Source organism: Photorhabdus thracensis (assembly GCF_001010285.1).
GTDB lineage: Bacteria > Pseudomonadota > Gammaproteobacteria > Enterobacterales > Enterobacteriaceae > Photorhabdus > Photorhabdus temperata.
On record NZ_CP011104.1, the window covers coordinates 806,542 to 921,884 of the forward strand.

General features: G+C 47.2%; 100 protein-coding genes and 10 pseudogenes (1 of these 110 running past the window's edge). 63 read left to right on the forward strand and 47 right to left on the reverse strand.

All coding sequences use genetic code 11. The annotated features are described in order from the left end of the window. The 21 genes from tssK to VY86_RS25600 all read left to right on the forward strand — a co-directional run. Positions 1 to 693 carry the 3' portion of a type VI secretion system baseplate subunit TssK gene (gene tssK / locus VY86_RS03335; RefSeq protein WP_046973918.1) on the forward strand. Its footprint begins 654 nt before the window's first position, so the window shows 693 of its 1,347 coding nt (coding positions 655–1,347); its start codon lies beyond the left edge, outside the window; it ends in the stop codon at positions 691 to 693. Next, entirely contained in the window at positions 690 to 1,352 is a 663-nt protein-coding gene (tssL, locus tag VY86_RS03340; protein WP_046973466.1) for a type VI secretion system protein TssL, short form, read from the forward strand. Before tssK ends, tssL begins: the two co-directional genes overlap by 4 nt. Then, positions 1,349 to 3,040, forward strand: coding sequence for an OmpA family protein (locus VY86_RS03345; protein ID WP_046973465.1), 1,692 nt, complete (start codon positions 1,349 to 1,351; stop codon positions 3,038 to 3,040). Before tssL ends, VY86_RS03345 begins: the two co-directional genes overlap by 4 nt. Positions 3,041 to 3,092: 52 nt before the next feature. Then, positions 3,093 to 3,584 (forward strand): Hcp family type VI secretion system effector, encoded by a 492-nt coding sequence (locus tag VY86_RS03350; RefSeq protein ID WP_046973464.1) that lies wholly within the window; start codon positions 3,093 to 3,095, stop codon positions 3,582 to 3,584. 185 nt (positions 3,585 to 3,769) lie between these two features. Continuing rightward, the gene (tssH, locus tag VY86_RS03355) at positions 3,770 to 6,439 is read left to right on the forward strand and encodes a type VI secretion system ATPase TssH (protein WP_046976617.1); all 2,670 of its coding nucleotides are present in this window, start codon (positions 3,770 to 3,772) and stop codon (positions 6,437 to 6,439) included. Then, a complete protein-coding gene (locus VY86_RS03360) occupies positions 6,436 to 8,838 on the forward strand; it encodes a type VI secretion system Vgr family protein (RefSeq protein WP_046973463.1) in 2,403 nt (800 codons plus the stop codon). The genes tssH and VY86_RS03360 overlap by 4 nt, the downstream gene beginning before the upstream one ends. A gap of 3 nt (positions 8,839 to 8,841) precedes the next feature. After that, a complete protein-coding gene (locus tag VY86_RS03365; RefSeq protein ID WP_046973919.1) occupies positions 8,842 to 9,654 on the forward strand; it encodes a toxin Tle1 chaperone Tla1 in 813 nt (270 codons plus the stop codon). After that, the gene (locus VY86_RS03370) at positions 9,635 to 10,147 is read left to right on the forward strand and encodes a Tli1a family immunity protein (protein ID WP_046973461.1); all 513 of its coding nucleotides are present in this window, start codon (positions 9,635 to 9,637) and stop codon (positions 10,145 to 10,147) included. The genes VY86_RS03365 and VY86_RS03370 overlap by 20 nt, the downstream gene beginning before the upstream one ends. Before the next feature lie 51 nt (positions 10,148 to 10,198). Continuing rightward, the gene (locus VY86_RS03375) at positions 10,199 to 10,711 is read left to right on the forward strand and encodes a Tli1a family immunity protein (protein ID WP_046973920.1); all 513 of its coding nucleotides are present in this window, start codon (positions 10,199 to 10,201) and stop codon (positions 10,709 to 10,711) included. Next, a complete protein-coding gene (locus VY86_RS03380; protein WP_046973921.1) occupies positions 10,699 to 13,179 on the forward strand; it encodes a T6SS phospholipase effector Tle1-like catalytic domain-containing protein in 2,481 nt (826 codons plus the stop codon). Before VY86_RS03375 ends, VY86_RS03380 begins: the two co-directional genes overlap by 13 nt. Then, the gene (locus tag VY86_RS03385; protein ID WP_046973922.1) at positions 13,176 to 13,433 is read left to right on the forward strand and encodes a PAAR domain-containing protein; all 258 of its coding nucleotides are present in this window, start codon (positions 13,176 to 13,178) and stop codon (positions 13,431 to 13,433) included. Before VY86_RS03380 ends, VY86_RS03385 begins: the two co-directional genes overlap by 4 nt. Next, positions 13,430 to 14,575: a hypothetical protein gene (locus tag VY86_RS03390; RefSeq protein WP_046973923.1), complete on the forward strand. Its 1,146-nt coding sequence runs from the start codon at positions 13,430 to 13,432 to the stop codon at positions 14,573 to 14,575. The genes VY86_RS03385 and VY86_RS03390 overlap by 4 nt, the downstream gene beginning before the upstream one ends. Continuing rightward, on the forward strand, positions 14,556 to 17,957 hold the full coding sequence (locus VY86_RS03395; RefSeq protein WP_082111166.1) for an ImcF-related family protein: 3,402 nt from the start codon (positions 14,556 to 14,558) through the stop codon (positions 17,955 to 17,957). The genes VY86_RS03390 and VY86_RS03395 overlap by 20 nt, the downstream gene beginning before the upstream one ends. Further along, the gene (tssA, locus tag VY86_RS03400) at positions 17,942 to 19,516 is read left to right on the forward strand and encodes a type VI secretion system protein TssA (RefSeq protein ID WP_046973924.1); all 1,575 of its coding nucleotides are present in this window, start codon (positions 17,942 to 17,944) and stop codon (positions 19,514 to 19,516) included. The genes VY86_RS03395 and tssA overlap by 16 nt, the downstream gene beginning before the upstream one ends. Positions 19,517 to 19,613: 97 nt before the next feature. Beyond that, positions 19,614 to 21,389, forward strand: a complete 1,776-nt coding sequence (gene tssF, locus VY86_RS03405; RefSeq protein ID WP_046973925.1) for a type VI secretion system baseplate subunit TssF — start codon at positions 19,614 to 19,616, stop codon at positions 21,387 to 21,389. Beyond that, positions 21,353 to 22,444: a type VI secretion system baseplate subunit TssG gene (gene tssG, locus VY86_RS03410; protein WP_046973926.1), complete on the forward strand. Its 1,092-nt coding sequence runs from the start codon at positions 21,353 to 21,355 to the stop codon at positions 22,442 to 22,444. Before tssF ends, tssG begins: the two co-directional genes overlap by 37 nt. Then, entirely contained in the window at positions 22,422 to 22,961 is a 540-nt protein-coding gene (gene tssJ, locus VY86_RS03415; protein ID WP_046973927.1) for a type VI secretion system lipoprotein TssJ, read from the forward strand. Before tssG ends, tssJ begins: the two co-directional genes overlap by 23 nt. A gap of 4 nt (positions 22,962 to 22,965) precedes the next feature. Beyond that, a complete protein-coding gene (tssE, locus tag VY86_RS03420) occupies positions 22,966 to 23,406 on the forward strand; it encodes a type VI secretion system baseplate subunit TssE (protein ID WP_046973928.1) in 441 nt (146 codons plus the stop codon). A 26-nt stretch (positions 23,407 to 23,432) separates the two neighbouring features. Beyond that, positions 23,433 to 24,038 (forward strand): type VI secretion system ImpA family N-terminal domain-containing protein, encoded by a 606-nt coding sequence (locus VY86_RS25590; protein WP_052760767.1) that lies wholly within the window; start codon positions 23,433 to 23,435, stop codon positions 24,036 to 24,038. Positions 24,039 to 24,047: 9 nt separating this feature from the next. Continuing rightward, complete coding sequence (locus VY86_RS25595) at positions 24,048 to 24,551, forward strand: VasL domain-containing protein (protein ID WP_052760768.1); 504 nt, start codon at positions 24,048 to 24,050, stop codon at positions 24,549 to 24,551. Next, a complete protein-coding gene (locus tag VY86_RS25600) occupies positions 24,455 to 24,664 on the forward strand; it encodes a VasL domain-containing protein (RefSeq protein WP_238591564.1) in 210 nt (69 codons plus the stop codon). The genes VY86_RS25595 and VY86_RS25600 overlap by 97 nt, the downstream gene beginning before the upstream one ends. 83 nt (positions 24,665 to 24,747) lie before the next feature. Here the strand turns inward: VY86_RS25600 and VY86_RS22485 are convergent, their stop codons facing one another. Next, positions 24,748 to 25,350, reverse strand: coding sequence for a helix-turn-helix domain-containing protein (locus VY86_RS22485; protein WP_052760769.1), 603 nt, complete (start codon positions 25,348 to 25,350; stop codon positions 24,748 to 24,750). Between the two features lie 407 nt (positions 25,351 to 25,757). Here VY86_RS22485 and VY86_RS03435 point away from each other — a divergent pair, with 407 nt between their 5' ends. From VY86_RS03435 to VY86_RS03450, 4 genes are all read left to right on the forward strand, one after another. Next, on the forward strand, positions 25,758 to 26,450 hold the full coding sequence (locus VY86_RS03435) for a PAS domain-containing protein (protein ID WP_046973929.1): 693 nt from the start codon (positions 25,758 to 25,760) through the stop codon (positions 26,448 to 26,450). A gap of 37 nt (positions 26,451 to 26,487) precedes the next feature. After that, positions 26,488 to 27,174 (forward strand): helix-turn-helix transcriptional regulator, encoded by a 687-nt coding sequence (locus VY86_RS03440; RefSeq protein WP_046973930.1) that lies wholly within the window; start codon positions 26,488 to 26,490, stop codon positions 27,172 to 27,174. Between the two features lie 20 nt (positions 27,175 to 27,194). After that, positions 27,195 to 27,863: a LuxR C-terminal-related transcriptional regulator gene (locus VY86_RS03445; RefSeq protein ID WP_046973931.1), complete on the forward strand. Its 669-nt coding sequence runs from the start codon at positions 27,195 to 27,197 to the stop codon at positions 27,861 to 27,863. Between the two features lie 251 nt (positions 27,864 to 28,114). Continuing rightward, positions 28,115 to 28,813 (forward strand): helix-turn-helix transcriptional regulator, encoded by a 699-nt coding sequence (locus tag VY86_RS03450; protein WP_046973932.1) that lies wholly within the window; start codon positions 28,115 to 28,117, stop codon positions 28,811 to 28,813. A gap of 292 nt (positions 28,814 to 29,105) precedes the next feature. Here VY86_RS03450 and VY86_RS03455 read toward each other — a convergent pair whose 3' ends face one another. The 5 genes and pseudogenes from VY86_RS03455 to VY86_RS26395 form a co-directional block, all read right to left on the reverse strand. Continuing rightward, positions 29,106 to 30,215, reverse strand: coding sequence for an ISAs1 family transposase (locus VY86_RS03455; protein ID WP_046973751.1), 1,110 nt, complete (start codon positions 30,213 to 30,215; stop codon positions 29,106 to 29,108). A gap of 460 nt (positions 30,216 to 30,675) precedes the next feature. Next, on the reverse strand, positions 30,676 to 31,845 hold the full coding sequence (locus tag VY86_RS03460) for an RNA-guided endonuclease InsQ/TnpB family protein (RefSeq protein WP_046973933.1): 1,170 nt from the start codon (positions 31,843 to 31,845) through the stop codon (positions 30,676 to 30,678). A gap of 215 nt (positions 31,846 to 32,060) precedes the next feature. Further along, positions 32,061 to 33,487, reverse strand: a protein-coding gene (locus VY86_RS03465; RefSeq protein WP_158020014.1) for an IS1182 family transposase whose coding sequence is annotated in 2 segments (ribosomal slippage) — positions 32,061 to 32,887 and positions 32,887 to 33,487 — 1,428 coding nt in all. Because the reading frame shifts where the segments join, the coding sequence is not laid out codon by codon here. Positions 33,488 to 33,617: 130 nt separating this feature from the next. Then, a complete protein-coding gene (locus VY86_RS03470; protein ID WP_046973934.1) occupies positions 33,618 to 34,157 on the reverse strand; it encodes a dihydrofolate reductase family protein in 540 nt (179 codons plus the stop codon). 85 nt (positions 34,158 to 34,242) lie between these two features. After that, positions 34,243 to 34,476 (reverse strand): annotated as a pseudogene (locus tag VY86_RS26395) (IS630 family transposase); the annotation flags it as partial. Between the two features lie 70 nt (positions 34,477 to 34,546). Between VY86_RS26395 and VY86_RS03475 the strand changes: the two are divergent. After that, positions 34,547 to 35,551 (forward strand): IS110 family RNA-guided transposase, encoded by a 1,005-nt coding sequence (locus VY86_RS03475; protein ID WP_046973935.1) that lies wholly within the window; start codon positions 34,547 to 34,549, stop codon positions 35,549 to 35,551. Between the two features lie 235 nt (positions 35,552 to 35,786). On the opposite strand, the pseudogene VY86_RS23940 reads toward VY86_RS03475, so the two are convergent. Further along, positions 35,787 to 36,215 (reverse strand): annotated as a pseudogene (locus tag VY86_RS23940) (helix-turn-helix domain-containing protein); the annotation flags it as partial. Positions 36,216 to 36,776: 561 nt separating this feature from the next. Here VY86_RS23940 and VY86_RS03485 point away from each other — a divergent pair. The 8 genes from VY86_RS03485 (at position 36,777) to mutS (ending at position 51,066) form a co-directional block, all read left to right on the forward strand. After that, positions 36,777 to 37,280 (forward strand): sigma-70 family RNA polymerase sigma factor, encoded by a 504-nt coding sequence (locus tag VY86_RS03485; RefSeq protein ID WP_023045152.1) that lies wholly within the window; start codon positions 36,777 to 36,779, stop codon positions 37,278 to 37,280. A gap of 12 nt (positions 37,281 to 37,292) precedes the next feature. Continuing rightward, the gene (locus VY86_RS03490) at positions 37,293 to 38,270 is read left to right on the forward strand and encodes a FecR domain-containing protein (RefSeq protein WP_046973936.1); all 978 of its coding nucleotides are present in this window, start codon (positions 37,293 to 37,295) and stop codon (positions 38,268 to 38,270) included. 87 nt (positions 38,271 to 38,357) lie between these two features. Further along, positions 38,358 to 40,931: a TonB-dependent receptor gene (locus VY86_RS03495; RefSeq protein ID WP_046973937.1), complete on the forward strand. Its 2,574-nt coding sequence runs from the start codon at positions 38,358 to 38,360 to the stop codon at positions 40,929 to 40,931. An 873-nt stretch (positions 40,932 to 41,804) separates the two neighbouring features. Next, positions 41,805 to 42,890, forward strand: coding sequence for a PLL family lectin (locus VY86_RS03500; RefSeq protein WP_046973938.1), 1,086 nt, complete (start codon positions 41,805 to 41,807; stop codon positions 42,888 to 42,890). Between the two features lie 759 nt (positions 42,891 to 43,649). Next, entirely contained in the window at positions 43,650 to 44,735 is a 1,086-nt protein-coding gene (locus VY86_RS03505) for a PLL family lectin (RefSeq protein ID WP_046973939.1), read from the forward strand. Positions 44,736 to 45,223: 488 nt separating this feature from the next. Beyond that, positions 45,224 to 46,339: a PLL family lectin gene (locus tag VY86_RS03510; protein WP_046973940.1), complete on the forward strand. Its 1,116-nt coding sequence runs from the start codon at positions 45,224 to 45,226 to the stop codon at positions 46,337 to 46,339. Positions 46,340 to 47,084: 745 nt separating this feature from the next. Beyond that, positions 47,085 to 48,221, forward strand: coding sequence for a PLL family lectin (locus VY86_RS03515; protein ID WP_046973941.1), 1,137 nt, complete (start codon positions 47,085 to 47,087; stop codon positions 48,219 to 48,221). Between the two features lie 289 nt (positions 48,222 to 48,510). Beyond that, positions 48,511 to 51,066, forward strand: a complete 2,556-nt coding sequence (gene mutS / locus VY86_RS03520) for a DNA mismatch repair protein MutS (RefSeq protein ID WP_046973942.1) — start codon at positions 48,511 to 48,513, stop codon at positions 51,064 to 51,066. Positions 51,067 to 51,108: 42 nt separating this feature from the next. Here mutS and VY86_RS22945 read toward each other — a convergent pair. Beyond that, positions 51,109 to 51,201: pseudogene (locus VY86_RS22945) on the reverse strand (transposase); the annotation flags it as partial. Between the two features lie 38 nt (positions 51,202 to 51,239). On the opposite strand from VY86_RS22945, the pseudogene miaE reads away from it, so the two are divergent. Continuing rightward, positions 51,240 to 51,341, forward strand: a pseudogene (gene miaE, locus VY86_RS24460) (tRNA isopentenyl-2-thiomethyl-A-37 hydroxylase MiaE); the annotation flags it as partial. A gap of 191 nt (positions 51,342 to 51,532) precedes the next feature. Here the strand turns inward: miaE and VY86_RS03525 are convergent. The 15 genes from VY86_RS03525 to ampC form a co-directional block, all read right to left on the reverse strand. After that, positions 51,533 to 52,702 carry an RNA-guided endonuclease InsQ/TnpB family protein gene (locus tag VY86_RS03525; RefSeq protein ID WP_046973943.1) on the reverse strand — a complete coding sequence of 390 codons (1,170 nt, stop codon included), beginning with the start codon at positions 52,700 to 52,702 and terminating at the stop codon, positions 51,533 to 51,535. A gap of 63 nt (positions 52,703 to 52,765) precedes the next feature. After that, positions 52,766 to 54,343, reverse strand: a complete 1,578-nt coding sequence (locus VY86_RS23945; protein ID WP_082111168.1) for a transposase — start codon at positions 54,341 to 54,343, stop codon at positions 52,766 to 52,768. A gap of 96 nt (positions 54,344 to 54,439) precedes the next feature. Further along, entirely contained in the window at positions 54,440 to 55,438 is a 999-nt protein-coding gene (rpoS, locus tag VY86_RS03535; protein ID WP_046973944.1) for an RNA polymerase sigma factor RpoS, read from the reverse strand. A gap of 51 nt (positions 55,439 to 55,489) precedes the next feature. Further along, entirely contained in the window at positions 55,490 to 56,479 is a 990-nt protein-coding gene (gene nlpD, locus VY86_RS03540) for a murein hydrolase activator NlpD (protein ID WP_193386965.1), read from the reverse strand. Between the two features lie 170 nt (positions 56,480 to 56,649). Continuing rightward, positions 56,650 to 57,276, reverse strand: coding sequence for a protein-L-isoaspartate(D-aspartate) O-methyltransferase (locus VY86_RS03545; RefSeq protein ID WP_046973946.1), 627 nt, complete (start codon positions 57,274 to 57,276; stop codon positions 56,650 to 56,652). Then, positions 57,270 to 58,034, reverse strand: a complete 765-nt coding sequence (gene surE / locus VY86_RS03550; protein WP_046973947.1) for a 5'/3'-nucleotidase SurE — start codon at positions 58,032 to 58,034, stop codon at positions 57,270 to 57,272. The genes VY86_RS03545 and surE overlap by 7 nt, the downstream gene beginning before the upstream one ends. Continuing rightward, entirely contained in the window at positions 58,012 to 59,061 is a 1,050-nt protein-coding gene (truD, locus tag VY86_RS03555) for a tRNA pseudouridine(13) synthase TruD (protein ID WP_046973948.1), read from the reverse strand. The genes surE and truD overlap by 23 nt, the downstream gene beginning before the upstream one ends. 3 nt (positions 59,062 to 59,064) lie before the next feature. Then, a complete protein-coding gene (gene ispF / locus VY86_RS03560; RefSeq protein ID WP_046973949.1) occupies positions 59,065 to 59,538 on the reverse strand; it encodes a 2-C-methyl-D-erythritol 2,4-cyclodiphosphate synthase in 474 nt (157 codons plus the stop codon). Between the two features lie 13 nt (positions 59,539 to 59,551). Continuing rightward, on the reverse strand, positions 59,552 to 60,283 hold the full coding sequence (gene ispD / locus VY86_RS03565; protein ID WP_046973950.1) for a 2-C-methyl-D-erythritol 4-phosphate cytidylyltransferase: 732 nt from the start codon (positions 60,281 to 60,283) through the stop codon (positions 59,552 to 59,554). Between the two features lie 5 nt (positions 60,284 to 60,288). Further along, a complete protein-coding gene (gene ftsB / locus VY86_RS03570) occupies positions 60,289 to 60,609 on the reverse strand; it encodes a cell division protein FtsB (RefSeq protein WP_046973951.1) in 321 nt (106 codons plus the stop codon). 145 nt (positions 60,610 to 60,754) lie between these two features. Continuing rightward, positions 60,755 to 61,390 (reverse strand): adenylyl-sulfate kinase, encoded by a 636-nt coding sequence (gene cysC / locus VY86_RS03575; protein WP_158019900.1) that lies wholly within the window; start codon positions 61,388 to 61,390, stop codon positions 60,755 to 60,757. A gap of 1 nt (position 61,391) precedes the next feature. Further along, positions 61,392 to 62,834, reverse strand: coding sequence for a sulfate adenylyltransferase subunit CysN (gene cysN / locus VY86_RS03580; protein ID WP_046973952.1), 1,443 nt, complete (start codon positions 62,832 to 62,834; stop codon positions 61,392 to 61,394). 11 nt (positions 62,835 to 62,845) lie between these two features. Then, entirely contained in the window at positions 62,846 to 63,754 is a 909-nt protein-coding gene (cysD, locus tag VY86_RS03585; RefSeq protein WP_046973953.1) for a sulfate adenylyltransferase subunit CysD, read from the reverse strand. A gap of 9 nt (positions 63,755 to 63,763) precedes the next feature. Continuing rightward, complete coding sequence (cysG, locus tag VY86_RS03590; protein ID WP_046973954.1) at positions 63,764 to 65,176, reverse strand: siroheme synthase CysG; 1,413 nt, start codon at positions 65,174 to 65,176, stop codon at positions 63,764 to 63,766. 264 nt (positions 65,177 to 65,440) lie between these two features. Beyond that, the gene (gene ampC, locus VY86_RS03595) at positions 65,441 to 66,598 is read right to left on the reverse strand and encodes a class C beta-lactamase (RefSeq protein WP_046973955.1); all 1,158 of its coding nucleotides are present in this window, start codon (positions 66,596 to 66,598) and stop codon (positions 65,441 to 65,443) included. A gap of 398 nt (positions 66,599 to 66,996) precedes the next feature. Here ampC and agaR point away from each other — a divergent pair, with 398 nt between their 5' ends. From agaR to VY86_RS03645, 10 genes are all read left to right on the forward strand, one after another. Beyond that, positions 66,997 to 67,770 (forward strand): transcriptional repressor AgaR, encoded by a 774-nt coding sequence (agaR, locus tag VY86_RS03600; RefSeq protein WP_021323157.1) that lies wholly within the window; start codon positions 66,997 to 66,999, stop codon positions 67,768 to 67,770. Positions 67,771 to 67,835: 65 nt separating this feature from the next. Then, positions 67,836 to 69,131: a D-tagatose-bisphosphate aldolase, class II, non-catalytic subunit gene (locus VY86_RS03605; RefSeq protein ID WP_046973956.1), complete on the forward strand. Its 1,296-nt coding sequence runs from the start codon at positions 67,836 to 67,838 to the stop codon at positions 69,129 to 69,131. Then, positions 69,128 to 70,309 (forward strand): AgaS family sugar isomerase, encoded by a 1,182-nt coding sequence (locus VY86_RS03610; RefSeq protein ID WP_046973957.1) that lies wholly within the window; start codon positions 69,128 to 69,130, stop codon positions 70,307 to 70,309. The genes VY86_RS03605 and VY86_RS03610 overlap by 4 nt, the downstream gene beginning before the upstream one ends. Before the next feature lie 2 nt (positions 70,310 to 70,311). Beyond that, on the forward strand, positions 70,312 to 70,794 hold the full coding sequence (gene agaV, locus VY86_RS03615) for a PTS N-acetylgalactosamine transporter subunit IIB (RefSeq protein ID WP_023044130.1): 483 nt from the start codon (positions 70,312 to 70,314) through the stop codon (positions 70,792 to 70,794). Positions 70,795 to 70,805: 11 nt separating this feature from the next. Continuing rightward, complete coding sequence (agaW, locus tag VY86_RS03620) at positions 70,806 to 71,591, forward strand: PTS N-acetylgalactosamine transporter subunit IIC (protein WP_023044129.1); 786 nt, start codon at positions 70,806 to 70,808, stop codon at positions 71,589 to 71,591. Next, the gene (locus VY86_RS03625; RefSeq protein WP_021323155.1) at positions 71,581 to 72,474 is read left to right on the forward strand and encodes a PTS system mannose/fructose/sorbose family transporter subunit IID; all 894 of its coding nucleotides are present in this window, start codon (positions 71,581 to 71,583) and stop codon (positions 72,472 to 72,474) included. The genes agaW and VY86_RS03625 overlap by 11 nt, the downstream gene beginning before the upstream one ends. A gap of 21 nt (positions 72,475 to 72,495) precedes the next feature. Next, positions 72,496 to 72,930 (forward strand): PTS galactosamine/N-acetylgalactosamine transporter subunit IIA, encoded by a 435-nt coding sequence (gene agaF, locus VY86_RS03630; RefSeq protein ID WP_046973958.1) that lies wholly within the window; start codon positions 72,496 to 72,498, stop codon positions 72,928 to 72,930. A 9-nt stretch (positions 72,931 to 72,939) separates the two neighbouring features. Beyond that, positions 72,940 to 73,800 carry a tagatose bisphosphate family class II aldolase gene (locus VY86_RS03635; protein ID WP_046973959.1) on the forward strand — a complete coding sequence of 287 codons (861 nt, stop codon included), beginning with the start codon at positions 72,940 to 72,942 and terminating at the stop codon, positions 73,798 to 73,800. A gap of 39 nt (positions 73,801 to 73,839) precedes the next feature. Next, positions 73,840 to 75,744 carry an enterotoxin gene (locus VY86_RS03640; protein WP_082111169.1) on the forward strand — a complete coding sequence of 635 codons (1,905 nt, stop codon included), beginning with the start codon at positions 73,840 to 73,842 and terminating at the stop codon, positions 75,742 to 75,744. A 211-nt stretch (positions 75,745 to 75,955) separates the two neighbouring features. Further along, positions 75,956 to 76,495, forward strand: a complete 540-nt coding sequence (locus VY86_RS03645; protein WP_071880968.1) for a cysteine hydrolase family protein — start codon at positions 75,956 to 75,958, stop codon at positions 76,493 to 76,495. 91 nt (positions 76,496 to 76,586) lie between these two features. Here the strand turns inward: VY86_RS03645 and speD are convergent, their stop codons facing one another. The 5 genes and pseudogenes from speD to VY86_RS03670 all read right to left on the reverse strand — a co-directional run. Beyond that, a complete protein-coding gene (gene speD / locus VY86_RS03650; protein ID WP_046973960.1) occupies positions 76,587 to 77,381 on the reverse strand; it encodes an adenosylmethionine decarboxylase in 795 nt (264 codons plus the stop codon). A gap of 28 nt (positions 77,382 to 77,409) precedes the next feature. Next, positions 77,410 to 78,273 carry a polyamine aminopropyltransferase gene (gene speE, locus VY86_RS03655; protein ID WP_046973961.1) on the reverse strand — a complete coding sequence of 288 codons (864 nt, stop codon included), beginning with the start codon at positions 78,271 to 78,273 and terminating at the stop codon, positions 77,410 to 77,412. A gap of 111 nt (positions 78,274 to 78,384) precedes the next feature. Next, positions 78,385 to 78,732, reverse strand: coding sequence for a YacC family pilotin-like protein (locus VY86_RS03660; RefSeq protein ID WP_046973962.1), 348 nt, complete (start codon positions 78,730 to 78,732; stop codon positions 78,385 to 78,387). 255 nt (positions 78,733 to 78,987) lie between these two features. Beyond that, positions 78,988 to 79,335, reverse strand: coding sequence for an RNA-guided endonuclease InsQ/TnpB family protein (locus tag VY86_RS22960; RefSeq protein ID WP_228939538.1), 348 nt, complete (start codon positions 79,333 to 79,335; stop codon positions 78,988 to 78,990). A 314-nt stretch (positions 79,336 to 79,649) separates the two neighbouring features. Continuing rightward, positions 79,650 to 79,871 (reverse strand): annotated as a pseudogene (locus VY86_RS03670) (transposase); the annotation flags it as partial. A gap of 56 nt (positions 79,872 to 79,927) precedes the next feature. On the opposite strand from VY86_RS03670, the pseudogene VY86_RS03675 reads away from it, so the two are divergent. From VY86_RS03675 to hpt, 4 genes and pseudogenes are all read left to right on the forward strand, one after another. Continuing rightward, a pseudogene (locus VY86_RS03675) lies at positions 79,928 to 80,113 on the forward strand (helix-turn-helix domain-containing protein); the annotation flags it as partial. Positions 80,114 to 80,295: 182 nt separating this feature from the next. Further along, entirely contained in the window at positions 80,296 to 80,835 is a 540-nt protein-coding gene (locus VY86_RS03680) for a Panacea domain-containing protein (RefSeq protein WP_046973965.1), read from the forward strand. A 3-nt stretch (positions 80,836 to 80,838) separates the two neighbouring features. Then, entirely contained in the window at positions 80,839 to 81,309 is a 471-nt protein-coding gene (locus tag VY86_RS03685) for a hypothetical protein (protein ID WP_046973966.1), read from the forward strand. Positions 81,310 to 81,421: 112 nt separating this feature from the next. Further along, entirely contained in the window at positions 81,422 to 81,958 is a 537-nt protein-coding gene (hpt, locus tag VY86_RS03690; RefSeq protein WP_021323144.1) for a hypoxanthine phosphoribosyltransferase, read from the forward strand. A 163-nt stretch (positions 81,959 to 82,121) separates the two neighbouring features. On the opposite strand, the gene VY86_RS03695 is transcribed toward hpt, so the two are convergent. From VY86_RS03695 to can, 3 genes are all read right to left on the reverse strand, one after another. Next, positions 82,122 to 82,463 (reverse strand): type II toxin-antitoxin system ChpB family toxin, encoded by a 342-nt coding sequence (locus VY86_RS03695; protein WP_046973967.1) that lies wholly within the window; start codon positions 82,461 to 82,463, stop codon positions 82,122 to 82,124. Further along, positions 82,463 to 82,717 (reverse strand): AbrB/MazE/SpoVT family DNA-binding domain-containing protein, encoded by a 255-nt coding sequence (locus tag VY86_RS03700; RefSeq protein ID WP_046973968.1) that lies wholly within the window; start codon positions 82,715 to 82,717, stop codon positions 82,463 to 82,465. The genes VY86_RS03695 and VY86_RS03700 overlap by 1 nt, the downstream gene beginning before the upstream one ends. Before the next feature lie 415 nt (positions 82,718 to 83,132). Next, complete coding sequence (gene can, locus VY86_RS03705; protein WP_046973969.1) at positions 83,133 to 83,786, reverse strand: carbonate dehydratase; 654 nt, start codon at positions 83,784 to 83,786, stop codon at positions 83,133 to 83,135. A 187-nt stretch (positions 83,787 to 83,973) separates the two neighbouring features. On the opposite strand from can, the gene VY86_RS03710 reads away from it, so the two are divergent. After that, entirely contained in the window at positions 83,974 to 84,900 is a 927-nt protein-coding gene (locus tag VY86_RS03710; protein ID WP_046973970.1) for an ABC transporter ATP-binding protein, read from the forward strand. Next, entirely contained in the window at positions 84,897 to 85,667 is a 771-nt protein-coding gene (locus VY86_RS03715; RefSeq protein ID WP_023044122.1) for an ABC transporter permease, read from the forward strand. Before VY86_RS03710 ends, VY86_RS03715 begins: the two co-directional genes overlap by 4 nt. Before the next feature lie 98 nt (positions 85,668 to 85,765). On the opposite strand, the gene panD is transcribed toward VY86_RS03715, so the two are convergent. The 8 genes from panD to sfsA form a co-directional block, all read right to left on the reverse strand. Beyond that, a complete protein-coding gene (gene panD / locus VY86_RS03720) occupies positions 85,766 to 86,146 on the reverse strand; it encodes an aspartate 1-decarboxylase (RefSeq protein WP_046973971.1) in 381 nt (126 codons plus the stop codon). Positions 86,147 to 86,225: 79 nt separating this feature from the next. Continuing rightward, the gene (panC, locus tag VY86_RS03725; RefSeq protein ID WP_046973972.1) at positions 86,226 to 87,080 is read right to left on the reverse strand and encodes a pantoate--beta-alanine ligase; all 855 of its coding nucleotides are present in this window, start codon (positions 87,078 to 87,080) and stop codon (positions 86,226 to 86,228) included. Positions 87,081 to 87,133: 53 nt separating this feature from the next. Beyond that, positions 87,134 to 87,925, reverse strand: coding sequence for a 3-methyl-2-oxobutanoate hydroxymethyltransferase (panB, locus tag VY86_RS03730; protein ID WP_046973973.1), 792 nt, complete (start codon positions 87,923 to 87,925; stop codon positions 87,134 to 87,136). 67 nt (positions 87,926 to 87,992) lie between these two features. After that, positions 87,993 to 88,508, reverse strand: a complete 516-nt coding sequence (folK, locus tag VY86_RS03735) for a 2-amino-4-hydroxy-6-hydroxymethyldihydropteridine diphosphokinase (RefSeq protein ID WP_046973974.1) — start codon at positions 88,506 to 88,508, stop codon at positions 87,993 to 87,995. Between the two features lie 5 nt (positions 88,509 to 88,513). Then, a complete protein-coding gene (pcnB, locus tag VY86_RS03740; protein WP_228939540.1) occupies positions 88,514 to 90,016 on the reverse strand; it encodes a polynucleotide adenylyltransferase PcnB in 1,503 nt (500 codons plus the stop codon). A 151-nt stretch (positions 90,017 to 90,167) separates the two neighbouring features. Beyond that, complete coding sequence (gluQRS, locus tag VY86_RS03745; RefSeq protein WP_046973976.1) at positions 90,168 to 91,055, reverse strand: tRNA glutamyl-Q(34) synthetase GluQRS; 888 nt, start codon at positions 91,053 to 91,055, stop codon at positions 90,168 to 90,170. Positions 91,056 to 91,117: 62 nt separating this feature from the next. Next, positions 91,118 to 91,573, reverse strand: a complete 456-nt coding sequence (gene dksA, locus VY86_RS03750; protein WP_036840254.1) for an RNA polymerase-binding protein DksA — start codon at positions 91,571 to 91,573, stop codon at positions 91,118 to 91,120. A gap of 191 nt (positions 91,574 to 91,764) precedes the next feature. Next, positions 91,765 to 92,475: a DNA/RNA nuclease SfsA gene (sfsA, locus tag VY86_RS03755; RefSeq protein ID WP_046973977.1), complete on the reverse strand. Its 711-nt coding sequence runs from the start codon at positions 92,473 to 92,475 to the stop codon at positions 91,765 to 91,767. A gap of 91 nt (positions 92,476 to 92,566) precedes the next feature. Between sfsA and hrpB the strand changes: the two genes are divergently transcribed. Together hrpB and mrcB are read left to right on the forward strand one after the other, a co-directional pair. Next, a complete protein-coding gene (gene hrpB, locus VY86_RS03760) occupies positions 92,567 to 95,008 on the forward strand; it encodes an ATP-dependent helicase HrpB (RefSeq protein ID WP_046973978.1) in 2,442 nt (813 codons plus the stop codon). A 93-nt stretch (positions 95,009 to 95,101) separates the two neighbouring features. Next, complete coding sequence (gene mrcB, locus VY86_RS03765; RefSeq protein ID WP_046973979.1) at positions 95,102 to 97,555, forward strand: bifunctional glycosyl transferase/transpeptidase; 2,454 nt, start codon at positions 95,102 to 95,104, stop codon at positions 97,553 to 97,555. Between the two features lie 226 nt (positions 97,556 to 97,781). On the opposite strand, the gene VY86_RS03770 is transcribed toward mrcB, so the two are convergent. Then, complete coding sequence (locus VY86_RS03770; RefSeq protein WP_046973980.1) at positions 97,782 to 98,357, reverse strand: beta-class carbonic anhydrase; 576 nt, start codon at positions 98,355 to 98,357, stop codon at positions 97,782 to 97,784. Between the two features lie 328 nt (positions 98,358 to 98,685). On the opposite strand from VY86_RS03770, the gene VY86_RS03775 reads away from it, so the two are divergent. The 4 genes from VY86_RS03775 (at position 98,686) to VY86_RS03790 (ending at position 100,228) form a co-directional block, all read left to right on the forward strand. After that, the gene (locus VY86_RS03775) at positions 98,686 to 98,946 is read left to right on the forward strand and encodes an antitoxin (RefSeq protein WP_046973981.1); all 261 of its coding nucleotides are present in this window, start codon (positions 98,686 to 98,688) and stop codon (positions 98,944 to 98,946) included. Continuing rightward, a complete protein-coding gene (locus VY86_RS03780) occupies positions 98,943 to 99,341 on the forward strand; it encodes a type II toxin-antitoxin system VapC family toxin (RefSeq protein ID WP_046973982.1) in 399 nt (132 codons plus the stop codon). Before VY86_RS03775 ends, VY86_RS03780 begins: the two co-directional genes overlap by 4 nt. 234 nt (positions 99,342 to 99,575) lie before the next feature. Continuing rightward, entirely contained in the window at positions 99,576 to 99,926 is a 351-nt protein-coding gene (locus tag VY86_RS03785) for a type II toxin-antitoxin system RelE/ParE family toxin (RefSeq protein WP_046973983.1), read from the forward strand. Between the two features lie 2 nt (positions 99,927 to 99,928). Then, positions 99,929 to 100,228, forward strand: coding sequence for a helix-turn-helix domain-containing protein (locus tag VY86_RS03790; RefSeq protein WP_046973984.1), 300 nt, complete (start codon positions 99,929 to 99,931; stop codon positions 100,226 to 100,228). Between the two features lie 58 nt (positions 100,229 to 100,286). Here VY86_RS03790 and VY86_RS26400 read toward each other — a convergent pair. The 3 genes and pseudogenes from VY86_RS26400 to VY86_RS03800 form a co-directional block, all read right to left on the reverse strand. Then, positions 100,287 to 100,622, reverse strand: a pseudogene (locus tag VY86_RS26400) (transposase); the annotation flags it as partial. 35 nt (positions 100,623 to 100,657) lie between these two features. Next, on the reverse strand, positions 100,658 to 101,941 hold the full coding sequence (hemL, locus tag VY86_RS03795) for a glutamate-1-semialdehyde 2,1-aminomutase (protein WP_046973985.1): 1,284 nt from the start codon (positions 101,939 to 101,941) through the stop codon (positions 100,658 to 100,660). A gap of 50 nt (positions 101,942 to 101,991) precedes the next feature. Then, a complete protein-coding gene (locus tag VY86_RS03800; protein ID WP_046973986.1) occupies positions 101,992 to 102,777 on the reverse strand; it encodes a DUF1460 domain-containing protein in 786 nt (261 codons plus the stop codon). Positions 102,778 to 103,191: 414 nt separating this feature from the next. Here VY86_RS03800 and erpA point away from each other — a divergent pair, with 414 nt between their 5' ends. Continuing rightward, positions 103,192 to 103,536, forward strand: coding sequence for an iron-sulfur cluster insertion protein ErpA (gene erpA, locus VY86_RS03805; protein WP_031280637.1), 345 nt, complete (start codon positions 103,192 to 103,194; stop codon positions 103,534 to 103,536). A gap of 122 nt (positions 103,537 to 103,658) precedes the next feature. On the opposite strand, the pseudogene tnpA reads toward erpA, so the two are convergent. Next, positions 103,659 to 104,060: pseudogene (tnpA, locus tag VY86_RS03810) on the reverse strand (IS200/IS605 family transposase). Between the two features lie 58 nt (positions 104,061 to 104,118). Here tnpA and VY86_RS25300 point away from each other — a divergent pair. Beyond that, positions 104,119 to 105,063: pseudogene (locus tag VY86_RS25300) on the forward strand (RNA-guided endonuclease InsQ/TnpB family protein). A gap of 83 nt (positions 105,064 to 105,146) precedes the next feature. Here VY86_RS25300 and btuF read toward each other — a convergent pair. Then, a complete protein-coding gene (btuF, locus tag VY86_RS03825) occupies positions 105,147 to 105,977 on the reverse strand; it encodes a vitamin B12 ABC transporter substrate-binding protein BtuF (RefSeq protein ID WP_046973988.1) in 831 nt (276 codons plus the stop codon). A gap of 109 nt (positions 105,978 to 106,086) precedes the next feature. Continuing rightward, positions 106,087 to 106,788: a 5'-methylthioadenosine/S-adenosylhomocysteine nucleosidase gene (mtnN, locus tag VY86_RS03830; protein ID WP_046973989.1), complete on the reverse strand. Its 702-nt coding sequence runs from the start codon at positions 106,786 to 106,788 to the stop codon at positions 106,087 to 106,089. A gap of 126 nt (positions 106,789 to 106,914) precedes the next feature. On the opposite strand from mtnN, the gene dgt reads away from it, so the two are divergent. Next, positions 106,915 to 108,441, forward strand: a complete 1,527-nt coding sequence (gene dgt, locus VY86_RS03835) for a dGTPase (protein ID WP_046973990.1) — start codon at positions 106,915 to 106,917, stop codon at positions 108,439 to 108,441. Here the strand turns inward: dgt and VY86_RS03840 are convergent. Next, positions 108,425 to 110,776 carry an ATP-binding protein gene (locus VY86_RS03840; RefSeq protein WP_046973991.1) on the reverse strand — a complete coding sequence of 784 codons (2,352 nt, stop codon included), beginning with the start codon at positions 110,774 to 110,776 and terminating at the stop codon, positions 108,425 to 108,427. The genes dgt and VY86_RS03840 overlap by 17 nt on opposite strands. A 53-nt stretch (positions 110,777 to 110,829) precedes the next feature. On the opposite strand from VY86_RS03840, the pseudogene rlmD reads away from it, so the two are divergent. From rlmD to mazG, 3 genes and pseudogenes are all read left to right on the forward strand, one after another. Next, positions 110,830 to 112,111, forward strand: a pseudogene (gene rlmD, locus VY86_RS03845) (23S rRNA (uracil(1939)-C(5))-methyltransferase RlmD). A 26-nt stretch (positions 112,112 to 112,137) separates the two neighbouring features. Further along, the gene (relA, locus tag VY86_RS03850; protein WP_046973992.1) at positions 112,138 to 114,369 is read left to right on the forward strand and encodes a GTP diphosphokinase; all 2,232 of its coding nucleotides are present in this window, start codon (positions 112,138 to 112,140) and stop codon (positions 114,367 to 114,369) included. A gap of 23 nt (positions 114,370 to 114,392) precedes the next feature. Beyond that, positions 114,393 to 115,178 carry a nucleoside triphosphate pyrophosphohydrolase gene (gene mazG / locus VY86_RS03855; protein ID WP_046973993.1) on the forward strand — a complete coding sequence of 262 codons (786 nt, stop codon included), beginning with the start codon at positions 114,393 to 114,395 and terminating at the stop codon, positions 115,176 to 115,178. The last annotated feature ends 165 nt before the right edge of the window (positions 115,179 to 115,343 follow it).

Here is a 115,343-nt window from a genome sequence, read left to right on the forward strand (position 1 = left end):
ATGGGAATGCGTCGTGAGAGCAACGAGCGGATGGCGGATTTTGCTGTGGCGGATGTGTCGCTATTCTGGTTACTGAATGCGCTGAACAGCTATGAGCCGGTACTGCATGATTTTCGGGCGCACGCAGATGTGCACCCGGCGCTGTTTTATCGTGAAGCGGTCAGGCTGGCGGGCAGTTTGCTGACGTTTTCCCTGGACCATGACGCGGGGGGGATCCCGCGTTATCAGCACGATAACCTGACGGCGGTGTTACCGCCGCTGTTTGACTTGCTCAGTAAGTTACTGGAAATCAGCCTGCCGTCGCGGATGGTGGCGATTGAGCTGAAAAAATCGGCACAGCAATGGACAGGGACGCTCCACGATGCCCGCTTGCGTGAAGCGGCGGATTTTTATCTTTCTGTCCGTTCCTCAGTCCCCGCACACCAGTTGCAGGCCCAGTTTCCACTGTTGTGTAAAGCCGGGGCGCCGGATGAGGTTAAGCAGATGATTAATCGGGCGCTGACCGGGATCCCGCTGGTGGCGATGAATCATGTCCCAGCGGCCGTCCCATTGCGGCTGGAGAATCAGTATTTTGCCCTTGACCTGACCCATCCGGCGGCGAAAGCCATGCTGGAGGCGGGAACCTGTGCTTTCTATATGTCCGATGTCCTGGGCGATATTCAGCTTGAACTGTTTGCGGTCTTGAGAACATGAATCAATCACACTTATTCACTAAAAAATCGCCACCGGATATTGATGCCCTGTTGCAAAACAGCTATCTGCTGGTGGTAGAACTGTGCCGGGGTGTGCAGGTGAAGCAGGGCGATGTGGTATGGCAACACTGTACCAGTGAAATAGCGCGGACCCGGCAGGCGTTGTGTGACGCGGGCGTCAACGGATCCGCCGTTGAGCACATCAGCTATGCCCAGTGCGCCTTGCTTGATGAAACCGTACTGACACGGGCGCCGGACGAAGGCTATGCGGCCTGGCGCTCCACGTCGTTGCAGGCCCATTTCTTTGGCACCGCTGAAGCGGGCAACCGGTTATATGAGCGGATACGTACAGTTCTGGATGAACCGGTTCCCGATCAGGCGGTACTGACCTGTTTTCACCGGGTGTTGTTGTTGGGATTTCAGGGGCGGTGTCAGGAAGATACCGCATTGATACGTGAACAACTGATAACCCGCTTAAGTCAACAAACCGTCCCTTTCGGCACGCTTCAATCATCGCCTGCGCTGGCTGGTGCCTTACCGTCCTGTGCCTGGCTGCGTTCCATTGGTGGTCCGCTGATCATGACGATAATCATGCTGACCGGTGTCTGGTGGGGATTGGGCCGGTATCTGGCAACGCTGTTTCCGGGGTGGGGGCAATGAGTGCCATATTGCAACGGATGCTCTGGAGCTGGGGAAGCGGGCTGATGCTGCTGCTTTGTCTGGTCTGGTTGCCTTTAGCGCGGGCAGGCCAGTGGGTGGGCGTGGTCATTATCCTGCTTTTCACACTGGCAGGACTGTTTTATACCGAACGCTCCCGCAAGCGGGAATACCTCGACAGCTTATCGGCGGTGCTGCCACCGGACAGTGATCGTCGCCCAGTGGTGCTGGTGTGCAGTCACGTTCAGGACAGTCTGTTTGGCGAAGAACTGCTGCGTCAGACGCCACAGGGCTACTGGTTGCGCTTACCGCCAGGCACTTCCCTGTCTGATGGGGTGGCAAACCTGCTGGCTGCCCGACCCGCCTGGGGGGGCCAATTGAGCGTGATGGCCGTCATCAACCCGCAACAGTACCGGGATGAGATGGCCCTAGCGGGTTGGGTACGGGAACTGCGCTGGCAGCTTGCTCAGGTGCGTCGCCGCCAGGGCATCCCGTTACCTTTAGTGCTGATCGGTTACTTAGCCGGGGTGATCCAACGCCCTGATTCACCGTGGTTTGCGTGGCAGGCCGGTCAGAACACCGTCACGGTCTGGCGCAAAGGCGTCTCAGGTCAACCGCTGGCGGACTGGTTGGGCGAGGGCAGCGTGACGGAACAGACCGCCCGTTTTCAGTGTGGAGTTGAGCTGACCGGCTGGGCTGACTGGATGAAAGCGTGTGTATTACTGGCTTGTCTGACCCCGGAAAACGGCCTGCCGCCTTGTCCGCCTCAGGCGATGGCGCTGACCTTTGTCCCGGCATTACCGCAGAGGTTAACCGGTCATCTCTGGCAACAGTGGTTGCAGACCAAAACGGCGCTCAACAGCGCCGGTGACCCGGTAAGTTCACCGGATACCGGTACGCCCGTACTGCCTTTCCCTGACCACATATTGCGCCTGTTGCCCATGAGTAAGGTACAGATACCGGTACAACGGGCATTGGGCAGGGCGTTGGGCTTGTTCCTGTTGGCGGGGATGATCGCGTTGGGTTGTTCTGCCTGGCATAACCGCCAGTTATTGCGTCAGGTGGAGGATGACTTACTGAACGACCAATCTATCGCCATAACTGATGAGAGCGGCAAGGCGCAAGCGATGACGGTCCTGAAGCACGATGCTGCCCGGCTTGAGGAATATGACCACGACGGCGTGCCGTGGCGTCTGGGATTGGGGTTATATCAGGGGGCGCGATTACGCCCGCGGTTGCAGGCGGCGATTGCCGGTTACCACCCTGAACATCGGGAGAAAACGCCGGTGACTCCCTCGGTACCCCAGACGATTAGTTTGAATAGCTTGGCCCTGTTTGATGTGGGACAGGCGAAACTGAAAGCCGGTTCGACCAAAGTGTTAGTCAATGCGCTGATAAACATCCGCGCCAAACCGGGCTGGATGATCCTCATCACCGGCCATACCGATTCCACCGGTGACGCCGCGAAAAATCAGGCGTTATCACTGGCGCGGGCTGAAGCGGTACGCGATTGGCTATTACAAAACAGCGATACGTCACCGGCTTGCTTCGCCGTACAGGGCGAAGGAGCAACACAGCCGATTGCTGCCAATACCACTGCTGCGGGGCGTGCTGCCAACCGCAGGGTTGAAATTCATCTGATACCCCATGCGGTCGCGTGCCAACGACCGCAACATGTGTCCGTTTTTTAACCAATGCCGCCAATACAGGCGACATTACATCAACAACAATAGGAGTAAACTTATGGCGATCCCCGCTTATTTATGGTTGAAAGATGACGGCGGTGCCGACATCAAAGGCTCTGTCGATGTTCAGGGCCGGGAAGGCAGTATCGAAATTGTGGCGTTGGAACATGCATTGCATATCCCGACGGACAACAACACCGGTAAGCTGACCGGGACCCGAGTGCATGCCCCACTGGTGTTCACCAAAGAAGTCGATGCATCAACCCCGTATTTGTATAAAGCGGTCACCTCCGGTCAGACTCTAAAATCGGCTGAAATCAAGTGGTACCAAATTGATGACGCCGGTCAGGAGAAAGTCTATTTCATCACCAAACTGGACAACGTGAAGGTGGTGAAAGTGGCACCGTTGATGCATGACATCAAAGATCCGGCCAAAGAGAAGCACAACCATCTGGAACATGTTGAGTTCCGCTACGAAAAAATCACCTGGACTTACCAGGACGGCAACATCATTCACTCCGATGCCTGGAGTGAACGTTCGACCGCGTAACGTGAAGGGCGGACGGGGTTAACCCGTCTGCCATTTTTTCCTTTTTTTACATGATAGCGGGCACCATAGGCCCCGCTATAAAAACCCTAAAAAACAAAACAAATCATGACCTTATGGGCCTCGGTATACGGCTATGGGCGGTAGCGTAGCCGAAGCAACAGAGGAACAGGATGGAGAAAACTGTCATGGAAAATCCGTCAGCTATTTTACTTCGCCGGTTAAATCCCTATTGCGTACAGGCGCTGGATGCCGCGGCTGTACTTTGCCGGACACGGGCACAAAGTGAAATTACCGTGGAGCATTGGTTGCTCAAGCTGCTTGAAATGGGGGAAGGCGATATTACCGTCATTGCCCGGCATTACCAGTGGGATATGAACACGTTGTGGCAGGCACTCCTGGCTGCGCTGGATCGCCTGCCACGCAACATCAATCATCAACGCCCGCTGTTGTCAGACCGCCTGTGGCGTTTATTACAGGTCGCCTGGGAAGTGGCTTCTCAGGACACGGGCAATGAATTTATTCGCTCGGTGCATCTTTTGCAGGCACTGCGCGGTCAGCCGGACTGGTTGTATGCGCATGATGCCTGTCCGTTACTGAGCTTGAGCGTGACACAATTGCAACGTCTGCGCCCGTTGTTGGATCGCCACTCAGACGAGTGTCCGGAGAAACAGGTGACAGCGCGTTTGACTGAGGCAGGATCGGCTGTTGACCGGGCGGAGACCGCCGCAAATAACCCCGTACTCAATCCTCACGCGTTATCATCGGCTTTGCAAAACGTGTTGGATAAATTCACGCTGGATATTACCGCCCGCGCCGCTGAAGGCGGCATTGATCCGGTCTTTGGCCGTGATAATGAAATTCGCCAGATGATCGACATCTTATCGCGCCGGCGTAAAAACAACCCGATCCTGGTGGGAGAGCCGGGCGTAGGAAAAACCGCGTTGGTGGAAGGGTTAGCATTGCGCATTGCTGAAGGCCATGTCCCCAACAGCTTGAAAACCATCAGTATCCGGGGGCTGGATCTGGGCTTATTGCAGGCGGGCGCGGGGGTGAAAGGCGAATTTGAGCAACGACTGAAAAACGTGATTGAAGCGGTACAACAGTCCCCCCTCCCCATTGTGTTGTTTATTGATGAAGCTCACACGCTGATTGGAACGGGTAATCAGGCGGGCGGCGCCGATGCGGCTAACCTGCTAAAACCGGCTCTGGCACGGGGCGAATTACGCACCATTGCCGCCACCACCTGGTCGGAATACAAACGCTATTTTGAACGGGATGCGGCACTGGCGCGCCGTTTCCAGCCGGTGAAAGTGGATGAACCGGACGATGAGACGGCTTGCCTGATGCTGCGCGGACTGAAAACGCGTTATGCCCGTCATCATGGCATCCACATTCAGGAAGCGGCGGTCAAAGCCGCTGTCACCTTATCCCGCCGTTACCTGACCGGGCGCCAGCTTCCGGATAAAGCGGTGGATCTGCTCGATACCGCCGGTGCGCGGGTGCGGATGAGTTTGGACACCGTACCGGAGGCGTTGACGCAACTCCAGACCCAATTGACCGCACTTGAGATGGAGCAACAGGCGATACGGGAAGATATGACGTTAGGGCAGGCTCATCACGCTGACCGTCTGGCGCAGATTGATGTGCTGCGCAATGCACTGTGCCGGCAACAGCAACAGCGGAATGAGCAGTATCAACAGGAAAAACAGCTCACGCAGCAGTTACTGGCGATCCGACAGGACAGCAGCCGGCAGGATGAACTGGCCGCGTTACAACAGCGACTGGAAACCCTGCAACAGGGGCAGCCATTGCTATCGCCGGATGTGGATGTGCGTACCGTGGCAACAGTGATTGCCGACTGGACGGGCGTCCCGTTAAGCAGCGTATTAAAAGACGAACAAACCGGCCTGCTCCACTTAGAACAGCGTTTGGGCGAACGGGTGATAGGTCAGGAGGCCGCGCTGTGGGCAATCGCCCAACGTTTACGTGCGGCCAAAACCGGTCTGACGCCAGAACAGGGGCCACTGGGGGTTTTCCTGCTGGTTGGACCGAGTGGGGTAGGGAAAACCGAAACGGCGCTGGCCTTAGCGGATAGCTTATTTGGCGGGGCGCGTTCACTGATCACCCTCAACCTGTCGGAATATCAGGAACCGCACACGGTTTCCCAACTGAAAGGTTCACCACCGGGTTATGTCGGATATGGTCAGGGCGGAATACTGACGGAAGCGGTTCGTCAACGTCCTTACAGCGTGGTACTGCTGGATGAAGTGGAAAAAGCCCACCGGGACGTGCTGAATCTGTTCTACCAGGTATTTGATCGCGGTTTTATGCGTGATGGTGAAGGGCGTGAGATCGATTTCCGCCATACCGTGATGGTCATGACGTCGAATCTGGGCAGTGATCAATTGATGGCGCTATTGGCGCAACAGCCTGACGCCCCGAATGCGGTGCTGCATGAGTTGTTACATCCTGTGCTGCGGGATCACTTCCAGCCCGCCCTATTGGCCCGCTTTCAAACCGTGATTTACCGCCCGTTACCGGCTGAAGCACTCAGACGTATTGTCGACATCAAACTGGGGCAGGTGACCCGGCGACTCAATACCCATTATGGCCTGACCTGTGTTGTTGAAAGCGCCCTCTGTGACACGCTGGTCAGCGCCTGCCTGCTGCCGGACAGCGGCGCCCGCAATATCGACAGCCTGCTTAACCAGCAAATTTTGCCGGTGTTATCACAGGCACTGCTGGAACGTCTGGCCCATCACCCTAAACCGGCCGGGGTGATATTGGGCGCCGATGAAACCGGCGAGATCACCCTGCTATTTACTGAAACAGAAAAAACGGAGAGCCCGTCATGAACAACGCAACCCCGGCGATCATCTTTGATCACAGCCGCTACAAACTGAAAGTGTGGAAAAATACCGCGCCGCTGGATGTGGTGGCGTTTAGCGGGCAGGAAGCCTTAAGCCGGCCTTTTCGTTACGTCATTGAATTCACCAGCCCGGTGAAAGATATCAAACCGGCGCAGATGCTGATGCGGGACGCCGCGTTTACCCTGACGTCGCCCGCGATTAATCCGGGAATACGGGGAATGCCGGTGATACCGCCGGCACCGCTGCGCACAATCTACGGGGTGATCAGCGAATTTAAGCTGCTGTCCACCTCGCGGGATGAAAGCCATTATGAAGTGATCCTGGAGCCGCGGTTGGCCCTGTTGTCGAGAAGCCGCCAGTCCGCCATTTATCAAAAGATGTCGGTACCGGAAATCGTGGAAAAAATCCTGCGTGAACGTCACGGTTTTCGCGGCCAGGATTTCTTATTCACCCTGGCGTACCCCTGCCCGAAGCGGGAGCAGGTGATGCAATACGACGAAGATGACTTGCGTTTTGTGCAACGCCTGCTGGCGGAAGTGGGGATCTGGTACAAACTGACCGCGGACGACCGGCTGAAAATTGAGGTGGTGGAGTTTTACGACGATCAGCGTTACTACCAGTTAAATGTCTATATGCCGGCCCGCAATCCGTCAGGGATGCACGGCGGGGAGGAAGATGTGGTGTGGGGCATGGAAACGGCGCATCAGGTGGTGGAAGGGAAGGTGGTGACCCGGGATTATGACTACCGTGACGCGTTGCCGCAATACGGTATGGATGCTGAAGTGGATGTGACGCGGGGCGATGAGACCCTGTATGGCGAAGCGTACCATTATCGGGATAACAACTACCGGGTGTTAGGCAACCGTTACGACCTGGATCCGGCAGTGGAAAGCGGGGTGTTTTACTCCCGGCTGCAACATGAACGTTACCTGAATCGACAGACTCAACTGCGGGGATTGACGACATCTGCGACGCTGTTGCCGGGCCAGGAGTTGAAAGTCAGGGGGGAGGCCCCGGAAGCCTTCCGTAAAGGGGCGGTGATCACCGCTATTCGCAGCAGTGCGCGCCGGGATCGCAGTTTTGAAATGGCATTCACCGCTATTCCCTACGCGGAAAACATCTGTTTTCGACCTGAATTGATCCCCAAACCCCGGATAGCGGGCACCTTGCCCGCCAGGGTGAGCAGCACGGTCGTGAACGACCCGTACGGGGATATTGATAAAGACGGGTTGTACCGGGTGGCGTTTGATTTTGACCGGGCGGAATGGCCGAAGGGGGGAGAAAGCCTGTGGGTACGTCTGGCTCGTCCCTATGCGGGCGACACCTACGGTTTTCACTGGCCGTTGCTTGATGGTACCGAGGTGGCGATCGCGTTTGAAGGGGGCGACCCGGATCGGCCCTATATCGCTCATGCGCTGCACGACTCAAAACACCCGGATCACGTCACCTTGTTTAACTACAAACGCAATGTCCTGCGTACCCCGGCGAATAACAAACTGCGGATGGATGACGAACGCGGTCGGGAGCACATCAAACTGAGTACCGAATACGGCGGTAAGAGCCAGCTTAACCTGGGGTATCTGGTGGACAGTCAGAAACCGCACCCGGATAAACGGGGCGAAGGTTTTGAATTGCGCACTGATGACTGGGGCGCGATCCGGGCCGGTAAGGGGTTGTTTATCAGTGCGGATAAACAGGCCAATGCCAACGGGGAAGTACTGGCGATGAACTCGGCCATCAGTCTGGTCAAAGGTGCCGTCAACCAGGTAATGGAATGGGGAACGGTAACTCAAACCCACCTGAATTATCAGCCGGATACCGAGAGCCTGAAAACCTATTTACAGGGCGTGGATCAACTGAAAATGGCGGCCATGCTGCTCAGTGCGCCGGAGGGGGTAGGGATTGTCAGCCCACAGACCGTAATGGTGCAAAGTGGTCAGGCGCTCTATGCCCAAAGTGCGGGCGAAGTACATATCGCCAGTGCCTGCCGAATTGGGGTGAATGCGACAAAAGCTATCTCCCTGTTAGCGCAAAGCGAAGGGATGCGTATGGTGTCGGGAAAAGGGCCGTTTGCTCTGGAGTCACATGGTGATGTTCTGGGTATCACCGCATTAAAGGATGTCACGGTCAATTCAACCCAGGGCCATGTACAGATTACCGCCAAAAACGGCCTGACATTGGCGTGTGGCGGTGCGTATATCCGTCTGTCTCCGGCGGGTGAAATTGAAATTCACGGGCCGGGCCTGTTAAGCCTGAAAGGGCAGCACAAAATGGACGCCCCGGCGAAACAGGATTTTCCCTTACCTGATCTGCCTGAATCCGTGTGCAAAGAGTGTCTGAAAAAAGCGCAGGAGATGGCGCAAGGGTTTGTTTTGAGGAAATAACCGATGAATGATGATCAAATAGCCGACTGGATTGCCGTACTTGAGGCATCAGCAAAGGATGTCGGCATGCATTGCCTCGATATCATTGTGGATCAGTCCGGGGGCGAGTTCTCGCTGATCCCGGCGTTGAAGAGTTTTTCGCCTGAAATCAAATGGTGCTCGCTGTTTCAGGGATTGCCCGAAGAGATGGTGGTGGTGGATGCGCCGGTATTGATCCGGATTGATTTAACACACTCCGACCAGCGGCAATGGATGCAGGAAATTATCCTGCGCTTAAGGGAAGAACCCTTGCTGCTGATTTTATGTTCGTCATGGTCATTTGACCTGTTGTCTCGGTATTTAATTCAATGTACGAATGCCGCATACGCGGGACAGGCGGGTATTTTACGCTTTTTTGATCCGCGTATTTTTCCTGTGCTGTTTTCTCATGTGTTGGATGAGGAGCAGCAACAGCAATTACTCCGGCCCGCGTTGTTCTGGAGCTGGCTTGATCATGACGGTGTTCCTCAATTTGTTTTAGGGGCGGGCGACTCAGGGCCAGCAAATGAAACTATTGAAAAAATCGATCTGACGGATGAGCAATTTGAACACCTCTTATGCGTCTCTGATGCGTATCTTCTTGCACAGCAACTCAATGCGGATGAATACCCAGAAGTCACCGGTGAACAACGGTTCAATAGCTGCTATGCCCTGATGGTAGAGGCATCAAACACCCACGTTTTACTGGATGATGACAGAGAATCATTCGTGCTCAGGCATCTCAAATCCAGATTATCCCCCAGTGAAGGAGTCGAAGATGAAAAAACAACAGCTTAGGCTGACGGTTTTGTGTCTGTTATTGGCTGTCTGTAGCCAGTTTCCGGCACAGGCGGGAACCATTGAGGCGATTAACCATACCAAGTGGGCAATTAATCGGTTCAGTGTGGATGGTTCGCCAGGTATCGATATTATCGGACCGTACCAGGGCGGAGGGGGGGGGTGTTGCTATCGGACCCCAGATAAATGGCAACCAGGGATGACTGTTCGGGTGGATTGGGAGACAGGTGTAGGGGAAATGGATGGTTTTCCCGGTTTTGCGGATAGAGAAAAATATTATGCATGGAAAAACAAAATTGATGCCCAGAAGCGCCAACATAGCCAAGTAGTACCGGTACCCGATTATACCGGGCAGCGCACCTGTGGTATTACGGTGCATTTTTTACCCTGTGATCAAGTCAAAGTCACCACCTCCTGCAACACCTATAACAGTCCCAATTATCCAATTAAAGAACCTTTAAAAATGAAGGAGCCCAAAGTATGTCCGAAGTAATGCATACAGGCATCTCAAGTCCAGATTATCCCCCATGTGAAGGAGTCGAAGATGAAAAAACAACAGCTTAGGCTGGCGGTTTTGTGTCTGTTACTGGCTGCTTGTAGCCAGTTTCCGGCGCAGGCGGGAACCATTGAGGCGATTAACCATACCAAGTGGGCAATTAATCGGTTCAGTGTGGATGGTTCGCCAGGTATCGATATTATCGGACCGTATCAGGGCGGAGGAGGAGGCTGTTGCTATAGCGTGCCAGCGAAATGGAAACCGGGTATGACGGTCCGGGTGGATTGGGAAACTGGAGCAGGAGGTTCGGAAGGATTCCCAGGGTTCGCTGATAGAGATAAATATTTGGCTTGGGAAAAAAAAATGAATGCTTATACACGCCAACATAGTCGGGTAGTACCGGTGCCCGATTATACCGGGCAGCGCACTTGTGGCATTACGGTGCACTTCTTACCCTGTGATCAAGTCAAAGTCACCACCTCCTGCAACACCTATAACAGTCCCAATTATCCGATAAAAGAACCTTTAAAAATGAAGGAGCCCAAAGTATGTCCGAAATAAATCATAACGATGCTGTCTGGTTGCCCGCCCCTTTTCCTGCTCAGGGACGGTTGCCCGCTCGGGATTACCTGATTAGGCAAAATTGCCGCCAACAAATTAGTCAAGAGAGAGCTTACCATCAGGAGCTCTGTCTGGCTGCGGATCGTCGAGTGGCGCCGCCCTGTTGTAAGACCCTGCATGTCAGCCTGTTTTTTGACGGGACCGGCAATAATTTATATAACGACCTTTATCAGGCTGTTCCTAACCACCCAACCAATATTGCCCGTCTTTTCCAGGCGACGATTGGGGCTGGTTATGTGGGTGGCGCGTCAGGTAAGCCGTTGCTGGATGATATCGACAGCACTGGTGGAAAGTACTTTAAGTATTATATTCCCGGTGTGGGCACCCCCTTCCCGGAAATTAATGATCTGGATTACACCACTTTAGGACTGGCTGCTGCTGACCGGGGTGAAGACCGGATCAACTGGGCGTTGCTGCGGTTGATTGATGTATTAAAACGCGTATTAGCAAACGACAAAATTGATGATACTGCTTGTCAAAAATCCCTTGAGGCGATGGCCACGACATGGCACACGCTGGGCTTGGGGGGCGCGCATAACCGTTATGGCGAGTTTTATAAGCAATTTTCTGGCTTAAAACGTGAGCTAGTCATAGCCCGCAGCCAGCCGGGACGGGGCAAATCCAAACTGCTGGGGATGAAGTTGTATGTGTATGGTTTCTCCCGTGGGGCAGCAGAGGCACGGGCCTTTGTTAGCTGGCTGGCTGAACTGTTGCCGCCCCCCAAAGAGGATAACTCGAAGCCGTCGCAGTGTCTGCAAGCGAAAAACGAAACCGACCCGGAGTGTAACTTGCCCATCAGTGTGGAGTTTCTCGGGCTGTTTGACACGGTGGCGTCGGTCGGGGTGAGCCATGTGGTTCCTGTCGTTGAAGGCCATATGGCCTGGGCAGATGGTACGCAGGAGCTGCCATCGGAGGAGACTTACGGCGGGTTGGTGAAACGCTGTGTGCATCTGGTCTCGACCCATGAACAGCGACTGAGTTTCCCGATGGATTCCATTCGCCGTTCAGATGGTACCTACCCGACAGGCAGTACTGAGGTGATTTATCCCGGAGTGCATTCTGATTTAGGGGGCGGTTATCCACCGGGAGAGCAGGGTAAATCTATAGGAGAACGTGACAATCTATTACTCTCACAAATCTCATTACATGAAATGTATGCGGCAGCGTTTGAAGTTGGAGCACCATTGAAAGTACCAACTGAATCTCTACCTAAAGATTTATCTAAAGATACGTGGCGTGTAATGCCATTTGAACTCGTAGCCGAATTTAATATTGATTCACAACTTGTCAACCGCTTCAACGCCTGGCGTGAAGTCACCCTGGGCCTGGAGATGCCCAAACAACCCTTGTCGGAAGAGGAAGCTGCCCGCTTTGAACCGGTACGATCAGCTGTGGCGCTGGAGCAGGCCATGAAAAACCAGCTGGACTGGCTGACGGCCTGGCGTATCAACCGTTACGCAGGCGGTACACTGCTCAGTACGCCGTTTTTTCATGAAGCTCCTAACCGTGATGCGAAAAAAGCCCACTATGAGCAAAGTCAGCAGGCGCAGGAAGAAAAACAGCAGGCGGTGTTAAAGCAACGGAAAGCCCAGCGGACGGCTTTCGCTTCTAGCGGTGGACGGGGAGAGCCCCCAGTGTTAGCCCCAGGAGTGCCGGATTTTGACCCGGAAACTGCGCAGAATCAGTTGCGGGAAGCAGCTGCGGAATTTAGCCGTGACTACCGGGGAGAACGGCGTGAAATACACAGTGTGAAGCAATTTGTTGTTGATGACATTCTGGGCAATGCCCTTTATCTGTTGAACAGTGATGATGAGGATAAGGAATATCAGCAAATGAAAGCGGCGGGAGAGGTGTTGGTCAAACGGCTTTTTCGGTCAGTCCCGGCGGGAAAAACCGGTCAACCAGAATCACCGGAGTCATTGCTGGTCGACCTGTATGACAATCAAGTGCATGATTCCCGCGCCTGGTTTATGTACTCTACGTTGGATACGCGCGAGCCGGAGGGCGGTTATTTCCGTTACCGGGTGATTTACTTCGGCAAAATGTGTAATAAACCCCTGTCGCTTTTGACGGTGGGCGGCAATGTGGTGGGGGCCGCGTCACCGGTTGGCAGTGCCTTGTTTATCTTCAAACGGAAAAAAGTCGGCAACATGGTGGCGGATGCCATCGACGAAGTTCATTTTACTCAGCTGGACGTGAGCGCCCACGATTTATCCACCCGGGAACTGATCCCCATGTTACCGGATGCAGAGCAGACGAAAGCGTTCACCCATCATGTGGGCGAGGTGACCGGTCAGCAGAGACAGTTTATCGAAGCGCGGCGATTGCAAATCGGCAAAGAGAATCTCAAAGCGCGTTGGGCAGGAAAGACGCTGGAACTGACTCCGCGAGGGGAGCCGGAGAAATGAAAAATGTTATCCGTCAGGGCGATAGCCTGCGCGAATACGGCGGCAAAGTATTGTCGGGCCACTATCTGTGTTTTGGTCAACCGATAGCCTGCAAGGGTGATCCGGTTAAGTGTAACCGGCATGGCATGACCACCATTGCTCAGGGGAGTGCATCCTGCCTGATAGAGGGTCAGCCAGTGGCATTACACGGTCATCGTTGTGAATGTGGTTGTACGTTAGTCAGCTCTTTTCCCGATTATCAGGTGGCGTCATGAAAACCCGTCCCCTTTTTCCACCTTATCGGCAGGCTTCACCTCCCCGTTTTAAACGCTGGTTGGCAGCAGGCGCCGGAGGGGTATTGCTGGTCAGTAACCTCGTCGCGCTGATAAGACCTGAAATCGATGACGCTTCAGCCTTGTACGCCATGATCCCCGGACTGGCGGCGTTATGGCTGTTATGTCTGCTATTCCGCTGGCTGTTTTACCGTTTTGCCCGGCATAACGCCTGGATTTATCAGCAACAGGTTGAGTGGGTGCAGCAACGTTGGTGGCGCAAACATCGTCAGCAGATGGCGCTGGCGGACTGGGTGTTGGTCGGGCCGCTGGGGATCACGCCTGATGTGTGGCTGAGTGTGATTAATCAGTCCCATTGTCGCCCGGAGCCCCTCAGGGAAAAAACCGGTCCGGCAGTTCGCCTGTTGCGTTCTTTTGTCTCGGATAGTGAGCAACGGGAAATCCAATTGGCGAAAATGGCGGTGAATCAGTGGCGAAGCCAGCATCAGGAATCCTTGAAGTGTACGCCGCTGCACTGTTACTGGCTGGGCTCTGCCGCTGTCTGGCAGGGGTTTGCCGCCCAGATGGCGGTGCGGTTTCCTGATGTGGTGTTACCTGAACAGCCGCAATACTGGCGCGGTATTGACACCCTGGATGAGATGATTGACCTGCTGAATGCGACAACAGGCAGTCAGGCGACTATTTTGTGCGCAGGTTGCCAGTGTGTGGTCAGTGAGGCGGAGTCAGCCTTGCCGGCGGGTGAAGCGGCTTTTATTTGGTTGCTGAAAAAAACCGGCAAAGTGGCGTTGACCCGCGGTGAATATTTTCAGACTCAAGAGGATGAACAGGTTATGGATGTGGCGGCCCGGGCGCTGATGCAGGCGGATATCACCCAGCCACCGGAACCCTGTTTTCTGTTTTCCCAGCCGGAGGTTTCCTCACTGGAAGAGACCGGCTGGAATGTCACTCAACATGTGCAGGATCTCAATTGGGGCAATATTGGCGGGATGGAAGCGGTCGTGGTGCAAACACTGGCGGCTATCTCGGCGGAAAATACCGGCCAGCCCTGTGGGTGGTTAGCCCGTGATCCTCAACATGCTTTAGCGTTTGGAATAGTGAAATCTTATGGCACTGCAAGAGAATAAATTACAACCTGTTTCAGTGGTGAATACACTCATCTTACTGGTGGGAACCATTACCCTGTTGGTTTCGTTAGTTGGCCTGGGATGGTGGTTTTGGGGAGAACACCAAACCACGGATACCGAGACGTTCAATCATTTGTTACGGGTTTGTGGAATAGCCTGGGTGCTCATGGTGGTGGTGAGTATGCTGGGTTTTATCACGGTTACGTTGTTTGTCAAAAACAAAGTGACTGACACGAAGCCGGATACCCGGCCACTTTTTCCCGTCAGCAAACCGTATAATTATGGTGATTTAGGCGATCGCCTGTACCGTCGTTACGGGATGTTCTGGTGGTATAAAGTCCGTATCTTGTTGTTGGTGGGCGAACCTGAACAGGTGGAAGCCATCGCGCCGGGGCTGACCACCCAACACTGGCAGGAGGGCCATCGTACGCTCCTGCTGTGGGGCGGCAGTTTGCAAACTGAACCCGATGCCGCGCAACTGGCGGCCCTGCGTCGCTTGCGCCGTTTCCGTCCGCTCAACGGTATCGTCTGGGCGCTGACCGAACAACAAAGCGCCCAACCGGGCTGGATGGATAAAGCCCTGCGGATGTTGCAGAAACAGGCCCAACAGTTACGCTGGCAGGCACCTGTCTATTTGTGGCAGGTGTGCCACAGTATCTGGTCACAAGAAGGACGGGTGACTCAGGCAGTGGGGGGCTTTTTTCCTGAACGCTGTACCCCCGAGATTGTGGAAACCCAGCTGCAACAGTTGATTGACCCGATACGCAAGCGGGGGATGCAGCAACTGTTGCCCAAGAATGCCCATGATTTTTTGTATCGGCTAGCCTCCACGCTGGAGAAAAAAGGCATTGACCACTGGCGCAAGGTATTGACGCCGTGGCTGGCGGAGTACGCTCAGGTCGTGTCGCTGCGTGGCCTGATGTTCAGTCTGCCGTTGGAAGCGACCCCGGATGCAGGACCGCAAAGCTGGTTGCCCGATGCTGCCTGGCAGGGGGTATTAGATGACAGTCTGCACTGGCATGGCAGACGGGTCGGATGGATCCAGCGGCGCAACGTTTATAACGGCCTGATGGCCCTGGCCTTATTATGGGGAGCAGGCAGTGTGCTCTCCTTTTTCACCAACCGCGACCAGATAATGGCAGTCAACGCGGCGGTGACTGATTTGCAAGCCCGTCCTGAGGCGTCCGACGCCCAGTTGATGGCGTTTAAGGCTCTGCGCGATGAAATGGGCCGGTTACAATATCGGGCCGAACACGGTGCGCCCTGGTATCAGCGTTTCGGGCTGAATCAAAATCAGCCGTTATTGACGGCGGTGCTGCCGTACTACACCCAGATAAATAACCGCCTGATACGGGATAAAGCCGCGGCGATACTGCACCAAAAATTGAGCGCCCTGGTGAATTTGCCGCCGGGCAGCCCGCAACGAGCCTTCCGGGCGAAAGCCGCGCACAACCAACTCAAAGCCTATCTGATGATGGCGTACCCACAAAAAGCGGATGCCGCGTTTTTAACCCGCGTCCTCAGTGAAAACGAACCGGATCGGGCCGGTATTGCCCCCGGCGTCTGGCTGAGTGCCGCGTCGGATTTGTGGGATTTTTATGCAGAAAATCTGCCCGCCCATCCTGAATGGCGGATTACGCCGGACACGGCGTTGGTCAGTCAGGTGCGCCGGATATTGCTGGCGCAGATGGGGCAGCACAATGCAGAAGCCACGCTCTACCAGCAGATGCTGCAATCGGTGGAGCAGGATTATGCCGACCTGACCTTAAGGCAGATGACCGGCGACACCGAGGCGGAGCAGCTGTTTACCACCACGCGGGTGGTGCCGGGGATGTTTACCCGTCAGGCGTGGGAAGGGCAGATACAGAAAGCGATGGATAACGCGGTGGCCTCTCGTAAGGAAGCGATTGACTGGGTACTGAGTGATAACCGTCAGGCCGTCCCGGCTGCGGTGTCACCGGCAGAGCTGAAAGCCCGCCTGACCGCCCGTTACTTTACTGATTTCGCCGGGGCCTGGCAGGATTTTCTCAACAGTCTGCGCTGGAATAAAGCGCGTAATCTGTCCGAAGTGACAGACCAGTTAACCCTGATGGCGGACGGGCGTCAGTCCCCGCTGATAGCGTTAATGAACACCGTAGCGTATCAGGGGCAGACCGGCCAGCAAGGCCCGACACTATCGGCGTCACTGGTGAAATCCACGAAGACGTTGCTGAATAAAACGGCGGTGCCGGTGATTAACCCGCAAGCCCCCGAACTGAGCGGGCCGATGGACCGCACCTTCGGTCCGTTACTGGCGCTGATGGGGAGAAATAAGGCATCGGATGTAATCACGGCGGACAGCAACCTCAACCTGCAAACCTTCCTGACCCGAGTCACGCAGGTGCGGCTGAAACTGCAACAGATGGACAACAGTGACGACCCCTCGGAGATGGCGGGCAGGCTGGCCCAGACGGTGTTTCAGGGCAAAAGCACCGACCTGACCGAAACGCAAGGCTACGGCAATCTGATGGCCGCCAGTTTGGGTGACCAATGGCGCGGTTTTGGTCAGACGATGTTCGTGCAGCCATTAAACCAGGCGTGGCAGGGGATACTGAAACCGTCTGCGGCCAGCCTGAATGCCCAGTGGCGGACGGCAATAGTGGCTAACTGGAATACCGCCTTTGCCGGTCGTTACCCGTTTGCCGGTGGGGAGAGTGACATTTCATTGCCGATGTTGGGGCAGTTTATCCGCCCGGACACCGGGCGCATTGAGCAGTTTTTGACGCGCCAGTTAGGCGGGGTGCTGCATAAAGAGGGTAACCGCTGGGTGCCGGACAGGGTGAACAGTCAGGGGTTGCAGGTTAATCCGCGTTTCCTGAAAGCGGTAAATCAGCTCAGTCAGTTATCGGATGTGCTGTTTGCGGACGGCAGTCAGGGGCTGCGGTTTGAACTGCGTGCGCGAGCTGCACGGGATGTGGTGGAAACCGACCTGACGATAGACGGGCAGAAATTGCGTTACTTCAACCAAATGGAAAGCTGGCAGCGTTTTCGCTGGCCGGGGGAGACCTATAAACCGGGGGTGATGCTGACCTGGACCAGCGTCAATGCCGGGGCGCGGCTGTTTGGTGATTATCCGGGAACCTGGGGGCTCATTCGCTGGCTGGAACAGGCGAAGGCGGAAAAGCTGGATGAAAGCCGTTACCGGCTGACATTGATGATGCCGGACGGTTTACCGGTGACCTGGATATTACGCACGGAAATGGGCAGCGGGCCGCTGGCGTTATTGAAACTGCGGGGATTTACGCTGCCGAAAGCGATTTTTGACACGACACCGGGTGATGACCAGGTCATCTCACCGGTCGATGACGATGACCTGACGGAGGGATCATGTTGCAACGATTGATAACAACCTGTCTGGGTGAGCGTGATGTGTTGGCCCTCGCCCGAGAGCAGACTGAACGGTGGACGACGTGGTTGTTGCCCATTAGCGCGGAGGCGCCGACCGGGGAGGATCCGGTTCATCACGATGATTTTCAGCGCATGCGCGAAGAGGTCAATAAACTCAGTGGCATTGATACGGCCCTTATCTGTCAATTGGCGGAAAAACTGCTGATGACCCACTGCAAAGATGTTCGCGTGGTGACCTATTACGTCTGGGCGCGTCTGCATCAGGAGGGTGAAAACGGTCTGGCTGAGGGGTTGACGTTGTTAGCCGCGCTGGCGGACCGTTTTGGCGAAACCTTGCTACCCCATCGGGCAGGCAGCCGTCAGGCCGCGCTGGTGTGGCTGACTGGGAGCAAAATTCAGGCCAGTTTATCCCGCTACCCGGAAGTGAATCGCGCCGATTTTGAACGTGTGCTGGCCGCGCTGGCGTTACTGGAACACGTGTTTGCCGACTGGGACGAGGCGGCTCGTCCCACCCTCGCCGGGCTGGCGGGACCACTGGAAACACGTCTGGCCCAATCGGGCGGTGTTGACGCTGTGGTGCCGCAAACTATCGCACAGACCGATTCGGCGAACGGTGACGTGCCGTCACTCGTCGTGCGGCCCGTGCAGTCCGGGCGTGATTTGCTGGAACAGGCGCGTGAACTGGCGCGTTATCTGCGTGATCAACCGCAAGGGTGGTTATCCAGTCATCGCCTGATGAAAAGTCTGCGTTGGGATACCGTCCATCAGTTACCGCCACAGGATACCACTGGACTAACCCGTTTGGTGCCGCCTCGTACTGAATACCGGGCGCAGTTGAAACGGCTCTACCGGCAACAAAGTTGGCGTGAGTTGTTGGCGCAGGTTGACCGGATGTTTGCGGAAGGGGTTAACCACTTTTGGCTCGATTTACAGTGGTATCTCTGTCAGACATTAAGCAAATTGGGCCATCCTGATGAAAGTTGGGCGGATATTGTGAAACAGGATCTGAGCATCCTGCTTGGGCGCCTGCCGGGGCTGGAGAATTTGGCTTATAACGACGGAACACCGTTTGCGGATGAGGTGACCGGTCAGTGGATAGCGCGGGACGTGATGGCGGCCCAGGACCACGGGTTACCGGACGCCCCTCCGGCACAGGGTGAGAATGACATTCTGGCGCTGGAAGCGGAGGCGTTACAACTGGCGGACAGTGAAGGTATTGAGGCTGCGTTGCGTTGGCTGGGGCAATTGCCGGGGATCATGGGGGTGCGTCCCCGCTGGCTCCAGCGCTTGTTGATGGCGCGGGTGGCAGAGCAGTACGGCAAAAATGAGATGGCGTTGCATCTGCTTGCGGAGCTGGACACCGACGAACCGTTGGGTCTGAGTGATTGGGAACCGGCGCTGATGTTTGAAGTGAAAGCCCGGCAACTTAAGTTGTTGCGGATGAAAGCGCAGCGGGGCGAGCAGGATAAAGCGCTGACGGCACAACGCAGGGAAACATTGCTGGCCGGATTGGTGGCGATTGATCCGGTCAGGGCGGCGGTGCTGTGTAGCTGATTGCCCTTGGAACACGGCAGGGCAATCTTATCCCTGTCCGACCCGTTTTACCCTCTTCACTGTATTTATTCTGAACCCTTTATTTGAGGACAATCCGATGGATGATTTAATCCTGCGCTACTACGAGGCAGAAATGCGCTACCTGCGTGAAGCGGGCAGAGAGTTTGCAAAAGCCTATCCTGACCGGGCGGCCATGCTCAATCTGGATAGAGTCGGCACACGTGACCCCTATGTGGAGCGTCTGTTTGAAGGCTTTGCCTTTCTGATGGGCCGCCTGCGCGAGAAGCTGGATGATGACTTGCCGGAGTTGACGGAAGGGCTGGTCAGTTTGTTGTGGCCGCATTACCTGCGCACGATCCCTTCACTGTCCATTGTGGAACTGGGCGCGGATTGGGCACAGTTGAAACAGCTGAAAAATCCGGTGCAGGTGAAAAAGGGCTTTGAGGTGCTTTCGCAACCGATCGGCCCACAACAGACCCGGTGTCGCTATACCACCACCCAGGCGGTTCAATTGTTGCCTATGATGCTGACTGACGCCGCCCTTAAGGCTGAACCGGATGGCCGTTCTGTCATTCGCTTGCGGTTTGAGTGCGGAACTTTGGTGGACTGGCGCCAGATTGATTTGAGTTGTTTGCCACTGTACCTGAGTGCGGACAGCCCGCTGGCCTGTGCATTACATCGGGCATTGACCCTTCAGACGCAACAGCTTTATTTACGCCTGCCCGACCAGCCTGACCGCCAGCCGTTTGACGGGGGATTCTCGCCGCGGGGATTTGGCGATGAGGAAAGGCTGTGGCCGAAAGGGGACAGTGCGTTCAGTGGTTATCAGCTGCTGCTGGAGTATTTTACCTTCCGCGAGAAATTCATGTTTGTTGCGCTTTGTGGGCTGGAAAAGCTGACGATCCCCGACAGAACGCCGTGGTTTGAGCTGGATGTGGTGCTGCGTGAAAGCTGGCCTGGTGAGTGGCCGTTTTCTGCGGAGCATATCCGTTTGCATTGCGCCCCGGTGATTAATCTGTTTCCGCTGGAATCCGATCCGTTGCCGCTGTCGCCGTTGAAAACGGAGTATTTGCTGCACCCGATGCGCCTTCAGGACGGGCATACCGAGATTTATTCGGTGGATGCGGTGGTCTCCTCAAAACGCAGTGAGCACCAGTCGTATGTGCCCTTCAGTAGTTTCCGCCACAAAGGCGGTATGCTGCGCCATGACGCGCCGGAGCGTTACTACCATACCCGGGTGAAACGAGGGCCGTCGGGTTTGTACGACACCTGGCTGATTCTGGGCGGGGAGGCGGTTGATAATAATGCGGGATCGCGTGAAGAAGAAAATCTGTCACTCACGATGACCGGCACTAATGGGCAACTGCCTCGCCGGGCATTGCAGGAGACGCTGTTGGATACGGCGGTGTCTCCCCCGTTGGCGGGACTGACCGTGCGTAATCTGTGTGAACCGACATTGCCATGTTATCCGCCAAACCGGGATCGCTTTCACTGGCGGGTACTCAGTCATCTCGGCTCCCATTTCCTCAGTTTGATGGATAACCCGGAAGTGTTGCGCGGTACGCTGGCGCTGTACGACTGGACCGACGATGACATGAACGCGCGCCGTCTGGCAGCCATTGTGGCGGTGAAACATGGGCTTATCGAACGGTTTGAGCAGGGATGCCTGCAACGGGGGGTGCATATCGAAGTCACGCTGGACAGCAATGGCTTTTCAGGGGCCGGGGATATCTGTCTGTTCGGGGAGATGCTCAGTCGCTTTTTTGCCTTGTACACCGATATCCATTTGTTTAACCGGCTGACGCTGATCTTACAACCCACAGGGGAACGTTTGTTATGGCAAGAGAAACACAGTCAGTGCATTCCCGGCTAATGTCCGTACTGAAAGCCGATATTTCGACGCTCAATTTCTATCAGTTCTGTCAGGCCATTGAGCGCACGGTCCCGGATCGGCACCCCCTGGGCAGTACGGATAATCCCGCCGATGACGTGATACGTTTCCGGCCCCATCCGGGGATGGGGTTCCCTATCAGTGAACTGAAAACGATAGAAACGGACAGTCGTCATCCGGATCGTCCACCGACGGCCAGAACCACCTTTATGGGGCTGTACGGCGTGGATTCCCCGTTGCCGACCGCTTACCTGAATGATATCGCCCAACACCGGGAAGGACATGACGCGGTTGAAGCCTTTCTGGATATGTTTAATCACCGGATATTCACTCAGTTTTACCGTATCTGGCGTAAATACTCCTACCCGGCGACGTTTGCCGCCGGGGGCAGCGACCAAACATCTCAGTGTTTACTGGGGCTGATTGGCTTGGGTATCCCGGGCAGTCAGCAGCAGATTACCACGCCGGCCTCCCGTTTTCTGGCGTTGCTCAGTGTAATGCGTCTGCCGACCCGGACGGCGGAAGGGGTATCGGCGCTGGTGACGTTGCTGGCGCCGCAGACCCGTGTCGTGGTGACGCCATCCTGCCCGCGGCAGATCCATCTGATGCAACCGGCCGGTTTTTCAGACTCGCAGCCGATTTCCCTGTCGCAACGTACCGTGCTAGGCAGGATCGGCACGGATATCAACAGTCAGTTATTGCTGGCGTTGCACACGGATTGCCCGGAGGAAGCGCGGGGCTGGCTGCCGGGCGGGCAATTGCAGACGGATTTATTCGTGTTGTTGCGCGTTTATCTGGGCTGGCGGTACCGGGCCCGGCTGCAATTGACCCTTCAGACCCGAATATTACCGGTGCCGGTGTTGGGCAGCGAGAAGCCGGTTCAACTGGGGCTGACTGGGGTGTTAGGGCTGAAGGCTGAAGATAATCGGGGAGCGGTACCTGACAAAATGACGGTGGATCTGGGGGATTATCAGGGGCTACCGCCGAATAATCATCAAAACACAGGAGGACACGATGTTAACTATGCCTTTATATAAAGCCGTGCCGATGATAGCGGCAATAACCTTACTGTTGACCGGCTGCGGTCTGACTCAGACGGTAACGGAGGGCACGGTATCCGTTACACATGCCCTTTTTCATCGACAGGTGAAAACATTGCGGCTGGATTTTACGCCCCGGGCAGCGGTCAACACGGATAGCGGGGAAAATGTTGCCCTGTCTGTCCCTGCGCTGGTCCGGGTTTATCAGTTGCGGGATAACAACGCGCTGGAAAAAGCGGATTACGCAGATTTGCTGGAGAACGGTGACCGTGTACTCGGCACCGATTGTCTGGCGAGCGGCGAGGTGGTGGTCAAACCGGGGGGACATGCCGCTCTCAATATGCCGATGGCGGCACAGGCGAAATATGTTGCGGTGGTGGGGCTGTTCAGACGACCCGATTTAACCGGGGCGACCTGGCGCACCCTCATCAAGCGCAATGCGCTGTTACCGGATAAGCCCCGCACGATTGAATTGAATGCCGGTGGCTTGACTCTATTGCCTGAAAAGGAGTGAGTTGATGAAAAAGAAAATCAACAAGCCTTCTCTGCATGAATGCCTTTTCGGCAACTTTAGCGGCGGTTTGGATTTGCATCAGGTCAGCGAAGAAAACCAGGTGATTTTATCGGTACTGGACAATATGCAGTGTATCCTCAATTGCCGGGCGGGTTCACTGACCCATCTGCCGGATTATGGCCTGCCTGATCTCAGTACTATCCTGCAAGGATTACCCGCGTCGTCACAGCGTTTGATCTCGACGATTGAACACACGCTGTTGACCTATGAACCCCGCCTGAAGCAGGTCAGTGTCACGTTATTGCCGGAGATCGAACCGGCGCATTTGCGTTATCACATCCACGCCGAACTGAAAGGGGTGGGGCGGGTGCATTTTGACACGGAATTTGTCCCGGAAGGGAAAGTCTTGATCCGCCATCTGCGCCAGCAAGGGCGGATAGATTAATCTTTGATGAGGCTATAAGGAAAGTGATGACTGAAAATACTGTTTATACCGGGGGTGACCCCCGTACACGACCTGAATTCTGTGCATTAAAAGCAGAAATGAGCAAACTGAGCCATCCGGCACGGCCTGACGTTGATTGGGCCAGAGTTGAACAGCTTTGTTTGACGTTATTTCAGGTCAACGGTGTAGAACTGCAAAGTGCCGCCTGGTATACACTGGCCCGTGCGCAACGGGCTGGACTAGCGGGTATTCATGAAGGATTGGCACTGATTGAGGGGTTAGTGGCCCATCAATGGTCGCAATTCTGGCCTCAAGCGACACAGGCGCGGGTTAAAATTTTCGCCTGGCTGGTTGCACGGTTGCAGCAAACGTTGCGGGCTTGTGTCTTCGCCTGCATCGATTTGCCGCTGATTTACCGTACAGAAAAGACCCTTGAACAGTTGTGTGAAGAGTTGCAACGTCTGGAGCTGAAACATGTCAGCCAACTCGATAGCCTCCGTGTGCAGCTTCACAACAATGCCCGGCGCTTAGAGAGAGTGGCTCAGGAAAAGGGGGGGATGCCTGTCTCTGTTTCCTCAGCACAACTTGGGGACAATGCTATTTTGACGCCTCTGGAACCTGCTCAGCCCTAACGGATATATATGGTGCGTGAAACTGCCGCCCGTGTACAACCCCAAGTCAACGTGGTCCGAGTTTTACCTGTGCCCCGTTGGAAAGTCTGGCACGGTTTTGTCGCGGGTGTCGCGTTGTGTGCGTTGGCAGTGACCAGTGTTTGGTGGGTGAAAGGTATGCGACAAGCGCCGCCGCTGGCGCAGACATTGCAAGTGACCACGCAGCCTTTGCCGCGGACCTTGCTCCCAGCGCAACTTGCCGAGTTACGTCACCCAGACAATGCCGTGTTGTTGAATCAGTTGCAGGAGAAAACGCTGGCAGCCAGCCGGTCGCAACTGGCAAGTTTGGATACCTTGCCTGTGTTATGGCGATTGACGTATGGGGTGCAGCTATTACACCAACTGCGAACATTATGGCCAGCCAAACGGTGCGAGAGATGGAGAAACAGTGGCAACAGCAACGTAAAGCTACAGCGTTACCTGTCTCTGAACTGGAAAATTACCACCTGGCTCAATCGCGTCTGCAACGATTAGCGGCCCGCCTTGATGGGCTGGATGAAAGACGCGGTCGTTATCTCACCATGCTTTTCGCGGGAAGCCCCTTCCTTTCAGGTAGGGGAGGATGTCAAGGCCCTTTTTTAAGGTGATTGTTAGAAATGGTATTTATTCAGCGCCTAAAAATCCCCTAAAGAGGGATTGAGTACAGAGAAAGTTTGTGCCTGGTGCAATGTTACTTATATGTTGATATCACGTCGAAAATTTTGCTCAATAATAACTTTATATCTTCCGGAGTCATCGTGTCTAATTTTTGTTTGAATTTATTAGCATCTGTGTATGAAGTTGAACCCGATGTGTCTAAGCCTAGAATTAACCACTCAATTGACGTATTGCTGGCGTGTGCAAGTGCAGCCACTTTATCAATTGATGGGTAAGTTAAACCGTTTAAGTAGCTCCAGATTGCTGTTTCTGACAGACCACAACGTCGGGCAAATGTGGCGGTGGGCTCATCTTGCATGGCTTCACGTAAACGCCGACCAAAATGAGTGATTCTATCATCAAGGATCCCTAAAATTAACCATTCTATTGACGTATTGCTGGCGTGTGCAAGTGCAGCTACTTTATCAATCGATGGGTAAGTTAAACCGTCCAAATAGTTCCATATCGCTTTATCGGACAGACCACAACGCCGGGCAAATTTGGCGGTGGATTCATTTTGCATAGCTTCACGTAAACGTTGACCAAAATGGGTGACCCTATCGTCAATGATCATGCGATCTGGCTTATTATTTTTTTTACCTTTTTGAGTGGTTTTTTCTTCGTATGAATCTGTCATTGAGTAGTTTCTCGCAAATTTGAGAAAAAAAGTGGTTTTGGCTTTACATCTTCTTTTTTATTCAATATTGTCTACCTATAAATAATCATTTATGGTTCTTATCAGAACACGTAAGCCTACCATGCCCATATAATATATGCGAGCAGGCAGGATTGGTATTGCATAATTAAAAAATCTCGGTGAAATTTTGCGCAAAAGTGTTATTTATGAACAATCGGATAGACAATGAAATTAGTTTACATGTGAAAATATAACCATATGTCACCATAATAAGAAGTTTCATTGTGAAACAATATCATCTTTTATTTTATAAATAGAATAAAATCATCGTATTTTTTGACGAATAAATTATTGTGACCTAATCTTTCCTTCAAAGAATATATTATTTAATTAAGTAAGGATTTTCTATGTCAAATAAGAAAGCCAATCAGCCGAATAATATCGATCCGCAATTAATTCATATGTGGGAAAAAAGTCATGAGCCTTGGGGAGCTAAAGATCTGCAATCAAGGTTTATCTATGCTAATCCGGCTTTCTATCAATTGCTCAACTTGCCTGAAGATTTCGATATTACGGGGCTTTCAGCGGGAGAATTACCCTCATCTACCGCAGAACATGAAGAAGAATTCTGTCATCAAGATCAAAAAGTTATTCAAACTATGCAAACAGTTACGTCACTTGAAACTCACCTGTTTGGAAAAAATAACATCAAGCAAACCTACCGCTGTGATAAATACCCACTTTGTGATGAAAATGGTCACTGCATCGGTATCATTTTTCATCTGTCCAAAGTTCAAAATTTTTCTACTGCTTACTACTATGAAAGAACCTCTCCGGCGGCGCTGGAATTCACACCGCCTAATGACATACTGACGCAAACAGAGTGGGAAGTGCTCTTTTTGACCTTGCGCTCACTGGATGAAGAAGGCATCAGCAAAGAATTAATGTTAAGTACAGAAGACGCCATTAACCATATTCAGTCAATTTACCAAAAATTTAATCTGCCACGGCATATAGAATTGAAAGATTTCTGCAAAGAAAATAACTTAGATCGTTATGTTCCTGAAAAGTTTGTTACTATCGGTAGTAGGGGATTATAAATTTATCACTAACATAACTGTACAATAGGATTTTACTATGAAAGACACTAATCAGATAACTATTTCATCGCAAATAGTCAATACTATGGGAATAAATAATGATCCATGGGGAATCAAAGACAAAAATTCATGCTTCATTTATGGTAATCTGGCCTTAAAGTCTCTCAAGAATTTCTCAGACTCATTTGATTTTGAGGGGCTTTATGATGATGAACTCCCCTGGAATGGCGCTGAATTTGCAAAAGAATTTGTTGCACATGATAAAAAAGTGATGGAAAAAAATAAAAGAATATGTTCACTTGAAACTCATGTTTTTGGGAAAGAAAAAATTCTGTCATCTTATTTCCAGGAAAAATTTCCAATTTATGATGATAAAAATGAATGCATTGGGATCCTTATTCATGTATGGAAAGCTCAGGATTTCTCATTGACTCGTCTGTATCATGGAAAACTTCCTGCCTCCATTATGTTTCAGCCGCCAACTGATTTATTTACACAACGGGAATGGGATGTTATTTTTCTCTCCTTACATAAATACACCAGTAAACAAATCGGGAAGATATTGAATATTTCCTATCGCACTGTTGAAGCCCATATATTCCGGATATACAAAAAGATCGGCGTTAACTCCTGTTATCAATTGGAAGAATATTGTCGCCTTAATGATTTTGATCTCTATGTACCAGAAAGATTTGTGCACCCAGAAAGCAGAATGTTTATTTAACCCTTTATAGCGGGCTTTTTATGAAGAAGAACTATATGATATCGCCTCAGATTATCAATACAATGGAATTAAGCAATGAACCGTGGGGAATAAAAGATAGTTCTTCATGTTTTATTTACGGTAACTTAGCATTAAATTCTATTAAGAATTTCCCTGACTCATTTGATTTTGAGGGGCTTTATGATGATGAACTCCCTTGGGATGGCGCTGAGTTTGCAAAAGAATTTATTGAACATGATAAAAAAGTGATGGAAAAAAATAAAAAAATATGCTCACTTGAAACTCATGTTTTTGGGAAAGAAAAAATTCTGTCATCTTACTTTTTGGAAAAATTTCCAATATATGATGATAAAAATGAATGCATTGGGCTCCTTTTTCATGCATGGAAAGCCAAAGACTATTCATTATCCTATCTGTATCAATATTATGATAAACTCCCCCCATCCATTCTGTTCCAACCTCCGACAGATTTTTTTACTGAACGTGAGTGGGATATTATTTTCTTTTTTTTACAGAAATACACAAGAAAGCAGATTGGTACAATATTGAATCTTAACTCTAGTGCAATTGAAAACCATATGATCAGGATATATCATAAAATAAACATTAACTCCCGTCTTCAATTAGAAGAGTACTGTCGAGTCAATAATTTTGATCGCTATGTGCCCGAAAAATTCTTATTATATTAGCGTCTTGTATTCTTAGGTTACTCTGTCTATCGTATTAACATGAAGTAATCTTATCTTGAATGCCTAATTGACCAATGCAGAAGGAATATAACGCGTAATCCTTATCGGTTATGTTTATTTTTGCCTTCTATTATACCGTATTTTCAATTATTTTTTATTTATGATAAATTGGGATCATTATTACCAGCAAGAACATGCACTTATACATTAAATAATTTAATGAAACATAATGTTTTTAAGGACTGCTTTATATGAATCAATCGAGATGCAAAAATTTTCCTTTAATTACGCATCAGTTAACAAATATGTGGGATAGAAGCTCTGAACTGTGGTTTGTAAAAGATAGAGAATTCCGTTTAATTTATGCGAACAGAGCATTTATTAAAGTTAACAAACTCCCTAAAGGTTTTGATGTTATTGGGTATTCTGAAAAAGAATTATTGACACCGTTTCATCATCTTGCCGATTTGTTTGAAGAGCACGACCGTAAGGTTTTAACACAGATGCAGCGAATCTCATCTATAGGGATTTACCCTTTTGGAAAAGGTGAACTATTTAGAGCTTATTTTTATAATAAATTCCCATTAATGGATGAAAATAATCAATGTATTGGTGTCGTTTCCCATGCAAGAGAAATAGAATATTTTGCGATGGCTCATTATATTAAACATCATATGTTTACCCCTGTTAAGCTTAAGCCGCCAAATAATATATTAAGAGCGAAAGAGTGGGTGGTTATTTTTCTGTTTTGCTGCGGTCTCAGTAATAAAGATATAGCCGTCGAAATGGGTATTTCATGCCGTACTGTGGAGAAATATTTTGAATTTATCTATGAGAAACTTTCTGTTGGATCAGTTATGGAGTTAAGATTACTTTGTAAAGAAAATGGCTATGATCTTTATATTCCACCAAGATATAATAAACTTATTGGCTATTTTTTATTAAATTAGCATTACGGTCGAACAATTTTTAGGGATTTGTATAGTAGTTACTCATTATCTAATGATTTATGTGATCATTAGATAATATTTTTATGGAATTATATGAACCTTCAGTAAAGGGTTCTATTTATCTTTTCTTCGTTATATCTATATATTGTTATAACATATCGGATATTGTACTTGTGTAACACTTGACTGATCGCTGCCATTTTTTCTTCTTTATATGGGGCATCGAAACGCAGCATAGGAGCGGTCTGACACCAGACCAAAGAGCAGGGCACGAGCATACTTTGACTGCTATTCATCCAAAGAAAACTCTTGCCCGATAATCATCGCACCAACCCGCTTTTTTAAGCTTGTTCCTTTGGCTCGGTGCCCCGCAATCGCATTGTTTGACCAGATTCAGGACGATACGACGGAATAAGGCCAGATTCTCAACTGCACCCTCCAGAACAATTCGTGAATCATCTTCTTTAAAGACCACATCAAGAATATAGTGCTGGGTATTTTCAATCCGCCAATGCTGGCGAATATAATATCCCAGTGATTTATGCTTGGGCGAAAGGGAACTCACATAATAAGACGTGTCCACCGTTCCTTTGCCATTTTGTGTCCGGTGACGTTCTACGGCGATAATGCTACGAATGGTCGGCCATTTCTCGATTAATTCTGCCGTAAATTGGGGCTTTAACTGAAACACATAACGCTCTTCACGCCGGCCATGGGCTTCTTGCTTAACTTCCGTGATAATTTTTTCTTTACCGGCATCAAACACCGCCTGAAATTGCGATTGGACGGCTTCCCACAGATGGGGTTGATTTTTTTTCACCTGAACCACGACATGGGCTTTCTTTTCGCTGATTTTTTCCAGCGTTTGGCGCTGACAATGCAAAGCATCCAGCGTGACGATGCTGCCTTTCAGGTCAAGGATATCCAACATCTGCCGCACGATACTGATTTCCCCGTTTTTCGTGGCAGTGGCTTTCTGGCTCAGGACTAATCCTTGTTCCGTATCATATGCCGTGACCAGTTGGACGGCGTTTTGCTTTTCATTACGGTAGGCGCGTCGCAGAACTTTTCCATCGAAGGCAATGACCGGTTTCCCTGCCTGTTCACGTTGTTCATTGATCCAGTTGAGCAAAGCCTCCAACAGCGAATCAAGTTCAATAGCGCGCACAATTCTGGCAACCGTGTGTCGGCATGGTATTCCACTGAGAAAGGGGCGATATTTTTTCAGCCACGTAATTTTGGCCCGACCATAAGTTTCAATATCTTGCCAACCTTCAGCGCCAGCGAGAATGGCGCTGATGACAAGAAAAATAACATCAATCAGCTCGTATTGACGATTGATGTCAGAACGAGTTTCTTTCACAACGGTTAAATGTTCAATCAGGGTCTGGTTCGGATTCATGGGCGAGTATTAAAAAGAAAAATAAGGAGAATAAGATCATATAATTACGGTTCATTCAAGGGGGGGGGGTAAAAAAGTATGCTCGCGCCCTGGACCAAAGAGGAACCCGAGATCCCTCACCAGATATATGAAGTCGCCGCGTTATAATTAACAAAAATCCAGATTAAAAAATATGGTTTTAGCTAAATCTATTACTGAAAATAGTATTCAATAGAGATAGGAACAATCAAGCAATCGCCGTAATTTCTCAATAAGTACACAAAGTCTTATGAATATAAGTAATTGAATTCATAACAAGCGACAAATTCCACACGATAATGTGGGCAGGCAAATGCCAAGCATACTATCCATAGAATTGGATCTGTTTACTCGAAAACAGAGTAGCTTTGCATGCAAGTACAACCCAGACATACAAAGGTGACTGCTCCCCGCCGTAAAAAACGGCGAGGCTTCCCACTTCTCAGGCCGCAACCGTCTTTATGACGGATTTACGCTGGCCTCCGTGGGCAGAGACGACGAGCCCCGCCGCCTGTAATTCTCTCGTGCCCTTGCTCTGGATGTTGAGCGCCGCATTGATATCGCGATCATGTTCGACTCGGCAGAAAGGGCATTGCCAGATCCGCTTATGCAGCGGCATTTCCGGCATTTTGTAACCGCAGCAATGACAGGTTTTCGAACTGGCGAACCACTGATCCAGTTTGACCAGATGGACGCCCGCTGCTGCGGCTTTGTATTCCAGTTTCTTGATGAAACCATGCCAGCCCGCATCCCCGATAGCGCGGGCAATGCGGTGATTCTTCATCATGTTGGCCGATTTTAGTGTCTCAACAATGAGCGCTTGGTTTTCGTCAACCATTGTCCGAGAGAGTTTGTGTTGAAAATCGGTGCGGGCATTGGCTACCCGCTCATGGACTGCCGCCAGACGTAATCGGGCCTTGCCGCGGTTAGCACTGCCCTTTTGTTTGCGGGACAGCGATTTCTGCTTTCGACGCAGGTTACGGGTGGCGTTGATAAGGTGACGCGGGTTATTGACCTTCTCTCCGGTCGACTCGATAAGATAGTGGGACAAACCCATATCGCAACCGGTCACGCGGGTGATAACGCCCGGCTTTTCCGGCGCATCCCGACCATCGTCACACAGGATAGCGGCGAAATATTTTCCCGTGGCGGTGCGAGAGAGCGTAATGCTCTTCACCTCCCCTTCAATTTTTCTGTGTATGCACGCTTCTATCGGTGACAATTTCGGGATCTTCACTGCGCCCTCCAGCACTTTCACCCCAACACAATGGTAACTGGATTGCCTGCCCTGTTTGCGTTTGAACGTGGGAAATTGGGCGCGCAACTTCGGATTGAAGAAATTATCAAATGCGGTATGCAGATTGATCACCGCCTGCTGTAACGCGATGGCGTCATATGTCTTGAGCCAGGCATACTTGCGGGATTTCTTCGCGACCGCCAGTAACGGTTTGAGGTCTTTGCGCGGATTTAAACTTACGCCGTGACGTTTGTAAGTATGCTTTTTGATGTACAGCGCCTTGTTGTACGCAAAACGGACCGCACCGAACTGGCCATTAAGATACTCGGCCTGTTCGGGTGTGGGGTAGAGGCGGACTTTGGTCGCTCTTAACATATTCAACACTCATTGATAAAGTGCATTCATTTTAGCCTGTTTTACCGGCAGATATCAATTCAGTCAGGAGACGTCGCAGTAGCCCGCCTTAAAGCCCTTTGGGCTTTCAGACCGCTGACAAACCTCGTTGAAAATAACGGGATTTGTTCCTTTCATTGTGAATCATAATGCCATCCATTTTCCTCATTAAGCCAATTTAATCGCCCGACAAGGCGTTATTTTCGCTTCTCCTGCAATGAAATGCTCGCTCTCCAGAGATAAAAACAACAAAGCATTGCGACCAGCAAGGCTATCTTCTTGATATTTTGGGCTGTGGCTGCCAAAAGACACTGTATTTGCACTTTTTGCAACCCACGGAAACGGGCATAGCGGTGCCCGTGATGTTGCTTCGCATCTGCAAAACTACGCTCTATCGTCTCCTTTCGCCGCTTGTAGGTTTTTTTACCCCACTCCGTTAGCCGGTTTTCCCTGGCCTGCTCTTTACTGTCCTCCCAGACATGACGGGTTATCTTTTTGCCCCCTTTGGCCTGCGTACAGGACGCGCGTTTCGGGCAATACTGGCAGATATTCGCCGCGGCCTGATAATGCCGGTATCCCTCTCGGCTGGTTGTTTTATAAATCAACTTTTCGCCCTGAGGGCACACATAGCAGTCCTCCTGCTTGTCATAGGTAAAATGTTTTTTCTGGAAGACGTTCGACCCCTTATTCGGACGGCGGTAACCGATTATCGGCATGACACCTAACTGTTCCGTTAAGTAACAAACCGGGGCCGTAAAATAGCCCGCATCCAACCCAACCGCGAGGGGATTGAGGGCAAAACGCTCTAACTGACGCGTCAAGCGCTTGATAAAAGGCTGGCTATCGTGGACATTACCCGGTGTGGCGTAGGTATCGGTGATAATACCGACTTGCCCATCCACGGTACGGTGGTCAAGGTAAAAGAACCCCCTGGGTTTGTTGGTCCGGTGCATAAACCCGCTTTCCGGATCAGTGGTACTGACCTTCGTCTTTCTCTGCCGTTCCTTTAGGGCTGGCTTCAGGCTTTTTTTCCGGCTGCCGCCCGGTCTTCAGTGACGGCTTTATCCAGTGCATCAAAATAGGCGCCGGGGGGAACCGGCCGCATGACATTCTCCGATTTATGCGGATTGGCACTGGCTTTCAGGTGGGTGCTGTCGGTATAGAGTACGCGTCCGCCCACGAATCCTTTGGCCATCGCCTGTTCAACAATGTGGTCAAAAATCTGCTGGAAGACCGCGGTATGATTGAAACGGCGGCGGCGGTTCTGACTCAGGGTTGAGGCATCAGGGACCTTCTCTGTCAGTCCGAGGCGCAGAAACCAGCGGTAAGCCACATTAACCTGAATTTCCTGAACCAGACGGCGTTCACTGGGGACGCCAAACAAGTAGCCGAGTAACATCATTTTAATCAGCATGACCGGATCGATAGCAGGACGGCCATTATTGTGGCAATACAACGGGGCGACTAATTCGCGGATAAATTCGAAATCAATGGCAGCATCGACTTGACGGACCAAATGATTTTTAGGGACCAGCTCGTCAAGCGAGAGCGTTTCTGGCGGGAAAGTCTGGAGAGGGGGGGTCTTAACATGGTGGCAAGCTCCGTTGAGTGAACGGAACTTAATTAAAACAAAATGCCGGATAAAAAACCAGCACTTTGTCAATAATCTGAAAGCCCTTTGGGCTTTTCGCCTGATATCCCCGCCCGCACTGGGCAAGGGTTTACGGCGGTTTTTGCTAATTATCATTACAAGCTTAACCTATATTTACATCCAACAGGATTTCAATGGCACCGCTACGTAAAAAACGTTGAGTTTTAGGTGTAACACTCAATTTTTCACTCACAGGAAGAACTTCAATACCTACTCCTAAAAATACCGGAATCGTGGTCAAGAATACTTGCTGTAATTCACCAGCCTCAGCAAAATACGCAGCCGTTTTACCGCCTCCCACTAACCAGACATTTTTACCATTAGCCGCTTTCTTCGCCACAGCAGCAATATCTCCTGCTGCTTTATTGGTTATGGTAATATTCAGCCCTTCATGCTTTGGCAATGTCCGATGAGAAAGAACAAATGCGGGAATATTTTTGTATGGCCAATCATCCGATGAATTTGCCATTATCCATTCGTATGTTCCTGAACCCATAATCACAGCACCAATACCTTGGTAAAAATCATCATAAGGTGTTGCGTCATCTCCAAGCTCAAACTCATCCAACCAATCCAGACCGTGGCTATTATTAGCAATATAACCGTCTATTGTCGCAGCGACATAATAAATTAGTTTCGGCATTATTTTTTCCTATCAAACACGATGTTAAGACACTATGTTTCCAACATTATAACAGTCAAAATTTTTTTAAACTTACACCAAAAGTTTTGTTGTAACCCGCCCCATCCACAATAAGATGAATTGTTCGGCTTCCTGTTGTTTTTACTGTTTTTTTCTCGCCTTTTTGCATCCAATCCTAACTGAGTTTGGTACCTTGAGTCGGGTGAACAGCGTCAAGAAAAAGGATGGGTTCGTCTTTCGCTGTGACTTTAAGATTTTCATAATATTCAATAAATTGTCTCTGTTTTTCTGCATCGAATTTATGAGGGACACTACAAGGTTAATGAGATGGTCACCCCCACCCTGTGAGAGGTACGCTAGCAGGGTATTTTATTTTAGAGGGAACCATCATGCAAAACGTTACGCTTATTGGTATCGATCTCGGTAAACATTCCTTCCATGTCCACTGTCAGGACAGGCAGGGTAACGCCCTGCTGCGTAAGAAGTTTTCCCGCACTCAGCTTATTAATTTTCTCGGTTCCTGCAAGGCTGCAACCGTAGTGATGGAGTCCTGCGGTGGGGCGCACTTTATGGCTCGCCGGATCGCTGATTTAGGCCATGAGGCAAAGCTGATTTCTCCGCAGTTCGTCCGTCCTTTTGTTAAGAGTAACAAGAACGATTTTGTCGATGCTGAAGCTATCTGCGAGGCAGCTTCCCGGCCCTCCATGCGCTTTGTGCCCCCCCGCACAGAAGACCAACAGGCGATGGCCGCCCTCCATCGCGTCAGAGACTCACTGATACGGCAACGCGTTAAAACCACCAATCAGATGCACGCTTTTTTGCTGGAGTTCGGCGTCAGTCTGCCGCGCGGTATTGCCGTGATACGACGTCTGGCCGCTGTGCTGGAAGAAAATGACTTTCCGCCTTATCTGGCAAGGGTTCTGAGCAGACTCCACAGTCATTATGTTTACCTCAGCGGAGAAATTGAGGAAGTCGATAAGGAACTGAAAACGCATCTGGTGGAAGATGAAACCGCGCAACGCCTGCTGACCATTCCTGGCGTTGGGCCGGTAACGGCGAGTCTGTTAGCCATGCGGCTGGGGGACGGTAAAAACTATGCCAGCAGCCGTGACTTTGCGGCTTCAACAGGGCTGGTTCCCCGCCAGTACAGCACGGGTGGAAAAACGACACTGATGGGCATCAGCAAGCGGGGTGATAAAAATCTGAGGCGGCTGCTGGTACAGTGTGCCAGGGTCTTTATGCAGCGGCTGGAGCATAATCCAGGGCGTCTGGCAGAGTGGGTGAACAGGCAGCTTGCCCGCCATCACTCGAACGTTGTGGCGTGCGCACTGGCGAATAAACTGGCACGAATAGCCTGGGCCGTTACGGCACATCAGACGGTGTTCATTAAATAAAAGAGCCAACGAAAAACTGCGTTAGCTCAGTAAGTTAAGCAGTTACCATCTGGTTTTGCGACGACAGATAATTGATGACATGAACGGCATATCGGCCTGCTGATGAACCTGATATAAAAAATGGCTCTCTGAAGCCGACCGGTTTTTAAGGTTCGGCAGGCACGGAACTCATCGTGGCGCGGGCATGACTGCTCACCAGACGCCGAATAGATTTACGCAAGCCCACCATACATCAAAATTTGTGTTGCAAAAACGGGGGTGACCATAGATTTTTATAAGAAAAACCCTGACAGTGTAGCCATTTATTCATGCCTGGAATGCTAAAGGTAATATTCCAGAGCTGAGTAACATAGGCCACGATTTCATGTGTGTGATGGAAAAGATTTTGAGATAAGTGGTTGATTAAAAAATCAGTTTGCTTTCAAGAAAGTAAACTATCAGACCCCCATTATCAGATTTAAGTTTACCTTGATTGAGGTAATCGCTGATATAGCGGTCAACGGTGGTCTGATGGAGCCGCAATACCTGGGCTATCATCACGGAACTCCCCCCCTTCAGAAGCCAGAAGGATAGCTTTTATTCTATCACGTACCTGACCATCACGAGTTGTGTCGTGAAGACGTTCAAGTTTGATTTTTTGTTCTGATGTGATAAATATTTTCATGGCAAGAATAATGATCTCCATTTCGTATAAAATCAAGCATCTTCAATGATTACGGGTATATATCCTATTCGACGCTCCATATTGCAAAGAGGAGCATAGAAAAACAGTTTCTCATATCCGTCAACGTAAATCTCATCGTTTTTTCGATGTCGCCTGAACACAGATTAAAAAATTCTCAGAATTAAAAGAAGAAGTAAAATGCATTACTAAACATAAATATCAATATCCAACCAATAGATTAGAATAATTTCCCAAGATTATACGGGGAAATTATATTTTCTACTGTAACTTTCTCCATATTACATTCTATTTAAGTACTTAATATATTAGCCATTGTAATATATTGATGCAAAATAATTCTGTCACACTATAAAAGAGTACCTATTCTTAAATTCTCGATCGCATATTTAAAGCTTGTATAATTTAGCCTTGCTAATGACAAATAAAAAACCAATCTGATCAACGTATCCCCGAAAATTATTTATTGGTAACGGAGAGTAATTACCTGTAACATACCAAAAGTGATAATGATTTGCATTTACATTGTAAAATGGCATGAAAATGACCGTTAATGCTTTAGATACTCAAAAGATCCAGTGGATGTACGTCCACAATCATGATTGGCTATTCCGTTGGCTTAAGCATCGTCTTCACTGCGATGAAACCGCCGCAGACCTGGCTCAAGATACTTTTGTTAAATTACTTCGCTCGCCTCTGCCACAGCAGTTAAATGAACCTCGTGCCTATATCGTCACTATCGCTAAGGGGTTGATGATTAACTGGTATCGCCGTCGATCACTTGAACAATCCTATCTGGATCTGCTCGCCAGCCTGCCCGAGCAGCTTATTCCTGCACCAGAGCAGAGACTTATTATCCTCGAAACGCTTCAAGAAATTGATATGATGCTTAGTCAACTCCCCACGCCAGTGCAGACTGCCTTTTTGCTCTCCCAGATAGAGGGAATGAAATATGAAGATATTGCAAATCACATGAATATTTCACTATCTACGGTAAAACGCTATATGAAACAAGGTTTTTATCAGTGCCTGATAGCGATGGCATAGAGAGATTGATATATGGCTTCCACCAATACATCTCACTCATTAAGTACAACCTCTGAAACGATACTTGCAGAAGCCGCAGAATGGCTGACCATTCTAAATGACAGTCACGTCAGCGAAGCTGACCGGGATGCCTGTGCCGCCTGGTGTGCACAAAGCCCAGAACATGCCCAAGCTTGGGAGCGTGCGCAATGCCTGTTAGCACGGTTACATCACCTGCCGCCTCATATCGCATCACCTTTGTTGAGCAATAAACGTCCCCTTGCCCGCCGCGAAGTCATCAGAAAACTCTCTCTTATGTTGTTAATACCGACTGGAGCATCGTTCTTCTGGCAATCCGATCAATTTAAGCTTCTAACTGGCGATTATCACACCGCTACAGGACAAATACAGCGCTGGTCATTGCCAGACAGCGGTCAGCTAACGTTAAACACACAAAGTTCAGCGGATGTTTATTACGACGATACCCAGCGGCTTGTTCATTTAAAATTGGGGGAAATGTATATTGAAACCCATAAAGATAGCCACCAGCCGGTACGCCCATTTAAAGTACGAACCAAACAAGGCACTATTGTGGCGTTGGGTACAAAATTCAGCGTCCGCCAGCAAGCCTCCCACACTCAGGTGAAAATAGCAGAAGGGGCAGTTCGTATTATTCCAGATAATGGTTCACCACAAATATTGTATGCCGGAGAAGCAACACATTTCACTCCGTTTGCCGTTTCCCCACCGCATCTCAGATCAGCAATATCACTAAGTTGGTTACAAGGTATGATAGTGGCTGATAATTTGCCGCTGGCAACGGTGATTGCTGACCTGAATCGCTATCGCTCCGGTGTGATCCGTTGTGATGATGCAGTGGCAAATCTGCGGGTTTCTGGCGCCTTTCCTATACGGGATACGGATTTGGCACTGCGTATGCTATTACAGACCTATCCGCTCTCAATGCGCAGCCTGACTCGCTACTGGATTACCCTCTATCCACCCAATTAATAAAAATAATTATTTTTACTGACACTTTTTTCAATCTCATACGGCATAGAGACAAAAGAAGCTTAAAAAGCGATGGAGAAATTGCTTATGCCATATCATGTTAACTGTCAGGGATCACAACCACGCCGGCAGAAAAAGTCCTTAACTACATTGTTACTTCCATTGATGCTGCTGTCGGTACAGCCTATTTATGCGGCTACACAACCCGAGACCGTTTATTCCGTCAATATTCCGTCGGGGGCATTGGGAAATTCTTTGTCCCGTTTTGCGGCTCAAACAGGTACGGCGTTCTCCTTTGACCCGAATTTAACCAATGGACTGACAGCACCTTCACTAAACGGCAGCTTTACCGCCCATGAAGGTTTGGTACAACTGCTCACAGGCAGCCATTTACAACTGTCCCAACGCACCAATGGCAGTTATACGTTAGTAAAAATAGTAAAAAATATGACCAAAAAAGGTGCAATAACACTGAGCCCCCTTGCGGTAACAGGCAGTCGCGGGTACTCAGGTAATGAGCCATTACGTTTCGATAGCACCACCATCAAAGGTAAAGATATCGAAAAATTTGGTGTAATCCACCCTGTTGATATATTTAAAACAACCCCAGGCGTATTGTCTGGTGAAGCACGCAGTTCAGGCAGCCTGGATGTGAATATACGGGGCCTGCAAGGACAAGGCCGGGTCTTAACCACTGTTGATGGCGCATCTAACCAGACTGCCCTGTATCGTGGTTATCAGGGTGTCTCCAATCGTTCCTTCATTGATCCCGATTTCATTGGCCGGGTAGACATCAGCAAAGGCCCGACAGGAAAAGGCGGTATGGGAGCCATTGGGGGTGTCGTGGAGATAAAAACCATCGAAGCCAGCGATATCCTGCTTGATGGGCAAAAAATCGGACTTCGTCTAAAGGGAAGTCTATTGAACAACCATTCTAATCCTGACGATTATCAACGTAATGACTGGCCATCCCCATCAAAAACCTCTCTCTTTGATGCCAGGAATCGAACCGGGAGTATTGTTTTCGCAGTGGCCGAACCTTCCTATGAATTGCTGTTTGGTGCTTCTCAGCGCAAACGTGGTAATTACCATTCGGGTAAACACGGGCCAGGAGCCAGGGAACGTGGGATGCCGGGTTACCTGTGTCAAAGCGATCCGCAGGATTGCCTCATTCCACAATTCAGTGAACAGATGGCAGGTTATTCGCTGTATGCAATGGGAGATGCCGTTCCTAACACTTCTGAAGATAGTCAATCGTTACTGGGTAAAGGAAAAATTCGTTTTGGTGATGGTCATGAAATCTCCGCTATCGTTAGCCATTATCAAAATCTCTACGGAGAATCTTATGTCGCGGATATGGCAAACCTGAGCCAAACATTCATGATCTTAGATCAGGGTCCACTGACACGGCTCAACATGAACAGACACAGCCTCAATTATAAATGGGAGCCGTCATCAAATCCTTGGATTAATTTGGACATAGGCGTGTGGCAGACACGAGTTAACGATCGCCCCCGAACTTCAAATAATACCCTCGGCGATAAAAAATTCATGCGTACAGTAGGGATGAATCTGAGTAACACCTCATTATTTGAGCTTTCAATGCAAGATATTGAGTTGAATTACGGGGCCAGCTTTATTCGTGAACGCACAGGCCCAAGCGAAGGAAAATGGGAGTATGCCGTTAATCGGGAAGGAGAGCGTAAGGAAGGCCATCTTTTCCTAAACGGCAGCTATATGCTTACTGGACGCCTTACCTTAATGGGTGGATGGGATTACAAATCCTATCAAGTCGAAGATTATAGTCCAGTACCTTCTCTTCGTCGGAAACTGGCCTCAGGAAAAGTAAACAACAAGCAGGATCACGCTCATGGTTACTGGGCAGGCGCTAAATTTGAACTGAATAATGAAACTGCGCTACACGCCAAATATACCTATGCGCCACGCTTTCCATCAATGGTTGAAGGTATTCGTGGCTACATGATGAGTGTTGACGATTATATAAAACCTGAAATTTCAAAAAATATAGAATTCGGGCTGACATCACGTTTCCCGGGTGTGATTGCTGACAATGACAGTTTCGATATCAAAATATCCTACTTCGATAATCGGGTGAAAGACTATATCAACCGGTCATGGATGGATGATTACTGGAGTATGTATATCAGCAATATTAAAGCCGCGAAATTCGCAGGATTAGAATTAGCAAGTGTTTACCACAGTGATCATTTTGATGCGCGTTTATCTATGAATTACTATACGAAAGTCAGATTCTGTACTGAAAATGAAGGTTGTGTCGCTCGCAGCCTCCCTTCGGATTATGCCACTAACCATATTCCGCCTAAATATGCTGTATCACTCGATCTGACACGAAAATTTCTAGATGACAAAATGTCCATCAATGCAAGAGTCTCACATTATGGTCAACGATCTGTACCCGCAGCAAAACCGGAGCAAGGTTCCGCTCCCCTGCTGGCCCCCATTATTTGGCGACCCGCAACGGTGGCAGATATCTCTCTGACCGCCCGAATGAATAAACATGTCGAGTTTGAGTTTGGTGTGGATAATATCTTCGACAAATATTATATCCAGCCTCTCAGCCTAGGTTATATTCCATCGCCGGGAAGGACATTCCGTGCCGGGATCACAACTTACTTTTAAATCAATTAGTTAAAATAAAGGCATATCACTGAGCTGATATGCCTTTTTCTGACAGAACCCTATTTATCCCCGTGAACACAGGGAACACTTTTCGATTCTATCCTTAATACATAAAAGATAAGGTCCATTCCCGAAAATACGGAAAACACACACAAGTGGCTTATTTATAAATATCTTAATAGAATAAAAGTTTTACTAAGTTTTTAAAGGACTACATAGCAATAAATTTGAAAATCAAAACCAAATTTACAAATTAAATCCAAATTCTACCTATATAAGATTATAGAACGCACAAGTAATTAGTTTATTTAAGTTGTTATTATCAAGCCATTAATAAATATAATTTCAAATAAATCTACCAAATAATTTCGTTTTGACATTAACAATTCCCGCTTAATTTTAATATGTATCAAAATTTTTTTATCAATATAGGAAAACCATTCTTCCCTGATTGGATAAATTCCCCCTCCTAATTAGCCGTTTCCTGTATCTGACAACTCTTATTTCGAATAAAAACAGAATAACCATGATATATACCCTATAGATTTCAAGATGCATCGCGACAGCAAGGGAGCGAATCCCCGGGAGCATAGCGAACTATGTGACCGGGGTGAGCGAGTGCAACCAACAAAGAGGCAACTTGAAAGATAACGGGTATAAATATATTATTAATAGAAATACAGGGTGACTTTCAAATAAAAATAGTTCATCTTCAATTAATTACTTTAGAATGTTCCAATGTAAAAATACATATCAACAAATGGGTGTTTATAATATATAATTATATTTTCTTGACGCTCTACTGATCAAAATCTTACTTATTAAATTACCATTTGATGAATCTGAAAGATTATTCTTTTATGAGGTATACATATGAAAATAAATTCTGCTGAAACATTAAATTTAAATAATGCCCGGAATTCCATGACCGCGTTATCCGGAATTGTCTCGGTGGGAAAAAACGCCGATAATCGGCTCGAGGTTTTCGGAGTGGGTCCTGACAATGCCGTATGGCACAATTGGCAAACGGTATCACATACAGGCACCACCGTATACGGTTGGAGCTCGCTTCAAGGAAAAGCGACCAGCAAACCCACCGTTTACCTCAGTTCAGACGGTCGATTGGAAGTATTCGTACGTGCCGCGGATAATGCGCTATGGCATAACTGGCAGTTCGCTCCCAATTCCGGTTGGTCAGGCTGGAATTCTTTAGGTGGCTGGATGACCAGCGACCCGGCGGTATGTATTAACTCTGATGATCGGCTTGAAGTCTTCGCGCGCGGCTCCAATAATGCTCTCTGGCGCATCCGGCAAACAGTTGCCCATCACAATCATTGGTCAGACTGGGAGTCGCTAGGTGGCGTGATCACCAGCAACCCAGCAGTATTCAACTCCGATGGCCAGCTTAAGGTCTTTGCACGCGGTTCCGATAACGCACTCTGGTACATCCAGCAAACGGGACACTCTGGCTCGTGGTCAACATGGAGCTCATTAGGTGGCGAGATTACCAGCGATCCAGTGGTATTCAGCAACTATGATGGTCGGCTTGAGGTTTTTGCGCGCGGCACCGATAACGCTCTCTGGCACCTCTGGCAAAAGGAATACGCGGGTCCGTGGTCTAACTGGAGCTCATTAGGTGGCGAGCTCACCAGCGACCCAGAGGTAAATGTCAACTCTGATGGCCGGCTTGAGGTCTTTGCGCGCGGCGCCGATAACGCTCTCTGGCACCTCTGGCAGACAGTAAAACGCTCTGGTTCTTGGTCTAACTGGTCCTCATTAGGTGGCGAGATTACCAGCGCCCCAGTGGTGACGAAGAGCGCTACCGGCCAGTTTGACGTCTTTGTACGCGGTACTAATAACGGACTCTGGATCATCCGGCAAACCGAACCATCCACACAATCGTGGACCACTTGGACATGCCTCGGCGGTTCTTTGATCAATGCTTCAGCAATCAAATAATCTGTAAGAATCCGGCTTTGCACAAGACGAACGTAACCTTCTGGCCTGATGCATAAAGAAAACATTCACAGCCCCGCATCGGCCAGCTTATTCAGATCCTCACAATTTAACTCTATTGATTACAACCAAGTTTGCAGATCTCTTCCGATTTGAAAATCAAAACCGAACTTACAATTTAATTTAAAATTCCATCTATAAGTTTATAAAGCGTATAAGTAATTAGTTTATTTAAATTGTTATGATTGAATTATTAGTAAATATAGTTTCAAATAAACTCACCAAATAATTACATTTCACCATTAACAGTTTCAATTTAATTTAAACATGTATCAGAATTCTTTTATCAATATGGAGAAAATTACTCTCCTACCGGTTTGCCAAGGCTACCAACTTCATTAGCCATTTCCTGTACCTGACAGTTTTTATTTCGAATAAAAACAAAATAATCGTGATATGAATATAATATTAATAGAAATACAGGGTGACTTTCAAATAAGAAATAGTTTATGTGTAATTAATCATTCTTAGATGATCGTATGCAAAAATACATATTAACACATAGGGTTTTATAAAATAGAATCACGTTTGTTGGACACTTAATAAATTAAAAATTAGCTTCAAATAAAGTATTAATCATTTCTCTTCTTAATAAAAAACAATATGCATAAATGAGAATATCAATCTACAAAATTAAATATCTCGTTCATTAAATTACTATCAAGTTAACCTGAAAAATTAATTTTTTAATAAGGCATACATATGAAAATAGACTCTGTTGATACATTAAATTTAGATAATACCCCAAATTATGTAACCGCATTATCCGGAATTGTCTCAGTGACAGGCAGCGCCTATGGTCGGCTCGAGGTTTTCGGGATAGGTACTGACAACGCAGTGTGGCGTAATCGGCAAACAGTACCAAACACCGACTCTTCCTGGTCCGGCTGGAGCTCACTTGGTGGAGGAGTCACCAGTAAGCCCGCTGTTTACCTCAATGTGGACGGTCGATTGGAAGTATTCGTACGTGGCACAGATAATGCGCTATGGCATAACTCGCAAACCGCCCCTAATGCGGGTTGGTCAGGCTGGCAGTCACTGGGTGGTGGGATCACCAGCAACCCGGCAGTATATGTCAACTCCGATGGCCGGCTTGAAGTCTTTGTGCGCGGCGGCGATAACGCTCTCTGGCACATCTCACAAACCGTACCCCATTCCAGTTCGTGGTCGAGCTGGCACTCTCTGGGTGGTACGATCACCAGCAACCCAGCGGTACATATCAACTCCGATGGCCGGCTTGAGGTCTTTGCTCGCGGTGCCGATAACGCTCTCTGGCACATCTCACAAACCGTACCCCATGCCGGTCCGTGGTCGAGCTGGCACTCTCTGGGTGGCGGGATCACTAGTGATCCAGTGGTAGTCGGCAACTCTGATGGTCGGCTCGAGGTTTTTGTGCGCGGCGGCGATAATGCTCTCTGGCACATCCGGCAAACTGTTCCCCATGCTGGACCGTGGTCAGCCTGGCAGTCACTGGGAGGTCGGATCACCAGCAACCCAGCGGTATATGCCAACGCCGACGGCCGGCTTGAGGTCTTTGCTCGCGGCGACGATAACGCACTCTGGCATATCTGGCAAACAACAGCGCACACTGGCCCATGGTCTAGTTGGGCCTCATTGGGTGGCGTAATTACCAGCGCACCAGAGGTGGCGAAGAACGCTGACGGCCAGCTTGAAGTCTTTGCACGCGGCGGTGATAACGCACTCTGGCATATCAAGCAAGGTACACCATCGTGGTCTGTTTGGGCATCTCTCGGCGGCACGTTGATAGACGCTTCAGCGATCAAATAATCGATAAAAAACCAGCTTCGCATAAGAGAAGCATAACCTTCTGGCCTGACGCACAAGGAAAACATTCACTAAATCGCATCGGGCCAGTGGCACCTAAAATAGATTCTTGGTTGAATATGTTTGGAAAGCAATATCTAACAGAGTAACCCCTTGGTTGTCAGATGTATTGAATGAAATTAAAACAACCATGAAAAAATATATTTTCAAATATAAAAAAATGAAACTTTAAAACAGAAAAATAATTCACTTATAATCTATTGTTTTTTAATTGCCGTATGTAAAATATATATAAACGCATGGGGTTTTATAATGTAACATCACATTTACCTGACACCTTAAAGATCAGAAATCAGCATCAAATAAAATATCCACCATTTCTTTTTTAATAAAAAACACAAGCAAGAATATTAATATAAAAATTAAATATATTGCTTATTACATAACTATGTTATTAAGTCTAAAAAACTATTCCTAAAAAGGATATATACATGAAAAAAGAATCTATTAATACATCAGGTCCAGATAATACCGAGTCATATGTTGCAGACGAAATCAAAATATCCAACGAAAGCACCTGGATGGCGTTATCCGAAATTTTCTCAGTAGCAGGCAACGCCGATGGCAGGCTCGAGGTTTTCGGTGTGGGCACCGACAATACAGTGTTGCACAATTGGCAAACGGCGCCAAACACCAGCACCTCCTGGTCAGGTTGGAACTCGCTTAATGGGGAAGTGGTCAGCAAACCCGCCGTTTACATTAATTCAGACGGCCGACCGGAAGTATTTGTACGTGGCACAGATAATACGCTATGGCACAACAGGCAAATCGCTCCTAATTCCGGTTGGTCAGGCTGGCAGTCTTTGGGAGGTGCGATCACCAGCAACCCGGTGATATATGCCCACTCTGATGGCCGGCTTGAGGTCTTTGCGCGCGGCTCTGATAATGCTCTCTGGCACATCTGGCAAACAGCTCCCGATTCCGGTCTGTGGTCTGGTTGGCAATCACTAAATGGCGTGCTCACCAGTGATCCAACGGTACATGTCAACGCCGATGGTCGGCTTGAAGTCTTTGCGCGCAGCAACGATTATGCTCTCTGGTACATCAGGCAAACGGCTTCTCATACCTATCCCTGGACAAACTGGCAGTCACTTAGTGGCGTGATAACCAGCAACCCGGTGGTGATTAGCAACACTGATGGTCGGCTTGAGGTCTTTGCACGTGGCTCTGGTAACGCTCTCTGGCACATCTGGCAGGTCGCTCCCAATTCAGGTTGGACAAACTGGCGGTCACTGTCTGGTGCGATCACCAGTAACCCAGCGGTACATATCAACGCCGATGGACGGCTTGAAGTCTTTGCGCGTGGTGCCGATAACACACTCCAGCACATCTGGCAGACGACAACATCTGGTTCATGGTCTGACTGGGCTTCATTGAATGGCGTGATTACCAGTGCACCAGTGGTGGCGAAAAACGCTGACGGCCAGCTTGAAGTCTTTGCACGCGGCAGTGATAACGCACTCTGGCATATCAAGCAAGGTACACCATCGTGGTCCACTTGGACATCTCTCGGCGGCACGTTGATCGACGCTTCAGCAATCAAATAATCTGGAAAAACCGGCTTCGCACAATACATACACATACGTAATTTTCTGGCCCGATGTATTAAAGGAAAACATTCACTGAGTCGCATCGGGTCAGTGGTACGTAGTAAGAATGGTAGCAACGCAATCGCAAAATATTGATCCTTATTTCTGTTCCATTCAGATTCTTATAATTTACCCAAGCCAATTTTCGAATTGCTTCCAAATTTTACCTGTGTAATTTTATAGAACAAAAAATCAATTAATTTATTTAAGTTTTTATAATCAAATTATTAATAATTATTATTTCAAACAAACCCACTAAATAACCACATTTCATCTCCAAGAATTTAATCGGGATATTAATCCCCTTATAGATAACATAATAATTTCAGATAAAAAATTAAAAAATTATTGAATATTTAGACAAATGATTTTATTTGCAACAAAAATAAAACAACTACGACATAAATACATTCAGAATAAAAACACAAGGTAATATTAAAATAAAAACAGTTTACATTTAATTAATCACGTTTAAATTATTGTATATAAAAATATATATCAACACATGGAGATTTATAGTATATAATTTATTTAACTCTCTATTGTTCAGGAATCAGCATCAAGTAAAATATAAATTATTTATTCCGTTAATAACATAATAAAGGAGGGGGGTAAAAATAATATTAATCTAAAAATCGAATATCTTGCTTATTAAATTACTATTTGGTGAATCTGAAAAGTTATTTTTAAAGAGGATATGTATATGAAACAAGAACCTATTAAAACATCGGGTCTAGATAATATCAAGTCACATGTTGCAGATGAAGTAGAAATATCCAACCAGAATTCTGCAATCGCGTTGTCTGGAATTGTCTCAGTGGCAAACACCTCCGATGGTCGGCTTGAGGTTTTCGGTGTAGGTCCTGACAAGGCAGTGTGTCACAATGGGCAAACGACGCCACAGATAAACTCTCCCTGGTCCGGCTGGAGCTCATTTAGCGGACAGGTAACCAGCAAACCCGCCGTTTTCATCAATTCAGACTGTCGATTGCAAGTATTCGCACGTGGCATGGATAATGCGCTATGGAATAACCGGCAGACCGCTCCTAATGCCACTTGGTCAGGCTGGCAATCTTTAGGTGGCTCAATCACCAGCAACCCGGCGGTATATGCCAACGCCAATGGCCGGCTTGAGGTTTTCGCACGCGGTGCCGATAACGCACTTTGGCACATCTCACAGACTGCCCCCCACTCCAATACATGGTCGAGCTGGAAGTCTTTGGGAGGTACGATAACCAGTAACCCAGCGGTACATATTAACTTCGATGGCCGGCTTGAGGTCTTTGCGCGCGGTGCTGATAATACCCTTTGGCACATCTGGCAAACGGCTGCCCATACCGGGCAATGGTCAAATTGGCAGTCACTACAAGGTGTAATCACCAGTGATCCCGTGGTAATCGACACTTTCGACGGGCGGCTTGAGGTCTTTGCCCGTGGTGCCGATAACACACTCCGGCATATCTCCCAGATCGCCTCCGACTCTGTTTCGTGGTCTAACTGGCAGTCTATGGATGGTGTGATCACCAGCGCCCCGGCGGTGGTGAAGAATGCTAATGGCCGGCTTGAGGTCTTTGCGCGCGGCGCTGATAACACTCTCTGGCGCACCTGGCAAACGGTCTCCCACAACGGTCCGTGGTCTAACTGGACCTCATTCACAGGCATTATTGCCAGCGCTCCAACGGTGACAAAGAACTCGGATGGTCGGATTGAGGTCTTTGTACTTGGCCTTGACAGTGCACTCTGGCACCTCTGGCAAACCACTTCATCAACCACATCATCGTGGACCACCTGGGCTCTCCTCGGTGGCACTACCTTGATCGACGCTTCAGCGATCAAATAATCTGGAAAAAGCCAGCTTTGCACAGGACGTGCATAATCTTCTGGCCCGATGCATTTAAGGAAAACATCCACTGAATTGCATCGGGCCAGTGGTACGTAACGAGGATTTTGCTTTTAATTTTGTAGCACCGCCGCAAAATATCGGCCCTTAATTTCCGATCTATTCAGATCCTTACAATTTATCCAGTCCAATTTGCGAATTACTTCCAGATTTTACTTGTGTAAGTTTAAAGCTTGGTGCGATACCATAACAAAAGAATTAATTCACAAATTTAACGTAAGACAACTGCATGATTAACACAGAAACTTTCGACACCCACACGCCCATGATGCAGCAATATCTCCGTCTTAAAGCACAGCATCCCGATATCCTGCTGTTTTATAGAATGGGGGATTTCTATGAACTTTTTTATGACGATGCTAAAAAAGCCGCAAAACTACTGGATATTTCGCTGACCAAGCGAGGTCAATCGGCTGGTAACCCTATTCCAATGGCGGGCGTGCCACATCATGCAGTAGAAAACTATTTAGCTAAACTAGTTCAATTAGGCGAGTCAGTCGCTATCTGTGAGCAAGTTGGTGATCCAGCCACCAGCAAAGGCCCGGTTGAGCGTAAAGTCGTTCGCATCGTTACCCCCGGTACCGTGACAGATGAAGCTTTATTGCAGGAACGGCAAGATAACCTGCTCGCAGCCATCTGGCACGATAATCAGGGATTTGGCTATGCCACGCTGGATTTAACATCCGGTCGCTTCCAAATATCCGAAACGGCAGAACAGGAAACGATGTCAGCCGAATTGCAACGTAGCCGTCCTGTTGAATTGCTCTATCCTGAAAGTTTTGAGCACATGGCTTTGATTGAAAATTATCATGGCCTGCGCCGCCGCCCTTTATGGGAATTTGAACTGGATACAGCAAAGCAGCAACTTAATCTGCAATTTGGTACCCGTGATCTGGTCGGTTTTGGTGTGGAAAAAGCAACTCTCGCTCTGCGTGCCGCGGGTTGTCTGTTGCAATACGTCAAAGATACTCAGCGTACAGCTTTGCCTCACATCCGTGGCATCACAGTGGAACGTCAGCAAGATACGGTTATTATGGATGCGGCAACCCGCCGTAATCTGGAGCTGACACAAAATCTGTCTGGCGGTACAGATAATACCCTCGCCTCCGTTCTTGATCTGTGTATTACCCCAATGGGTAGCCGAATGTTGAAGCGCTGGTTGCACGCCCCTGTCAGGGATCGCCAGATATTGGAGAACCGTCAGCAGGCCATTGCTACCTTGCAGGAAATTGGATTGGAGTTGCAGCCATTTTTACTGCAAGTCGGTGATCTGGAACGTGTATTGGCCCGCCTGGCTCTACGCTCTGCCCGGCCACGGGATCTGGCAAGAATGCGCCATGCATTCCAGCAATTGCCTGATATTCATCAGATTATGGATTCTTCGGATTCCCGGTATATCAAACAATTACAGAAAAACATTGGTCAATTTGATGAGCTACAGGAATTGCTTGAAAAAGCGATTGTAGAAACACCACCGGTATTGGTTCGGGATGGTGGCGTGATCGCGCCCGGCTATAACAGCGAGCTGGATGAGTGGCGTGCATTGGCTGATGGCGCCAGTAACTATCTGGAACAACTGGAAATCCGCGAACGTGAAAAATTGGGCATTGATACTCTGAAAGTCGGCTTTAATGGTGTTCATGGCTACTATATTCAAGTCAGTCGTGGACAGAGTCATCTGGTGCCCATTCATTATGTCCGCCGCCAGACACTGAAAAATGCTGAACGTTATATCATCCCTGAACTAAAAGAATATGAAGATAAGGTTCTGACTTCTAAAGGGAAGTCTCTGTCAATAGAAAAAGCCCTGTACGAGGAATTATTCGATCTGTTACTGCCTCACTTGGCCGAATTACAAACCAGCGCCGAAGCACTGGCTGAACTTGATGTATTGGCAAACCTGGCAGAACGGGCTGAAACCCTGAATTATGTCTGCCCAACACTAAACGATAAACCAGGTATTCAAATCACCGCTGGACGCCATCCGGTTGTTGAGCAAGTTTTGCGTGAGCCATTTATCTCCAACCCGCTCTCTTTATCCTCACAGCGACGTTTGTTGATTATTACCGGTCCAAATATGGGCGGTAAAAGTACCTATATGCGTCAGGCAGCCCTCATTACACTTCTGGCTTATATCGGCAGCTTTGTGCCTGCTGAAAAAGCGGTAATCGGCCCGGTTGATCGCATATTTACCCGTGTAGGCGCTTCCGATGATCTGGCATCTGGCCGTTCAACCTTTATGGTGGAAATGACGGAAACTGCCAATATCCTGCACAATGCGACCGAGCAAAGCCTGGTATTGATGGATGAAATTGGCAGAGGGACGTCAACCTACGATGGTCTTTCTCTGGCATGGGCATGTGCAGAAAATCTGGCAAACCGCATTAAAGCAATGACTCTGTTTGCCACTCACTATTTTGAGCTGACCACGTTGCCGGAAAAACTCGAAGGTGTAGTTAATATTCATCTGGATGCGGTAGAACATGGGGATACCATCGCATTTATGCACAGCGTACAAGATGGTGCAGCCAGTAAGAGTTATGGGTTGGCAGTTGCTTCCCTCGCAGGCGTGCCACGTGAAGTGATTAAACGGGCACGCCAGAAACTTAAAGAGCTGGAATCTCTGTCTAACCATGCAACTGCAAGTCATGTGGATACACCGCAACTTGCGCTGTTAACAGAAGAAACCTCACCGGCGGTTGAAGCATTGGAAAATCTCAATCCAGACTCTCTGACTCCCCGTCAGGCATTGGAATGGATTTATCGGCTGAAAGATATGGTGTAAGAAAGTGGTAGGGGAGGCAGAGCGAAGCGCCTGCAAGGGCGCTCAATGAGGGCGGCTCTTCTGCTCAATATATTGCTTAACAACTTCAAGAGAAGCACCGTCCACACTACCTGCAAAGTATGATGGCGACCAGAGCGCATCGCTTTTCCATGCGGGTTTGCGTAATTCAGGGAATTACCGGGCGGGTTAACTATTTTGGTCGTGTTGAAGCTGAGTTGATTCAAAATCCAGATAACGATTTTAAATTCCACAGTGGTGTTCCGGCTGATGGTTGAGCAGGTAAAGATTAAAAAGGCAAACTTATCAGCTTGATAAAGATATGACATCAGCAGAATCATACTGTTGGGGTTTCATATGGCCCCTTTAATGGCGTGGTTCTGCTGATATCCCTGTTTATAATGCAAATTATTTAATCAAATAGGGGTGACTGCTCCCCGCCGTAAAAAACGGCGAGGCTTCCCACTTCTCAGGCCGCAACCGTCTTTATGACGGATTTACGCTGGCCTCCGTGGGCAGAGACGACGAGCCCCGCCGCCTGTAATTCTCTCGTGCCCTTGCTCTGGATGTTGAGCGCCGCATTGATATCGCGGTCATGTTCGACTCGGCAGAAAGCGCATGACCAGATCCGCTTATGCAGCGGCATTTCCGGCACTTTGTGACCGCAACAATGACAGGTTTTCGAACTGGCGAACCACTGATCCAGTTTCACCAGGTGGACCCCCGCTGCTGCGGCTTTGTATTCCAATTTCATCAGGAAACTATTCCAGCCCGCATCCCCGATAGCGCGGGCAAGGTGGTGATTCTTCATCATGCTGGCCGATTTCAGCGTCTCAACAATTATCGCTTGGTTTTCGTCAACCATTGTTCGGGAGAGTTTGTGTTGAAAATCGGCGCGGGCATTGGCTATCCGCTCATGGACTGCCGCCAGACGTAATCGGGCCTTGCTACGGTTAGCGCTGCCCTTTTGTTTGCGGGACAGCGATTTCTGCTTTCGACGCAGGTTACGGGTGGCGTTGATAAGGTGACGCGGGTTATTGACCTTCTCTCCGGTCGACTGGATAAGATAGTGGGACAAACCCATATCGCAACCGGTCACGCGGGTGATAACGCCCGGCTTTTCCGGCGCATCCCGACCATCGTCACACAGGATAGCGGCGAAATATTTTCCCGTGGCGGTGCGAGAGAGCGTAATGCTCTTCACCTCCCCTTCAATTTTTCTGTGTATGCACGCTTCTATCGGTGACAATTTCGGGATCTTCACTGCGCCCTCCAGCACTTTCACCCCAACACAATGGTAGCTGGATTGCCTGCCCTGTTTGCGTTTGAACGTGGGAAATTGGGCGCGCAACTTCGGATTGAAGAAATTATCAAATGCGGTATGCAGATTGATCACCGCCTGCTGTAACGCGATGGCGTCATATGTCTTGAGCCAGGCATACTTGCGGGATTTCTTCGCGACCGCCAGTAACGGTTTGAGGTCTTTGCGCGGATTTAAACTTACGCCGTGACGTTTGTAAGTATGCTTTTTGATGTACAGCGCCTTGTTGTACGCAAAACGGACCGCACCGAACTGGCCATTAAGATACTCGGCCTGTTCGGGTGTGGGGTAGAGGCGGACTTTGGTCGCTCTTAACATATTCAACACTCATTGATAAAGTGCATTCATTTTAGCCTGTTTTACCGGCAGATATTAATTCAGTCAGGAGACGTCGCAGTAGCCCGCCTTAAAGCCCTTTGGGCTTTTCGCCTTATATCCCCGCCCGCACTGAGGGTGTCGCAAAAGGGTTGAGGTCACTTTTTCAAGCATCAAGTTAAATTCAATCACTGACTTTGGGCAGCCTGTTATTTGTATGGATAACAGGCTAAAAATAATCCCTAATATCAGAGCCACCGCTCTTGATAAGTTATAGGCCATTGCATGCAGGGAAAACTCCAGCTTTACCGCTGACAATCCCTTACGCCGAAAGCGTTCCAGTCTCTGAATTCCCCGTAATGCCGAAAATACCGGTTCTACCAGGCTCTTCCGTTGACTCAATATCTGTTTTGACTCCGGTCGGGCCATATGCAAACGAAGTGTCTCCCGCTCTTCATCTTCCGGATAACGTTTTATTTTTCTTCCTCCTTTAGCCTTTGTGCAGCCCGCTTTCTTCGGGCATCCGGCACAATTGTCAGCGCGATAAACCCGATAGGTCCGCGTTTTTTCAGTGGCTTTCACTGTACTTTGCAGGGACAATTGGTGATGAGCAGGACAAATATAGCAATCTTGCTCAGCATCATAAGTAAATAAGGATTTAGGATAGATTTTTCGGGCACGCTGTCGGTCTGAATTTTCTGCACAAAACAGCCAGATCTGATGTTTCTTCGCCTCAGCAATCACATCGTCATGGAAATAACCGGCATCCAATAACAGCTTTTCCGGGTGACCTCCCGAGATAGTGAGATTCTGCGCCAATAACGCGGCCATCACTTGGGTTTCACTGGAGGGGTCGACCGTTTGAGCGACGATAATTCGTCTGTTGTTAACTAAAACAGACGGTTTATAGGAAGTTGAAAATCCTCTTCCCCGCTTGAGTTTCTGGACGACGGCTTCGGGTTCTGTTGGATTGATACGCAGTTGGCTGGCATCCTTCCCTTTTTTTTCGCGATTTTCTTGTCGGCGCCGTAATACGTTGGCTCCCTGTTCCAATTGCTTTATGCGTTTTTCTGTCTGCGCTGTGGCAGGGGTAGCCGTGAGAGTATTTTTTTCACGTGAAATCGCTTCCTGAGTTAAAAGGTGGTAATGAGAACAGGCCGCCTCTATCACTGTCCCGTCACCGGCCAGGCACGAGCCGTCCGAACGACTGCGGTGCAAAATGGATAAGGTCAGTGCCTTAAAAAACGGTCCCGTCAGGACGGATTGGTGCTGATAAATAAAACGCCCAAGACTGGCATGATCGGGCGTAATTCCCTGGCTGACAAAAATACAGCCTAAATCTAAACGCGCAAGTCGTTCAAGTTCTCTGAGCGAGCAGTGTCCTTTCATGATCCCATAAAGCAGGATCCCCATCATGGAGCGTGGAGAATAAGGGGCTCTCCCTGTCGAAGCATAATGGCGTTCAAAGGGGCCCCAATCTTGCTCATCAAGAATGTCAGCAACAATAAATGCGCAACGCTCCCCCATTTGCCTGAGATAATCAGAAAGGGAAAGGGAGCCATCCAATACAGGTAAGTGCTGAGCTTTGACAAACTGACGTTTGGTGTAAGCAGACGGTTCCCGTTTTCGAATGAATAAGGTCATAAAAGAGCTGCGCCTAAAGGAAGAGCGCAGATTTTAATGGATAACATGACCTTTTGCGACACCCTCGCACTGGGCAAGGGTTTACGGCGGTTTTTGCTAAGTACGGAACAAGGCTTCAATATTCAAACCCTGGGTTTGCATAATATCTTTCAAACGCCGCAAACCTTCAACTTGGATCTGACGCACTCTTTCCCTTGTTAAGCCGATCTCTTTTCCTACATCTTCCAGCGTTTCAGCCTCATACCCCAAAAGACCAAAACGACGCGCTAATACTTCACGTTGTTTCGAATTCAACTCAAACAGCCATTTGACGATACTCTTTTTCATATCGTCTTCCTGTGTTGTTCCCTCCGGTCCGCTTTCATTCTCATCCGATAAAACATCCAATAGCGCTTTATCGGAATCGCTGCTAATGGGTGTATCAACCGAAATGATACGTTCATTCAATCGCAGCATACGGCTTACATCATCAACCGGTTTATCCAGTTGCTCTGCTATCTCTTCTGGGCTAGGTTCATGATCCAATTTATGGGCAAGTTCTCTTGCTGTACGCAAGTAGACATTAAGTTCTTTAACAATATGGATTGGCAACCGAATGGTACGGGTTTGATTCATAATCGCCCGTTCAATAGTTTGCCGAATCCACCATGTCGCATAGGTAGAAAACCTGAACCCACGCTCCGGGTCAAATTTTTCAACAGCACGGATAAGACCAAGATTGCCTTCTTCAATCAAATCAAGAAGCGCTAACCCCCTGTTGCTGTAACGACGGGAAATTTTAACAACCAACCGCAGGTTACTCTCGATCATTCTCTGGCGGGCCAGAACATCACCACGTAATGCCCGCCTGGCGAAAAAAACCTCTTCTTCCGCGGTTAACAAAGGAGAAAAACCAATCTCGCCGAGATAAAGCTGTGTCGCATCAAGAACCCGCTGGTTCATACCCTGCAATACATCTAAATCATTCTCAAGATCAGTCAGGTCATCCTCACCATTCTTCAATAATTTCTCATTGAAGTCGTCAGTTTCAATACCACTTTCATCTAAATCCGCATCATCATACAACTCGTTAACTTTCAGCGTATTTTGGCTCATAAGCTGCCCCTACCCATGATAATGCAGGCAGAATTCAGCATTCTGCCCAGTTTATCGCTGCGGAAGATAACGCAGCGGGTTTACGGATTTTCCCTTGTAACGAATTTCAAAGTGTAATCTTACAGAGCTGGTACCCGTGCTACCCATAGTGGCAATTTTTTGCCCCGCCTTGATGTCCTGTTGCTCACGAACCAACATTGTATCGTTATGAGCATAGGCACTCAGGTAGTCATCGTTATGTTTTATAATTATCAGATTTCCATATCCACGTAAGGCGCTTCCGGCGTAGACAACTCGACCACCTGCTGTTGCGAATACTGACTGACCACTGCTGCCGGCAATATCAATCCCTTTGTTACCCCCTTGGGTATCAGAGAAATTTTCAATCACTTTGCCTTCAGCTGGCCACATCCAACTGCTGACAGCACTGTTTCCACTGCTTGCGGTTGTCGTCGGTGATTTTACATACGTATTGTTTACGGTTGACGTAGTTGCCTGTGGCAACATTTTTACACTCTTCTGTTTTCCGGAATTTGCAGGATACGCATTAGTTGATTGAGAATCAACCAGCGTTGTTTGAATTTGATTATGGCTATAAGTGGTTAACATCCCGCCGCTGCCGGTCCTCAAAGTCTGTCCCACCGTCAGGCTATAAGGTTCTGAAATATTATTTTTGCTCGCAAGATCACGAAAATCACTCCCCGTGATCCACGCAATATAAAACAGAGTATCACCGTGCCTTACGGTATAAGTGTTGCCGTTATAGCTACCTTTAGGAATACTTTCATAATCACGGTTATAAATAATTCTCCCTTGTGAATTGCTGCCGCTAGCACTAATTGATGAAGGTGAAGATGGCATTGGTGTAGATATTGGTGTAGATATAGCAGAGCTGTCTGAAGAGATTACTGGACGACTGATACCCCTGCTTTGCTCCTGATTAATACTGGTGATAGGCGCTGGGCGAGTTGGTGGATTTGTACAACCGACTAACCAGACTCCCATTAATGAACAAATTACAATCCGCTGTATTTTTTTCATTGGGCTTCCCGAATTCATACTTTCTTCCCCCATAACGGCAAATAATAAGCGTAAAAATCAATAACTCTTAAAGGTTATACATAACCACAAAAATTTCAAAACGAAAATAATTTTGCTTATTAAAGCGAATATAACCATTAATTGAAAAATAGTTACAATAGACTACGAATTTAAGCCAGTTCCCCTTGCACAAGAGGCACAAAACGTACAGCTTCGATCACTTCACTATGAAAACCATTGCCATGACGTTTCACAGATTTAAGAATTTGTGTGTGTTCACCAACGGGCAAAACCATAACACCACCATCAGCAAGCTGGAGCATCAGTTCTTGTGGAATATATGGAGGAGCCGCGGTCACGATAATAGCATCAAATAACCCACGCGATGGCCATCCTTGCCAACCATCCCCATGACGGGTTGAGACATTATGTAAATCAAGCTGTTTCAATCTGCGTTTAGCCTGCCACTGCAAACCTTTTATCCGTTCTACCGAAAAAACATGTTTGACCAAATGAGCTAATATCGCCGTCTGATAACCAGAGCCTGTACCAATTTCCAGTACTTTAGCATTAGGTGTTAACTGAAGCAGTTCAGTCATACGGGCGACAATGTAAGGCTGAGAAATTGTTTGTCCATAACCAATAGGCAAAGCCGTATTTTCATACGCTTTATGTGCCAATGCTTCATCGACAAAACGCTCCCTGGGCACAGCGGAAATGGCTGCCAGTAAACGTTCATCTTCTATTCCCTGCTGGCGTAATTGTGTCAGCAAATTTTTCATTGCCCGACTTAGCATTCTCCATCAACCTCAGCTTTAGCTAACCAGTCTTTGACTAACTCCTGCGCTTTATACGCAGTCAGATCGACCTGCAATGGCGTAATAGAGACATATCCCTGTTCTACAGCTGCAAAATCTGTTTCAGGCCCCGCATCATGTTTATCTCCCGGTGGACCCAACCAGTAAAGCATGTTTCCTTTCGGATCTTGCATGGAGTAAACCTCCTCCGCGGCATGACGACTACCACAACGCGTCACCCGAAAACCTTTAATTTGATCAAGTGGCAGATCAGGCACATTCACATTCAGAATATTACCCGCTCTCAAAGGTGTTGTTTGTAACATTTGTAGCAAACGACGTGTGATTTCTGCCGCCGTTTCGTAATGCGATTGGCCATCAAGTGAAATGGCCAATGCCGGCAAACCCAAGTGGCGGCCTTCCATCGCGGCAGCAACAGTACCTGAGTAAATCACATCATCCCCAAGGTTGGGGCCACAGTTAATACCAGAAACAACAATTTCCGGGCGCGGAAGGACTAAACGATTAACACCGAGATAAACACAATCTGTTGGTGTGCCATCCAGCACCGAGATATCCCCATTCTCCAGCGTATGAATTCTTAATGAACGATCAAGTGTCAGTGCATTAGATGCGCCACTCCGGTTACGATCAGGCGCAACAATCTGTACATGATAGCTTTCCCGCAATGCTGTCGCTAAAACCTGAATACCTGGTGCAGTGACACCGTCATCATTACTCAGCAATATTCGTAACATTATTTTGATCCTGATTGATGATTTCCCTGACCACACTGGTAGCAAAACTGCCGGCAGGCAACCAGAAACTGATCTTTACCGTGCTATTATCCGGCCATTCCCAACACAGATCCTGAGGCCGAACCAGAATAGCCCTACGGACACAATCCACTCTTTCCCGTTTGATAAGCTCCCACAATGATTCATAAGGCTGCAAATATTGCCGTTCAAAATCCGCAGATTGATGCAGTGTTCCCAATTCACCACTGCCAGGCAGTGGCGCGGTTATCTGTAGCTCTCCATCAATGACCCGTTGCTGCAATAAAGGCAACTCTGCTTCGTCAGCAACAAACCAACTACCACGCCCCGTTAATTGTAAGGCGTCACCATTAATGACCTGCCGCTGTTGTTCAAGAGCAATCCGCGCACTCGCCACCGCATTAAACATAGCGCTGCGACTGGCTGAAAGATAAAAGCTGCGTTTATTTCTCTCTTTTACCCGGATTTCATTATTCGCCCAGCGTTGCGCCTGAACCAAATTCTGTCCATCCCGCCCAAAACGCTGTTCACCAAAATAGTTAGCAACCCCACCTTGTTGAATCAGTTGTAATCGGTTTTCAACAAATTGATGATGACTGATCTCCCGCAAGATCAGAGTAAATGAATTTCCTTTCAGTGCTCCAATGCGCAGTTTACGTTTCTGACGATCTGTCGCCAGAACCTCACATCCTTCAAGCTGAAACGATGCAAAATCAGGATCCTGTTTACCGGGTAAGTGTAAGCAAAACCATTGTTCTGTCACTGCGTTGCGGTCTTTTAAACCTGCATAACTGACCGATCTAGGCGGTATACCAGCGAAACGGGCGAGGTTCTCTGCAATAAATTGAGTATTACAACCCGTTTTACGGATATGCACCATCAAATGCTCACCTTCCCCGTCAGGAGAAAAACCTAAATCTTCACGGACAATAAAATCATCCGGTGAAGCTTTTAATATCCCCGTCGCTTCCGGTTGCCCATACAGCCAATTTAATTCAGCTAATACCATCAATTATTCCTTAACTAGCAAAGACACCGCTTCGCAAGCAATACCTTCTTTACGTCCAACAAATCCCAATTTTTCGGTCGTTGTGGCTTTAACATTGATATCATCAATGTGGCATTGCAGATCTTCCGCCAGATTGACTCTCATTTGCGGGACATGCGGCAGCATTTTTGGTGCCTGAGCAATAATCGTAATATCCAAATTACCGATCCGATAACCCTTTTCTCTGATACGACGATAAGCTTCACGCAATAACTTACGGCTATCCACACCTTTAAATGCCGGATCAGTATCCGGGAACAATTTCCCAATATCACCCAATGCCGCCGCCCCTAACAAGGCGTCAGTCGCTGCATGGAGAGCAACATCACCATCAGAGTGCGCCAATAGCCCTTGTTCATAAGGGATACGGACACCACCGATAATAATCGGCCCTTCACCACCAAATTTATGCACATCGAAACCGTGTCCGATTCTCATGATGTCTGTTCCTTTATTTTCTGGACAGATAAAATTCTGCCAATGCCAAATCCTCGGGGCACGTGATTTTTATATTGTCCGAACGCCCGTTAACCAATACCGGTTGATAGCCACAATATTCCAGTGCAGAAGCTTCGTCAGTGATATTAGCGTGTTGTGACAGTGCTTTTGATAAGCTATCCCTCAGTAACATCAGTGGAAAAAACTGCGGTGTTAGCGCATGCCAGAGATCTTGGCGCTCTACTGTATGGTCAATAACCTGACCAACACGTCCACGTTTCATCGTATCGCTGACCGGAGATGCCAGAATACCACCACATGCCATATTTCCCTGTTCATCCACTTCTGCTAATTGTAGCAAACGTTCAAGATCGTCACGGTGTAAACAAGGGCGGGCCGCATCATGTACTAAAACCCAGCGATTATCATTCCCGGACAAATTAGCCAGATAATTTAAACCAGCCAATACAGAATCTGCTCGCTGCTTCCCACCGATTACCGTCGTAATACGTGGATCTGATGCAACCTCAAGAGATTGAAACTGTGTATCAGCCGGATTTAAAACAACCACAACGCGTTGAATACGGGGATCACCAAGTAGTGCAGCCAGAGTGTGTTCAATAACAGTTTTTCCGGCAATAGACAGATATTGCTTTGGGCAATCCGAATTCATTCGGCTACCAATGCCCGCTGCGGGTACCAAAGCAATAATATCAGCACAGGAATGCAATAATAGATCGTTCATTTTAATTATTGAGTATTATTTGGAGTCGAGGGACGTGAAGTATTTTCTTTAGATTTATCAGTGACTAAACGATAGAAAGTTTCACCTGGTTTGATCATACCCAATTCATTACGGGAGCGCTCTTCAATGGCTTCCTGCCCGCCGGTAAGATCGTCAATTTCCGCCGATAACTGATCGTTACGCACTTTAAGTTTGCTGTTTTTGCTCTCTTCCATAACAACATCATTCTTAACCCGTACATAATCATGAATACCGTTTTTACCAAGCCACAGTGAATACTGTAACCATCCGAGTAAAACCACTAATAGTAGCGTCAGCTTACCCATTTCCGCCCCCTGAAATATCTGTCAATCATCCCATAACTCAAAGAGTGACGCTACTATCACAAAACAGGATGGGGGAAAAATAGTTGAGGATAAAGTCATGACATAAGCACATCACTGAAGATTCAATAAGGTGCTTATATTGATGTTATAGGTCATTAATCCCTGAACGTATCATGCCGTTCTTTTTCAATTCCGCCAGCAACTTTCCCACTAATGCTTCAATAGGTTGTTGACCTGAAAGATAAATTTCTGGGTTATCGGGAATCTCATAGGCTGAATCAATCCCCGTGAAATGACGGATTTCACCCGCACGGGCTTTTTTGTACAATCCTTTAGGATCACGGGATTCGCAAATTTCCAATGGTGTATCGACAAAAACTTCAATAAATTGCCCTGGTTCCAGCAATTCACGAACTTTTTGCCTCTCTGCTTTATGAGGAGAAATAAAAGCGGTCAGTACAACTAAACCCGCATCTACCATCAGATTAGCAACTTCACCCACACGGCGGATATTCTCCTGTCTGTCCTGTTCTGAGAAACCCAAATCGCTGCAAAGGCCATGACGCAAGTTATCACCATCAAGCAGATACGTTTTTATTCCCCGTTGAAACAGGGCCTGTTCTAAAGCCCCAGCCACCGTGGATTTACCTGAACTAGATAAGCCAGTGAACCAAATAACCAATGCGGGATGCCCATTTTCAGCTTCCCGTCGCTCTCTGGTCAGTTGATATCTATGCCAGACAACATTTTCTGACGCCAAATTTTCAATTCCTTCTGCCAATTTATTTACCTCCCAGTAAATCTCTGGCCCCCCAATGGGGGAAATGGCGGCGAATCAACCGGTTCAACTCCAGTTCAAATTCGCTGAATTCTTTTGGCCCTTCATAAACACCTGTCTGAATTTCACGTACCAAACCAGCACCAACCGTGACATTAGTCAGCCGATCAATAAAGATAATGCCGCCAGTGTCACTATTTTGCTGATAACTATCGAGCATTAATGGTTCTTCAAAAGAAAACTCCACTGATCCGATGGCATTCAATGGTAAATCAACAGCCACCCGTTGTGTCAGATTCGTAATATCCACCTGATACTGGATATTCTCAACTTTCCCACGGCTCTTTTTACCTGCCACTTTGATATCAAGATTTTGTCCCTGCACCAAAGGCTGTTCAGACATCCACACAACATCCACCAAAGCATGCCGGGTAACCGTCATCTCATCATCAGCAGAAATCAGGAGATCTCCCCGGCTGATATCAATTTCATCTTTCAGCACCACGGTAATTGCTTCACCGGGGACAGCAAAATCCAAATCACCATCAAAAGTTACGATCCGCTCTACTTGCGAGGTTACACCAGATGGCATGACTTTAATTTTCTGCCCTTTGCGTAAAATCCCAGATGAAAGTGTGCCGCTGTAACCACGAAAATCGAGATCAGGCCGGCTGACATACTGTACCGGGAAGCGCAGTAACTGCTTCGAAGCTTCTTTCTTTACATCTGCGGTTTCAAGAATATCTAACAACGCAGGTCCTTCATACCAGACCATATTGGTACTTCTGGTGACAATGTTATCGCCATCAAGTGCAGAGATCGGAACAAAATAAATTTTCAAATCTGTCGGCAACTGAGCGGCAAAGTTCAAATAATCTTGTTTGATCAGGTCAAAAACCTGCTGCCTGTATCCCATCAGATCCATTTTATTTACAGCAACCACCAAGTGGCGGATCCCCAGCAAGGTACTGATAAAACTGTGACGACGGGTCTGCTCCTGAACACCTTTACGGGCATCAATCAGCAGAATCGAAAGATCACAGGTCGATGCACCTGTCGCCATATTACGCGTGTACTGTTCATGTCCCGGCGTGTCGGCAATAATAAATTTGCGTTTTTCGGTGGAAAAATAGCGGTAAGCGACATCAATGGTGATGCCTTGTTCGCGCTCTGCGGCGAGACCATCCACCAGCAAAGCCAAATCCAATTTTTCACCCTGAGTACCGATTCGTTTACTGTCATTCTGCAATGTTGAAAGCTGATCTTCGTAGATCTGACGGGTATCATGTAACAGACGGCCAATCAGGGTACTTTTGCCATCATCCACGCTGCCACAGGTTAAGAAACGCAGTAGTCCCTTATCCTGTTGAGCATGCAGATAGGCTTCTACACCTCCCTGTTGTTTAATTTGATCAGCAATAGCTTCATTTTGTGCAAGTGCGGACATGGTTGTTCTCCTTAGAAATAACCCTGACGTTTTTTCAGTTCCATAGAAGCAGATTGATCACTGTCAATCAGCCGCCCTTGCCGCTCACTTGTCGTGGATATCAGCATCTCTTCAATAATTTCCGGCAATGTTTCAGCATCAGATCTCACGGCCCCCGTCAGCGGCCAGCAACCAAGAGTACGGAAACGAACTTTGCGTTGACTGATAACTTCGCCAGGTTTCAAATCGATCCGATCGTCATCAACCATAATCAACGTGCCATCACGCTCTATTATCGGACGTGGTTTAGCAAAATAGAGAGGAACGATATCAATTTGTTCCAGGTAGATGTATTGCCAAACATCCAGTTCAGTCCAGTTGGAAAGCGGGAATACGCGAATGCTTTCACCTTTGTTAATCTGACCGTTGTAATTACACCACAATTCAGGACGCTGGTTTTTAGGATCCCAACGATGTGAGCGATCGCGGAATGAATAAATACGCTCTTTAGCTCGTGATTTTTCTTCATCACGCCGGGCACCACCGAAAGCCGCATCAAAACCATATTTATCCAGTGCCTGTTTTAACCCTTCCGTTTTCATGATATCGGTATGTTTGGCGCTACCATGCACAAATGGGTTTATTCCTATCGCTTCCCCTTGCGGGTTGCGATATACCAGAAGTTCAAAACCGTAATGCTTGGCGGTACGATCACGAAACTCGTACATTTCGCGGAATTTCCAGCCCGTATCCACGTGCAGCAAAGGAAATGGTAAGGTTCCCGGATAGAACGCCTTGCGCGCAAGATGAAGCATGACCGAAGAATCTTTACCAATAGAGTAAAGCATCACTGGGTTTTCAAACTCTGCGGCCACTTCCCGTATAATATGGATACTTTCAGCTTCAAGTTGCTGCAAGTGGGTCAATCTTTTCTCGTCCATTACCACTCCTTATGCAAAATCGACTACTGCCGGACGGCTTATCCTGGCAATAGGTTGTTGCCCAAACCAGGCTATCTGATGGTGGAGTTGGGCTACCTCCCCCACTACCAGTAACGCCGGTGACGGTGCCTGCTGTGCCAACTGTTCCAGTTCCAGCAAAGTTCCAGTCAACACTTGCTGCTCTGGACGAGTACCACAACCGATAACAGCTACGGGTGTATCTTTTGCCCGCCCATGTAAAATTAATTGATGACTTATCAAGGCAGATTTCACCGTCCCCATATAAATCGCCAAAGTCTGATTGCCTTTGGCCAAAGCCTGCCAATCCAGGTCATTACCATTTTCCCGGCAATGGCCTGTAATAAAAGTGATACTCTGCGAGTGTTCCCGGTGAGTCAGCGGAATTCCCGCGTAAGCAGTCGCTCCAATAGCGGCGGTAATTCCCGGTACGACTTGAAAAGGAATACCTGCTGATGCCGCAACCTGTAACTCCTCACCACCACGGCCAAAAATAAAGGGATCACCGCCTTTAAGGCGAACCACTTTTTTCCCTTGTCTGGCAAATTTCACTATCAATTGGTTAGTTTCTTCCTGAGAAACAGAGTGATTACCGGCTCTTTTGCCAACGCAAATTTTATCTGCATCCCGGCGAACCAGATCCAGCACTTCACTGCTGACCAGATGATCATAAAGCACCACATCAGCCTGCTGAATAACCTGTAATCCTCGCAATGTCAGTAATCCCGGATCGCCTGGACCTGCACCGACCAGAGCCAATTCTCCCGGTGAATCAGGCTGTTCCAGTTGTTGCTCAAGCTGCTCTTCCGCCTGTTGGATCTGACCATTTGCAACCAACATAGCGAAACAGCCATTAAAAGCCTGTTCCCAAAAAGAACGACGCTGGCGCATGGAAGTTAATCGCTGTTTCACCCGCTCACGCCAATTCCCGGCAATTTTCGCCATTGCGCCAAGACTGGAAGGCAATAACGCTTCCAGTTTTTCCCGTATTAAACGCGCCAATACCGGCGCTTTTCCTGCCGATGAAATCGCCACTAAAACAGGAGAACGATCAATAATTGATGGAAAAATAAATGAGCAATGGGATTGATCATCAACGACATTGACCAAAATACCGCGCTTATCCGCCTCGGTAAAAACCCGATGATTTAGAATGTGATCATCAGTCGCCGCAATCACCAGAAAAATGCCATCAAGATATTCAGGCTGGAATTCTCTCTTATACCATTCCAGTTCACCGGCTTGATAACGCTGTTGTAATTCAGAACATAATTCAGGCGTTACAACCTGTAATAATGCACCTGCCCGTAGTAGTAGAGTCGCCTTACGTGCGGCCACATCTCCACCACCGACAAGTAATACAAGCCGCCCTTTTAACTCAACAAATATCGGTAAGTAATCCACAATTGCCCTTTGTATCCAGTGAAATATTTATAAGTAATGAAACTGTTTCGAATGAATATATGAGTCGGTGGTAAGGTTATGAAATGACAAAAAGGAATTTATTGTTCTGTAATGGAATATAGCTTTTCTTGGTCATGGGATTAAGGTCACCGTATGGAGGCAGTGACCGCTGGTCTTGCTTAATGACTGGATATGTCATGGACAACGCCTCCTGTGGGAGGCGTTGTTGCTGCGAATAGATACTGTATCTAACGCAACTGCGCGTTATTTCAGCGCATTGAGGATTTGCCAGGCTGCTTTGATGCGCGCCTCGTTGGGGTAGTTTTTGTTGGCTAGCAGCACAATGCCCATTTGCTCTTGCGGCACAAACGCGACATACGCGCCGAAGCCATTGGTTGCGCCGGTTTTATTGATAAAAAGCGCCTCTGTTGGCGGCTCCGGCGGCGATAGTTCCGTGGTTTTGTTGGCTTGATAAGCGATCTGCGCCGAGTTGCCGCTCAGTACCTGCTCAAGGGTAACGGGCCAGTGATAAAGCTCCCAGCCCAGTCCTTGCGTCATTTCCCCCACCCGGTAATAGCCGGTATGGGTTGCCCGAATGGCCTGTGCCAGCTTGCTATCACCTATGCGGGAAGGATCGATATTCGCATCAACGAAGCTGATCATATCCTGCGCACTGGCTTTCAGGCCGTAGGCTTCCTCATCCAGTACGCCGGGGTTTACGCGAATCGGTTTATTTTCTTTTGAATAACCCCAGGCATAATTTTTCATATCCTGCGCGGGCACGTTAAACCGGGCATGATGCAGACCAAGCGGTGAAAGAATCTGGTTTGCCACCAGTATTGAGTAAGGTTTTCCAATACGTTGGGCAGCGATATAGCCCGCCAGGCCAATGCTGGGATTGGAGTATTGGCGGTAGGTTCCGGGCGCATACTTCGGCTGCCAGTGCTGATACCAGTTCACCATTTTGCTATTGCTGTCGATCTCGTCAGGGAACTGTAACGGCAGGCCGCCCGCGGTGTAGGTGGCAATATTCAGCAGGCTTATGTTGTCAAAAGCGCTGCCTGCAAGTGGTTGAAAATGCTGGCTGGCCTTATCGGAGAGGGAAATGGCTCCCGTCACTTGCGCCCAAGAAATCAGGCTGGCGGTAAAGGTTTTGCTGACTGAGCCTAATTCAAAGATCGTCTCTTTGGTGACCGGCGTGTTGTTCTCTTTTGACGCGTCACCGTATTGATAGAAGAAATGCTGACCGCGGAAAGTTACCGCAATCGCCATTCCTGGAATGTCATATTCCTGCATCAGGGAGTGTATGGTCTTATCAACAGTATTTGTCAGATGGGACTGATCGGGTGTATTCGAAGCCTGAGCGCCGAGAGAAGCGGCGAGCAGCAGCCCGCCAGTCAGCACCGAAAATCGTTTTGTCATGTGGGGTGTCCTTTTATTACAGTAAGAGCGTTCAATTCTGGATTTTATCAGTCTTTTCACACCCAATCACAAAATTTGTGATCTCTATCACCTAACAAAATAAAACTTTGCGGTTGTTGATTGAAAACCAAGAGCTTTCGTTTCTTTATATCAATTTCTACTAAAAAAGCGGATGAAAGCTTATTTTGGGGTAAGCATAAGTAACGATAGAACTTAGTATTCTCTTTCGTTTCGTTTTCAATCGAAACCTTTTTAACCTAATTTTGCCTATATAATAGACTGCAACACCGATCACAATTTCATTTCATTGCTTTTGTTGTAATTTAACCGAAAGAGAGGGAAAGCAATTCATCACAGGCGACGTGAACTTGTTGCTGAAATCTGAGGAGCATAACGGAATGGCAATGGACACTGTGAAAAGACGTGAACAGATTATTGACCTGCTGTGCCATGAGGGCAGTGTACGTGTTGAGCATTTGAGTTCCCGTTTTGGGGTTTCCAGCGTCACTATCCGTAATGACCTGCGTTATCTGGAGCAAAAAGGTTGTGCGCTGCGTTCTTATGGCGGCGCCATGTTGAATCAACAATTCGCCTTTGATCGCCCCCTGCAAGATAAAGGCCGGCTGAATCGTGATGTGAAATCACGTATTGCGGCCAGGGCGGCACAGTTTGTTAAGGATGGTGATGCCCTGATCCTTGATTCCGGCTCCACGACTACGCAAATCGTGCCATATCTTAAGGAGCGGCGTGATTTGGTGGTAATGACTAACGCGTTGAATATCGCCTATGAACTGGCGGGATTTGATCAGATGGAAGTGATGGTGCTTGGCGGGAGTGTGCGTCAGAACTCCTACTCGCTTTATGGTCCGGCGGCGGAACAGCAATTGCGTCAGTATCGCTTTAATACTCTGTTTCTTGGTGTCGATGGGTTTGATTTGGAAGCAGGGATTACCACGCCCCATCCCGGCGAAGCTCACCTTAATCGCGTAATGTGTGAGGTGGCGCATGAAATTATCGCTGTGGCGGATGCCAGTAAATTTGGGCGCAGAAGCTTTTGTATGATCCGTCAGGCTGGACAGATTCATCGGCTGATTACTGACAGCCGGATCCCCGATAACTACAGGCGGGCATTAACTGAACTCGGCGTAGATGTGGTTATTGCCGACGAATAACTCTTACAGAGATTAGAACCTGCCTAAGAGTTGATAAACGGGTTCTTGCCCGCATGGGAGACACCATGCAGTCACTATTACAACTTATTCGTCGCCATAAATCAGGTGAAGCGGTGGGGATCTATTCGGTCTGTTCCGCCCATCCTTGGGTATTGGAAAGTGCTTTGCGCGTCGCTAAAGAGCGTAAGACGCCGATACTGATTGAAGCAACGTCTAATCAGGTTAATCAGTTTGGTGGTTATACCGGTATGCAGCCCGCTCAGTTCCGTGATGCAGTTTGGCGACAGGCTGATCTTATCGGCTTGCCGCGTGATCGTGTTTGGTTGGGCGGTGATCATCTTGGGCCGAACGCCTGGCAGGATCGCTCCGCAGCAGAGGCGATGAAATTGGCTGAAACGTTGATACACGATTATGTGGCCGCAGGATTTCGTAAGATCCACCTCGATTGCTCTATGTCTTGCGCCGATGATCCAACACCGCTTGGTGATAATGAGATTGCGGTACGTGCGGCTCGTTTGTGCCAAGTGGCAGAACGTTGCTGGCAGCAGGTGGGGGGAGAACCACCGGTTTATGTGATTGGTACCGAAGTGCCGGTACCGGGCGGCGCTAAAGAAGCGTTGGAAGGGATGCAGGTCACGACACCTCAGGCAGCAGCCACAACGTTGAATGTACATCAACAAGCCTGGCAATTGGCCAGGCTGGAACAGGTATGGCCGCGGGTGATTGCGCTGGTGGTGCAGCCGGGGGTGGAGTTCGATCACCATGATGTCGAACATTATCAATCGGAACGTGCGGCGGCATTGAGTCAATATATCGAATCTCAGCCTTACTTGGTCTATGAAGCGCATTCTACTGATTATCAAACTGCACTGGCTTACCGTGAATTGGTTCGTGATCATTTCGCTATTCTGAAAGTCGGTCCTGCTTTGACTTTTGCTCTGCGTGAGGCGCTTTTCGCACTCGATAAAATTGATGGTGAATGGAATGGGGATCAGACAGCAGCGAATCTGTGCGCCACACTGGAACAGGTCATGCTTGAACAGCCAGAATACTGGAACCGCTATTACCATGGTACACCGCATCAGCAGTTTATTGATCGTCAATACAGTTTGAGCGATCGCGTGCGTTATTACTGGCCGCATCCGCAGGTACAACAGGCCGTGAGTACTTTGATGGATAATCTGCGCCGTCATCCGGTTTCTCTTTCACTATTGAGTCAGTACCTGCCAGAACAGGCGCAGGCAGTTAACGCGGGAAGGTTGGAAAATGACCCGCATGCCTGGGTGTTGGATAAGATTCGTTCTGTGCTCTTGAGCTATGCTCAGGCTTGTGAGTCTGAGGTACAAGGAGCTTTCGTATGAATGAGCTGTTTTTCTATACCGAAGCCTGGCTGCGTGAGCATCACGCGTTGCATACTGCCAGAGAGATTCACCAACAGCCTGCGCTTTGGCGTCAGTTATATCAAAACCTGCAACGTGAGGAAGCGTTGTGGCGACCCTTTTTGCTGCCTTTGTTGTCTGACCCGGAGTTACAGATAGTGCTGTGTGGCGCAGGTTCATCCGCGTTTGTCGGGCGAGCGCTGGCCCCCTGGTTGCGTGAGCAGTGTGGGCTGAATGTGGTTGCGTACAGTACCACGGATATTGTGCCTTCTCCTTTGCAATACCTCGATCCAACACGTTCAACGTTGCTGATTTCTTATGGGCGATCCGGCAATAGCCCAGAGAGCGTGGCAGCGGTAAAACTGGCAGATCAGATACTGCCACGCTGTTATCACCTGATGTTGACCTGCAATCCTGATGGTGCACTGGCACGTTATGCTGAAGGACGCGCTCATGTCTGCTCATTGAATATGCCGCAGGGTTCTCATGACCAGAGTTTTGCCATGACTTCCAGTTTCAGTTGTATGACGCTGGCGACAGCGTTGCTGTTAGGGCCGTTAACACTGGAGCAGAGTGGTGTGCCACTGATGGCGATGGCTGCGTTGTGCGAGCGCGAGTGGAGACAGTGGCAGGTACAGACTAAGCGACTGGCTCGCAGCGGCTTTAAGCGCATGATGTGTTTGGGTTCCAGCTGTTTTACTGGTGTCGCCGAAGAAGGGGCGCTCAAGATGCTGGAGCTGACTGCTGGGTATATTGCCACCCGTTACGATTCGTCGATGGGAGTGCGTCATGGGCCGAAGTTTATGATCGAACGCGATACGCTGGTGGTCATGATGCTTTCTGCTGATAAATATCGTCGTCGTTATGATCTCGATTTGTGGCATGAGTTGAATCATGACGGTCTGGCGCGTCAGGTTGTTGCTCTGAGTGGCACGCCGGGGGAAGGATTTACAGCCATTAACAGTGAACAAGATGATATCTGGCTGCTTTTTCCCTATCTGATGTTTTTGCAGATGTTAGCGTTTGAAACCTCTCTAGCGTTGGGGATAGCGCCGGACAATCCATGCCCAACAGGGGAGGTCAACCGTGTGGTGAAGGGGGTGGAAATTTATCCTTATCTCTCATCTTACTCACAAAGAACAGCATGTAAGCAGGAGTGATTATGTCGATACCGAATATTTTAATGACCCGAATTGATAACCGGTTAGTGCATGGTCAGGTAGGTGTGACCTGGACCAATTCACTGGGGGCCAATTTGGTATTGGTAGCTAACGATCAAGTTGCCGGTGATTTGATGCAGCAAAACCTGATGGATATGGTGGTTTCCGATGGGATTCAGACCCGTTATTTCACTCTGCAAAAAACCATTGATGTGATCCATAAAGCGGCTGAACGTCAGAAAATTTTTATCGTCTGTAAAACACCGCAAGATGTACTGACGCTGGTAAAGGGTGGAGTGCCGATCCGATTTGTTAACGTGGGCAATATGCATTTTGCTGAAGGGAAGCGCCAGATCCATAAGACTGTTTCGGTTGATGATAGTGACGTAGAGGTGTTTCGTGAACTAGAGCAACTGGGTGTTACCTGCGAGATACGGCGGGTACCGGATGAAGCGGGAGAGCTTATCGATAAACTGTTGTTCTAAAGAGGTGAGTTATGCTGATTGATGCGATATTGATTGGATTACTGGCCGGGTTGGCGGGAGTGGATCTGTTTGATGGATTGACCCATTTTCACCGCCCTGTGGTGATTGGCCCGCTGGTCGGGTTGATTCTAGGGGATGTACAGACGGGGTTGCTGGTGGGGGGGACACTGGAGCTGGTCTGGATGGGAATGGTGCCGCTGGCTGGCGCTCAACCGCCAAATGTGGTGATTGGCGGTGTGATTGGCACCGCATTTGCTATTTTGACTCAGGCCGATCCTAAGGTGGCGATTGGTATAGCGGTGCCATTTTCCATTGCGGTACAAGGCTGTATTACGCTGCTGTTTACCCTGTTCTCACCCATGATGCATAAATGCGATCAGATGGTGAAAAAGCTGAATTGGCGCGGTGTGGAACGTGTGAACTATCTGGGTATCACCATTCTGTTTTGCTTCTACTTTATTGTGGCGTTCTTGCCAGTCTATTTTGGCGCCGATGCTGCCAGCGTCATGGTGCAGAAAGCGCCGCAGTGGTTGTTGGATGGGTTGGCCGTTGCCGGCGGAATGATGCCTGCCATCGGTTTTTCCATGCTGATGAAAATCATGATGAAAAAGACCTATATAGCCTATTTCATTCTGGGCTTTATTTCGGTCACGTTCCTTAATATGCCGATTATCGCTGTAGCACTTGGCGCATTGGCGATCGCATTAATCGATTTCTTTAACCGTTCCCGTATAGAAGATGCGGCTGAACGCGGCGCACCTACCACCCAGTCTCAGGAGATGGAAGATGGCATTTAACGACACCGATGCTGCTATGGCAGCTAAAGCTGAGAAAAGGATGGCGCAGGCACTGGCAACCAGTCAGGTTGAGCAGGATGATTATCAGGACAGTACGCCGGGTGAAGAGCTGACTAACCGCGATCTGAATCGTATGGCGTGGCGCTCCCTGTTGTTACAGGCATCATTTAACTATGAACGTATGCAGGCGGGAGGCTGGTTGTACACCTTGATCCCTGGGCTGCGTAAGATCCATAAGGATCCGCAAGATCTGGCGAATTCTATGAAGATGCACATGGAATTTATCAATGTGCATCCGTTTGATGTCACCTTCCTGTCTGGGTTGGTGCTGGCAATGGAACGGAATAAAGAGAAAATTTCGACTATTCGTGCTGTGAAAGTCGCGTTGATGGGGCCGCTGGGCGGGATTGGCGATGCGTTGTTTTGGCTGACGCTGTTACCCATTTGCGCTGGGATTGGGGCATCTCTGGCGCTACAGGGCAGCCTGTTTGGCCCCCTCGTATTCCTGTTACTGTTCAATATCGTACATTTTGGCTTGCGTTTTGGTCTGGCGCATTATGGTTATCGTACCGGAACCAGTGCGCTGGTATTGCTAAAAAAACATACCAAAAAGATCTCCCATGCAGCATCAATCGTGGGAATGACGGTGATAGGAGCATTGGTGGCTTCCTATGTTCATCTTTCGACACCGGTGGTGGTCAACGCCGGTAAAGCCAGTGTGGCGTTGCAAAAGGATGTGCTGGATAAACTGATGCCTAATTTATTGCCGTTATGTTTCACCCTGCTGGTGTTTTGGCTGATGAAAAAAGGATTTTCGCCGGTCAAGTTGATCGGCTTGACGGTGGTGATCGGCATTGTGGGTAAATTTGTTGGTTTTCTTTAATAAGCGCACTGAGGAGATGGCATGTTAGGTATTGTAATCACCGGTCATGGGCATTTTGCCAGTGGTTTGTTGCAGGCGGTCGAGCAGGTCGTAGGGCAGCAGCCCCAATGTTGTGCTGTCGATTTTCCTGAAGGGATCAGTACTGAAAAATTGTTGCTATTGCTGGAGGTGGCTTGCTCCGCCTGTGATAGCGGCGATGGTGTGATTATTCTCAGTGATTTGCTGGGGGGATCACCGTTTCGGCAGGCGGCGCAATTGGCGATAGCCAATCCACGTTATGAAGTTATCACCGGGACTAATATGCAGTTGGTGGTAGAAATGATGCTGGACCGTGAAGGTATGACGCTGGAAACATTTCGTGATACGGCGCTGGAGTGTGGGCGGCGGGGATTAACCAGCCTGTGGCACGAACAGCAGAAACGAGGGTATGACAGCCCGAATCTGGATGGCATTTGAGGAGCTTATATGTATCTGATCTCCAGTCGTCAAATGTTGAAAAAGGCCCTGCGTGAAGGCTATGCGGTTCCTGCTTTCAACGTCCATAATCTGGAAACTGTCCAGGTGGTAGCGGAAACCGCTGCCCGCTTGGCATCACCGGTTATTTTGGCAGGTACGCCGAGTACTTTCAGTTATGCGGGGACTGACTACCTAGTTTCAATCTGTCAGGATGCTGCTCGTCGCCACAATCTGCCGCTGGCGTTGCATCTCGATCATCATGAGGAACTGGAGGATATCAGTCATAAAGTGACCGCAGGTGTGCGCTCGGTAATGATTGATGGCTCGCATTTACCCTTTGAAGAGAATATTCGTAAGGTGGCTGAGGTGGTACGATTTTGCCATCGTTACGATGTTAGCGTTGAGGCGGAATTGGGGCGGCTAGGCGGGCAGGAAGATGATTTGCAGGTCTCCAGTGCCGATAGTTTTTTTACCGATCCGCTGGCAGCAAAAGCCTTTGTTGCCCGTACCGGTATTGATTCTCTGGCGGTAGCGATTGGTTCTGCGCATGGTTTGTATCATGGTGAACCGCATTTGGATTTTGATCGGCTAGCGGCAATCTGTGAACAGGTGGATATTCCGTTGGTGCTACATGGTGCATCGGGTATTCCTGAAGTGATGATACAGCAGGCGATTGGTCTTGGTGTATGCAAAGTCAATGTGGCGACCGATCTGAAAATTGCTTTTGCTGATGCGGTAAAGCGTTATTTCATTCAGCACCCAGATGCGAATGATCCACGTAAATATATCGCGCCGGGAAAACAGGCTATGCAGGCAGTAGTAGAAGAAAAAATCCGGATTTGTGGCAGTGCAGGTAAGCTGTATTCGTGAAGGTTCTGTTTTTTCATCCTGACTATTAAGGAAACTGCTGTGAAAATAAGAACGTTAAATAAAATCACGTTAAGTTTATTAGCGAGTTCCATGTTGTATAACACCCCAGTCTGGGCAGATAGCTGGCTGTTGGACGGTAATAATTACCATGCAACAGTTAGCGACGAACACGGTAAAGTGACGCAATTAAAATTTGAAAATCCAACAAACCACGATCAAATCATCATTGATAATCTGTTTGAAATCACGTTGAAATCGGGAGAAAAGCTCACGGCTAAAGATTTTCAGATTACTGACATTAGCAAAAAGCGCAATCGTATTGTTGTCTCCCTGAAACATGGCGACATTCAGGTAAAAAATATCATTACTGTGGAGGATAAAGATAAGTACGGCTCGTTTGAAATCACTATTACACCGCAGGAAAACCCGTTGGAACTCAGCTCTGTCTCGTTGATGCCATTTCGCACTAAAACCCCTTTTGTTCATGGCTCTATCGTCAGTTCACCGATTGTCAGCGATAGCTTCTTTATTGTTCCCGGAAATCCATTGATTACCACTGAGGCTTATAAAGGGAGCGCTTCGCAAAAAATTGCGCTCTCTATCCCGTTAGAGCCGGGGAAAACGTTAAGTTATAAGACGTATATTGGTGTTTATCAGGAAGGGCAATTGCGGCGCAACGTCAATGAGTTTTTGAACAATGCGCGTCCGCGTAAATATAGTCCTTACCTACATTACAACTCTTGGTACGATATTGGTTTCTTCACGCCTTATACCGAACAAGAGGCGTTGACCCGTATCAAGCAGTTCGGGCAGGAGCTGGTGACTAAGCGCAGTGTGAAGTTGGGTGGTTATCTGTTTGATGATGGTTGGGATAACCTCAAAGGAGATTGGGGTTTTAGTCAGGCATTTCCCCATGAATTCAAAAATCTTAAACAGGAAGCAGATCAATATCGTGCTCGTTTAGGTATTTGGCTTTCTCCTTGGGGCGGTTATGGTAAACCGGGTGAGCAGCGTGTTTCTCATGCGGAGGAGTTTGGTTATGAAGTGATAGATGGCAGATTTGCGCTCTCAGGCCCTAATTACTACGCTAATTTCCATAACCGGGTACTCAACCTGATTCAACAACAAAATGTATCCATGTTTAAGCTGGATGGCACCGGCAATGCTGATCGTGTGATTAAGGGGAGTTCATTCACCAGTGATTTTGATGCCGCTATCCATCTGATTGAAGATATGCGCAGTACAGGCAATGATCTGTTTATCAACTTGACCACAGGCACCAAAGCCACGCCTTCTTGGCTATTTTTCGCCGATTCTATTTGGCGTGGCGGCTATGATGTGGAGTTTCACGGTACAGGTTCCAAAGTGCAGCAGTGGCTTACCTATCGTGATGCAGAAACTTATCGTAATGTCGTCAGAAAGGGGCCGCTGTTCCCACTGAATTCGTTGATGCTGCATGGCATTGTTTATGCTAAACAGGCTAAGCATCTGGATAAACAGTCACCTAAAGATTTTGCCGATCAGGTTTGGAGCTATTTTGGCAGCGGCACTCAGTTACAGGAGATGTATGTTACGCCTGAACTGTTGACCACAGAGGATTGGGATACGCTGGCAAACGCGGCGAAATGGTCAGAGAAAAATAAAGATGTACTGTTTGATACCCATTGGATTGGTAAAGATCCCACCGATCTAGCGGTGTATGGTTGGGGAGCCTGGAGTCCGAAAAAGTCGATTATTACTTTGCGCAATCCTGCTGATGAAGTGAAACAATATTATTTGGATCTGCAAAGTGATCTTGAGTTACCGGATAATCAACCTTCGGTATATGACGTTAATATCGATTATGGCGAGAACAACTCGCTGCCGAAGTTTATCAATAAAACGGCGTTGATTACCCTTCAACCGTTAGAAACACTGACCTTTTCTTTGACCCCATCGAAATAATCACCGTGTTATTAAACTGCCTTGGATAAACTATTTATTCAGGGCAGTTATTATTTAGGAAACTATTGTAACGGTATTTTTTTATTGTTGTATTTAGGCGAATTTCAGAGGATCAGATCACACTAATTGAAAAACATGATTTCATTATCTCTAAAATGCTTATATTTAAATATAATTGTTTTTGTACGAATAAACTGAAAAGGCAAAACTAATGAAAGCGTTGATCGTAATTGACATGCTGAACGATTTTGTCACAGGAGCACTCGCCAATGAGTCGGATGCGATGAAGATCGTACCGGTAATTAAACGGCTAATTGATCATGCCCGGCGTCAACCGGATTGGCTGGTGGTTTATGCTAATGACGCTCATCGAGTTGATGATCGAGAAATGAGCATCTGGGGCAGACATGCAATGGCCGGAACGCCAGGTGCTAATGTTATTGAAGCATTGGCTCCTGTTGGCGCAGATCGTGAAATTGTTTTGCCTAAGCGATTTTATGGGGCTTTTGATGGAACCGATCTGGAAGAGGTTTTTAAAGCATATGGTGTGACGGAAGTGGTGTTAACCGGCCAACATACCCATTGTTGTGTCAGACATACCGCTTATGGCGCGTTTATACGCGGTTATCGAATCAAAGTCTTGTCAGATGCTGTGTGTATTTTTCCCGGTGTCGATCAGGAAGATGCTCTTAATTATCTTAAAACCATTTACGGTGCTGAAATTACAATGAGTACTGCATTAGTCATGTAAATTGGGATAATTTGTTAATACAGTTAGAAATTGATCTGGCAGATACCTGTAAATATAGGTATCTGCCAGCTAAATAATAAGTTAGTGAAAGTTAAACAGTGGGTAAATTACGGCCGTAATAAATTTCTTGTATCTCTTTTTTTAAGAAATGGGTAATTTCCAGTTTTTCAGTTTCACTTAATTGCTCTGGTGTGGCATTAAATAAGTAATCATTCAGGTCAAATCTTTTCAACATCATTTTTGTATGAAATAGATTTTCCTGATAAATATTAACATCCATCATGTAATATTGCGATTGCACTTCTTCAGTCATATAATTCTGAATAGAATTGATCTCATGATCAATATAGTGCTTCACGCCATTCACATCTCTGGTGAAACCACGGACGCGGTAATCCATCGTGACAATATCCGATTCCAATTCGTGGATCAGATAGTTCAGCGCTTTGAGAGGTGAAATAACACCGCAGGTTGATACTTCAATATCAGCTCTGAAAGTGCATATGCCGCCGCCCGGATGACTCTCTGGGTAAGTGTGGACACAGATATGACTTTTATCCAAATGAGTAACGACAGAATCGGGTAATGGACCGGGATTTTCAGTGTTGTCTACATCCTTTGGGTCCATCGGCTCTTCACTGACGAGAATAGTGACACTTGCTCCTTGTGGCTCATAGTCCTGGCGGGCAATATTCAGAATATTTGCACCAATGATCGAACAGGTTTCGCTGAGAATTTCCGTTAAACGATTAGCGTTATATTGTTCGTCAATATAGGCGATATAACTATCCCTATCGGCTTGGCTTTTTGCATAGCAGATATCATAAATACAAAAACTCAGGCTTTTTGTCAGGTTATTAAAGCCGTGCAATTTCAGCTTGTGCAATTTATTTCACCTCCTGGCTAATGGGTGATTATGGGTTCTCGGATAGGGCATCCAGCAGATATTGCGGTAGAGCAAAACTACCTGCGTGAATGGCTGGGTTGTAGTAGCGGCAGGTAAAGCCTGCGGCATTAAAACGCTGTTGCAGTGTTGCTAGATCCACATGACGTAATGCTCGGTTCTGACTTGCCCATGCAAAGGTCATTATTCCGCCGTAATAGGTTGGAATAGCAGCCTGATAGAAACTGCTGTCGGCAAAATAGCTGCTCAATTTTTTATGGCTGGTTACCGCTTCATCCTGTTGTAGGAAACAGACGCCATTCTGGGCAACAAAAATGCCACCTTCATTCAGACAACGTCGGCAACCTTGATAGAATTCGGATGTGAATAATCCTTCACCAGGTCCGATCGGATCAGTGCAGTCAGAGATAATGACATCGAATTTCTGATCGGTTGTGCTAACGAAATTAACACCATCGACAATGACCAGGTTGAAGCGCGGATCATCATAAGCACCGGCATTATGATTAGGCAGATATTGGCGGCAGAATTCAACTACGCCAGCATCAATTTCAACCATAGTAACGCTTTCAAGGTATTGATGACGACAGACTTCGCGCAGCATACCGCCATCACCACCGCCGATAATCAGCACGCGTTTGGCGTTCCCGTGGGCGAACAGAGGAACATGAGCCATCATTTCGTGGTAGATAAATTCATCACGTTCAGTCGTTTGTACTGTGCCATCCAGCGCCATGATGCGGCCTAACTCCGCATTTTCAAAGATAATCAAATCCTGATGCTCAGTTTTATCGTGATAAAGCACGTTATCGACCGAAAAATACTGACCAAAATTGGCGTGCAGGGTTTCGTACCAAGTTTCTTTTTGTGACATGCTGCGGCTTTCCTCCACTGTGATGGCCGTGAAAATTGGGCTCACATAATAGCCAACAATTTTCACAGTTGCACGGTGAAATTTACCTCTTAAGGAGTATGAGGATAAGGACTATTTAACGTAGGCAAATAAGCTTAATGAATCTCTGGCGAGGGCATGGCACTTTATCGCATTGGAGAGGTAAATACCTTTCAGATCCTGGTAGCTTTCTTCATTGAGTCTGTCCATCAATTGGCTGTTATAATTGGTCAAATCCCACTTATTACGTTGAGCGAAATAGATAATGGCCCGCTTAATTTCCCGATCAGGGATTTGGCTGTAACCACAGTCATATTTCAGATAGATAAACACCGCTGTCAGATCTGCCAGATCTTCAGCTTCATTTTCTGTCAGCGCTTTTGCGGGGTAGGAAAAACCGAAAAGAACTAATAGGTAAGTCAATAAGGCTAATTTTCGCATTTGTATTATTATAATGAATTCATGTCAGGTTACGTTAACATATTAATATCTTTGTCCGGTAAAATTTATTTTTTTAATCACATTTTCATCGCTTGACCTTCCTGTAGGGGTAACCTTTACGTTGCTGTTATGTATTATTTTTCGCCGGTTTAATCAGAAGGTTAATAGGCAACGACGTGATTTTAGTGACTTGCTCCCACCACTCAGTCACCAGTGACTCGAGTGGGGGCTTCTTATGACCCCTATTAGCAACAGCTAATAGCTTTCGTTGCAATTACCTGCGCTGACAGGCGTTATTGCAAGGGAACTCTTTACATAACCGCTATGCCCTAGCGTATCAGCTAATCCTTGATGGCAAATATTGATGGCGGCGTTGATGTCTCTGTCATGGTTTTGTCCACACATTGGACAGGCCCAATTTCTCACTGATAAGGGCATTTTTTCCATTTTGTGACCACAGCCGCTACATAATTTAGAACTGGCAAAAAATCTCTCTACGCGGATAACGTTTTTACCGTTCCATTCACTTTTGTATTGCAATATTCGCAAAAAATTACCCCACGACACATCATTGATATGCCGGGATAATTTTCGCTGGGCCACTCGCAAACGGGGTATTCCTGAATTGAGAAACCGGGGATTATTTTCTTTATACCCGTCGATAAGATGAAGGCATGTGACAGACCCAAATCAATTCCCACGCTTCTGTCTGTACTGATGGTGTCGGGGGTGGGATTTTCTTTCGCATCATCAAATAGTACGCTGGCGTAATATTTTCCTGAGGCAGTGGTTGGAAAGACATTGTTCATGTGGAAGGTAAGGAGAGTGAAGTGTTGGTTCAGTTCAATCATACGGCGGGAGCTAAACATCCATTAGTGCGGGCGGGGATATCAGGCGAAAAGCCCAAAGGGCTTTCAGGCTACCCTCAAATGCACATGAGCACGCTCGCCGTCCCTCTCAACAATTTCACATTCCAGCTTTGCCACCGCCGAACTGAATGCATCACGTAACGGGTTTATCATCCGTCCATCAAAGCGCTTTCGACGGGACTGTGTCGTGAATATCAAATGCACAACCCATTTGCTGACGCGATGCCTTTTGCGGAGAAATCCCGCGGGGGATTCAGGGTGAATATTCAATTGATTTCTTCCTGTCACAGGCTAAAATCAATGCACTCTATCCATGAGCATTGAATATGTTAAGAGCGACCAAAGTCCGCATTTACCCCACACCAGAACAGGCAGAGTATCTTAACGGCCAGTTCGGGGCGGTCCGTTTTGCGTACAACAAGGTTCTGCACCTCAAAAAGCAGGCTTACAAACGTCACGGCGTGAGTTTAAATCCGCGCAGAGACCTCAAACCGCTACTGGCTTTACGGCGGGGAGCAGTCACTAAATAATCTTGCTCACATTGTCTCTGATTTGGCTTTATCGTGTTTTGTAGGTCATGGTGGCGGTCGGCATCAATAGAACACCACAAAGCGTTGTACAGTGATTGTTGTAGGCACTAAAATAGACGCAGACTTTTGTGTGTTATTTGTCCTGTTTAAATGAAGGTGCCGAGATGCTTAGTGTAAGGTTTGATTCAGAAAAGGCTATAGAGGCTATTCTGTACGTTGCCTCTACAACGCCAATCTCTGACATTTATCATGTGGGTAAAATTTTGTATTTTGCTGACAGACTCCATTTAGAGCGTTATGGCCGGCTTATTACCGGTGACAATTATCTTGCGATGAAAGATGGCCCTGTTGCAGAAAATGTTTACGATATTATAAAGATAGCCAGAGGTGATGGACGTTTTATCCCGAATGGGTGTGATGTTGATGTTATTCGGTCATCTCTGTCAGTAGAAGGCAGTAATGGAAATCATCAAGTACGTGCTTTACGTAATTTCGATGAGGATGTATTCAGTGATTCAGATATTGATTGCATAAATGAAGCAATTGAGAAGTATGGGAATCTTTCTTTTAAAGAAATACGTGATATCAGTCACGATAGCGTTTGGATGGCTGCTGACCAGAATGGTGAGATTCCATTGGAAGTGATAGCGGCCAGTTGCAAAGATGGTGACAAATTAGTTGCTTATCTGAATTTCTCTGAGTAGCTGATGACTAATCTTGGTGACAAATTTCCTGCATCTTTTAGGGCAGATTTTTTAGCCCGGCAGAGTTTGGCTATAGGAGATGTTCTTTATCTTCACTGCCCTTTTACAAGGCCGCCAAAGTTAAAATATCTGTTGGTTTGCTGCTGTGAGCCGCTGCTTGTTCTGATAATTAATTCTAAAATCAGCGAATTTATCCAATTACGGCAGGAGCTTCTTCGATGTCAAGTCGATCTGCCTCAGAAAGACCATAAATTTTTGCAATGGGATTCGTTTGTTAATTGTATAGATGCTCATGCGGCATTTGATATTAACGATATTAAGGGAAGGATCAGCACAGATTATCATAATATTGTTAAGGGTAAAATCGCTGATTATTGTATGAGTGAAGTTTATAAGGCAGTTAAGTATTCCCCAACGATGAAACGTGGACAGAAACGCAAGATATTAGAATCACTAGAACGATTTGTCGGTTAGCTGTATCTTATCCGTTCAAAAGAACGGCGTATCAATCGGCATACTAATAATCATGATTTTCACCGCGCTTTATCATGATTATTATTTTTAAAAACAATTGGTTATATTTATAATGAAACACACTGTAGAAGTTATGATCTCCGAACAGGAGGTTAAGCAACGTATCGCTGAGTTGGGAAAACAGATCACTGAACACTATCGTGACAGTGGCAGCGAACTGGTTATGGTCGGGTTATTGAGAGGCTCATTTATTTTTATGGCTGATTTGTGCCGTGAAATTCAGGTTCCTCATGAAGTGGATTTTATGACGGCTTCCAGTTATGGCAGCGGTATGAATTCCACCCGCGATGTGAAAATCCTTAAAGATCTGGATGAAGATATTCGTGGCAAACATGTGCTGATTGTGGAAGACATTATTGATTCAGGTAATACTCTGAATAAAGTGCGTGAAATTCTGGCACTGCGTGAGCCAAAATCACTGGCAATTTGTACTTTGCTTGATAAACCTTCCCGCCGTGAAGTTGATGTTCCGGTTGAGTGGATTGGTTACTCAATTGAGGATAAATTTGTTGTGGGTTATGGTATTGATTATGCGCAGCATTATCGCCATTTGCCTTATATCGGCCATGTGATTTTGTTGGAAGAGTAATTTTTACAGAATCTGAAAACGGCAGCTTGCGGGTTGCCGTTTTTGTTTCGTGATTCAGGGATGATATATAGGGCTGCGCCCCTATCTGCATTTCGGCATGGCACTTAATATGGCTTCCAGTCGTAGAACCATATCAGCAGATATCCCTGGTTAATAGCAGAATTTATTCCAATATGCTGGACACCATGGCTAAAATTTCATTAACTACAAACGTCGGTGCCTCTTCAATTTTTCTTGCTTGTCTTGCATTTAGATCGATGGAACGAATGCCATTCGCTAATAGAACTCCTTGAGTCTGTGTTCCAGTGCCCATCAGTGTCACGGCAAAACCTGCAAACCTAGCATAATTTCCTCCTTGTGTTATAGGAATAATAATTGTTAAACCTAATTTGTTAAAATTGTATGGACTTATTACTAAGCATGGCCTTTTGTCACCTCGCAGCTCTTGACCAGCGATTGGGTTTAAGCAAGCTTCAACAATATCCCCTCGTTGAAATATTGCCATTACACTTCATTTCCTACAGGTTTACTGGTATCCCATTCTTTTAAGATTTCAGGCATTGGTGCTTCTGAGTCACATAGAGCAAGTAGATCGGCTAATTTGTACTTGGGACGACGGTTTACCGCAGAGATCACGATTTTCCCTTGTTCTTCGACAATTGATAATTGGTCACCCTCTTTCAGGTGGAGGGATTTCAATAGTTGAGCTGGAATAATAGTACCAACAGAGTTTCCAATTTTTCTGACATGAGTAAGCATAGAACTTTCCTCGCAAGTAACGGTTATCACATTGTTGACACTTTAGAGTGGTTTTACCTAAGTGTCAACATTGTTATTACAGGTAATGCGATTCGATCTCCCATAAAAACGTTCTTTTTATTACCATATACATACATTCGTAAAATAAAGAAATTGAAATAGATAATTGAGATTTAAATAAGTGGCGATTTAATAAAATGAAAATCTATACCCTATGGATTTCAAGATGCATCGCGGCGGCAAGGGAGTGAATCCCCGGGAGCATAGATAACTATGTGACCGGGGTGAGTGAGTGCAGCCAACAAAGAGGCAACTTGAAAGATGACGGGTATATATGAATCTTCGTTTAATTACGCTGTAGAAGAGGTTAAATATAACCTTTTCTACAGCGTATTTTTGTTAGTTACCTGAAAACTTACTTCTTATTCGTCAGCTTGGATACGGTCTGGCGATAGGCAAGTTCCAGTTTTTCACGACTGTCAGCCGTCACTTCAAGATCCTGCAATTGACCATTATGGATACCGTAAACCCAGCCGTGGATCACCACTTTCTGTCCCCGTTTCCATGCTGCTTGCATAATAGTTGAGTGACCAAGGTTATAGACTTGCTCGACAACGTTGATTTCACACAGACGGTTCAGACGTTCATTGGGCGGTAATTCACCCAGCATAGAGCTATGTTTATACCAGAGATCGCGGATATGCAGCAGCCAGTTGTTAATCAATCCCAGCTCGGTGCCGTCAATTGCGGCTTCGATACCACCACAGCCGTAATGGCCGCAGATAATAATATGTTCAACTTCCAGTACGTCTACTGCGTATTGAATGACAGAAAGACAATTTAAGTCAGTATGAATAACCAGGTTTGCCACATTTCTGTGAACAAACAAGTCACCGGGAGCGGCATCAATCAGTTTTTCTGCTGGTACTCTGCTGTCTGAACAACCAATCCATAAGAAATGGGGTTTCTGAGTTTTTGCTAATTCTTTGAAAAATTTTGGATTTTCTTCGTTAACCGATTCTGACCACTGCTTGTTATTGGCAAGCAGCTCTTCTATTTTTTTCATCATGGTTAATAGCCTGATAACGTTTATTTAAGATAGAATCATATACAACATCAATTGAAATTTTAATATTTTGTTGCTGTTTGTTTTTCAACTTTCTACTGTTTTTGCAAAGAAAACCAGTCAGGAAAGGCGCATTATATTTTCATAGTGCACGCAAAGGCGGCCAGATGATAAAGGTGTTTTTTAATTTATGACTTATGCATTGGAGTTAACGCAGCTTACCAAGACCTACGCTGGTGATGTTAAGGCGCTGAGTGGGATTGACCTGAATGTAGAAGCAGGAGATTTCTACGCGTTATTGGGTCCGAACGGTGCAGGGAAGTCCACCACAATCGGTATTATCAGCTCTTTGGTGAACAAAAGCAGCGGTAAGGTTAAGGTGTTTGGCTACGATATTGATACGGATATTGTCAATGCCAAACGCCAGTTAGGTCTTGTTCCGCAGGAGTTTAACTTTAACCCGTTTGAGACGGTGTTGCAGATTGTTCTCAATCAGGCGGGTTACTATGGTGTACCGCGAAAAGTGGCTCAAGCCAGAGCGAAAACTTATCTGTCACAATTAGATCTGTGGGAAAAACGCGATCAACGAGCGATCCACTTGTCTGGTGGGATGAAACGGCGCCTGATGATTGTACGAGCTTTGATGCATCAGCCTAAATTATTAATCCTTGATGAACCAACAGCGGGAGTTGATATTGAGCTGCGCCGCTCTATGTGGAATTTTTTGAAAGAGTTGAATGCACAGGGAACAACGATCATTCTGACTACCCACTATCTGGAAGAGGCAGAAATGTTGTGCCGTAATATTGGTATTATTCAGCATGGTAAGCTGGTGGAAAACACCAGTATGAAAAATTTACTCAGTCAGGTGGAGTCTGAAACATTTTTCTTCGATTTGGCGACGAAAAGCCCAGAGCCTGAACTTGCCGGATATAACTACCGGGTGATAGACACATCGACCCTGGAAGTCGATGTTCAGCGTGAACAGGGGTTAAATGGTGTGTTTACCCAGTTAAATGCTCAGGGTATTCAGATCCCGAGTATGCGTAATAAAGCGAACCGTCTGGAAGAGTTGTTTGTCAGTTTGATGAACAACAAGCAAGGAGACCGTAAATGATTCAGTTGTACTGGGTGGCGCTAAAAACGCTCTGGATTAAAGAAATTACCCGTTTTGGTCGTATCTGGGTACAGACTTTATTACCGCCGGTTATCACCATGTCACTCTATTTTATTATTTTCGGTAGTTTGATCGGTTCGCGGATTGGGCAAATGGGCGGTGTGGATTATATGCAGTTTATTGTCCCTGGCCTGATTATGATGGCAGTGATTACTAACTCTTATGCCAATGTTTCTTCTTCTTTCTTTGGGGCGAAATTCCAGCGCAGTATTGAGGAACTACTGGTAGCGCCGGTTCCGACACACATCGTTATTGCGGGTTTTGTGGGTGGCGGTGTTGCCCGTGGTGTTTGCGTCGGTATTCTGGTGACACTGGTTTCTCTGTTTTTTGTTCCGCTTCATATTCATGCATGGTGGATGATTGTTGTCACTTTACTGATGACATCAATTCTGTTCTCGCTGGGTGGTTTGCTGAATTCGATTTTCGCTAAGACATTTGATGATATCAGCATTATTCCGACCTTCGTATTAACGCCTCTGACTTATCTTGGCGGGGTATTTTATTCGCTGACATTATTACCGCCATTTTGGCAAGCTGTCTCCAAATTGAACCCGATCGTTTATATGATTAGTGGTTTCCGTTATGGTTTCCTAGGAATTACCGATGTTTCTCTAACAATAACGTTGGGTGTTTTGACTGCGTTTATTGCGGTTTTTTATTTTGTCGCCTGGTATTTGATTGAAACAGGCCGGGGATTGAGGACTTAATTTGTAAATTATTTTGTGATTAAGTGGTGGTGATGGGTAGGGGAAGTATATTTATACTGTCTTCACAACCTACCCATTATTGATCATATGGTTTGCATTCAGGCCACTTGAACCGGAACGGCTTTGGCAATACGGCTCATCATATTATCACCGTCAAAGTAAGCCATATTAGGCTTATGATGACGGGCGTCTTGGTCAGAAATTTGTATATATGAGCAGATAATTAACTTATGACCTACCTCAGCACGGTGAGCCGCTGCTCCGTTGACTGAAATGATTCTGGAACCACGTTCAGCGGCAATAGCATAAGTGGAAAAACGTTCGCCGTTATCCACGTTATAGATATCAATGGCTTCATATTCCAGAATACCGGCTGCATCCATAAAGTTCTGATCAATTGCACAGGAACCTTCATAATGCAGATCTGCCTGAGTGACTTTCACCCGGTGCAATTTCCCTTGTAGCATAGTGCGCAACATGGTTTTCTCCTGATTTGATGACAAATTAGAACCTGTTATTTTATTTTTCTACGTCAATAACGTCTGACAGAACAGACTGTTATTGAGTTAAATCGACCTGATGATTATCGATCAATCGGGTTTGTCCTAACCAGGCGGCCATCAGAATAACCGCATTTTTACTTTCGGTATTCAACGGTGCCAGAGTTTCAGCATCACGGATAAACAACTCATCAGGCATAAAACCCGCTTCACGTAGCTGTTCGGAAGCTTGAGCGAGCAATTGTTCCGTGTGGCGTTCACCCTGAGCCATTTTTTCAGCGATAGATTTCATGATCTTGCTGAGTTCTGGCGCAATTCTATGTTCATCGGCTGTTAAATTGTTATTACGCGAACTCAGCGCCAGGCCATTTTTATCGCGTACCGTCGGCACTGAAACCAAAGTAATATCATAAGCCAGATCAGCAATCATTTTGCGGATAAGTTGTAATTGCTGAAAATCTTTCTCGCCAAAATAGGTTAAATCCGGTTGCACCAGATTGAACAGTTTGCTCACCACGGTTGAAACACCGCGGAAATGACCGGGACGGCTGGCACCTTCCAGTATGGTAGAAAGTTCAGGAACTTCAACATACGTCTGATGCTTCATACCATTAGGGTATATTTCTTTATCGGAAGGGGCAAAGATTAGATCGACACCATGTTGGTGAAGTTTCTCACAATCTTTTTGTAAGGTGCGCGGATATCTTGCCAGATCATCCTGACGATTAAACTGCATCGGGTTAACGAAGATACTGACAATGACAATATCTGCCTGCCCTTTGGCCTCATCAACTAACGTCATGTGACCATCGTGCAGGTTACCCATTGTTGGCACCAATGCAATGCGTTTCCCTTCCTGACGCCAGCGGCGGATTTCACGGCGTAGAATCGGCACTGTTTCGACAATCAGCATTGCTTAATACTCCTTAATGTGTTCAAAGTCTTCGGGCTAACAAGGGTAATTTATTAATTGAATGAGTGTTCTTTACCAGGGTAGGCGCCACTTTCTACCTGCTCTTTATACAGGCGGATGGCATCACGCATATTTCCTGCTTCTTCAAGGAAGTTTTTCGCAAATTTAGGTGGTCTGGCGGTAATTCCCAGGGCGTCATGCATCACCAAAACTTGTCCGTCAGTCACATTACCGGCACCAATACCAATCACCGGGATTTGTAGTTCATCGGTAATACGTTTAGCTAATTCAGTAGGGACACACTCCAGTACCAACAATTGTATGCCCGCCTGTTCCAGTGTCATCGCATCTTTTATCAGCTGATTAGCCGATTTTTCATCACGTCCCTGGACTTTATAACCCCCAAGAACATGAACAGACTGAGGCGTTAGCCCCAAATGAGCGCAAACAGGTACGGAACGTTCGGTAAGCATCTTAATGGTATCGTTCAGCCAGCTGCCGCCCTCAATTTTCACCATGTTAGCTCCGGCACGCATAAGTTTGGCTGCGTTCTCACAACTCTGCTCCGGTGTGGCGTAACTCATGAAAGGCATATCAGCGATAAGAAAAGTATAGGGTGCACCAGCACGGACGCAACGAGTGTGGTAGACAATATCTTCGACTGTCACTGGGATGGTGGTATCAGCCCCTTGTAATGTCATACCCAGTGAGTCACCAACCAGCATGACATTAATACCTTGCCCGGCAAATAGCTGGGCAAAGCTGGAGTCGTAAGCGGTAATCGTGGCGAATTTACGTTTTTCTTTTTTGAGCTGATTCAGATCAGTCATGGTGATGGGTTTCATTATCTATCTTCCTCCTGCAATTTTTCTTGTTATGTACAGAAATCGGCCACGGACTGAACTGAGATCCTTATCTGCAATGATTAGGATCTGAGGGCTGTGACAGCTGCCAGAGTAGCTGGCCGTTTTCCGGGATATGTTTCAGTCTTTCAGATAAAGCTTCCCCATCAGGAAATATCAGGTCAGGGGCGATTTCAGCCAACGGGTAGAGCATGAATTCGCGCTGCTTCAGTCCGTAGTGAGGGACAGTTAAGCGTTCGGTATTAATCACCTGATCACCAAATAGCATGATATCCAGATCAAGTGTCCTTGGCCCCCAGCGTTCATCTTTTCTTACTCGTCCCTGAGCCAGTTCAATCGCCTGAGTGTGATTGAGCAGCTCTTCCGGTGCCAGAGTGGTTTCCAGTGCCACCGCCACATTCAGAAAGTCAGGCTGATTTTGTGGTCCCATCGGTTTGGTTCGATACCATGAAGAGCTGGCAATAAACTCTGTTTCCGGTAAATCTTTTAATGCAGCAAGTGCATTTTTTACTTGCTGCACAGGTTCTGCCAGGTTGCTGCCGACAGCGATATAAACACGGGTCATGATGATCAGTTGTCCCTGCTCAGTCTTGGTTTATAGTGGCGACGTGGTCGTGTACGACGACGGACAATATCGCTACCCAGCTCAGAAATCATACTCCGTTGTTGTGATGCATTGGCTTGCTGGAATTCTCCCCACCAATGAGCAAGGTCTTTTAGCTCATTGCGGCTTTCGACATTGGCACGCAGTTCCAGCAGATCATAGGCGGCACGGAATTTAGGGTGTTCCATCAGTTTGTTTGCCCGTCTACCATGGCGGCGCGGCAGACGTAACTGTAATTGCCAGATATCACGCATGATGGTTGTCAGGCGCTTGGGAATGGCGATAGAGTGGCATTGTTCGTCCAGAATATCATTCATCGCTAGGGCGAAGGAGTCGTAGTAAGCCAGACCGCTTTCCTGAGACAGCTTTTCCGCATGCTCAACCAATGGATACCAAAGCATAGCAGCGAACAGAAACGCCGGGTTAACCCGTTTATCATTTTGTAACCGATAGTCGGTATTCTTCAAAACCTGATTGAGCATACGTTCCATAGGTGAATCGTTATTTTCGGTGAAATAGCGTTGAACCAATGGGAAGAGCGGTTGAAACAGGCGGTATTCGCGCAGAAGTTTATAAGTGCTGTAACCTTGACCTGTTTGCAACAGTTTTAACGACTCTTCAAACAGACGGGCTGGTGGAATATTACTCAGCAGAAAAGCCAGACGGGAAATAGGCTCGGCGGTATCTTCGCTGATTGTCATATCCAGTTTGCTGGCGAAACGAACTGCACGCAGCATTCTTACCGGATCTTCCCGATAACGGGTTTCTGGATCGCCAATTAAACGGATAACACCCGTTTCCAGATCATTAAGGCCACCGGCATAATCACGCAGAGAGAAATCGTTGATGCCATAATAGAGGCTGTTAATGGTGAAATCACGGCGCATAGCATCTTCTTCAATTGAACCGAAGATGTTATCCCGTAACAACATACCACTCTGAGCCTGTTGTGATTGATTTTTATCATCAGAATCAGCCTGTTCATGTGGTCCACGGAATGTTGCGACTTCAATGACTTCCGGGCCAAACATAATATGGGCTAAACGAAATCGGCGTCCAACCAAACGGCAGTTGCGAAATAATTTACGAACTTGTTCTGGTGTTGCATTGGTTGCAATATCAAAATCTTTCGGTTGTGTGCCAAGGAGTAAGTCACGGACACCACCGCCGACCAGATAAGCTTCAAAGCCGGATTTATTTAAACGGTAAAGCACTTTCAGGGCATTTTCACTGATATCTTTGCGGGAAATATTGTGCTGCTCCCGTGGAATTACCGTTATTGGTAAATCCAAATGAAGATTCTCCTGTTCAACCTTCCTTTGTGTTTTCACTTTGGATGAGGATTGAAGGGGGGATTGGTGATTAGAGTGAAGAGTTACATACTCTTCCTGAGTAGAATGGTCAGATACGGTGACTGGCCTTTCACTGGCTGCCTGTAGCTCGCGGTCAATTTTCCCCTCGCGGATCAATAAATTACGGCAGAAATTTGCTACTCGGTTAAAAATGGTACACCTCGATAAGTAACTAATCATATAAAACGAATAAAAAACAGCAGCTAATCATAGCCTACTGTGTATTTTTTGAGAATGGTTGTTATGACTAACCTTAACTTTATTCACGTTACCTGTATATTTTACCTTGCCGTGGAATTCGGTCCAGATCCCAATGTGCTGTTGCTTTTTGCAACAATTGATCGCGGGAAAGATCTTGCCAGTTTTTTATGACAGGCTGATTAAGGAAAGATAATGCTTCAATCAATAACGGCCGGGGATCATCCAGTGGGATTGGCTGGGCGTGATTCTGTTTGGAAAGTTTGTTGCCGTCCTTATTCAGAACCAGTGGCAGGTGAATGTAATCGGGTAGTCCGAGATTTAATTGCTGATAAAGTGCAATCTGGCGGACAGTTGGCTCAATTAAATCAGCGCCTCTGACTACCTCAGTCACACCTTGGTAATCATCATCAATAACGACCACTAAATTATAGGCAAATAGGCCATCACGACGATGAATAATAAAATCTTCTTCAGCCATGGCAGGATCAGCGTTCAGGTATCCCTGCAACTTATCTTTAAAACCATAAACAGGGTTGCTTTGTTTTAGCCGGATTGCTGCGTGATTGACAGGCAGATTTAATTCACGGCAGTTTCTGTCATAAAAACCATTAACTTGCTGAATACGTTGACGGGTGCAGGTGCAATAATAGCTTAAGCCCTGCTGTTGCAACTGATTAAGTATATGACGGTAAGCCTCATGGCGCTGAGATTGATAGAGAATCTCATCATCCCAATGTAACCCATAATGTTCAAGCGCGTGGAGAATACGGCTGGCGGCACCGGGAACCTCCCTCGGTGGATCAATGTCGTCAATTCGTATCAGCCACTTTCCCTGACAAGCCCTGGCTTGCAAATAGCTGCCAATTGCGGTGATTAATGAACCAAAATGAAGATCACCAGAAGGTGACGGGGCGAAACGCCCAATATAAGCGCGGGGACGTTCAGGTTTTATCATATAGGGATCAGCGAGGGTTGTTCGTACGGCGCCGTTAAGGCGCCGTATCAAAACACCATTAATTAGCCTGCCATCTGCTTTTCACGGATTTCGGCCAAGGTTTTACAATCAATACACAAATCTGCGGTTGGACGTGCTTCCAAACGACGGATGCCTATCTCAACGCCACAGGATTCACAAAAACCGAAATCATCGTCTTCGACTTTTTTCAGTGTTTTCTCGATCTTCTTAATCAATTTACGTTCACGATCACGGTTACGTAATTCAAGACTGAACTCTTCTTCCTGCGCTGCACGGTCAACTGGGTCTGGGAAGTTCGCTGCCTCATCTTGCATATGAGATACAGTACGATCTACTTCATCCCTGAGCTGATTGCGCCATGCTTCAAGAATTAGCTTGAAATGCGCCAACTGGGCATCGTTCATGTATTCTTCACCTGGCTTCTCTTGGTAAGGTTCTACCCCAGCGATGGCGAGAATGCTTAAGGACGAGGTTTTACGTTTTTGCCCTTCTTGCATAATACTTCTCCTAACACACGCACTATCAAACAAACCCCTAGCGGGGAAAAAAACAGGCCGCTATAAATAGCAGATGGAGCATGGGTTGGCAATTGTTCCTGCCATTAGTTTCACAATGGTGTGAAGACAAACGCAGTGAATGACTTTACACCCTGTACAACTTAACTGTAAATATTAGGTCAATTAATAAATTAACGACTTAGTACAAAAGTTAACTTATCGCCTAAAACCATCCCTTTTTCTGTAATGCTTGCCTGATAACAGATAACTTCGACTCCAGAATTTCGCGCTTGTTCCAAAAGAGATGAATAATTATGGTCAATATGCGCAGCCGCCGCGACTTGCCTGATGCCAGAATGCAAAACTGCAAAAAATAAAACGGCTCTTTGTCCTTGTTCCGTTATGTGTTGTAGTTCCCGTAAGTGTTTCTGCCCGCGGGTAGTAACAGCATCGGGGAAATAGCCACAATTTTCCTGGAGAAGCGTCACGGATTTCACTTCGATATAGCAGTTAACTTGTTGTTCTGCCTGCAACAACAGATCTATCCGGCTGCTCTCTTCGCCATATTTTACTTCCCGGCTTATTTTTTTGTATTCAGAAAATTCTGAAATGACATTTTGTTGAATCGCCTCGGCCACTAAATCGTTTGCTCTGAGCGTATTGACACAAATCCAGTGACCATCCTGCGTTTCGGTCAATTCCCAACTGTTGGGATATTTACGTTTTGGATTGTCAGATGTGGAGTACCAAACGGTATCTCCTGGCGTGGCACAGCCAGTCATCGCACCCGTGTTGGCGCAGTGGATAGTCAGTGTTTCACCTTCCGGTGTCATGACATCAGCCAGGAAGCGTTTATAACGACGAATCAGGGTGGCGGATTGTAAGGGAGGATGGAATTCCATAAAAACTCCTTAATGACTGATGGCATAAGATTGAAGCAGGCAATGCTACAATGTTGGCCGCTGAAAGTTAACTTTCTTTAATGGAGTGTTTGTGTCTTTATTGCCTGTATATGAGGTCGTTGAGTCTGTCCTGAGTGCGCTGAAAAGCTCACCGCAGGTGCTGCTTCATGCGCCTGCCGGTGCCGGGAAATCTACGGGTTTGCCACTGGAAATTCTGAAAAGAGCGGATTTTTCCGGACGTATTATTATGTTAGAACCACGGCGGATTGCCACTCGCAGCGTTGCCAATCGTCTTGCGGTTCAACTGAATGAAAATACTGGTCAGACCGTGGGTTATCGTATGCGCTCAGAAACGAAAGTGAGCATGGCTACCCGTCTTGAAGTGGTAACAGAAGGTATTTTAACCCGTATGTTACAGCAAGATCCGATGCTGGAAGGTGTTTCACTGGTGATTCTGGATGAATTCCATGAGCGCAGCTTACAGGCTGATTTAGCGCTGGCATTGTTGTTGGATGTACAGGCAGGGTTGCGGGATGATCTGCGGATTTTGATCATGTCGGCTACGTTGGATAATCAGCGGCTCTCTTCTTTATTACCTGATGCGCCGGTGATTATTTCTGAAGGGCGTAGCTTTCCTGTCACCAGAAATTATCATCCTTTACCTGCTCACCAGCCTTTTGAACAGAGTGTAGCCACTGTTGTATTACGGTTACTCCAGCAAGAGCAAGGTTCTGTACTGTTGTTTCTGCCGGGGAGTGGAGAAATTCAACGGATATTTGGACTGCTTAGAGGAAAAGTTTCTGCCGATACCGATCTTTGTCCGTTATATGGTGCTTTATCATTGGCTGAACAGCAAAAAGCGATCGAACCTTCACCGTTTGGACGCCGTAAAGTCGTTCTGGCGACTAACATTGCAGAAACCAGCCTGACAATTGAGGGTATCCGGTTGGTGGTTGATAGCGGTCTTGAGCGTACAACACGTTTTGAACCCAGAAATGGACTAACCCGCTTGATCACTCAACGCATCAGTCAGGCTTCTATGATACAACGGGCTGGCCGCGCAGGGCGGTTGGAAGCCGGAATTTGCTGGCATCTGTTTAGTCAGGAACAGGCAGAAAGAGCAGCAGAGCACAGTGAACCTGAAATCTTGAATACTGATCTCAGTAGCTTATGGCTCTCCTTATTGCAGTGGGGATGTCGTGACACTTCCCAATTACATTGGCTGGATATGCCTCCGGTGGCGTCGTTGGCGGTAGCCAAATCGCTTTTATTACAGTTAGGCGCGGTAAGCCATCACAATCAGCTGACGCCCAAGGGTAGAAAAATGGCGGAGTCCGGCAGTGATCCACGCCTTGCCGCGATGTTATGTGCCGGTTTGGAACAGGGAGCCGATGCATTGGCGACCGCCGCTATGCTGACCGCGATTCTGGAAGAACCGCCTCGTGATGGTCAGCCGGATATCACTTATTGGGTTGAACAGCGCCAGCCTCAGTGGTTACGGCGGGCAAAACAGTTGGTTAGAAATATGGGAGGTGCTTTTGGAGAGCCAGCCCGTGGATCAGCTGCAATGTTATTGGTTCAGGGATTCCCTGACAGAATAGCCAAAAACCGGGATAAGCATGGTCGTTTTCAATTGGCTAATGGTCTGGGGGCGATGATTGATTATGAAGAAAAGTTATCCGATGAATCCTGGCTGGTGGTGCCTTCGCTATTACAAAATAGCAGGAGTCCTGATGCCCGCATTTTGTTGGCTTGTCCGTTGGATATTGAACAATTGGTACAGCAACAACCGGATTTATTCTGTGAACAGCATGTCGTTGAATGGGATGACAATAAAGGAACATTGCGGGCATGGAAACGGCTACAATGTGGGAGCCTGGCAGTAAAAGCGCAACTATTGGCAAAACCTTCAGCTGAACAATTACAACAGGCCCTACTAAACTGGTTACGAAGTGAAGGATTACAAGCGCTGAATTGGTCACCTGAGGCTATGCAATTATGCACCCGTATTCAATGTGCGGCTAAATGGTTGCCTGAAATACAGTGGCCTGCGGTAGATAATAATTCGTTGATGGATTCTCTTGATCATTGGTTAATGCCGTTTCTTATTGATGTGCGTGATTTGAAAGGTTTGAAACAGATTGATTTGTTGCCGGCATTGGCAGGTTTATTGGATTGGCAACAGCGCCAATGTCTGGATAATGAGCTGCCCATTTATTACACTGTTCCTACCGGCAGCCGGATAGCAATCAATTATTTCAGTGATAAACCACCTGTGTTATCAGTGCGGATGCAGGAAATGTATGGTGAGCAGCAAAGTCCATCGTTGGCAAAAGGGCGGGTAGCATTGGTGCTTGAATTATTATCGCCGGCCCAGCGGCCATTGCAGATCACGCAAGATTTGGCTGCTTTTTGGCAGGGAGCATACCGGGAAGTGCAAAAAGAAATGAAAGGGCGCTACCCAAGACATCTGTGGCCGGATGATCCGGCAAATACGGCACCAACCCGGCGGGTAAAAAAATATTCGCAGTAGAAATTTAAGAACTTTCTTGCAGGCGAATAAATTCATTAAAAAAGATATGAATACCCATTATTCAGCATTTGAATGGCTTTGGAGAGTTTTGTAATGTCTGGTGAAGATCGTCGACCAATCGGACGTAAAGGCAAAAAACCGGTATCCCGCCGTGAACCGCCATCGAAAAGACGGCATTTGTTGGATGATGATTATGATGATGATGGCTACGATGATGAAGAGGATCAACCCATGACAAAAAGAGGAACGTATTCCCGTCCACCTAAGAAAAAGTGGCGTTGGTTCTGGCTGTTATTCAAAATATTTATTGTTTTTGCTGTGTTATTGGGGGGGTATGGTGTTTATCTGGATGGTAAAATCCGTGACCGTATTGACGGAAAAGTCTGGGATCTGCCTGCGGCAGTTTATGGCCGGATGGTCAACCTTGAACCGGGCATGAACTACAGTAAAAAAGAGATGGTACATCTGCTGGAAGGAATGCAGTATCGTCAGGTGACGAAAATTACCCGTCCTGGGGAGTTTTCTGTCAGAGGCGAAACAATTGAAATGCTGCGCCGTCCATTTGATTTCCCTGATAGTAAAGAAGGGCAGATCCACGCGCTGTTGACTTTCAGTGATAACCGTTTGGCAGGGATAGAAAATATAGAAAACCAACGTCAATTTGGTTTCTTCCGTCTTGATCCTAAACTAATTACCATGTTGCAGTCACCCAATGGTGAGCAGCGGTTGTTTGTACCGCGCTCAGGTTTCCCGGAGTTACTGGTCAATACCTTGCTGGCGACAGAAGACCGTCATTTCTATCAACATGATGGTATCAGTATCCTTTCTATCGGGCGTGCGATGCTGGCTAACCTGACGGCGGGGCGTACCGTTCAGGGGGGAAGTACCCTGACGCAACAATTGGTCAAAAACTTGTTTTTGACCAATGAACGTACATTGGTACGTAAAGCGAATGAAGCTTACATGGCGGTTTTGATGGATTACCGCTATAGCAAAGATCGTATTCTCGAATTGTATCTGAACGAAGTTCATCTGGGGCAAAGTGGTGATGAAGAGATCCGAGGATTTCCGTTGGCGAGCCTTTATTATTTTGGCCGCCCAGTGGATGAACTGAGTTTGGATCAGCAGGCGTTGCTGGTCGGCATGATGAAAGGTGCTTCACTCTATAACCCGTGGCGTAATCCTAAACTGGCTCTTGAGCGCCGTAATGTGGTGCTTAAACTTTTACAAAATCAGCAAATTATTGATGAGGACCTGTATAAACTACTGAGCGCCCGTCCACTGGGGGTAAAACCGAAAAGTGGTGTCATCACGCCACAACCTGCGTTTATGCAGCGGGTTCGTCAGGAATTGCAGGATAAGCTGGGTGATAAAGTTAATGATTTATCTGGCGTAAAAATCTTTACGACGCTTGATCCGGTATCCCAGGATGCGGCTGAAAACGCAGTGGAAGAGGGAATTGCTAACCTGAGAAAAACCCGCAAAATCGCTGATCTTGAAGGGGCAATGGTGGTTGTCGATCGCATTAGTGGTGAAATCAGGGCGATGGTCGGCGGTTCTCGACCACAGTATGCCGGATTTAACCGGGCCATGATGGCGCGCCGTTCAATTGGTTCTTTAGCAAAACCCTCTACTTATCTGGCTGCACTGAGTGAACCTGATCAGTATCGATTGAATACCTGGCTGGCGGATGAACCCCTTTCCGTGAAACAGCCGAACAGTAAGGTTTGGGAGCCGAGAAACTATGACCGCCGTTTCCGTGGACGAGTCATGTTGGTGGATGCACTGGCTAGATCACTGAATATTCCAACGGTAAATCTTGGATTGTCTGTTGGTCTTGATCATGTAAGCAACACACTGATCCGGCTTGGCGTTCCAGCAGACGTTATCCAGCAGGTTCCGGCGATGTTACTGGGTTCTCTCAGCCTGACGCCGCTGGAAGTCGCTCAGGAATATCAGACGATGGCCAGTGGCGGCAATCGCGCAACGCTTTCTGCGTTACGTTCTGTCATTGCAGAAGATGGCGCTGTGATATATCAGAGTTACCCACAGGCTGAACGAACTGTACCGGCTCAGGCGGCTTACCTGACGCTGTATGGTATGCAGCAGGCTGTGACGAATGGGACTTCCCGTTCTCTGGCCGGTAAATTTGGCCGTTATAATCTGGCAGGTAAAACCGGTACAACCAATGATCTGCGTGATAGCTGGTTTGCCGGGGTTGATGGCAAAGAAGTGGTGATTTCATGGGTTGGCCGGGATAACAACGATCCGACTAATCTGACCGGCTCCACTGGTGCGTTAAATGTGTATCGCCGTTATCTGGAAAATCAGACACCGCTGGTGCTGAACAACATTCCGCCGGAGGGAATTGTCGATATGGCAGTTAATCAAGATGGCAGCTTTAATTGTAGCGGTGGCAGTGGCTGGAGAACATTGCCTGTCTGGACTTATGATCCACAGAGTCTGTGTCAGCAAGCAGCAACATCAGAGCCTGTTCAGCAACAAGAACAAGCGCCGGGCTGGTTGCGGGAGATGTTTGGTCAATGATTAACGTCTGATTCAGATTAATGACAAGGTGCTGATCTTTTGGTCAGCACTTTATTTTTGCATATTTATAGGTGTCTTGTTGACTCTTTCTTCAATCCATTACATTTGCTCTAACCGTTTTTCGACGGCTCGGACATCCTTGTCCACATTGACGCCAGATAGATTTAAATAAGCTCATCGTAAATCAAGCATCTTCAATGATTACGGGTATACCAACAAGTTCAAGTCAAGACTCTGTATTTACAATGCTTGTTGCTTCAGGAATCTCAATTAATTTTCCTGACTTCACATCATAGATGTACCCATATATGGCGATACTTGCAGGTACAAGGGGGTGATTACGAATACGATGAATATCTTCAACTAAGCTATTAACTTGATTGTCAATGGTAAGCCATTTGATATATTTTCCCTCAGGTGAGCCGGTGCTGGTGCCGACATCTTTAAATCCCTCATCCGTCATGATTACACTTTCCAGTAGATCGCCCATGATATTGTCTGTAAAAAGCTCCATCCCACAATGAGTATGATGAATGACAAACAACTCTTTTGTTCCGAAAAGTTTGTAAGAAATGATAAGTGAACGAATGGCATCATCACTGGCTCTTCCGCCCGCGTTACGAATAATATGGGCATCACCTTCAGATAAACCTGCAAATTTTGCCGGGTCTAACCTGGCATCCATACAAGTTAATATGGCAAATCGTCTGACAGCAGGTAAACCAAGGTTTTTTTTATCATCACCAAAAGTTGCTGCATATGCAATATTAGCATCACTTATTTCTTTGATAACGTTGCTCATCCTCTCTCCTTCATATTTTCTGGTTTAGTAAATTGTGATGTAAAACAAAAGCATAGAAAGAAAACTCAACTTCTTAATAAAGCCAGAATATCTACTCAATAAATGAATATGAGTCTGAAAATACATATACATAAATAAAATTTATGAAAAATATATACTCGTATCCTTTGTACTGGTCAAATGAAACAGGGTGTTTTTTTGAAGGGCAACGGGTTTATAACTTACCGTTAAATCGATAGCTTTATAGCATCATGTTTGGTCTATATCTTGATATGTATCAATATCTGTCATATGCTTTGATATATACCAATCAATATCAGGAGGTTTTATGGGACATGTAGCTAAGTTGTTTATGAATGGGAGGAGTCAAGCGGTGCGTCTGCCAGCGGCTTATCGGTTTGATTCTGATGAGGTTTTTATTCGGAAGGACCCTGAGACCGGAGATGTAATACTGTCCCGTAAGCCACACGACTGGGATGGGTTTTTTGCAGCATTAAAGGGTACAAATATCCCTAATGATTTTCTGGGCAAAGAAGAACGGCGCGAGCAAGAGCAATCTCGTGATCCGTTCGAGGGATGGGAAGAATGAAGCGCTATATGCTTGATATAAATGTGATAGGGCATTTAATCAGAGAGCACCATTCAGTTGTACAGCATGTTTTATCTGTACCGATGTCATCACTCTGTATTTCAGCTATCACAAAAGGAGAATTATTGTTCGGATTGGCGCGTCGCCCAGAAGCAAAGCGGCTTCATACGGCAGTAAGAGAATTTCTCAGGCGTGTTGATGTCTTACCTTGGGATAGTTCTATTGCCGAGTGTTATGGTACGGCCAGAACTGAGATGGAGAGACAAGGCAGAATATTAACACCGCTTGATTTACTCATTGCAGTGCACGCGATAAATATGAAGATGGTATTGGTTACAAATGATCATGCTTTTCAATATGTACAAGGATTACACATTGAAGATTGGACTGTTTAGCAGAATAAATCCGGCAGTTGCCTAACAGGGTTGGTTTACTCTATAGAATCTATTAGGTTATTTTACCTATTATTAACTAACCTCAACTTTGCTTAAGAAGAGCGAGTTCAGACCCCCGTAAATTCAAACTCGGTTTTTTTGGTTGAAAAGAGAACATAAAATCATGCCGCTATGGTTGAAATTATAGTGAATAAGTTATATTTTTGATTATAACAAGTAGGCTATGGAGTCGATATGTGGGAAGTCATAACGACGGAGTGCTTTGATGAGTGGTTCTTGGCTCAGGAAGATGCTCTAAGGGAGTCAGTCTATGAAGCTATGGGGGTATTGGAAAAGTTCGGCCCAAAACTTGGCAGACCATATGTTGATACATTGAGTGGTTCTGATTTCCCTAACATGAAGGAGCTGCGTGTACAACATGCTGGTAATCCTATCAGAGCGTTTTTTGCGTTTGATCCTATCCGGTGCGCAATTATTTTGTGTGCTGGCGATAAAACGGGATTAAATGAGAAACGTTTCTATAAGGATATGATTCGGATAGCTGATTCCGAGTACCGTAAACATCTTGCGAAACTGGAGAAGTAATCATGGCTACTTACAGAGAACTGTTGGCTAAAGAAAGTCCTGAAATGCAGGCACGAGTTGCGGAACGGATTGAAGAAGCCAGTATCCAGATCGCCCTTAGCCAACTGCGTGATGAGCTAAAAATTTCACAAACAGAATTGGCCGCTATTATGGGGGTCAAACAGCCTTCCGTTGCTCGTATGGAACAAGCTGACAATGATCCAAGGCTATCAACACTTAAGCGCTATGTGAAAGCATTGGGCGGTGAATTAAGCCTTGATGTGACTCTTCCAACAGGTAAGCGCGTAGTTTTCTACCTTTAAGGAAGAAAGTCCGCAGAGCGGGCTTTCTTCAGATTGATTATTCACAAGGTGCTGTTTTTTATCCGGTACTTTGTTTTAATGAACCTCGGTTTCGTTTAAAAATAGCGATATCACAATCCCGTAAATTCAAGCTCGGTTTTTTGGGTTGGAATGTATAAGCAATTAGGCCAGTGACGATTCCCAATAAAAAACCGAGCTAACTGCGGTATCTTGAATGCGCTATCTGAGAAATATTTTTGAGTTGATCCACGACCGTTTCTATCAAAAATCGCCTTCTTAACATCAGCTTATCCCAGAGAGGTAATGTTTTTGCCTTCATATTACTACGGGCATGGGTGATTAATGTTATTCCTTCTGCTTTCAGTTCATCGCACAAGATCTGTGACAAATACCCTTAAAATACGGCGCTATAATTTGATAGCGAAGAAATTATTTCAGTTTTGCAAAGCAGCGGGTGGCGGCGTCAACAGTACGCTGAATATCTTCATCCGTGTGCGCGATAGACATAAAACCCGCTTCAAATGCGGAAGGTGCCAAATAAACACCCTCGTCAAGCATAAGATGGAAGAAACGTTTGAAACGCTCAATATCGCAATTCATCACATCTTGATAGCAACTGACTGTTTCCGCATCAGTAAAGAAAATACCAAACATACCGCCGACGTGGTTAACCACCAGCGGAATGCCAGCTGCTTTTGCTGCTTTAGTCAGGCCAGCAGCCAAATTATCTGTCAGTTCAGTCAGACGCTGATGTACACCGGGTTGAGAAACTTCGTTCAGGCAGGCAAGACCCGCAGCCATAGCGATTGGATTGCCGGACAAGGTTCCAGCCTGATAAACCGGGCCGGTTGGCGCTAATTTCTCCATCACTTCATAGCGTCCACCGAAAGCGCCAACGGGCATACCGCCACCAATAATTTTGCCAAGGCAAGTCAGGTCAGGCTCTACATTGTAATAAGATTGCGCGCCGGATAAAGCGACGCGGAAACCTGTCATCACTTCATCGATAATCAGCAGAGCGCCGAATTCATCACACAGTGCGCGCAGGCCGGGTAGAAATTCCGGCAGTGGCGGCACGCAGTTCATATTACCGGCAACGGGTTCGACAATAATACAGGCTATCTCTTCAGGATATTGTTCAAATGCTTTCCGCACTGAGTTCAAATCGTTATAGGTACAGGAGAGTGTATGTTTGACGAAATCAACCGGAACCCCCGGAGAGTTTGGCTGGCCGATAGTCAGCGCGCCAGAACCGGCTTTTACCAGCAGGCAATCAGCATGGCCGTGATAACAGCCTTCGAATTTGATGATCTTATCGCGGTTGGTATATCCACGAGCCAGACGGATAGCACTCATGGTCGCCTCTGTGCCTGAGTTGACCATGCGCACCATATCCATTGATGGCACCAGTTCAGTCACTAATTGAGCCATTTCTACTTCAGCAGCAGTGGGAGCACCAAAACTTAACCCTTGTTCGGCGGCTTTGATGACTGCATTACGGATAGCGCTGTGGTTATGCCCCAATACCATGGGCCCCCAGGAGCCGACGTAATCAATATAGGCTTTGCCATCAACATCATAGAGATAGGCGCCGTTAGCGTGTTTGATAAACAGAGGCGTACCGCCAACGCCATTAAATGCACGTACCGGGGAGTTAACACCGCCGGGAATAAGCTGTTCGGCCTGAGAATAGAGGATTTCGGATTGGCTCATTAAAAGCTCCTGAATGTATCTTTAAGTGGGTTTATCGCTTGCTTCACTGATTATAATGGTCTTAGAACGATAATTCCGGGTTTATTCTTTACGTAATCAAGGAAGGGAGAATCGACCACTTTTTTATTGGCTGCAAGTGAAGACGCATTTCTAAACATTGGGCCATTATCTGTCATAATAAAAATCCCGGTATGCGTGACATCTAGCCCGGCAAGATGTGTATATATTCCTATATAATCTCCCGTCTTTAAGCGTTTAATCACGGAATCATTCACCTTATTACCTGGAATATATTTAATATCTCGGTTGATAACACTAAGTCCGGGGATATATTCGCCGCCATCCGCTTTTCTATTCAGACTTTTTGTGATTTTTATATAAGAAGGACTTATTTCATCCGTCACATCTTTGGCATTTAATTTTTCTCTGATTGACCAGTCCGTGAAGAAATGTTTTCTTTGCAAGAAACTGATTTTTCCGTCGATATACCTTGTCTGGATGAGATTCTTGATAAAATCCTGTTGGTCATTTGATTTCCTTAACGATTCTACGTAATCAAGAAAAGTAAAACAGTCCAGTCCGCTAAAATCTATAACTAATTTTTCAGGTTCAGTTGGGGAACCGACCAGTTTGTTTGCGACATAAGGCGTATTGAGAAACTGATAAGAGATATTTTTTATCATTTCACCGGGATTGCCTTTATTTCCCGGTTTTACCTGATTTTCTATGATGTCATCAATTTTCTTCGAGGTATAACTATCCATATCGACTTGCTTGCTGTGAGCTACGCAGCCTGCAAGTGTGACGGCCAGCATAAGTGATAATATTTTTTGCATAAGAACTCCGCATGGTGACTTTAATAAATACTTAATAAAGTAACTAATAATCATGATAAATCAATAAATTTTCCTTTTTATAGTGAATTGATTGACTGATGATTGAACTATACTTCATTCAGAGTCCAGAAGGTGCTTATTGATATCGTCTGAATTCTGCATATCTGTTGGCGGCTGTAACTGGTGATCTCACTTGCCTCTTTTCACTGGCACGTTTTGGATTCGCTGATTCATCAAGGGCTAACCTCAATGTTAAAAGATGCTCAGACAATTTGTTAGCTATTCATGAGTTGCTGAAATGACAAAACTTGAACGAACTAACCAGGTATTAGATAATTCGAATTATTAATAAATCGGCAAATTTCTGTTTTCTTGTGAATTTCTTTGCCGAGTTCCGGTCTGGAGTAAAAAATGATGAGCGATGATATAGCATTACCTTTGCAGTTTACTGATGCTGCCGCCAGTAAAGTGAAAATCTTGGTTTCGGATGAAGAAAATCCAAACCTGCGTTTACGGGTTTATATCACAGGGGGGGGGTGCAGTGGTTTCCAGTATGGTTTTACCTTTGATGATCAGATCAATGAAGGCGATATGACCATTGAGAAGCAGGGTGTCGAATTGGTTGTTGATCCGATGAGTCTGCAATATTTGGTTGGCGGTTGTGTTGATTACACCGAAGGTCTGGAAGGTTCACGCTTTATCGTCACCAACCCTAATGCTAAGACAACCTGCGGTTGTGGTTCTTCTTTCAGTATCTGATTCCAGGTTGTTTCCCGCAATGGGTCTGTGAACGATATGACCCATCTTTTCCTCCAAATTCCCCTCCCGCCGACATAAGGCGGGAGGGGAATTTGGACGGGCTTGAAAAGCCCGAATAACTCTCAGCCACGCTGATACTGAAGGTATTTTTTCACGACTTCCCGCGGCGTCCCACCGCACGCTCCAGCGAAGTATGAGCGAGACTACAACACAGGCTTGCCGTAAGCTCCGCGCAAGTCCAAAAATTGATTACGCAGACGGCGAGAGGTCACGGCTTTCAGTGAATTGACCCGCACGGACAGTTGCACGGTTGGAGGGGACTCAATCCACATATGGACGTGGTCGGGCTCACCGTGACTCTCTTTTAGCTCAGCGCCAAAATCCCGGCATACCTCACCGGCATCCTGATGGAATGCCGCATAATGTCACTCACCCAGAATATTGCTACGGTATTGGGTCACAAACACAAGATGTACAGGCAAAAGAAAAGCAGCCTGCCGTGAACGGTTGATTTTGTCTTCCATTGAATTTAACCAAAATTGCGGTACGATAGTGATGACATCTACTCCACACTGAGCCATCATGCGACTTCTGAAAGCCTACAAATTCAGACTGGAACCCACCGAAGAACAGTCGCAGCGTCTGCGGCAGTTATGCGGCTGTGCGCGTTTCGTCTGGAATTACGGGCTTGACGAGACGAAGCGCATTCTTGAGTCAGGCGGCAAACTTCCCTCCGCTTTTGAGCTGAACAGGATGCTCACGGTGTGGAAAAACAGACCGGAACACGCCTTTTTGCAGGAAGCCTACACGGATAACCTTCAGCAGAAACTCAAAGATTTACACGGGGCGTGGAAACGTTGTTGATTGGGCTGGATGCGGGAGTCACAAAACTGGCCACGCTCTCTGATGGCACAATATACGAACCTGTAAACAGTTTTAAGCGCAATCAGCGCAAGCTGGCGAGGCTTCAGCGTCAGTTGAGTCGAAAAGTTAAGTTCAGTGCCAACTGGCAGAAACAGAAGCGTAAAATCCAGCACCTGCACTCACATATCGCCAATATCCGCCGCGATTACCTTCACAAGGTCAGCACGACAATCAGCAAAAACCACGCAATGAGAGTCATTGAAGACCTGAAGGTTGCCAACATGTCAAAGTCAGCAGCGGGGTCGATAAGCCATCCGGGGCGTAATGTCGAGGCAAAATCTGGCTTAAACCGTTCGATATTGGATCAGGGCTGGTACGAACTTCGCCGCCAGCTTGAGTACAAGCAACGCTGGCGGGGGGGTCAGGTATTATGCCTATACAAGCCAGCGTTGCGCCTGCTGCGGTCATACAGCGAAAGAAAACCGCCTATCACAAAGTCAATTCGAGTGCCTTGCATGCGGATATACGGAAAATGCCGATATCAACGGTGCTCGTAACATTTTAGCGGCAGGACATGCCGTGCTTGCCTGTGGAGGGAGGGTGCAGTCAGGCCGCCCGTCGAATCAGGAACCAGACACTGAGCAATCAGTCGTCACCCACTAACGGGGATCCCCCCTCCTGAGTCACGAAGTGCGAAGGTGGGGGAGGATGTCAATTTCGGGATATGCCTGCAATCCCATTTTGCTTTATCTGGACCCCTTATCGTTCAATTGCTGGCATAGTTGTTCAGCAGCCAGCACGATACGAGGCCCTGCGCGATGAAACCAATCTTCATGCAATGTAATCACTTTGGCCCTCAATTGAGGATGCCAGAAATTTTCAATTAATTTGGCTTGTTCCGGCCCGCCACTGATAACAATCGTCTCAGGTTTCCGAGTGAGTACTTGCTCACGGCTTACCTGCGGCCAGGGAACGGGGCTGTCAGCGAAAATATTCCTGCCGCCACAGATTGAAAGCACTTCACTTTGCAGTGTCTGTCCTGAGGCAGTAAACAGAGACTGAGTGCCGAATTGTAAAAAGACAGGTTTTGGTGTGGTTGAGGCATATTTTTGTTTCAGAGCGGCAAACCGTTGACGAAGTTCAGTTGCGGATTTTTTTGCCTGCTCAGGATGGGGGCTGTATTCGGCCAGTCGTTCCAAATCCTGAGCTATCTGTTCAGTGGTTTTGGGATCGGAATAAAAGATTTTAATACCAAAAGAGGCGAGTTGTTCCAATGGCCGTTGGGGATTACCACCACGCCATGCCAGAATTATATCGGGTTTCAGTGTGACAATACGTTCCAGATTAATGCCTTGCCAGTTAGCGACTTGCTCAAGTTTACTGGCTTGAGGTGGATAATCAGAATAAGCGCTGGCAGCGATCAGATTGTCGCCTAACCCGGCAACATAGGCTAATTCTGTGGTTGACGGGGATAAGCTGATGACCCGTAAAGGCGTGGCAGACAAATAATGACTGAAACCACTGAGAAACAGTAAAAGCGATAACCAAACTGAACCTGCGCTTTTTATCCATCTCATGAAGGTATGCCTTTTAATATATAAACATTGTGAATGTTTCAGGCGGAGCAGACACGCCCTTGATATCTTGTGAAAGTATTAATCAGGGCGTGATTCTGTCAATAAAATACTATTTATCGTGACTCAGTGTTGCCAGCATTGCATTGACCATTAATGTGGATTGGCGGGCCGCCACAGAAAGAAATTCATCAAAACTGAGATGAGATTCTTTATCTGCCACGTCAGAGATTGCACGTACCACAACAAACGGTGTGTTGTATTGGTGGCAGACGTGCCCTATCGCTGCCGCTTCCATTTCTACTGCTGTAACCTGTGGGAAAGTCGCCCGGATACGGGCTAGGGGTTCCGCACCGTTAATAAATGCATCACCGCTGCAAATCAGCCCACGTATTGCATTCAAATCCAGTGAACGAATACATTTCTCTGCCAGTGCGATCAGCTGGTTATCCGCCAGGAACGCAGAGGGGCATTGCGCCATTTGACCAGGCTCATAGCCAAAAGCGGTGACATCAGCATCATGATAGCGAACTTCGCTGGATACCACGATATCACCGATTTGCAATTCCGGATCAAGGCCACCTGCGGAGCCTGTGTTGATAATCACATCAGGCTGACAATATTCAAGCAGTAAAGTCGTACCAATTGCAGCAGAAACTTTACCAATACCGGATTTTAACAGTGCGATCTCCACGCCGTTTAGCTTACCGGTATAGATTTCGCAGCCACCCCGTGACAGTGTCTGGCGATCTTCAATTTGATCGCGCAGTAAAGTCACTTCTTGCTCCATAGCACCTATCACGCCTACTTTCATTGTGTCATACTCGCTGTTGATTAATTAATCATATAAAATCATTCAGTTCCTGAGTTTAACATTTAATGCAGAACAATCAGATAATCTGTGATGTAAAACAGCGCTATCTCACAAATCGGGGGATAAATGTCCGGGATAGACTTTAGTCAGAAGCTTAATTATCAACGTAAATACAGCCATTATGATGTTGATCCTAATGATGAAGAACAAGTTATTCGCCAGTTTGAAAGTGATCGCGGGCGGATTATGAATTCAGCGGCTATTCGTCGTTTACAGCAGAAAACACAGGTTTTTCCTCTGGAAAATAATGCCGCTGTCCGCAGTCGTCTGACGCATTCATTGGAAGTGCAACAGATTGGCCGCTATATTTCGAAAACGATTATCAATGAACTGAAAACGCGTAATTTGCTGGTTCAATATCGGCTGGACAAACGGCTGTTGTCATTTGAGAGCCTGATTGAAATGGCTTGTTTAATGCACGATATTGGTAATCCACCTTTTGGTCATTTTGGTGAAGCGGCAATTAAAGATTGGTTTGCCAGAAAGCTCGATCTTAATTTTGCCCTGGAAAATATTGAGCGAAAAGATCAATGTGAAATACCGGCATTGCATTTGTGCGGGGAGGTGAAAAAAGATCTTTTCCGTCGCCAGTTACGTAAAGATTTATGTCAGTTTGAAGGGAATGCTCAGGCTATCCGTATGGTACACAGCCTGTTAAAATTCAATCTGACTTATGCTCAGATTGGTTGCATTCTAAAATATACCTGTCCTGCCTTTCGTCTTGAAAAGGCGCTGGATCAATTTAATTACCTGATGAAAAAACCGGGTTTTTATTGGTCGGAAGAGAATTTTGTCCGTGAATTGCGCCGCGAGCTTAAAATGGGGGAATTCTGTCGTTTCCCACTGACTTATATTATGGAAGCCGCAGATGATATCTCTTATTGCATTGCAGATCTGGATGATGCGGTTGAAAAAGATATTTTTGGCGTAGATACCTTGATGGAATATTTGGAACGGGAGTGGGAAGAAAACGGTGGCCATCGGTCTGGCGATCTGTTCGACGCTACGATCAGAAAAGCTCATAAGAGAACGAGTGGCAATGAATTACGTCGAAGTCAGCAGGACCAATTTTTTATGTATTTGCGGGTCTATATTACCGGCAGGTTGGTACCTTACACTGCCCGTCGTTTTATTGATCATCTGCCTGCCGTTTTTGAGGGTTCATTTAATCAAGCGTTACTTGAAGATAAAAGCGAGGAGCATCGGTTGCTTAAAACGTTGAAAAACATTGCCTGTAAAAGAGTGTTTAATCACCCGGAAATTGAAGAGTTGGAATTGAAAGGGTATAAAATTATCAATGGGTTATTGGATTTTTATTGGCCGTTATTGAAGATGTCCCGCCAGAGTTTTATGGAATTAAACCAGAACAATTTTCATAAAGATTATTTTATTGAAACCCGGTTGCTGCACAAACTTTCCACCAAACATCGCCTGGCTTATAACGAAGCGGTAGAAGGAATGATCGCCACTGATGAATCTGAAAAAGACCTGATGGAATTCTACTACCGCGCCCGTCTTATTCAGGATTACATCAGTGGCATGACAGATAATTATGCTTACGAAGAGTATCGTAAATTTATTGTGTGTCACTGATATTTGGGCCGTTACTCAATAGCTTTTGGGCAGCGGCAAGTACATTGTCAATTTCATCTGTCAGCTCCAGCAATTCAGGTTCTATATCGGTTAATGGAGTGTTTTTTTGTAATTGTTGTTCAATTAATTGGCAGAGTGCTTTAAGTTGTGGCACGCCGCTGTAACAGCAACTACCATGCAACTTATGGATTTGCTGCTGATAATCGTCAACAATGTCCCCGGATAAAACTTTTTCTGTGATTGCTTTTATATCCGGCAGAGAATCCACCAGCATTTTTATCATGCTTATCGCTATCCATTCTTTTTCCTCTGCTTGTTGCAGCGCTAACTGCCAATTAACATGTCGTGATTCCGCTGTTTTAATATGACGGTTTAGCGCCGTTCTCAAACCATTTTCATCCAAGGGTTTGGTCAGAAAATCTTCAAATGGCGATTGATCTGTATCGTTCTTTGGCCGGCAGGTATAGGCTGTGACGGCGATAATGGGGGTATTACGGTGTTGTGGTAGCTGGTGGATGCGTTCAGCAGTACAGATGCCATCCATATCCGGCATATGGATATCCATCAGAATGACATCAAAATGGTGAGATTTTGCCGATTGTAAAGCGTCTTCTCCATTACTGCATGTCACTGTTTTTTCTACGATGTCTTTCAGTAACGAGCCGATTAATTTGAGATTGGCTGAATTATCATCAACGGCCATGACCGCCATGGGTAAACGCGGGGATGGGATAATCGTTTTTTGTGGTACAACAGAGCCGGTTAGAATGAAATCATCTTTTCCCAGCCACAAATCAAAACGAAAAACGGAACCTTTTTTCGGCTCGCTGGTAAAACTGATATTGCCGCCCATTTCGCGGATCAGTTTCCGGGTAATCACCAGACCAAGGCCGGTACCACCATAACGGCGGGAAATACTGGCATCGGCCTGATGAAAAGCTTGAAACAGATGGGGTTGCTGTTCAGGGTTGATACCGATGCCGGTATCTCTGACCGTGATCTCTAAATTGATTTTATGGGATTGCTGTTGTATCAGATTGATTTTTATTTCCACAAAACCTTGTTCAGTGAATTTAATGGCGTTACCGATGATATTGGTGAGTATTTGCTGAAGACGCGTAGGGTCGCCTATGACCAGATTCGGTATTTGAGAATCAACGTTGTGCGTTAGTTGAATGCCTTTATTTTTGGCGCTGGGTGTCAATAAAACCATGACTTCATCAATCGTATCCTGTAGAAGAAATGGAATATTTTCCAGTATCAGCTTATCCGCTTCAAGCCGGGAAAAATCCAATATGTCATTGATAATATTCAGCAGATGATTGGCAGAACGTTCAATAATATGCAGATATTCAGCTTGCTGTATTGTCAGAGAGGTTTTCAGTGTTTGGCGGGTAAAACCAATGACGCCGTTGAGCGGTGTACGTAATTCATGGGACATATTTGCCAGAAATTCTGTTTTTATTCTGGCGGCTTCCTGAGCGCGTTTTTTCGCTATTGCCAGTTCAACGTTCTGAATTTCGAACTGTTCCATCGTTTCCCGCAGATCCGAAGTTGCCTGATCAATATCGTTCTGCATCTCTTCTTTATAGCAGGAAAGCGACTTTGCCATGGCATTAATGCCATTTTTCAGCGTATCCAATTCACCAAAATATTTCCCGTTGACACGACTGTTTAGCTGCCCCCGGCGAATGCTATCAACTGTACTGACCATATCGCTGATAGGTTTTGTGATTTTGCGCACCAAATGGTAGGCAAACAGTGATGCCCAGCCAAGGCAAATCAGTAATAGCAATATAAAGATAACTATCTCTTTATATTGCTGTAAGTGAGCTGACTGTAAATCAAGATCAATAGCGATATAACCAATCGGATGTAGGGATGGGGTATCCGCATTCTGTTGATTCTGAGATAAATGGTGCTCTGAGATAATCGGTATGCGTAAAATAATACTATTTTTGACTTCCATTTTTGTCAGGGTTGTTGGAAGTGGCGTACCTGGTGCGATCTGTAGTTGAGCTGGATTGTATTTATAGTTTGATATATCAAATAGTTGATTATCATCATTAAAAATGGCAATCGCCCGGACTATCTCAGAGTTTCTGCGATGAAGCCGGGTTATCAATGAGTTGACGCGTTCACGGTTATTCAGGTTTATCCCGATTTCACTGGCAATCGAAAGCGGTTCAATAATACTGACCCCGGATCGAACAATTTGGTTTTTTAGTTCACGATAGTGATAACAGAGAAACGATATACTGAAAAACATGCCAACCAGTAAAATCGGCACCAGGATCAGGCTCATCATGCGAATGCGTAAGCTATATTTGGTCATAAGCGCCCATTATGGGAAAATAAGAACTTAATAATTCATAGTCCGTAAGAATCATGGTGCAATTTTATTCCCCCAATCGCCGAACAGTAAACCGGCATATCATCACAGTTACTGCTGATAATCTGGATGCCCAGGGGCAGGGCGTAGCTCGTTATCAGGGTAAAACCATTTTTGTCACCGGATTATTGCCCGGTGAACAGGCACAGGTACAACTAACGGAAGAGAAGCGCCAGTTTGCCAAAGCAAAGTTGGTTAAGCGTCTATCTGACAGTCCATATCGTGTAAATCCCTGCTGCCCGTATTTTGGAATATGTGGCGGTTGTCAGCAACAACATGTTGCGCCTGATTTACAGCGTGAGAATAAAGCTAATGTTTTGGAACATCTTATCCGGCGGGAAACCGGCATAACTGTCTCTGCCAGGCCGGTGATTCTCAGCCCTGAATATGGTTACCGGCGCCGGGCAAGGCTTGGTTTACATTATCAGATAAAGCAACGTCAACTGGTGATGGGATTTCGTCAGAATCAATCCAATGAATTAGTTGCGATAAAAACATGCCCTGTTTTACAACCTGAATTGGAACGGTTATTGCAGCCGCTATCTCAGTGTCTGAATGATCTGAAAGCGGTTAAACGGTTGGGGCATGTGGAATTGGTGCTGGCAGATAACGGCCCATTAATGATATTGCGCCACCTTGACCCTCTGAAAGGGGAAGATAAAGAAAAGTTATGCACATTTTCTGTGCAACACAATGTGGCTGTCTATCTGGCGGCAGATGAAACTTCAATTGAGTCACTGAATGAACAGCCGGAACCTTGGTATCAGGTCGGTGGCCTGAAACTGGTTTTCAGTCCAAGAGACTTTATTCAGGTTAATGATTCGGTAAATCAACAAATGGTTGCTCAGGCGATAGCGTGGCTTGATTTACAACCGAATGACCGAGTGCTCGATCTGTTCTGCGGTATGGGAAATTTTACCTTACCTATTGGCCGGATAGTGCAGGCGGTGGTCGGAGTAGAAGGGGTTGCCACGCTGGTAGCGAATGGGCAATATAATGCCAGATTAAATAATTTGGATAACATATCTTTCTTCCATGAAAACCTGGAAGCGGATATACATCGTCAATGGTGCGGCAGGAGTCATGTCACACATCGTCGAGCTGGCCCCTGAAAAAGTGGTCTACGTCTCTTGCAATCCAACAACATTGGCGCGGGACAGTAAGATTCTGCTTGAGGCTGGCTATCATATTATCAGTGTGCGGATGCTGGATATGTTTCCGCATACAGGTCATCTGGAGTCAATGGCGCTATTCAGCCGCCAGTTTGCGGTTGGGTAGAGGCTGTGAAGTAGTCAGGAGAGATTATGGTTGCGGTAAGAAGTGCTCATTTAACCCCTGCGGGAGAGTTTGCAGTAAATAAGTGGATCGCCAGTTTAAATATAGCGAATCTTCAATTGGGTGAGAAATTAGCCGAAACCTGGCGTTATTGTCACGAAAAAGCGCAAAATCATCCTGATTCAGAACTTCTGTTATGGCGTGGCGTAGAAATGGTTGAGATCCTTTCTACGCTGAGTATGGATAATGACAGTATGCGCGCTGCGCTACTGTTTCCGCTGGTTGACGCCAAATTGCTCGACAGTGAAACCGTCACAGAGGTGTTTGGCAGTGCGATTATCAATCTGGTGAAAGGCGTCATGGATATGGACGCTATTCGTCAGTTGAAAGCCACGCATAATGATTCGACCTGCTCTGTGCAGGTTGATAACGTCCGCCGGATGCTGCTGGCAATGGTCGAAGATTTTCGCTGCGTTGTTATCAAGCTGGCGGAACGGATTGCCCATCTGCGGATAGTGAAAGAGGCGACTGAAGATGAGCGAGTACTGGTTGCTAAAGAGTGTTCCAATATTTATGCGCCACTCGCTAACCGCCTGGGGATTGGTCAACTCAAATGGGAACTTGAGGATTACTGTTTCCGTTATCTCCATCCCGATGAATATAAAAAAATTGCTAACTTACTGCATGAGCGCCGGATTGATCGTGAACAGTATATTGATCACTTTGTCAGCACATTACGTAAATATATGCTCAAAGAGAGCGTAGCAACTGAAATATACGGACGACCTAAACATATCTACAGCATCTGGCGCAAAATGCAGAAAAAATCACTGGCATTTGATGAATTGTTTGATGTCCGGGCTGTGCGGATTGTGGTTGAACGTTTACAGGATTGTTATGCGGCGCTGGGGATAGTACATACTCACTATCGTCATTTGCCCGATGAATTCGATGATTATGTTGCTAACCCGAAGCCTAATGGTTACCAATCCATTCATACCGTAGTGCTTGGGCCGGGTGGTAAAACACTGGAAATTCAGATCCGCACCCGTCAGATGCATGAAGATGCGGAATTGGGAATAGCCGCACACTGGAAATATAAAGAGGGTGCGGCGGCGGTTGGTCGAGCGGGGTATGAAGGACGTATTGCATGGTTGCGTAAACTGATCGCATGGCAGGAAGAGATGGCCGATTCCGGCGAGATGCTGGATGAGGTTCGCAGCCAAGTGTTTGATGATCGGGTATATGTATTTACGCCGAAAGGGGATGTTATTGATCTGCCTGCCGGCTCTACGCCACTGGATTTTGCCTACCATATTCACAGCGATGTAGGGCATCGTTGCATTGGGGCGAAAATCAGCGGTCGAATTGTGCCATTTAGCTATCAATTGCAGATGGGCGATCAGATTGACATCATCACGCAGAAACAGCCGAACCCAAGCCGTGACTGGCTGAATCCAAACCTGGGGTATGTCACCACCAGCCGTGGCCGGGCGAAAATTCATAACTGGTTCCGTAAACAGGATCGGGATAAGAATATCATTGCGGGCCGTCAGATGTTGGATAACGAACTGGCCCACTTAGATATCAGCCTGAAAGAAGCGGAAAAGCTGCTAATTGCGCGTTATAACGTTCATACCCTTGATGAAGTGCTGGCGGGAATTGGCGTTGGTGACATCCGTATCAACCAGTTGACTAATTTTCTGCAAAGCAAACTCAATAAAACCACGGCGGAGGATGCAGATCGGGAAGCGCTTCGCAATCTGGAGAGCAAATCCCATCCGCAGCGTAGTTCTGCTAAAGATAACGGACGGATTGTGGTAGAAGGTGTTGGTAACCTGATGCATCACATTGCCCGTTGCTGCCAGCCAATTCCGGGGGATGAGATTGTCGGCTTTATCACCCGTGGCCGGGGAATTTCCATCCACTGGGCTGATTGTGAACAACTGGCGGATTTGCAGGCAAGTGCCCCTGAAAGGGTGGTGGATGCAGTTTGGGGAGAAAGCTATTCCAGTGGTTACTCACTGATTGTGCGTGTGATAGCGAATGATCGCAGTGGATTACTGCGTGATATCACTACGATCCTGGCGAATGAAAAGGTGAACGTGCTTGGGGTGAGCAGCCGCAGTGATGTAAAGCAGCAGATTGCCACCATTGATATGAATATTGAGATCTATAACCTGCAAGTGCTGGGACGGATATTGGCGAAAACCAATCAATTACCGGATGTTATTGAAGCCAAACGCCTTCATGGCAACTGATCGCAGGAAAATTTGGATAAAAGATGAAATCACCCGCTATAGAACGGTTACTGGGGATTATGGCGCAGTTGCGCCATCCTCAACAGGGATGTCCCTGGGATAAAGAACAGACATTCAAAACGATCGCACCTTATACATTGGAAGAGACTTATGAAGTCATTGATGCCATTGAGCGTGGCGATTTTTCTGATCTGAAAGAAGAACTGGGCGATCTACTATTTCAGGTGGTGTTCTATGCTGAAATGGGCAAAGAGCAGCAGTTATTTGATTTTGATGACATTTGCAATGCCATTAGCGACAAGCTGGAGCGTCGCCATCCGCATATTTTCGGTCAGCAGCAGAATATCAGTAGTGACGTGGCTATCAGTGGCTGGGAAAAACGCAAAGCGCAGGAAAGAGCACAAAAAGATCTTCATTCGCTCCTTAACGACATTCCGGCAACTCTGCCGGCGTTAATGAAAGCGTATAAAATGCAGAAACGTTGTGCTGCCGTCGGTTTTGACTGGGATACTCTGGGGCCGGTATTAGACAAAGTTTATGAAGAGATCGACGAGGTGATGGATGAGGCTCGTCAGGCAGTTGTTGATGAGCAGCATCTGGAAGAAGAGGTTGGTGACTTGCTGTTTGCTGTTGTGAATTTGTCACGCCATTTGGGGTACAAACCTGAAATGGCATTGCAAAAAGCATGTAATAAGTTTGAACGTCGTTTTAAAGGCGTGGAAAAGCTGATCCTGAGCAAAGGCCTGACGTTGGAAGCGGCAACATTGGAAGAGATGGAACAAATGTGGCAACAGGTTAAGAAACAATAAGTTGAAGGAATAGCCTGAAAGCTGAAATTTTTAGTTTTTTGAGAGGAAAATTTATTCAGCATAAATTTTCCTTAGTTTCGTCTAAGAAGGAATTAAGTGTTTCTGGGGTGGCTATTCTATTATTTCGTGATGAATGTCTTGCTCGCTTTTCCGATAATAAATTTT

Excerpts from the sequence above, each read along its gene's own strand:
- tssL (WP_046973466.1), top strand. The coding sequence starts at position 690 with ATGAATCAATCACACTTATTCACTAAAAAATCGCCACCGGATATTGAT.
- VY86_RS03345 (WP_046973465.1), top strand. The coding sequence starts at position 1,349 with ATGAGTGCCATATTGCAACGGATGCTCTGGAGCTGGGGAAGCGGGCTG.
- VY86_RS03350 (WP_046973464.1), top strand. The coding sequence starts at position 3,093 with ATGGCGATCCCCGCTTATTTATGGTTGAAAGATGACGGCGGTGCCGAC.
- tssH (WP_046976617.1), top strand. The coding sequence starts at position 3,770 with ATGGAAAATCCGTCAGCTATTTTACTTCGCCGGTTAAATCCCTATTGC.
- VY86_RS03360 (WP_046973463.1), top strand. The coding sequence starts at position 6,436 with ATGAACAACGCAACCCCGGCGATCATCTTTGATCACAGCCGCTACAAA.
- VY86_RS03365 (WP_046973919.1), top strand. The coding sequence starts at position 8,842 with ATGAATGATGATCAAATAGCCGACTGGATTGCCGTACTTGAGGCATCA.
- VY86_RS03370 (WP_046973461.1), top strand. The coding sequence starts at position 9,635 with ATGAAAAAACAACAGCTTAGGCTGACGGTTTTGTGTCTGTTATTGGCT.
- VY86_RS03375 (WP_046973920.1), top strand. The coding sequence starts at position 10,199 with ATGAAAAAACAACAGCTTAGGCTGGCGGTTTTGTGTCTGTTACTGGCT.
- VY86_RS03380 (WP_046973921.1), top strand. The coding sequence starts at position 10,699 with ATGTCCGAAATAAATCATAACGATGCTGTCTGGTTGCCCGCCCCTTTT.
- VY86_RS03385 (WP_046973922.1), top strand. The coding sequence starts at position 13,176 with ATGAAAAATGTTATCCGTCAGGGCGATAGCCTGCGCGAATACGGCGGC.
- VY86_RS03390 (WP_046973923.1), top strand. The coding sequence starts at position 13,430 with ATGAAAACCCGTCCCCTTTTTCCACCTTATCGGCAGGCTTCACCTCCC.
- VY86_RS03395 (WP_082111166.1), top strand. The coding sequence starts at position 14,556 with ATGGCACTGCAAGAGAATAAATTACAACCTGTTTCAGTGGTGAATACA.
- tssA (WP_046973924.1), top strand. The coding sequence starts at position 17,942 with ATGTTGCAACGATTGATAACAACCTGTCTGGGTGAGCGTGATGTGTTG.
- tssF (WP_046973925.1), top strand. The coding sequence starts at position 19,614 with ATGGATGATTTAATCCTGCGCTACTACGAGGCAGAAATGCGCTACCTG.
- tssG (WP_046973926.1), top strand. The coding sequence starts at position 21,353 with ATGGCAAGAGAAACACAGTCAGTGCATTCCCGGCTAATGTCCGTACTG.
- tssJ (WP_046973927.1), top strand. The coding sequence starts at position 22,422 with ATGTTAACTATGCCTTTATATAAAGCCGTGCCGATGATAGCGGCAATA.
- tssE (WP_046973928.1), top strand. The coding sequence starts at position 22,966 with ATGAAAAAGAAAATCAACAAGCCTTCTCTGCATGAATGCCTTTTCGGC.
- VY86_RS25590 (WP_052760767.1), top strand. The coding sequence starts at position 23,433 with ATGACTGAAAATACTGTTTATACCGGGGGTGACCCCCGTACACGACCT.
- VY86_RS25595 (WP_052760768.1), top strand. The coding sequence starts at position 24,048 with ATGGTGCGTGAAACTGCCGCCCGTGTACAACCCCAAGTCAACGTGGTC.
- VY86_RS25600 (WP_238591564.1), top strand. The coding sequence starts at position 24,455 with ATGGAGAAACAGTGGCAACAGCAACGTAAAGCTACAGCGTTACCTGTC.
- VY86_RS22485 (WP_052760769.1), bottom strand. The coding sequence starts at position 25,350 with ATGACAGATTCATACGAAGAAAAAACCACTCAAAAAGGTAAAAAAAAT.
- VY86_RS03435 (WP_046973929.1), top strand. The coding sequence starts at position 25,758 with ATGTCAAATAAGAAAGCCAATCAGCCGAATAATATCGATCCGCAATTA.
- VY86_RS03440 (WP_046973930.1), top strand. The coding sequence starts at position 26,488 with ATGAAAGACACTAATCAGATAACTATTTCATCGCAAATAGTCAATACT.
- VY86_RS03445 (WP_046973931.1), top strand. The coding sequence starts at position 27,195 with ATGAAGAAGAACTATATGATATCGCCTCAGATTATCAATACAATGGAA.
- VY86_RS03450 (WP_046973932.1), top strand. The coding sequence starts at position 28,115 with ATGAATCAATCGAGATGCAAAAATTTTCCTTTAATTACGCATCAGTTA.
- VY86_RS03455 (WP_046973751.1), bottom strand. The coding sequence starts at position 30,215 with ATGAATCCGAACCAGACCCTGATTGAACATTTAACCGTTGTGAAAGAA.
- VY86_RS03460 (WP_046973933.1), bottom strand. The coding sequence starts at position 31,845 with ATGTTAAGAGCGACCAAAGTCCGCCTCTACCCCACACCCGAACAGGCC.
- VY86_RS03470 (WP_046973934.1), bottom strand. The coding sequence starts at position 34,157 with ATGCCGAAACTAATTTATTATGTCGCTGCGACAATAGACGGTTATATT.
- VY86_RS03475 (WP_046973935.1), top strand. The coding sequence starts at position 34,547 with ATGCAAAACGTTACGCTTATTGGTATCGATCTCGGTAAACATTCCTTC.
- VY86_RS03485 (WP_023045152.1), top strand. The coding sequence starts at position 36,777 with ATGACCGTTAATGCTTTAGATACTCAAAAGATCCAGTGGATGTACGTC.
- VY86_RS03490 (WP_046973936.1), top strand. The coding sequence starts at position 37,293 with ATGGCTTCCACCAATACATCTCACTCATTAAGTACAACCTCTGAAACG.
- VY86_RS03495 (WP_046973937.1), top strand. The coding sequence starts at position 38,358 with ATGCCATATCATGTTAACTGTCAGGGATCACAACCACGCCGGCAGAAA.
- VY86_RS03500 (WP_046973938.1), top strand. The coding sequence starts at position 41,805 with ATGAAAATAAATTCTGCTGAAACATTAAATTTAAATAATGCCCGGAAT.
- VY86_RS03505 (WP_046973939.1), top strand. The coding sequence starts at position 43,650 with ATGAAAATAGACTCTGTTGATACATTAAATTTAGATAATACCCCAAAT.
- VY86_RS03510 (WP_046973940.1), top strand. The coding sequence starts at position 45,224 with ATGAAAAAAGAATCTATTAATACATCAGGTCCAGATAATACCGAGTCA.
- VY86_RS03515 (WP_046973941.1), top strand. The coding sequence starts at position 47,085 with ATGAAACAAGAACCTATTAAAACATCGGGTCTAGATAATATCAAGTCA.
- mutS (WP_046973942.1), top strand. The coding sequence starts at position 48,511 with ATGATTAACACAGAAACTTTCGACACCCACACGCCCATGATGCAGCAA.
- VY86_RS03525 (WP_046973943.1), bottom strand. The coding sequence starts at position 52,702 with ATGTTAAGAGCGACCAAAGTCCGCCTCTACCCCACACCCGAACAGGCC.
- VY86_RS23945 (WP_082111168.1), bottom strand. The coding sequence starts at position 54,343 with ATGACCTTATTCATTCGAAAACGGGAACCGTCTGCTTACACCAAACGT.
- rpoS (WP_046973944.1), bottom strand. The coding sequence starts at position 55,438 with ATGAGCCAAAATACGCTGAAAGTTAACGAGTTGTATGATGATGCGGAT.
- nlpD (WP_193386965.1), bottom strand. The coding sequence starts at position 56,479 with ATGAAAAAAATACAGCGGATTGTAATTTGTTCATTAATGGGAGTCTGG.
- VY86_RS03545 (WP_046973946.1), bottom strand. The coding sequence starts at position 57,276 with ATGCTAAGTCGGGCAATGAAAAATTTGCTGACACAATTACGCCAGCAG.
- surE (WP_046973947.1), bottom strand. The coding sequence starts at position 58,034 with ATGTTACGAATATTGCTGAGTAATGATGACGGTGTCACTGCACCAGGT.
- truD (WP_046973948.1), bottom strand. The coding sequence starts at position 59,061 with ATGGTATTAGCTGAATTAAATTGGCTGTATGGGCAACCGGAAGCGACG.
- ispF (WP_046973949.1), bottom strand. The coding sequence starts at position 59,538 with ATGAGAATCGGACACGGTTTCGATGTGCATAAATTTGGTGGTGAAGGG.
- ispD (WP_046973950.1), bottom strand. The coding sequence starts at position 60,283 with ATGAACGATCTATTATTGCATTCCTGTGCTGATATTATTGCTTTGGTA.
- ftsB (WP_046973951.1), bottom strand. The coding sequence starts at position 60,609 with ATGGGTAAGCTGACGCTACTATTAGTGGTTTTACTCGGATGGTTACAG.
- cysN (WP_046973952.1), bottom strand. The coding sequence starts at position 62,834 with ATGTCCGCACTTGCACAAAATGAAGCTATTGCTGATCAAATTAAACAA.
- cysD (WP_046973953.1), bottom strand. The coding sequence starts at position 63,754 with ATGGACGAGAAAAGATTGACCCACTTGCAGCAACTTGAAGCTGAAAGT.
- ampC (WP_046973955.1), bottom strand. The coding sequence starts at position 66,598 with ATGACAAAACGATTTTCGGTGCTGACTGGCGGGCTGCTGCTCGCCGCT.
- agaR (WP_021323157.1), top strand. The coding sequence starts at position 66,997 with ATGGCAATGGACACTGTGAAAAGACGTGAACAGATTATTGACCTGCTG.
- VY86_RS03605 (WP_046973956.1), top strand. The coding sequence starts at position 67,836 with ATGCAGTCACTATTACAACTTATTCGTCGCCATAAATCAGGTGAAGCG.
- VY86_RS03610 (WP_046973957.1), top strand. The coding sequence starts at position 69,128 with ATGAATGAGCTGTTTTTCTATACCGAAGCCTGGCTGCGTGAGCATCAC.
- agaV (WP_023044130.1), top strand. The coding sequence starts at position 70,312 with ATGTCGATACCGAATATTTTAATGACCCGAATTGATAACCGGTTAGTG.
- agaW (WP_023044129.1), top strand. The coding sequence starts at position 70,806 with ATGCTGATTGATGCGATATTGATTGGATTACTGGCCGGGTTGGCGGGA.
- VY86_RS03625 (WP_021323155.1), top strand. The coding sequence starts at position 71,581 with ATGGCATTTAACGACACCGATGCTGCTATGGCAGCTAAAGCTGAGAAA.
- agaF (WP_046973958.1), top strand. The coding sequence starts at position 72,496 with ATGTTAGGTATTGTAATCACCGGTCATGGGCATTTTGCCAGTGGTTTG.
- VY86_RS03635 (WP_046973959.1), top strand. The coding sequence starts at position 72,940 with ATGTATCTGATCTCCAGTCGTCAAATGTTGAAAAAGGCCCTGCGTGAA.
- VY86_RS03645 (WP_071880968.1), top strand. The coding sequence starts at position 75,956 with ATGAAAGCGTTGATCGTAATTGACATGCTGAACGATTTTGTCACAGGA.
- speE (WP_046973961.1), bottom strand. The coding sequence starts at position 78,273 with ATGTCACAAAAAGAAACTTGGTACGAAACCCTGCACGCCAATTTTGGT.
- VY86_RS03660 (WP_046973962.1), bottom strand. The coding sequence starts at position 78,732 with ATGCGAAAATTAGCCTTATTGACTTACCTATTAGTTCTTTTCGGTTTT.
- VY86_RS03680 (WP_046973965.1), top strand. The coding sequence starts at position 80,296 with ATGCTTAGTGTAAGGTTTGATTCAGAAAAGGCTATAGAGGCTATTCTG.
- VY86_RS03685 (WP_046973966.1), top strand. The coding sequence starts at position 80,839 with ATGACTAATCTTGGTGACAAATTTCCTGCATCTTTTAGGGCAGATTTT.
- hpt (WP_021323144.1), top strand. The coding sequence starts at position 81,422 with ATGAAACACACTGTAGAAGTTATGATCTCCGAACAGGAGGTTAAGCAA.
- VY86_RS03695 (WP_046973967.1), bottom strand. The coding sequence starts at position 82,463 with ATGGCAATATTTCAACGAGGGGATATTGTTGAAGCTTGCTTAAACCCA.
- VY86_RS03700 (WP_046973968.1), bottom strand. The coding sequence starts at position 82,717 with ATGCTTACTCATGTCAGAAAAATTGGAAACTCTGTTGGTACTATTATT.
- can (WP_046973969.1), bottom strand. The coding sequence starts at position 83,786 with ATGATGAAAAAAATAGAAGAGCTGCTTGCCAATAACAAGCAGTGGTCA.
- VY86_RS03710 (WP_046973970.1), top strand. The coding sequence starts at position 83,974 with ATGACTTATGCATTGGAGTTAACGCAGCTTACCAAGACCTACGCTGGT.
- VY86_RS03715 (WP_023044122.1), top strand. The coding sequence starts at position 84,897 with ATGATTCAGTTGTACTGGGTGGCGCTAAAAACGCTCTGGATTAAAGAA.
- panD (WP_046973971.1), bottom strand. The coding sequence starts at position 86,146 with ATGTTGCGCACTATGCTACAAGGGAAATTGCACCGGGTGAAAGTCACT.
- panC (WP_046973972.1), bottom strand. The coding sequence starts at position 87,080 with ATGCTGATTGTCGAAACAGTGCCGATTCTACGCCGTGAAATCCGCCGC.
- panB (WP_046973973.1), bottom strand. The coding sequence starts at position 87,925 with ATGAAACCCATCACCATGACTGATCTGAATCAGCTCAAAAAAGAAAAA.
- folK (WP_046973974.1), bottom strand. The coding sequence starts at position 88,508 with ATGACCCGTGTTTATATCGCTGTCGGCAGCAACCTGGCAGAACCTGTG.
- gluQRS (WP_046973976.1), bottom strand. The coding sequence starts at position 91,055 with ATGATAAAACCTGAACGTCCCCGCGCTTATATTGGGCGTTTCGCCCCG.
- dksA (WP_036840254.1), bottom strand. The coding sequence starts at position 91,573 with ATGCAAGAAGGGCAAAAACGTAAAACCTCGTCCTTAAGCATTCTCGCC.
- sfsA (WP_046973977.1), bottom strand. The coding sequence starts at position 92,475 with ATGGAATTCCATCCTCCCTTACAATCCGCCACCCTGATTCGTCGTTAT.
- mrcB (WP_046973979.1), top strand. The coding sequence starts at position 95,102 with ATGTCTGGTGAAGATCGTCGACCAATCGGACGTAAAGGCAAAAAACCG.
- VY86_RS03770 (WP_046973980.1), bottom strand. The coding sequence starts at position 98,357 with ATGAGCAACGTTATCAAAGAAATAAGTGATGCTAATATTGCATATGCA.
- VY86_RS03775 (WP_046973981.1), top strand. The coding sequence starts at position 98,686 with ATGGGACATGTAGCTAAGTTGTTTATGAATGGGAGGAGTCAAGCGGTG.
- VY86_RS03780 (WP_046973982.1), top strand. The coding sequence starts at position 98,943 with ATGAAGCGCTATATGCTTGATATAAATGTGATAGGGCATTTAATCAGA.
- VY86_RS03785 (WP_046973983.1), top strand. The coding sequence starts at position 99,576 with ATGTGGGAAGTCATAACGACGGAGTGCTTTGATGAGTGGTTCTTGGCT.
- VY86_RS03790 (WP_046973984.1), top strand. The coding sequence starts at position 99,929 with ATGGCTACTTACAGAGAACTGTTGGCTAAAGAAAGTCCTGAAATGCAG.
- hemL (WP_046973985.1), bottom strand. The coding sequence starts at position 101,941 with ATGAGCCAATCCGAAATCCTCTATTCTCAGGCCGAACAGCTTATTCCC.
- VY86_RS03800 (WP_046973986.1), bottom strand. The coding sequence starts at position 102,777 with ATGCAAAAAATATTATCACTTATGCTGGCCGTCACACTTGCAGGCTGC.
- erpA (WP_031280637.1), top strand. The coding sequence starts at position 103,192 with ATGAGCGATGATATAGCATTACCTTTGCAGTTTACTGATGCTGCCGCC.
- btuF (WP_046973988.1), bottom strand. The coding sequence starts at position 105,977 with ATGAGATGGATAAAAAGCGCAGGTTCAGTTTGGTTATCGCTTTTACTG.
- mtnN (WP_046973989.1), bottom strand. The coding sequence starts at position 106,788 with ATGAAAGTAGGCGTGATAGGTGCTATGGAGCAAGAAGTGACTTTACTG.
- dgt (WP_046973990.1), top strand. The coding sequence starts at position 106,915 with ATGTCCGGGATAGACTTTAGTCAGAAGCTTAATTATCAACGTAAATAC.
- VY86_RS03840 (WP_046973991.1), bottom strand. The coding sequence starts at position 110,776 with ATGACCAAATATAGCTTACGCATTCGCATGATGAGCCTGATCCTGGTG.
- relA (WP_046973992.1), top strand. The coding sequence starts at position 112,138 with ATGGTTGCGGTAAGAAGTGCTCATTTAACCCCTGCGGGAGAGTTTGCA.
- mazG (WP_046973993.1), top strand. The coding sequence starts at position 114,393 with ATGAAATCACCCGCTATAGAACGGTTACTGGGGATTATGGCGCAGTTG.